At 66.5% G+C, this 112,315-nt stretch carries 103 protein-coding genes and 2 tRNA genes (1 of these 105 only partly in view); 55 read left to right on the top strand and 50 right to left on the bottom strand.

Annotated elements, in window-relative coordinates; all coding sequences use genetic code 11:
• Positions 1–152: 152 nt before the first annotated feature.
• Together xseA and queG are read right to left on the bottom strand one after the other, a co-directional pair.
• Entirely contained in the window at positions 153–1,493 is a 1,341-nt protein-coding gene (xseA, locus tag ACQ5SA_RS04855) for an exodeoxyribonuclease VII large subunit (protein ID WP_499312952.1), read from the bottom strand.
• A gap of 45 nt (positions 1,494–1,538) precedes the next feature.
• Positions 1,539–2,609: a tRNA epoxyqueuosine(34) reductase QueG gene (gene queG / locus ACQ5SA_RS04850; protein ID WP_499312951.1), complete on the bottom strand. Its 1,071-nt coding sequence runs from the start codon at positions 2,607–2,609 to the stop codon at positions 1,539–1,541.
• Positions 2,610–2,632: 23 nt separating this feature from the next.
• Here queG and ACQ5SA_RS04845 point away from each other — a divergent pair, with 23 nt between their 5' ends.
• The 6 genes from ACQ5SA_RS04845 (at position 2,633) to ACQ5SA_RS04820 (ending at position 10,202) form a co-directional block, all read left to right on the top strand.
• Positions 2,633–4,117: an NAD(P)H-hydrate dehydratase gene (locus tag ACQ5SA_RS04845; RefSeq protein WP_499312949.1), complete on the top strand. Its 1,485-nt coding sequence runs from the start codon at positions 2,633–2,635 to the stop codon at positions 4,115–4,117.
• Positions 4,114–4,596 carry a tRNA (adenosine(37)-N6)-threonylcarbamoyltransferase complex ATPase subunit type 1 TsaE gene (gene tsaE / locus ACQ5SA_RS04840; protein ID WP_499312947.1) on the top strand — a complete coding sequence of 161 codons (483 nt, stop codon included), beginning with the start codon at positions 4,114–4,116 and terminating at the stop codon, positions 4,594–4,596. Before ACQ5SA_RS04845 ends, tsaE begins: the two co-directional genes overlap by 4 nt.
• 82 nt (positions 4,597–4,678) lie before the next feature.
• Positions 4,679–6,250 (top strand): N-acetylmuramoyl-L-alanine amidase, encoded by a 1,572-nt coding sequence (locus ACQ5SA_RS04835; RefSeq protein WP_499312945.1) that lies wholly within the window; start codon positions 4,679–4,681, stop codon positions 6,248–6,250.
• Between the two features lie 159 nt (positions 6,251–6,409).
• Complete coding sequence (mutL, locus tag ACQ5SA_RS04830; RefSeq protein WP_230112347.1) at positions 6,410–8,311, top strand: DNA mismatch repair endonuclease MutL; 1,902 nt, start codon at positions 6,410–6,412, stop codon at positions 8,309–8,311.
• Between the two features lie 11 nt (positions 8,312–8,322).
• Positions 8,323–9,252, top strand: coding sequence for a DUF1684 domain-containing protein (locus ACQ5SA_RS04825; protein WP_230112348.1), 930 nt, complete (start codon positions 8,323–8,325; stop codon positions 9,250–9,252).
• 2 nt (positions 9,253–9,254) lie between these two features.
• On the top strand, positions 9,255–10,202 hold the full coding sequence (locus ACQ5SA_RS04820; protein ID WP_499312943.1) for a TraB/GumN family protein: 948 nt from the start codon (positions 9,255–9,257) through the stop codon (positions 10,200–10,202).
• 81 nt (positions 10,203–10,283) lie between these two features.
• Here ACQ5SA_RS04820 and phaR read toward each other — a convergent pair whose 3' ends face one another.
• From phaR to gluQRS, 3 genes are all read right to left on the bottom strand, one after another.
• Complete coding sequence (gene phaR, locus ACQ5SA_RS04815; RefSeq protein WP_230112378.1) at positions 10,284–10,841, bottom strand: polyhydroxyalkanoate synthesis repressor PhaR; 558 nt, start codon at positions 10,839–10,841, stop codon at positions 10,284–10,286.
• A 181-nt stretch (positions 10,842–11,022) separates the two neighbouring features.
• Entirely contained in the window at positions 11,023–11,763 is a 741-nt protein-coding gene (gene phbB / locus ACQ5SA_RS04810) for an acetoacetyl-CoA reductase (RefSeq protein ID WP_230112350.1), read from the bottom strand.
• 17 nt (positions 11,764–11,780) lie between these two features.
• Entirely contained in the window at positions 11,781–12,701 is a 921-nt protein-coding gene (gluQRS, locus tag ACQ5SA_RS04805; protein ID WP_499312942.1) for a tRNA glutamyl-Q(34) synthetase GluQRS, read from the bottom strand.
• Between the two features lie 93 nt (positions 12,702–12,794).
• Here gluQRS and htpX point away from each other — a divergent pair, with 93 nt between their 5' ends.
• Positions 12,795–13,661, top strand: a complete 867-nt coding sequence (gene htpX, locus ACQ5SA_RS04800; RefSeq protein WP_230112352.1) for a protease HtpX — start codon at positions 12,795–12,797, stop codon at positions 13,659–13,661.
• 807 nt (positions 13,662–14,468) lie between these two features.
• Here htpX and ACQ5SA_RS04795 read toward each other — a convergent pair.
• Complete coding sequence (locus ACQ5SA_RS04795; RefSeq protein WP_089236240.1) at positions 14,469–15,296, bottom strand: inositol monophosphatase family protein; 828 nt, start codon at positions 15,294–15,296, stop codon at positions 14,469–14,471.
• Between the two features lie 120 nt (positions 15,297–15,416).
• Between ACQ5SA_RS04795 and ACQ5SA_RS04790 the strand changes: the two genes are divergently transcribed.
• From ACQ5SA_RS04790 to ACQ5SA_RS04780, 3 genes are all read left to right on the top strand, one after another.
• A complete protein-coding gene (locus tag ACQ5SA_RS04790; protein ID WP_499312940.1) occupies positions 15,417–16,187 on the top strand; it encodes an RNA methyltransferase in 771 nt (256 codons plus the stop codon).
• A 183-nt stretch (positions 16,188–16,370) separates the two neighbouring features.
• Positions 16,371–16,604 (top strand): hypothetical protein, encoded by a 234-nt coding sequence (locus ACQ5SA_RS04785; RefSeq protein ID WP_499312938.1) that lies wholly within the window; start codon positions 16,371–16,373, stop codon positions 16,602–16,604.
• Positions 16,601–18,727 (top strand): putative bifunctional diguanylate cyclase/phosphodiesterase, encoded by a 2,127-nt coding sequence (locus tag ACQ5SA_RS04780; protein ID WP_499312936.1) that lies wholly within the window; start codon positions 16,601–16,603, stop codon positions 18,725–18,727. The genes ACQ5SA_RS04785 and ACQ5SA_RS04780 overlap by 4 nt, the downstream gene beginning before the upstream one ends.
• A gap of 72 nt (positions 18,728–18,799) precedes the next feature.
• On the opposite strand, the gene epmB is transcribed toward ACQ5SA_RS04780, so the two are convergent.
• On the bottom strand, positions 18,800–19,840 hold the full coding sequence (gene epmB, locus ACQ5SA_RS04775) for an EF-P beta-lysylation protein EpmB (RefSeq protein WP_353102068.1): 1,041 nt from the start codon (positions 19,838–19,840) through the stop codon (positions 18,800–18,802).
• A 97-nt stretch (positions 19,841–19,937) separates the two neighbouring features.
• Between epmB and efp the strand changes: the two genes are divergently transcribed.
• The 5 genes from efp to ACQ5SA_RS04750 all read left to right on the top strand — a co-directional run bounded on the left by efp (position 19,938) and on the right by ACQ5SA_RS04750 (position 24,218).
• Positions 19,938–20,504: an elongation factor P gene (gene efp / locus ACQ5SA_RS04770; RefSeq protein WP_006379771.1), complete on the top strand. Its 567-nt coding sequence runs from the start codon at positions 19,938–19,940 to the stop codon at positions 20,502–20,504.
• Between the two features lie 219 nt (positions 20,505–20,723).
• Positions 20,724–22,067, top strand: a complete 1,344-nt coding sequence (locus ACQ5SA_RS04765; RefSeq protein ID WP_499312934.1) for a TRZ/ATZ family hydrolase — start codon at positions 20,724–20,726, stop codon at positions 22,065–22,067.
• A gap of 26 nt (positions 22,068–22,093) precedes the next feature.
• Complete coding sequence (ubiG, locus tag ACQ5SA_RS04760) at positions 22,094–22,810, top strand: bifunctional 2-polyprenyl-6-hydroxyphenol methylase/3-demethylubiquinol 3-O-methyltransferase UbiG (protein WP_033831579.1); 717 nt, start codon at positions 22,094–22,096, stop codon at positions 22,808–22,810.
• Positions 22,807–23,502 (top strand): phosphoglycolate phosphatase, encoded by a 696-nt coding sequence (locus ACQ5SA_RS04755; protein WP_363732560.1) that lies wholly within the window; start codon positions 22,807–22,809, stop codon positions 23,500–23,502. Before ubiG ends, ACQ5SA_RS04755 begins: the two co-directional genes overlap by 4 nt.
• Before the next feature lie 11 nt (positions 23,503–23,513).
• A complete protein-coding gene (locus tag ACQ5SA_RS04750) occupies positions 23,514–24,218 on the top strand; it encodes a squalene/phytoene synthase family protein (protein ID WP_499312933.1) in 705 nt (234 codons plus the stop codon).
• Between the two features lie 89 nt (positions 24,219–24,307).
• Here ACQ5SA_RS04750 and ACQ5SA_RS04745 read toward each other — a convergent pair whose 3' ends face one another.
• From ACQ5SA_RS04745 to yidD, 3 genes are read right to left on the bottom strand one after another with little or no spacing between them, the layout of a single operon-like run.
• A complete protein-coding gene (locus ACQ5SA_RS04745) occupies positions 24,308–25,156 on the bottom strand; it encodes a M23 family metallopeptidase (RefSeq protein WP_499312931.1) in 849 nt (282 codons plus the stop codon).
• Positions 25,156–26,502 (bottom strand): dihydroorotase, encoded by a 1,347-nt coding sequence (locus ACQ5SA_RS04740; RefSeq protein WP_499312929.1) that lies wholly within the window; start codon positions 26,500–26,502, stop codon positions 25,156–25,158. The genes ACQ5SA_RS04745 and ACQ5SA_RS04740 overlap by 1 nt, the downstream gene beginning before the upstream one ends.
• A 1-nt stretch (position 26,503) precedes the next feature.
• Complete coding sequence (yidD, locus tag ACQ5SA_RS04735) at positions 26,504–26,758, bottom strand: membrane protein insertion efficiency factor YidD (protein WP_014037867.1); 255 nt, start codon at positions 26,756–26,758, stop codon at positions 26,504–26,506.
• Positions 26,759–27,031: 273 nt separating this feature from the next.
• Here yidD and dksA point away from each other — a divergent pair, with 273 nt between their 5' ends.
• Entirely contained in the window at positions 27,032–28,252 is a 1,221-nt protein-coding gene (dksA, locus tag ACQ5SA_RS04730; protein ID WP_499312927.1) for an RNA polymerase-binding protein DksA, read from the top strand.
• 466 nt (positions 28,253–28,718) lie between these two features.
• Here the strand turns inward: dksA and ACQ5SA_RS04725 are convergent, their stop codons facing one another.
• From ACQ5SA_RS04725 to cysS, 3 genes are read right to left on the bottom strand one after another with little or no spacing between them, the layout of a single operon-like run.
• Positions 28,719–29,966, bottom strand: a complete 1,248-nt coding sequence (locus tag ACQ5SA_RS04725) for an MFS transporter (protein ID WP_499312925.1) — start codon at positions 29,964–29,966, stop codon at positions 28,719–28,721.
• Positions 29,963–30,415: a SufE family protein gene (locus tag ACQ5SA_RS04720; protein ID WP_312705929.1), complete on the bottom strand. Its 453-nt coding sequence runs from the start codon at positions 30,413–30,415 to the stop codon at positions 29,963–29,965. The genes ACQ5SA_RS04725 and ACQ5SA_RS04720 overlap by 4 nt, the downstream gene beginning before the upstream one ends.
• 54 nt (positions 30,416–30,469) lie before the next feature.
• On the bottom strand, positions 30,470–31,846 hold the full coding sequence (gene cysS / locus ACQ5SA_RS04715) for a cysteine--tRNA ligase (protein WP_499312924.1): 1,377 nt from the start codon (positions 31,844–31,846) through the stop codon (positions 30,470–30,472).
• Between the two features lie 187 nt (positions 31,847–32,033).
• Between cysS and ACQ5SA_RS04710 the strand changes: the two genes are divergently transcribed.
• From ACQ5SA_RS04710 to ACQ5SA_RS04655, 12 genes are all read left to right on the top strand, one after another.
• Positions 32,034–32,597 (top strand): glycine zipper 2TM domain-containing protein, encoded by a 564-nt coding sequence (locus ACQ5SA_RS04710; protein WP_230112365.1) that lies wholly within the window; start codon positions 32,034–32,036, stop codon positions 32,595–32,597.
• A gap of 329 nt (positions 32,598–32,926) precedes the next feature.
• Positions 32,927–33,937, top strand: a complete 1,011-nt coding sequence (locus tag ACQ5SA_RS04705; RefSeq protein WP_025876421.1) for an N-acetylornithine carbamoyltransferase — start codon at positions 32,927–32,929, stop codon at positions 33,935–33,937.
• Positions 33,938–33,995: 58 nt separating this feature from the next.
• Positions 33,996–35,189 carry an argininosuccinate synthase gene (locus ACQ5SA_RS04700; protein ID WP_165377653.1) on the top strand — a complete coding sequence of 398 codons (1,194 nt, stop codon included), beginning with the start codon at positions 33,996–33,998 and terminating at the stop codon, positions 35,187–35,189.
• Between the two features lie 63 nt (positions 35,190–35,252).
• The gene (locus ACQ5SA_RS04695; RefSeq protein ID WP_230112366.1) at positions 35,253–35,702 is read left to right on the top strand and encodes a GNAT family N-acetyltransferase; all 450 of its coding nucleotides are present in this window, start codon (positions 35,253–35,255) and stop codon (positions 35,700–35,702) included.
• A 6-nt stretch (positions 35,703–35,708) separates the two neighbouring features.
• Positions 35,709–36,797, top strand: a complete 1,089-nt coding sequence (locus ACQ5SA_RS04690; RefSeq protein WP_499312921.1) for an acetylornithine deacetylase — start codon at positions 35,709–35,711, stop codon at positions 36,795–36,797.
• A 74-nt stretch (positions 36,798–36,871) separates the two neighbouring features.
• Complete coding sequence (locus tag ACQ5SA_RS04685) at positions 36,872–38,200, top strand: acetylglutamate kinase (RefSeq protein WP_251475583.1); 1,329 nt, start codon at positions 36,872–36,874, stop codon at positions 38,198–38,200.
• A 5-nt stretch (positions 38,201–38,205) separates the two neighbouring features.
• On the top strand, positions 38,206–38,805 hold the full coding sequence (locus ACQ5SA_RS04680) for a GNAT family N-acetyltransferase (RefSeq protein ID WP_499312919.1): 600 nt from the start codon (positions 38,206–38,208) through the stop codon (positions 38,803–38,805).
• Positions 38,806–38,815: 10 nt separating this feature from the next.
• The gene (gene argC, locus ACQ5SA_RS04675; protein WP_499312917.1) at positions 38,816–39,772 is read left to right on the top strand and encodes an N-acetyl-gamma-glutamyl-phosphate reductase; all 957 of its coding nucleotides are present in this window, start codon (positions 38,816–38,818) and stop codon (positions 39,770–39,772) included.
• Positions 39,773–39,790: 18 nt separating this feature from the next.
• Positions 39,791–41,086, top strand: coding sequence for an argininosuccinate lyase (gene argH, locus ACQ5SA_RS04670; RefSeq protein WP_108267640.1), 1,296 nt, complete (start codon positions 39,791–39,793; stop codon positions 41,084–41,086).
• Complete coding sequence (locus ACQ5SA_RS04665; RefSeq protein WP_230112372.1) at positions 41,086–41,349, top strand: YciI family protein; 264 nt, start codon at positions 41,086–41,088, stop codon at positions 41,347–41,349. The genes argH and ACQ5SA_RS04665 overlap by 1 nt, the downstream gene beginning before the upstream one ends.
• Positions 41,350–41,359: 10 nt before the next feature.
• Positions 41,360–42,517: a glutamate 5-kinase gene (gene proB, locus ACQ5SA_RS04660; protein ID WP_499312915.1), complete on the top strand. Its 1,158-nt coding sequence runs from the start codon at positions 41,360–41,362 to the stop codon at positions 42,515–42,517.
• A complete protein-coding gene (locus tag ACQ5SA_RS04655) occupies positions 42,514–43,785 on the top strand; it encodes a glutamate-5-semialdehyde dehydrogenase (RefSeq protein WP_499312913.1) in 1,272 nt (423 codons plus the stop codon). The genes proB and ACQ5SA_RS04655 overlap by 4 nt, the downstream gene beginning before the upstream one ends.
• Positions 43,786–44,338: 553 nt before the next feature.
• Here ACQ5SA_RS04655 and pgaD read toward each other — a convergent pair.
• From pgaD to ACQ5SA_RS04605, 10 genes are all read right to left on the bottom strand, one after another.
• On the bottom strand, positions 44,339–44,830 hold the full coding sequence (pgaD, locus tag ACQ5SA_RS04650; RefSeq protein ID WP_176020175.1) for a poly-beta-1,6-N-acetyl-D-glucosamine biosynthesis protein PgaD: 492 nt from the start codon (positions 44,828–44,830) through the stop codon (positions 44,339–44,341).
• Positions 44,827–46,074, bottom strand: a complete 1,248-nt coding sequence (pgaC, locus tag ACQ5SA_RS04645; protein WP_499312911.1) for a poly-beta-1,6-N-acetyl-D-glucosamine synthase — start codon at positions 46,072–46,074, stop codon at positions 44,827–44,829. Before pgaC ends, pgaD begins: the two co-directional genes overlap by 4 nt.
• A 7-nt stretch (positions 46,075–46,081) precedes the next feature.
• Positions 46,082–47,989, bottom strand: a complete 1,908-nt coding sequence (gene pgaB, locus ACQ5SA_RS04640) for a poly-beta-1,6-N-acetyl-D-glucosamine N-deacetylase PgaB (protein ID WP_499312909.1) — start codon at positions 47,987–47,989, stop codon at positions 46,082–46,084.
• A gap of 1 nt (position 47,990) precedes the next feature.
• Positions 47,991–50,030 carry a poly-beta-1,6 N-acetyl-D-glucosamine export porin PgaA gene (gene pgaA / locus ACQ5SA_RS04635; RefSeq protein ID WP_499312907.1) on the bottom strand — a complete coding sequence of 680 codons (2,040 nt, stop codon included), beginning with the start codon at positions 50,028–50,030 and terminating at the stop codon, positions 47,991–47,993.
• 380 nt (positions 50,031–50,410) lie between these two features.
• Complete coding sequence (locus ACQ5SA_RS04630) at positions 50,411–51,616, bottom strand: CynX/NimT family MFS transporter (RefSeq protein ID WP_108267632.1); 1,206 nt, start codon at positions 51,614–51,616, stop codon at positions 50,411–50,413.
• 239 nt (positions 51,617–51,855) lie between these two features.
• Positions 51,856–51,932, bottom strand: a tRNA-Pro gene (locus ACQ5SA_RS04625).
• Positions 51,933–52,071: 139 nt separating this feature from the next.
• Positions 52,072–52,148, bottom strand: a tRNA-Pro gene (locus ACQ5SA_RS04620).
• Between the two features lie 56 nt (positions 52,149–52,204).
• Positions 52,205–52,318, bottom strand: coding sequence for a cytochrome bd-I oxidase subunit CydX (gene cydX / locus ACQ5SA_RS04615; protein ID WP_108267630.1), 114 nt, complete (start codon positions 52,316–52,318; stop codon positions 52,205–52,207).
• Positions 52,319–52,372: 54 nt separating this feature from the next.
• A complete protein-coding gene (gene cydB, locus ACQ5SA_RS04610; protein ID WP_108267628.1) occupies positions 52,373–53,527 on the bottom strand; it encodes a cytochrome d ubiquinol oxidase subunit II in 1,155 nt (384 codons plus the stop codon).
• A 15-nt stretch (positions 53,528–53,542) separates the two neighbouring features.
• Entirely contained in the window at positions 53,543–55,126 is a 1,584-nt protein-coding gene (locus tag ACQ5SA_RS04605; protein ID WP_089236210.1) for a cytochrome ubiquinol oxidase subunit I, read from the bottom strand.
• A gap of 227 nt (positions 55,127–55,353) precedes the next feature.
• Here ACQ5SA_RS04605 and cydD point away from each other — a divergent pair, with 227 nt between their 5' ends.
• Entirely contained in the window at positions 55,354–57,099 is a 1,746-nt protein-coding gene (gene cydD / locus ACQ5SA_RS04600) for a thiol reductant ABC exporter subunit CydD (protein ID WP_499312905.1), read from the top strand.
• Positions 57,096–58,775, top strand: a complete 1,680-nt coding sequence (gene cydC, locus ACQ5SA_RS04595) for a thiol reductant ABC exporter subunit CydC (RefSeq protein ID WP_499312904.1) — start codon at positions 57,096–57,098, stop codon at positions 58,773–58,775. The genes cydD and cydC overlap by 4 nt, the downstream gene beginning before the upstream one ends.
• Positions 58,776–58,825: 50 nt before the next feature.
• On the opposite strand, the gene ACQ5SA_RS04590 is transcribed toward cydC, so the two are convergent.
• The 11 genes from ACQ5SA_RS04590 to ccmA form a co-directional block, all read right to left on the bottom strand.
• On the bottom strand, positions 58,826–59,170 hold the full coding sequence (locus tag ACQ5SA_RS04590; protein ID WP_499312902.1) for a DUF1294 domain-containing protein: 345 nt from the start codon (positions 59,168–59,170) through the stop codon (positions 58,826–58,828).
• Positions 59,170–60,282, bottom strand: coding sequence for a homoserine O-acetyltransferase MetX (gene metX / locus ACQ5SA_RS04585; RefSeq protein WP_499312900.1), 1,113 nt, complete (start codon positions 60,280–60,282; stop codon positions 59,170–59,172). The genes ACQ5SA_RS04590 and metX overlap by 1 nt, the downstream gene beginning before the upstream one ends.
• Positions 60,283–60,447: 165 nt before the next feature.
• The gene (locus tag ACQ5SA_RS04580; RefSeq protein WP_499313342.1) at positions 60,448–61,434 is read right to left on the bottom strand and encodes a tetratricopeptide repeat protein; all 987 of its coding nucleotides are present in this window, start codon (positions 61,432–61,434) and stop codon (positions 60,448–60,450) included.
• Positions 61,428–61,886, bottom strand: a complete 459-nt coding sequence (locus ACQ5SA_RS04575; RefSeq protein WP_353099223.1) for a cytochrome c-type biogenesis protein — start codon at positions 61,884–61,886, stop codon at positions 61,428–61,430. Before ACQ5SA_RS04575 ends, ACQ5SA_RS04580 begins: the two co-directional genes overlap by 7 nt.
• Positions 61,887–61,890: 4 nt before the next feature.
• Positions 61,891–62,508, bottom strand: coding sequence for a DsbE family thiol:disulfide interchange protein (locus ACQ5SA_RS04570; RefSeq protein WP_025876469.1), 618 nt, complete (start codon positions 62,506–62,508; stop codon positions 61,891–61,893).
• Positions 62,509–62,517: 9 nt separating this feature from the next.
• A complete protein-coding gene (locus ACQ5SA_RS04565) occupies positions 62,518–64,437 on the bottom strand; it encodes a heme lyase CcmF/NrfE family subunit (RefSeq protein ID WP_108265417.1) in 1,920 nt (639 codons plus the stop codon).
• Complete coding sequence (ccmE, locus tag ACQ5SA_RS04560) at positions 64,438–64,899, bottom strand: cytochrome c maturation protein CcmE (protein ID WP_100460633.1); 462 nt, start codon at positions 64,897–64,899, stop codon at positions 64,438–64,440.
• Entirely contained in the window at positions 64,896–65,087 is a 192-nt protein-coding gene (gene ccmD, locus ACQ5SA_RS04555; RefSeq protein WP_229979569.1) for a heme exporter protein CcmD, read from the bottom strand. Before ccmD ends, ccmE begins: the two co-directional genes overlap by 4 nt.
• Positions 65,084–65,857, bottom strand: coding sequence for a heme ABC transporter permease CcmC (gene ccmC / locus ACQ5SA_RS04550; protein ID WP_499312898.1), 774 nt, complete (start codon positions 65,855–65,857; stop codon positions 65,084–65,086). Before ccmC ends, ccmD begins: the two co-directional genes overlap by 4 nt.
• A 43-nt stretch (positions 65,858–65,900) precedes the next feature.
• Positions 65,901–66,596 (bottom strand): heme exporter protein CcmB, encoded by a 696-nt coding sequence (gene ccmB / locus ACQ5SA_RS04545; protein WP_499312896.1) that lies wholly within the window; start codon positions 66,594–66,596, stop codon positions 65,901–65,903.
• Positions 66,593–67,444: a heme ABC exporter ATP-binding protein CcmA gene (gene ccmA / locus ACQ5SA_RS04540; RefSeq protein ID WP_499313337.1), complete on the bottom strand. Its 852-nt coding sequence runs from the start codon at positions 67,442–67,444 to the stop codon at positions 66,593–66,595. Before ccmA ends, ccmB begins: the two co-directional genes overlap by 4 nt.
• Between ccmA and ACQ5SA_RS04535 the strand changes: the two genes are divergently transcribed.
• From ACQ5SA_RS04535 to ACQ5SA_RS04520, 4 genes are all read left to right on the top strand, one after another.
• On the top strand, positions 67,431–68,579 hold the full coding sequence (locus ACQ5SA_RS04535; RefSeq protein ID WP_229979571.1) for a pyridoxal phosphate-dependent aminotransferase: 1,149 nt from the start codon (positions 67,431–67,433) through the stop codon (positions 68,577–68,579). The two genes, ccmA and ACQ5SA_RS04535, sit on opposite strands and share 14 nt — an antisense overlap.
• Positions 68,576–68,920, top strand: a complete 345-nt coding sequence (locus tag ACQ5SA_RS04530) for a hypothetical protein (RefSeq protein ID WP_353099218.1) — start codon at positions 68,576–68,578, stop codon at positions 68,918–68,920. Before ACQ5SA_RS04535 ends, ACQ5SA_RS04530 begins: the two co-directional genes overlap by 4 nt.
• Positions 68,913–69,719 (top strand): amidohydrolase, encoded by an 807-nt coding sequence (locus ACQ5SA_RS04525; RefSeq protein ID WP_499312895.1) that lies wholly within the window; start codon positions 68,913–68,915, stop codon positions 69,717–69,719. Before ACQ5SA_RS04530 ends, ACQ5SA_RS04525 begins: the two co-directional genes overlap by 8 nt.
• 105 nt (positions 69,720–69,824) lie before the next feature.
• Positions 69,825–70,262, top strand: a complete 438-nt coding sequence (locus tag ACQ5SA_RS04520; protein WP_180166407.1) for a hypothetical protein — start codon at positions 69,825–69,827, stop codon at positions 70,260–70,262.
• Here ACQ5SA_RS04520 and ACQ5SA_RS04515 read toward each other — a convergent pair.
• Both ACQ5SA_RS04515 and ACQ5SA_RS04510 read right to left on the bottom strand, forming a co-directional pair.
• Positions 70,249–70,542: a hypothetical protein gene (locus tag ACQ5SA_RS04515; RefSeq protein ID WP_108265424.1), complete on the bottom strand. Its 294-nt coding sequence runs from the start codon at positions 70,540–70,542 to the stop codon at positions 70,249–70,251. The genes ACQ5SA_RS04520 and ACQ5SA_RS04515 overlap by 14 nt on opposite strands.
• Positions 70,543–70,637: 95 nt before the next feature.
• Positions 70,638–71,765 carry an MFS transporter gene (locus ACQ5SA_RS04510; protein ID WP_108265425.1) on the bottom strand — a complete coding sequence of 376 codons (1,128 nt, stop codon included), beginning with the start codon at positions 71,763–71,765 and terminating at the stop codon, positions 70,638–70,640.
• A 90-nt stretch (positions 71,766–71,855) separates the two neighbouring features.
• Here ACQ5SA_RS04510 and ACQ5SA_RS04505 point away from each other — a divergent pair, with 90 nt between their 5' ends.
• On the top strand, positions 71,856–72,644 hold the full coding sequence (locus ACQ5SA_RS04505; protein ID WP_100460585.1) for an AraC family transcriptional regulator: 789 nt from the start codon (positions 71,856–71,858) through the stop codon (positions 72,642–72,644).
• Between the two features lie 116 nt (positions 72,645–72,760).
• Here the strand turns inward: ACQ5SA_RS04505 and ACQ5SA_RS04500 are convergent, their stop codons facing one another.
• The 3 genes from ACQ5SA_RS04500 to ACQ5SA_RS04490 are packed head-to-tail and all read right to left on the bottom strand — an operon-like array spanning position 72,761 to position 76,281.
• A complete protein-coding gene (locus tag ACQ5SA_RS04500; protein ID WP_108265426.1) occupies positions 72,761–74,497 on the bottom strand; it encodes a pseudouridine synthase in 1,737 nt (578 codons plus the stop codon).
• Positions 74,490–75,362, bottom strand: a complete 873-nt coding sequence (scpB, locus tag ACQ5SA_RS04495) for an SMC-Scp complex subunit ScpB (RefSeq protein ID WP_499312894.1) — start codon at positions 75,360–75,362, stop codon at positions 74,490–74,492. Before scpB ends, ACQ5SA_RS04500 begins: the two co-directional genes overlap by 8 nt.
• 13 nt (positions 75,363–75,375) lie before the next feature.
• Entirely contained in the window at positions 75,376–76,281 is a 906-nt protein-coding gene (locus ACQ5SA_RS04490) for a segregation and condensation protein A (RefSeq protein WP_108265428.1), read from the bottom strand.
• 373 nt (positions 76,282–76,654) lie between these two features.
• Here ACQ5SA_RS04490 and ACQ5SA_RS04485 point away from each other — a divergent pair, with 373 nt between their 5' ends.
• The 10 genes from ACQ5SA_RS04485 (at position 76,655) to ACQ5SA_RS04440 (ending at position 90,489) form a co-directional block, all read left to right on the top strand.
• On the top strand, positions 76,655–76,954 hold the full coding sequence (locus tag ACQ5SA_RS04485; RefSeq protein ID WP_025876500.1) for a YciI family protein: 300 nt from the start codon (positions 76,655–76,657) through the stop codon (positions 76,952–76,954).
• Positions 76,951–77,226: a BolA family protein gene (locus ACQ5SA_RS04480; protein ID WP_499312892.1), complete on the top strand. Its 276-nt coding sequence runs from the start codon at positions 76,951–76,953 to the stop codon at positions 77,224–77,226. The genes ACQ5SA_RS04485 and ACQ5SA_RS04480 overlap by 4 nt, the downstream gene beginning before the upstream one ends.
• Before the next feature lie 148 nt (positions 77,227–77,374).
• Positions 77,375–78,412, top strand: coding sequence for a LacI family DNA-binding transcriptional regulator (locus ACQ5SA_RS04475; protein WP_499312891.1), 1,038 nt, complete (start codon positions 77,375–77,377; stop codon positions 78,410–78,412).
• 76 nt (positions 78,413–78,488) lie between these two features.
• Positions 78,489–81,545 (top strand): TonB-dependent receptor, encoded by a 3,057-nt coding sequence (locus ACQ5SA_RS04470; protein WP_230110916.1) that lies wholly within the window; start codon positions 78,489–78,491, stop codon positions 81,543–81,545.
• A 235-nt stretch (positions 81,546–81,780) separates the two neighbouring features.
• On the top strand, positions 81,781–83,385 hold the full coding sequence (locus tag ACQ5SA_RS04465) for a glucoamylase family protein (protein WP_230110915.1): 1,605 nt from the start codon (positions 81,781–81,783) through the stop codon (positions 83,383–83,385).
• Between the two features lie 64 nt (positions 83,386–83,449).
• On the top strand, positions 83,450–84,730 hold the full coding sequence (locus tag ACQ5SA_RS04460; protein ID WP_499313334.1) for a sugar ABC transporter substrate-binding protein: 1,281 nt from the start codon (positions 83,450–83,452) through the stop codon (positions 84,728–84,730).
• Positions 84,727–85,608, top strand: a complete 882-nt coding sequence (locus tag ACQ5SA_RS04455) for a carbohydrate ABC transporter permease (protein WP_089236186.1) — start codon at positions 84,727–84,729, stop codon at positions 85,606–85,608. The genes ACQ5SA_RS04460 and ACQ5SA_RS04455 overlap by 4 nt, the downstream gene beginning before the upstream one ends.
• Positions 85,605–86,441, top strand: coding sequence for a carbohydrate ABC transporter permease (locus ACQ5SA_RS04450; protein WP_099821167.1), 837 nt, complete (start codon positions 85,605–85,607; stop codon positions 86,439–86,441). Before ACQ5SA_RS04455 ends, ACQ5SA_RS04450 begins: the two co-directional genes overlap by 4 nt.
• Positions 86,438–89,605, top strand: coding sequence for a discoidin domain-containing protein (locus tag ACQ5SA_RS04445; RefSeq protein WP_499312889.1), 3,168 nt, complete (start codon positions 86,438–86,440; stop codon positions 89,603–89,605). The genes ACQ5SA_RS04450 and ACQ5SA_RS04445 overlap by 4 nt, the downstream gene beginning before the upstream one ends.
• A gap of 2 nt (positions 89,606–89,607) precedes the next feature.
• Complete coding sequence (locus ACQ5SA_RS04440) at positions 89,608–90,489, top strand: endonuclease/exonuclease/phosphatase family protein (RefSeq protein ID WP_499312888.1); 882 nt, start codon at positions 89,608–89,610, stop codon at positions 90,487–90,489.
• Positions 90,490–90,825: 336 nt separating this feature from the next.
• On the opposite strand, the gene ACQ5SA_RS04435 is transcribed toward ACQ5SA_RS04440, so the two are convergent.
• Entirely contained in the window at positions 90,826–94,110 is a 3,285-nt protein-coding gene (locus ACQ5SA_RS04435) for an Rne/Rng family ribonuclease (protein ID WP_499312886.1), read from the bottom strand.
• A 406-nt stretch (positions 94,111–94,516) separates the two neighbouring features.
• Between ACQ5SA_RS04435 and ACQ5SA_RS04430 the strand changes: the two genes are divergently transcribed.
• A complete protein-coding gene (locus ACQ5SA_RS04430) occupies positions 94,517–95,491 on the top strand; it encodes an RluA family pseudouridine synthase (protein WP_499312885.1) in 975 nt (324 codons plus the stop codon).
• Between the two features lie 546 nt (positions 95,492–96,037).
• On the opposite strand, the gene zupT is transcribed toward ACQ5SA_RS04430, so the two are convergent.
• The 3 genes from zupT to ACQ5SA_RS04415 form a co-directional block, all read right to left on the bottom strand.
• Positions 96,038–96,847, bottom strand: a complete 810-nt coding sequence (gene zupT / locus ACQ5SA_RS04425) for a zinc transporter ZupT (RefSeq protein WP_499312883.1) — start codon at positions 96,845–96,847, stop codon at positions 96,038–96,040.
• 102 nt (positions 96,848–96,949) lie between these two features.
• Positions 96,950–97,366 (bottom strand): energy transducer TonB, encoded by a 417-nt coding sequence (locus ACQ5SA_RS04420; protein WP_312705987.1) that lies wholly within the window; start codon positions 97,364–97,366, stop codon positions 96,950–96,952.
• Positions 97,363–97,713: a 4a-hydroxytetrahydrobiopterin dehydratase gene (locus ACQ5SA_RS04415; RefSeq protein ID WP_230110908.1), complete on the bottom strand. Its 351-nt coding sequence runs from the start codon at positions 97,711–97,713 to the stop codon at positions 97,363–97,365. The genes ACQ5SA_RS04420 and ACQ5SA_RS04415 overlap by 4 nt, the downstream gene beginning before the upstream one ends.
• 90 nt (positions 97,714–97,803) lie before the next feature.
• Between ACQ5SA_RS04415 and ACQ5SA_RS04410 the strand changes: the two genes are divergently transcribed.
• Positions 97,804–98,403 carry an NfuA family Fe-S biogenesis protein gene (locus tag ACQ5SA_RS04410; RefSeq protein ID WP_499312881.1) on the top strand — a complete coding sequence of 200 codons (600 nt, stop codon included), beginning with the start codon at positions 97,804–97,806 and terminating at the stop codon, positions 98,401–98,403.
• A gap of 10 nt (positions 98,404–98,413) precedes the next feature.
• On the top strand, positions 98,414–100,165 hold the full coding sequence (locus tag ACQ5SA_RS04405; protein WP_499312879.1) for a hypothetical protein: 1,752 nt from the start codon (positions 98,414–98,416) through the stop codon (positions 100,163–100,165).
• A 123-nt stretch (positions 100,166–100,288) separates the two neighbouring features.
• Here the strand turns inward: ACQ5SA_RS04405 and ACQ5SA_RS04400 are convergent, their stop codons facing one another.
• Both ACQ5SA_RS04400 and ACQ5SA_RS04395 read right to left on the bottom strand, forming a co-directional pair.
• Positions 100,289–100,702 (bottom strand): barstar family protein, encoded by a 414-nt coding sequence (locus tag ACQ5SA_RS04400; protein WP_499312878.1) that lies wholly within the window; start codon positions 100,700–100,702, stop codon positions 100,289–100,291.
• The gene (locus ACQ5SA_RS04395) at positions 100,699–101,151 is read right to left on the bottom strand and encodes a guanyl-specific ribonuclease (protein ID WP_499312877.1); all 453 of its coding nucleotides are present in this window, start codon (positions 101,149–101,151) and stop codon (positions 100,699–100,701) included. Before ACQ5SA_RS04395 ends, ACQ5SA_RS04400 begins: the two co-directional genes overlap by 4 nt.
• 223 nt (positions 101,152–101,374) lie before the next feature.
• On the opposite strand from ACQ5SA_RS04395, the gene ACQ5SA_RS04390 reads away from it, so the two are divergent.
• Positions 101,375–101,986 carry a superoxide dismutase gene (locus ACQ5SA_RS04390; protein WP_089236174.1) on the top strand — a complete coding sequence of 204 codons (612 nt, stop codon included), beginning with the start codon at positions 101,375–101,377 and terminating at the stop codon, positions 101,984–101,986.
• Between the two features lie 154 nt (positions 101,987–102,140).
• Here the strand turns inward: ACQ5SA_RS04390 and ACQ5SA_RS04385 are convergent, their stop codons facing one another.
• On the bottom strand, positions 102,141–102,977 hold the full coding sequence (locus tag ACQ5SA_RS04385) for an endonuclease/exonuclease/phosphatase family protein (protein ID WP_353100099.1): 837 nt from the start codon (positions 102,975–102,977) through the stop codon (positions 102,141–102,143).
• 162 nt (positions 102,978–103,139) lie between these two features.
• Here ACQ5SA_RS04385 and ACQ5SA_RS04380 point away from each other — a divergent pair, with 162 nt between their 5' ends.
• Positions 103,140–104,705 carry a POT-type proton-dependent oligopeptide transporter gene (locus ACQ5SA_RS04380; protein ID WP_230110904.1) on the top strand — a complete coding sequence of 522 codons (1,566 nt, stop codon included), beginning with the start codon at positions 103,140–103,142 and terminating at the stop codon, positions 104,703–104,705.
• Between the two features lie 7 nt (positions 104,706–104,712).
• Positions 104,713–105,339, top strand: a complete 627-nt coding sequence (locus ACQ5SA_RS04375; RefSeq protein WP_025876742.1) for a rhomboid family intramembrane serine protease — start codon at positions 104,713–104,715, stop codon at positions 105,337–105,339.
• Between the two features lie 58 nt (positions 105,340–105,397).
• Here ACQ5SA_RS04375 and ACQ5SA_RS04370 read toward each other — a convergent pair whose 3' ends face one another.
• Entirely contained in the window at positions 105,398–105,559 is a 162-nt protein-coding gene (locus ACQ5SA_RS04370; RefSeq protein ID WP_165780990.1) for a hypothetical protein, read from the bottom strand.
• Positions 105,560–105,767: 208 nt separating this feature from the next.
• Here ACQ5SA_RS04370 and ACQ5SA_RS04365 point away from each other — a divergent pair, with 208 nt between their 5' ends.
• Genes ACQ5SA_RS04365 through cfa form a run of 3 tightly spaced genes read left to right on the top strand, consistent with a single transcriptional unit; the run spans position 105,768 to position 108,126 of the window.
• The gene (locus ACQ5SA_RS04365; RefSeq protein ID WP_089236171.1) at positions 105,768–106,070 is read left to right on the top strand and encodes a GNAT family N-acetyltransferase; all 303 of its coding nucleotides are present in this window, start codon (positions 105,768–105,770) and stop codon (positions 106,068–106,070) included.
• A gap of 36 nt (positions 106,071–106,106) precedes the next feature.
• Complete coding sequence (locus ACQ5SA_RS04360) at positions 106,107–106,988, top strand: DUF3298 and DUF4163 domain-containing protein (RefSeq protein WP_353100365.1); 882 nt, start codon at positions 106,107–106,109, stop codon at positions 106,986–106,988.
• Between the two features lie 19 nt (positions 106,989–107,007).
• Positions 107,008–108,126, top strand: coding sequence for a cyclopropane fatty acyl phospholipid synthase (gene cfa / locus ACQ5SA_RS04355; protein ID WP_499312874.1), 1,119 nt, complete (start codon positions 107,008–107,010; stop codon positions 108,124–108,126).
• Positions 108,127–108,300: 174 nt separating this feature from the next.
• On the opposite strand, the gene ACQ5SA_RS04350 is transcribed toward cfa, so the two are convergent.
• Positions 108,301–110,466 carry a M3 family metallopeptidase gene (locus ACQ5SA_RS04350; RefSeq protein WP_499312873.1) on the bottom strand — a complete coding sequence of 722 codons (2,166 nt, stop codon included), beginning with the start codon at positions 110,464–110,466 and terminating at the stop codon, positions 108,301–108,303.
• A 160-nt stretch (positions 110,467–110,626) separates the two neighbouring features.
• Between ACQ5SA_RS04350 and ACQ5SA_RS04345 the strand changes: the two genes are divergently transcribed.
• The gene (locus ACQ5SA_RS04345; protein ID WP_230110901.1) at positions 110,627–111,106 is read left to right on the top strand and encodes a glutathione peroxidase; all 480 of its coding nucleotides are present in this window, start codon (positions 110,627–110,629) and stop codon (positions 111,104–111,106) included.
• Between the two features lie 75 nt (positions 111,107–111,181).
• On the opposite strand, the gene ACQ5SA_RS04340 is transcribed toward ACQ5SA_RS04345, so the two are convergent.
• Positions 111,182–111,961, bottom strand: a complete 780-nt coding sequence (locus ACQ5SA_RS04340; RefSeq protein WP_499312872.1) for a ferredoxin--NADP reductase — start codon at positions 111,959–111,961, stop codon at positions 111,182–111,184.
• Positions 111,962–112,040: 79 nt separating this feature from the next.
• On the bottom strand, positions 112,041–112,315 hold the 3' portion of the coding sequence (locus tag ACQ5SA_RS04335; RefSeq protein WP_499312871.1) for an ABC transporter ATP-binding protein. 1,597 nt of this gene lie beyond the right edge of the window; 275 of the gene's 1,872 nt are visible here — the last part of the coding sequence; its start codon lies beyond the right edge, outside the window — the gene reads right to left on this strand; the stop codon is at positions 112,041–112,043.

Raw genomic sequence — 112,315 nt, 5'->3', positions numbered from 1 at the left:
GGCCAAGCCCCCACGGACGGGTTTACGGCGTCCCCGCAAACCGACACCGCCCCGCCATCCCACCGAATGCCAGCTGTTGCTGTTGCTGCTGAGATTGCCGGCCAGCGGCCGGCACTACCGCGGGTGCAGGGCGCAGCCCTGCCGAGCAACCCTTACTTGACCGCAGTCACCTGGACGTCGATCACGCCGTCGCCGACGCGGGCCTGCAGTGCGTCACCCGGTTGCACCTGCTCGATCCGGCGCACCAGCGCGCCATCGTCTGCACGGGTCACGATGCTGTAGCCACGCGCGACGGTCGCCAACGGACTGACCGCTTCCAGCGAACGTGCAAGGCCGCGCAGGCGCAGCGCATCACGTTGCAGCAGTCGCTGCAGCGCCGCTTGCGGGCGCCCGCCCAGCGCGGCAAGGCGATGTCGCAGCGCTTCCATCTGCCGTTGCGGATGGTGACCACGCAACACTGCGGCGGCATGGCGCAGGCGGGCCGCGCGACGCTCCTGCTGCTGGTTGTGCGCTGCATGCAATCGACGCCCGAGGTCCAGCTGGCGCCGACGCAGCAGATCCAGACGCGCCTGTGGGCTCTGTGCATTCAAACGAAGCAGGGCACGATCAGCGCGCTGCATGGCCTGCTGCAGGGCGTGGCGTTGCAGCTGCACCATGCGAGCCGCATTGCGGCGCAGGCGCAGGGCCAGGTCGCGCTGATCGGGGACCAGCAGTTCTGCGGCCACCGATGGCGTCGGCGCGCGCAGGTCAGCGGCAAAATCGCTGAGACTGAAGTCGGTTTCGTGACCCACCGCCGATACAACAGGCGTGCCGCTGGCGGCGATTGCACGGGCCAGGGCTTCATCGTTGAACGCCCACAGGTCCTCCAGCGAGCCACCGCCGCGGGTCAGCAGGATCACGTCGTAGCGGCCGCTGGCATCGGCGGCCTGCAGCAGGCGGGTGATCTGCGCGGCAGCGGTTGCGCCCTGTACCAGGGTCGGCAGCAGATCCACTTCCAGCATCGGGAAGCGGCGGCCGAGCACGCTCAGCACATCGCGCACGGCGGCACCGGTGGGCGAGGTGATCACCGCCAGGCGCTGCACATGCGCCGGCATCGGCCGCTTGCGCGCCGGGTCGAACAGTCCCTCGGCCTCCAGCCGCGCCTTCAGTTCCTCGAACGCGCGACGCAGTGCGCCTTCGCCGGCTTCCTCCATGTGGTCCAGCACCATCTGGTACTCGCCACGGGCGTCGTACAGGGTCACCTTGCCGCGCACCAGTACGCGCATGCCCTCGCGCGGCACGAACTTCAGGTACTGCGCCTTCATCCTGAACATCGCAGCGCGCAGCTGTGCACGCGCGTCCTTCAGGGTGAAGTACAGATGGCCCGATGCCGGGCGCGCCACGCTGCCCAGTTCGGCTTCCACCCATATCGCCGAAAAGCTGCCTTCCAGCAGGTCGCGGGCGAGGGTGTTGAGCTGGCTGGGGGTGAGGACATCGTTGTTGCGTGGCTGCATGGTTACGGCGTACGGCAGATGGAGCAGGGGCCTCAGGATCGCACGTCAGCGCAGGCCGTGCTGGCCCAGTGCCCATTGCACGTGTTCGCGGACCACGGGGGAAGCATCTTCGGCGCGCGTCTGCAGTGCCGACAGCGTCGCTGCCGTGGTCGGCGCATTGCCCAGCGCCAAGGCGATGTTGCGCAGCCAACGCTCGTGGCCGCTGCGGCGGATCGGGCTGCCTTCGGTACGGCGCAGGAATTCAGCTTCGTCCCACGCGAACAACTGGTCCAGGCGTGCGGTGTCCAGGTTGTTGCGGGCGCGGAAGTCGGCCTCGTCGGTGCGCTTGGCGAATTTGTTCCAGGGGCAGACCAGCTGACAGTCGTCGCATCCATAGATGCGGTTGCCGATCAGTGGTCGCATCTCCAGTGGAATCGCCCCGTCATGCTCGATGGTCAGGTAGGAGATGCAGCGGCGCGCATCCAGGCGCTGCGGGCCGGTGATGGCCTGGGTTGGGCAGACGTCGATGCAACGGGTGCAGGTGCCGCAGTGGGCGCTGGCCGGCGTATCAATCGGCAGCGGGATATCGATGTAGATCTCGCCGATGAAGAACCACGAGCCGCCGTGGCGGTCGATCAGGCAGGTGTGCTTGCCGATCCAGCCCAGCCCTGCATTGCGGGCCAGCGCGCGTTCCAGCACCGGCGCCGAGTCGACGAAGACGCGGTAGCCCAGCGGCGCCACCTCATCATTGATCTGCGTGGCCAGCTTCTGCAGGCGGTTGCGCATCAGCTTGTGGTAGTCGCGACCGAGTGCGTAGCGCGCCACGTAGGCCCGGCCCGGATCGGCCAACGTGGCCCAGGCTTCGGTGTCGTCCTTGTGGCTGTAGTCCATGCCCACCGAGATCACCCGCACCGTGCCGGGCAGCAGCTCGGCAGGTCGCGCGCGCAGGGTGCCGTGGCGGGCCATCCAGTCCATCGTGCCGTACAGGCCCTGGCCCAGCCAGTCGGCCAGGTGCGCCTCATCCTCGCCCAGTTCAATGCCGGCGATACCGCAGCGCTGGAAGCCATGCGCACGCGCGAGGTCGCGGATGCGCTGTACGGCCAGGGCCGGATCGAGGGGGGCAGGGACGGGGGACATGTGCACCAGTATAAAATCCCTGCATGGCCAACCTCGCCGATCTGTTCGATTCCCGTGCCGCACGCACACTCGATGTCCAGGCCTCCGCGCTGGCGGGCGAGGGTGGCTGGGGCCTGATGGCCCAGGCGGGGCAGGCGGCCTGGCAGTGCCTGCTGCAGCACTGGCCACAGGCGCGCCGGCTCGGCGTGGTCGTTGGCAGCGGCAACAATGGCGGCGATGGTTACGTGTTGGCCCGTCATGCGCTGCAGGCGGGGCTGCAGGTTCAGGTGGTCGCGCTGCCGGGCTGGCCGTCTTCCACGGCACTGGCGCAGCGCGCCGCGACGGATTTCAAGTCCGCCGGGGGAACCATCGCTGATTTCAACGGCGAACTGGCCCAGGCCGATGTATGGGTCGATGCCCTGTTCGGCCTCGGCTTCTCCCGCGCGCCGGGCGGGGCAGCGCAGGCATTGATCGAGGCGCTCAACGCGCAGCGCGCGCCGGTGTTGGCGCTGGATGTACCCAGTGGCGTCGATGCCGACCGCGGCTGCGTGCCGGGCGTAGCCGTCCGCGCAGCCCTGACATTGCAGTTCATCGTCGCCCATCGTGGCCTGTACACCGGAGACGCGCTGGAATGCACCGGGCGTAAACAGCTGGCACCGCTGACGCTGCCCGACGAGGCCTGGCAGGGTGTCGTTGCCGCTGCAGAGTGCTGGACGCAGTCGCGCCTGCCGGATCTGCTGCCGCCGCGCCGTGCCAACAGCCACAAGGGTGAATCCGGGCACGTGCTGTGCGTGGGTGGCAACCATGGCAGCGGCGGTGCAATCGCGATGGCCGCCGAAGCCGCGCTGCGCGCTGGTGCAGGTCTGCTGAGCATCGGCACGCGTCGGGACCATGTCGGCCCGCTGCTGTCGAGGTTGCCCGAAGCGATGACGCATGCGCTGGAAGATGGTGCTGCCCTGCCTGCATTGCTGGCAAAGGCCAAGGTGGTGGCGATCGGCCCGGGCCTGGGCCAGGACGAATGGGCCCGCGCGTTGTATGCGCGTGTGCTGCAGTCAGGCCTGCCACTGGTGATTGACGCCGATGCGCTGAACCTGCTGGCGCAGGATGCGCATGCGCTGGCCGATGCGATCCTGACCCCGCACCCCGGCGAAGCGGCGCGCTTGCTGGAAACCAGCACGGCGGCAATCCAGGCTGATCGCTACGGCAGCGCGCAGGCGCTGGCCGAGCGCTATCACGCGGTGGTGGTGCTGAAGGGAGCTGGCAGCATCGTCGCCGCGCCCGGCCGCGCACCACGACTGATTGCAGCCGGCAACCCGGGAATGGCGGTGGGTGGCATGGGGGACCTGTTGACCGGCATCATCGCCAGCCTGCGCGCGCAAGGCCTGTCTGCATTCGATGCGGCGGCCGGCGGTGCGCTCCTGCATGCCCTGGCCGGTGATGTCGCCGCCGCCGACGGTGCCCGCGGCCTGCTTCCCACTGATCTGCTGGCGCCCCTGCGGCGGCTGGCCAACCCGGAATGTTCCCGATGACCGAATTCTTCCTTGCTGACAGCGACGCCACCGAACTGCTGGGGCAATGGCTGGCAGCCACCCGTCCAGCGCAGGCGCTGGTCGAACTGCGCGGCGATCTTGGCGCCGGCAAATCGACCACGGCGCGCGCGCTGCTGCGTGCGCTGGGAGTGCAGGGCGCGATCCGCAGCCCCACTTACACGCTGGTCGAGCGCTATCCGCTGTCCAGTGGCGGCGAAGCCTGGCACCTGGACCTGTACCGCATCGGCCAAGCCGGCGAGCTGGATTTCCTCGGGCTGGACGAGGGCAGCGCCGTGCTGTGGCTGGTCGAATGGCCCGAGCGCGGTGCCGGTGCGCTGCCGCCCACCGATCTGGTGGTCGCACTGGAAATTGAAGGGCAGGGGCGCCGCGTGCGTCTCACTGGCACCAGCGACGCGGGACGTGAATGGCTGCAGCGGCTTCCCGAAGGTGGCGACTTGCGGGCTCTTTCTGTCGGCTGACGAGAACAAACACCGGCAGGTTACGGATTATTAAGGAAAAAGGTGTTGCATTCCGTTCAGTGCGGTGATTGAATCCTGAGTCATGCGCCCGGGGAATCGACTCATTGCCATCTGTGCCGCCGTCGGACTTGGTCTGGCGAGCGTCAGTGCGTGGGCCGGTGAGGTCCGTCAGGTGCTGCTGAATACCGGTTCTACCGGAACCCGTGCGGAAATCGCGCTGGTCGGTAGTGGCGGCTACAAGACGCTGTCCCTGGCCGGCCCGAACCGGCTGGTGGTCGATTTCCCCGATTCCAGTGCGGTGCGCAACCTGAAGATGCCCTCGCCGCAGGGCGTAGTCACGGCGGTGCGCACCGGACAGCCGGTGCCGGGAACGTTCCGTGTCGTATTCGACCTGGCCGAGACGGTCGCACCCTTCCGCCCGCAGATGCAGCGCGAAGGCAATGAATCCAAACTGGTGATCGAGTGGCCGGGCGATGGCCCGGCCGTGGCCGCCAGCCGACCCACGGCGACGCCTGCGCCCACGCCGTCGCCAGCGGCGTCATCGCTGAGTCCGGCTCCGAACCCGACCCCGGCGCAAACCGCACAGTCCCGTGGTGACGCCGCGCGCGCCACCGCGCTGTTGACCGCACAGGTCCAGCAGCAGGCCAGTGCCAGCGCTGCCGCACCCGCAGCACCGACGCCAGCGCCAAGCACCGCGCCGGTACAGATGGCGGCAGCGGGCACCACCGCCAGCAGCACACCGACATCATCGCCGGCAGCGATCCTGGCCGGTCAGGCGACCACTGCGGTGGTGACCACCCAGCCGAAGCCGGTGCCAACACCTGTTGCGCCGGCCGAGTCGCCGCGCCCAACCATGCCCAGCGATGCCTCGCGCATCCGCATGCAGCCGGGCATGCGTCACCTGGTGGTGGCAATCGACCCAGGCCATGGCGGCCAGGACCCCGGTGCCATCGGCCCGACCGGGAAGCGCGAGAAGGACGTCACCCTGGCGGTGGCGCGTGAACTGGCCCGTCAGGTCAACGCCACGCCCGGCCTGAAAGCGTTCCTGACCCGCGACAGCGATGTGTTCATCCCGCTGCCGATGCGTGCGCAGAAGGCGCGTGCGAACAAGGCCGACATCTTCATTTCGATCCACGCCGATGCCGCCGAGAACCGCTCGGCCACCGGTTCGTCGGTGTACGTGCTGTCGACCAAGGGCGCGTCCTCGCAGCGTGCGCGCTGGTTGGCGGACAAGGAAAACGCGGCCGACCTGGTCGGTGGCGTGCGCCTGCAGCAGACCGAGGGCACCCTCGCCAACGTCCTGCTGGACCTGGCCCAGAGCGGTTACATGAAATCCTCCGAGGACGCAGCCGGGCACGTGCTGGGCGGCCTGAAGCGGATTGGCAACAACCACAAGCCGAACATCGAACGCGCCAACTTCGCGGTGCTGCGCACCTCGGACATGCCGGCGATGCTGGTGGAAACTGCGTTCATCTCCAACCCGGACGAAGAGCGCCGCCTGATCGACCCGGCCTACCAGCGCAAGGTCGCCGGTGCAGTGCTGGACGGCGTGCATACGTTCTTCAGCCGCCAACCGCCGCCGGGGACGCTGTACGCTGCGCGCGCGCAGGCCGAGATCGACGCCGCAAGCACCGTGGCTGGCGGCAGCAAGTAATCCGGGTTCGCGGCGTTCCTGTTTCCCGGGCGCTGCGCCAACGGGCCGCTCACTTCCGGTAGAGCCCTGCCTGGCGGACGCTGCACACGGTGGATCTCGACTCTACCTGTCGCCGCTCCGCTATCATCGGGGCATGAAGTCCGCAGCCCATGTCGCCCCATGAACGCGCCCGATCCGCGTCCGATCCGGCCGTTGCCGGAAATCCTGATCAACCAGATTGCCGCCGGTGAGGTGGTCGAACGGCCCGCATCGGTGGTCAAGGAGCTGGTCGAAAACGCCATCGATGCCGGCGCCAGCCGCGTCGATATCGAACTGGAAGAAGGCGGTGTGCGCCTGATCCGCATCCGCGACAACGGCAGCGGCATTGCCGCAGAACAGTTGCCGCTGGCCGTCTCGCGGCACGCCACCAGCAAGATCGCCAACCTGGACGAGCTGGAAGCGGTGGCCACGCTGGGTTTCCGTGGTGAAGCGCTGCCGTCGATCGCCTCGGTCAGCCGTTTCACCCTGTCCTCGCGCCGTGCCCATGATGAGCACGGTTCGGCACTGCAGATCGAAGGCGGCAAGATCGGCGAGGTGACCCCTCGCGCGCATGCGCCGGGCACCACGGTGGAAGTGCGCGAGTTGTTCTACAACGTGCCGGCGCGGCGCAAGTTCCTGCGTGCCGAGCGCACCGAGCTGGGGCATATCGAGGAGTGGCTGCGCTCGCTGGCGCTGGCCCGTCCCGATGTCGAGCTGCGTGTCTCGCACAACGGCAAGGCCTCGCGCCGCTACAAGCCGGGTGACCTGTATTCGGACGTGCGTCTGGCCGAGACCCTGGGCGAAGACTTCGCCAGCCAGGCCGTGCGCGTGGATCACAGCAGTGCCGGCCTGCGCCTGCATGGCTGGATCGCGCAGCCGCATTATTCGCGTGCCAGCACCGATCAGCAGTACCTGTATGTCAACGGCCGTTCGGTGCGTGACCGCAGTGTTGCCCACGCGGTGAAGATGGCCTACGGCGACGTGCTGTATCACGGTCGGCAGCCAGCCTATGTGTTGTTCCTGGAACTGGACCCGACGCGCGTCGATGTGAACGTGCACCCGGCCAAGCATGAGGTGCGCTTCCGTGACTCGCGGCTGGTGCATGACTTCGTCTACCGCACTTTGAAGGATGCGCTGGCCGACACCCGCGCCGGCATGAGCGCGCAGGAGATCGGTGCGGGGGCGGTGCATCCGGCCGAGGGCGGCAGCGCATCTGCGATGCCGGGGGCCACCGCCTCCAGCTTCGGCTACGTGCGCGGTCCGGCACCCGGTGCGGGGCAGGGCGGCGGCGGAGGATTTTCCGGTTGGCGACCCCAGCAGCCGCTGGGCCTGCAGGTTGCCGATGCACCCGCGGCCTATGCTGCGCTGTATGCATCGCCAGCCGGTGCCGAGCGCGGTGCGGCACTGCCGCCGATGCCGATGGAGAATGGACTGCCGGTCACCAGCGCAGACGCCGGGGTGCCGCCGCTGGGCTATGCCGTTGCCCAGCTGCATGGTATCTACATTCTGGCCGAGAACGCCGAAGGCCTGATCGTGGTCGACATGCATGCGGCGCACGAACGCATCGGCTACGAGCGGTTGAAGAATGCGCACGATGGCATCGGCCTGCAGTCGCAGCCGTTGCTGGTGCCGATCACCCTGGCAGTGGGCGAGCGCGAGGCTGACACCGCTGAGGTGGAGGCCGATACGCTGGCCGCCCTCGGGTTCGAGATCACCCGCGCCGGACCGGGCGCATTGCACGTGCGCAGCATCCCGGCGCTGCTGGCCCATGCCGAGCCCGAAGGTCTGCTGCGCGACGTGCTGACCGACCTGCGTGAGCATGGCCAGAGCCGGCGCATCGCCACGGCGCGCGATGAGCTGCTGTCGACCATGGCCTGCCATGGCGCCGTGCGTGCGAACCGGCGCCTGACCGTGCCGGAAATGAACGCGCTGCTGCGCGACATGGAAATCACCGAGCGGTCCGGCCAGTGCAACCACGGCCGGCCGACCTGGGCCCGTTTTTCGCTGGCGGAGATCGACCGCTGGTTCCTGCGCGGACGTTGAGGGGAGCACCGATGCGACTTTGGGGAATGGGCGGCCTGATGGCGGTCCTGTTGTTGGCGGCCTGCAGCCCGGCACCGACGCCGGCGCCAGCCGTCGTTGAGGATCCGGCATTCGCTGCGCAGCAACAGCAATGGCGGGTACTGCGCTACCAGGACTTGACCCGGGCCGATGGGTGGACCGCATTGGTCGGCCTGCACTGGTTGCAGAACCGGTCGCACTTTGTCGGCAGTGGCGCCACCAGCGGCATTCGCCTGGCGGTGGGGCCGGCCAGGCTGGGGCTGCTGCGCCGTGAAGGCGACCAATGGTGGTTCACGCCGGAATCCGGCGCCGATGTCACCCTCGATGGACAGCCTGTGCGTGGGCGTGTCCGCATGGATACCGACAAGGATCCGCAGCCGACCCTGCTGGCCTTCGATGGCGGCAAGGGCCAGCTCAGCCTGATCCGTCGCGGCCCGCGCGATGCGCTGCGGGTGAAGCACGCCGATGCACCCGCGCGCCGCGATTTCGCCGGCCTGCAGTACTGGCCCGGTGGTCCGCAGTGGCAGGTGCAGGCACGCTTCATCGCCCATCCGCCAGGCAAGACCCTGCCGATCGTGGACATCACCGGCCTGACTACCGAGATGCCCAATGCCGGCGCCGTGGAATTCGATCGCGACGGCCGCAGCTGGCGGCTGGAAGCGATCGGCGAGCCGGGGCAGCCGCTGTTCCTGATCTTCGCCGACCGTACCAGTGGCCACGGCAGCTATCCTGCTGGCCGCTATCTGGATACCGATGCGCCGACGGCCGACGGCCACGTGACGATCGACTTCAACCACGCCCACAACCCACCGTGCGCGTTCACCGCTTATGCGACCTGCCCGTTGGCGCCGCCGGAAAACCGCTTGGATCTGCGCGTGGAAGCGGGTGAGAAGGCGTATCACCTGCCTGAAGGAGAGGGCTGAACATGTTGATGAAACTGTTGTTGCGCAGTGCTGTGTTTCTCGTTGCCTGCGCCGCCGGCCCGTTGGCCATCGCGCGCGATGCGCCGGCCGAACCCGCGGCTGGCAAGCCGCCGGTGCCGCTGCTGTGGAAGGTCAGCGGACAGGGAGATGCACGCCTGTACCTGCTGGGCTCCTTCCATCTGTTGAAGCCGCAGGACTATCCGCTGTCGACCGATGTCGAGCAGGCATTCGAAGCCTCGCAGCGCGTGCTGTTCGAGGTGACGCCAGAGGAGCTGCAGTCGCCGCAGATGGCCAGCCAGATGGTGCAGGTCGCTGTCCGCAAGGATGGCAGTGAGCTGAAGCGTGACCTGGATGCGCCGACCTGGCAGAAGCTGCAGGCCTATGCGACGCAGAACAAACTGCCGTTGGCCCAGTTGCAGGGCATGAAAGCGTGGTTTGTCGGTTTGACCATCACCGTGGCGCAGATGCAGAAGCTGGGCCTGGACCCTGAGCTGGGGCTGGACCGTCATTTCATGCAGCGGGCGCAGAAGGCGGGCAAGAAGACCGCAGGCCTGGAAGACATGTCCAGCCAGATCAACCTGCTCGATGGCATGAGCGTGCAGGAGCAGCGGCAGATGCTGTCCGAGGCGCTGGACGAAGCAGGCAAGGGCGATGGCCAGGCGCAGATGCTGCATGAGGCCTGGCGTCGTGGCGATGATCGCCTGTTGTGGAACCGGATGGGCGTGGAGATGCGCCAGAAGTATCCGCAGCTTTACCAGCGCATCAATACCGACCGCAACGATGCGTGGGTGCCCAAGCTGCTGCCGTACCTGCAAGCCGGGCAGGGCGGCACGCTGGTGGTGGTGGGCGGCCTGCACCTGCTGGGCGGCGACGGCGTGGTCGAGAAGCTGCGCGCCAAGGGTTACAAGGTCGAGCGGGTGTGCTCGGCATGCAAGGCGAAACGTCCGTAGATCCACGCCACGCGTGGAGGCGTTGAAAACAAAACGGCGCGCCCATGGCGCGCCGTTTCCGTATCAGTCGGGGCGGTCGCCTCAGCGGCGGGTCTTGCCGCCGGTACCCGTGCCGCCGGTCGGTTCGTTCGGCTTGCCGGCCGTGCCGGTACCGGTGCCGCCGCCAGTGCCCGTTCCGGTGCCACCGGGACGCGGACCACCAAAACCACTGCCCATGTTGCGCTGGAATTCCTGCCACAGCTCCAGATTGCGCTCGGTCAGCTGGTTCATCATCGCCCACGGCGTCTGCCCCAGCAGGTTGCCCATCTGCTGGCGGAACTGCTGCTGCTGGTCGAGGAACACCTGCATGCTGCGCTCCAGGTAGTTGCCCATGAAGCCCTGCAGGGAATCGCCGTAGAAGCGGATCAGCTGGCTCAGCAGCTGGGTGGAGAGCATCGGTTCACCGTCCTGCTCCTGGTCGGCGATGATCTGCAGCAGGACCGATCGGGTCAGGTCGTCGCCGCTCTTGGCGTCGCGGACTTCGAAGTCTTCGCCGTCGAGGATCAGCTGGCGCACGTCCTCGATGGTGATGTAGCTGGAGATCTCGGTGTCGTACAGACGGCGGTTCGGATACTTCTTGATGATGCGGGTCGCAGCCATGAAGCGGTACTCGTCACAGTAGACGCGCAGCATGGCGCAGTGCAGCAGCCGTTGCAACCGCCCCAGCCCCCGCCAGGCTTGGCTTTCCGTCGCCGGAATGTTGCGCAGCAAGGCTTTGCGTGCTGCGCAGCATGACCAACGGCAGGGTGCAGCACGAAGGCGCCTCCGGCCTTGGCGGCGTTTACCAGCCCATGTGGTGGCCGCCGTTGATGTCCAGGTTGCTGCCGGTGATCCACGAGGCCTCTTCGGCCACCAGGAAGGACACGCCATAGGCGATTTCTTCCGGCTTGCCCAGGCGCCCGGTCGGGATGTCGGCGATGATCTTGGCGCGCACTTCCTCGGGCACCGCCATCACCATGTCGGTGGCCACATAGCCGGGCGAGATGGTGTTCACGGTGATGCCGAAGCCTGCATTCTCGCGCGCCAGCGAGATGGTGAAGCCGTGCATGCCGGCCTTGGCGGCGGCGTAGTTGGCCTGGCCGTACTGGCCCTTCAGGCCGTTGATCGAGCTGATCTGGATGACCCGGCCCCAGCCGCGTCGGCGCATGCCTTCAATGACCGGGCGGGTGACGTTGAACACCGAATTGAGGTTGGTGTTGATCACATCGTGCCACTGCTCCGCGCGCATGCGGTGGAAGGTGGTGTCGCGGGTGATACCGGCGTTGTTGACCAGGATCTCGACCGGGCCCAGTCCGGCTTCGACCGCGCGGATCAGGGCTTCGGCGCTGGCGGAGTCGGAGACATCGCCCGGGAAGATCGACACCTGGTAGCCGCGTTCGCTCATCTTCTGCTGCCAAGCGCGGGCCTTGGCCTCATCGCGGTAGTTGGTGGCGACGCGGTGGCCCTGGTCGGCCAGGCGTTGGCAGATGGCGGTACCGATGCCGCCGGTTCCGCCGGTGACCAGTGCGACGCGAGATGTCATGGAAAGCTGTCCGGATATCAGGTGGGGGAGGGATGATTCTGCAACATCGGCGCGGAAAGTGCGCCCGCCGGCAGCAGGATGTCCGCGCGCGGCAGCAGGCTGGGGTCGAAGCTGCGCTGGGCGGCGGCCAACAGGGCATCGCGATCGTCGGTACCTTCCAGTGCGGTGCTCGGCTGGCCCAGCAGTTCCCACAACCGGCGCAGCGCCGGTACCGGCTCGCGGGCCTCCACCGGCAGCGCGGCCAGTGATTTGGACAGTTTGTGGCCCGCTGCATCCAGCAGCAGCGGCAGGTGCCAGTAACGCGGTGTCGGCAGGCCCAGCGCCCGCTGCAGCAGGATCTGGCGGGCAGTGGAATCGAGCAGGTCGGCGCCACGCACGACCTCGTTCACGCCCTGCGCGGCATCGTCGACCACCACTGCCAGCTGGTAGGCCCAGCAGCCATCGGCGCGGCGCAGGACGAAGTCGCCGACCTCGGCATGGACATCCTGTTGTTGCCGGCCGCGCAGGCCATCCTCGAAATGCACCAAGCTGCCCGCAGGCACGCGGAAGCGGACGGCCGGGTCCGCTCGTGGCTGCCGTGCAACGCACTGGTGGTGCAGGCCGCCGTTGGCGGCCAGGTCGCTGCGGCTGCAGTGGCAGACAAACGCATGGCCATCGGCCAGCAGGCGGTCCAGCGCAGCCTGGTAGGCGTCGCCGCGCGCGCTCTGCCAGATCACCGGCCCGTCATGGGCCAGGCCGAACGCGGCCAGGGTCTGCAGTTGCGCCTGTGCTGCACCGGCAACCGTGCGGGGTGGGTCTACGTCTTCGATGCGCAACCGCCACAGGCCGCCATGGTGGCGCGCGAGCAGCCAGCTGCCGAAGGCGGCGAGCAGGGAGCCGGGATGCAGCAGGCCGGTGGGCGAGGGCGCGAAACGGCCGCAGGGAAGGTTGGAGGTCATGCAGGCTGAATCGTCGGTCAGGTTGGCGCTTGAATTCAAGCTGACCGCACCGCAAATTGACGGATATCGACCCCTTCCGAGCCGGAATTTCCCATGTTCACCCGTATTGCCCTCTTTCTAGCGACCAACCTCGCGGTGCTGATCCTCGCGAGCATCGTGATGTCAATCCTGGGCGTGGACTCCCGTTCGATGAGTGGCCTGCTGGTCATGGCCGCGATCTTTGGTTTCGGTGGCTCGCTCATCTCGCTGCTGCTGTCCAAGTGGATGGCCAAGCGCTCCACCGGTGCGGTGGTGATCACCGAGCCGCGCAACCCGACCGAGCGCTGGCTGCTGGCCACCGTCGAGCGACAGGCCAAGGCAGCCGGTATCGGCATGCCGGAAGTGGCCGTGTATGACGGCCCCGAGATCAATGCCTTCGCTACCGGCGCCAACCGCAACAACGCATTGGTGGCGGTGTCCACCGGCCTGCTGCACAACATGAGCGAGGACGAAGCCGAAGCCGTGCTCGGCCACGAGATCGCCCACGTCGCCAACGGTGACATGATCACCATGGCGCTGCTGCAGGGCGTGCTGAACACCTTCGTGATCGTGCTGGCCCGCGTGGTCGGCGGCGTGATCGACAGCGCGTTGTCGGGCAACCGCGAAGGCGGTGGTCGTGGCTTCGCCTACTTCATCATCGTGTTCGTGCTGGAGATGGTGTTCGGACTGTTCGCGACGATGATCTCGATGTGGTTCTCGCGCCATCGCGAGTTCCGCGCCGATGCCGGCGGTGCATCGCTGGCGGGCCGTCAGAAGATGATCTCGGCGCTGGAGCGACTGCAGCTCAACCACGGCCAGAGCACCTTGCCGACGCAGATTGCCGCGTTCGGTATTGCCGGCTCGACCGCGAAGAAGCTGTTCATGAGCCACCCGCCACTGGAAGAGCGCATTGCCGCGCTGCGGGCGTCAACCGCGGCGTAAGCTTCGGCTTCCGATGGAGATGCAGGAACGCCTGGCCTCGCGCCGGGCGTTTTTGTTTGCGGGGATGTATCGCTGGAGCCGGGCTCGCCCGGCGGCTCGTTTCCGCGACCGCGGAGGGGTGTCACTTTCTTTGCTCGTGCACCGCGCTGCAGGAGCAGCGTGGAACGGCGTAGCCGGCCCGCAGGGTGGCGCACAGGGATGTGCGCCATCAAGAAAGTAACCAAAGAAACACGCCGCCGGCCGCGAGCCGTCGTGCTTCGCACGTCGGTTCCCTGTGCTCCTCGGTCCGTCGAGGGACGGTGCGGGAACTCGCTGCGCTCAGACACCCGCACCTCTCCGCCCTCGCCGGACCTGCGGTGCTCGGCTCGCTCAAGGCGGACACAAGGTCAAATTCCACAGCTGCTCCCGGTTGATCCACGCCACGCGTGGATGCTGTTGCCGTTGATCTTGACCTTCCAGTCCGCCTTGAGCGAGCCGAGCATCGCAGGGGAATCAGGGGCGAAGAGGCGCCGGTGTCTGAGCGCAGCGAGTTCGGCGCCGTCCCCTGATTCGCCGAGAAGCGCAGGGTACCGGCGCGTAGCGACGGCTCGTGGCTGGCGGAGCGTTTCTTTGGTTACTTTCTTGATGGCGCACATCCCTGTGCGCCACCCTGCGGGCCGGCTACGCCGTTCCACGCTGCTCCTGCAGCGCGGTGCACGAGCAAAGAAAGTGACACCCCTCCGCGGTCGCGGAAACGAATCTCCGTGCGCACAAACGAAAACGGCACCCTCGCAGGTGCCGTTTCAGTGAACCGCGTCGCGTGGGCGCTTAGAACTTCGCGTCGAACTCGGCAGCGTAGCCCGTGTTGACCAGCACCTTCTGCAGCGACTCGGCCACCTTCAGGTTGCCGGCCACGATCTGCTGGGTGTCCGGGCCACGGTTGTCCATGCGTGCCGGGGTCGCGCCCTTGAAGTCGCAGACCTTGCCACCGGCTTCGCGCACAAGCAGTACACCGGCAGCGATGTCCCAGGCTTTCACGCCGGCTTCGAAGTAAGCGTCGGCGCGGCCACAGGCCACGTAGGCCAGGTCCAGCGCGGCCGAACCCGAGCGGCGGATGTCTTCGGCGTGCACCAGCAGGGCGTCCACCGACTTCAGCTGCGCGCTGGCGCGAGCACGCTCGCGCGGGGCGAAACCGGTGTGGATCATGGTGCCTTCCAGATCCTTGCGGTCGGCAACGCGGATGCGGCGGTCGTTGAGCACGGCGCCGGCGCCGCGGCTGGCAGTGAACAGCTCGTTGCGCAGCGGGTCGAAGATCACCGCGTCGGTCGGCTCGCCGTTCTCGACCAGGGCGATCGACACGCAGTAGTGCGGCACGCCGCGCAGGTAGTTGCTGGTGCCGTCCAGCGGGTCGATGACCCACATATGGCGACGCTCGCTCTGCACGCCACCTTCTTCACCGAAGATGCCGTACTCGGGGTAAGCGCGCTTGAGTTCCTTGACGATCACCTTTTCCGCGTCCGCATCGACTTCGCTGGCGTAGTCCATGCGGCCCTTCTGGACTACATTCAGTGCCTCGAGCTTGTTGATGTTGCGCAAGAGGACGTTGCCGGCGAGGCGGGCGGCCTTGACCATGACGGTTACGGCGGGTTTCTGCATGGCATGGGCTCCCGGAAGGGCAGAAGAGAAGGGCTGGCGGGGGAAAAGAGCGGGTCCGGCGCAGTGGCCGGCCGCACAGTTTACCATTGGTCTTCGTCCAGCTCGACATTTTCCCTGTTCATGTCCCAGTTTCCTGCCGCTACCCGCCTCCGATTCGTTCTGGTCGGGACCCAACACCCCGGCAACATGGGCGCCGCCGCCCGTGCCCTGAAGACCATGGGCCTGGCCCGCCTGGTGCTGGTAGCACCGGAAAAGCCGCTTGATGAAGAGGCCTTCCGGCGCTCGGCCGGCGCCGAGGACGTACTCGGCGACGCACCGGTGGTGGCCACCCTGGCCGATGCCGTGGCCGATTGCCGGTTCGTGCTGGGGTGCACCGCACGTGCGCGCCGGGTCCAGCTGGAGGAGTTCCTGCCGGCAGATGCCGCAGCCCGTGCAGTGGCCAAGGCCGGCGAAGGCGCCGAGGTGGCGCTGGTGTTCGGCCGCGAGCGTACCGGCCTGACCAACGAGGAGCTGCAGCTGTGCCATGCCGCCGTGCACATTCCGTCCGACCCGGAGTTCAGCTCGCTCAACCTGGCCGCCGCAGTGCAGGTGCTGGCCTATGAAGTGCGCATGCAGCTGCTGGGCGCTCAGCCGGTGGCCGGGACCGAGCCGGACAGTCGCGAGCAGACGGCCAGCCACGAGCAGATGGAGAGTTTCTTCGCCCAGTTGGGTGACACCCTGGACGAGATCGATTTCCACAAGGGACGCTCGCCCGATTCGGCGATGCGCAAGCTGCGCCGTCTGTTCCTGCGCAGCGAGCCGAGCGAGCAGGAAGTGCGTCTGCTGCGCGGCATCCTGGCCGATACCCAGCGCATGGCGCGTCTGGCGCAGAAGAACAGCAAGGACAGCTGACGACGGTCTCATTTTTTCGGGTAGTCTGTCCGGATACCCCGGGGGGATGATGCTTGTGTCGGGTCTGCGTAGGGCAATGCAGGGGGAACTGCTGAGCCTGGCCTTGGCCCTGCTGGCCGGGACGGCGCATGCTGCGCCGGGTTCGCCGTGGGGGCATTGGGCAGCGAAGAGAGGCGATTCGCGATGACGCAGGATCATGCGCTTGGCCGTGTGGACCGGGAGAGTGCCGGACCGGTGCTCGCGGTGTCCGGCCACGCGTCCGGCGTGCCATCGCGTGTCGTCTGTCTTCGACGGGTGCAGAGTGCGTTGCAGAAGGTGTTGGGGGCTTCCGGTTTCCGCCGCGTCGTTGCGCATGCGCAGCCGTGGTTGGATGAATTGAAACAAGGGTCGACGCGCGTGCGGATGGAAGTGGAATGAAGTTGCTCGGCTCCGGGATGCAGGCCCGATTCCTGCTTGCGATGGGCGGGGCGATGCTGGTGGTGGTGGCGATCCTGGCCGTGCTGCTGGGGCGGCAGGCGGCGATGCAGGGCGAGGTGAGGTCGCTCAGCAACGGCGTCATCCACGAACTGTTCGACCGCAGTGTGCGCAGTCGTGGCGAGGCCATGGTGCGCGAGCTGTCCGATGCGCTCGCCGGTCCGCTGCACAACAACGACGTGGACCAGGTCGGGGCCTTGGTGCGCAGCATTTCGCGGCAGCCGGTGGTGCGCTACGTACTGGTGTTCGACGACCGCGGGCGGCTGGTGCATGACGGCTCGGTCGGGGTGCCCGATGCTGGACGGCCGATGGCCGATCCGCTGGCTGCCGGGGCGGTTGCCGCGCAATCGCTGGTGGTGCAGCAGTCGCCCACGGTGCTCGACAACGCGATGCCGATCAGGACGGGCAATCGGCGCATCGGTGGTGTCCGCGTCGGCATGGCGCTGGATCAAGTGCTGCAGCGCGAGCAGGCGGCCAACGCGACCCTCGATGAGCGGCTGCAGCAGATGGGAAGCCGACATCTGGGCTGGCTGCTGCTGATGCTGGGCCTGCTGGTGGTGATCGGCGTGGTGGTGATCCTGTACGTGCAGCGCACGCTGGTGGCGCCCATCCGCGACCTGGCGGCAGCCGCCCGACGCATCGAAGCTGGCGACTATCAGGCGCCGCTGCGGGAAAACACTCGCGACGACGAGGTGGGTGAACTGGTGCGGGGCTTTGCCCGCATGCGTGATGCGATTGCCCGCCACGACCGCGAAGTGCGGCGCATGGCCTACACCGACGCGTTGACCGGCCTCACCAACCGGCTGGCGTTCCGCGAGGCGCTGGACCACCGGTTGATGGCCGCACGTGCGTCCAATCATCGGTTGGGGCTGCTGTTTGCGGATATCGATGATTTCAAGCGGGTCAATGACACGCTGGGCCATGAGGCCGGCGACGAGGCGTTGCTGCAGTTTGCCCAGCGCATCGGCCGTGCAGTGACCGAGGCCGGCGGCGATGACACCCTGCTGGCGCGGTTCGGCGGCGACGAATTCGTGATCCTGGTCGGAGATGGCGATGTCGCGGCCAATGCGCGGTTGCTGGCCGAAGTGCTGGTACGCGAGCTGGGCAAGCCGCTGGTGGTGCAGGGCAGGGAACTGTTCCTGGGTACCTCGATCGGTGTGACCCTGTTCCCCGACGACGCTGCGGACGCGACGACGCTGTTGAAGAATGGCGACATTGCGATGTACCAGGCAAAGATGGCGGGCAAGAACTGCTACCGCTACTACAGCCGGGCCATGGATCACGCTGTCGAGCGCCGCGTGCACATGGAGCAGGAGCTGCGCGGTGCCTGGGAGCGCGGCGAGCTGCGGCTGGCCTACCAGCCGATCTTCCGCATGCGCGACCGCCGCATGGTCGGTGTGGAAGTGCTGCTGCGCTGGCAGCACCCGACGCTGGGCACGATCCCGCCATCGGTGTTCATCGAGGTGGCCGAGCAGAGTGGCCTGATCGAGATCATCGGCCCGAAGGTATTGCGTGCCGCCTGCATGGAAGCGGTGCAGTGGCCGCGGGGCGTGGCCGGTGACGAGCTGTTCGTTTCGGTCAACGTGTCGCCACGGCAGTTGCGCGGCGGTGAGCTGCCAGCGTTGGTCGCGCAGTGCCTGCAGGAGTCGGGTCTACCGGCCTCGCGCCTGCACCTGGAGCTGACCGAGACGGCGGTGATCGGCGATGAGATGCTGGCCGCGCAGCTGCTGGACCGGCTGCACCGGGCGGGGGTGAAGGTGTGGCTGGACGACTTCGGTACCGGTTTCTCCGGTCTGAGCCACCTGCGGCAGGTGCCGGTGGACGGGGTCAAGATCGACAAGAGCTTCGTCGCCGACATGCAGCGCGACCCGGACGATCTGGCCCTGACCACAGCGATCATCGCCATGGCCCATGCACTGGGCATCACGGTGGTGGCCGAGGGTATCGAGCAGGAGGCGCAGTTCGAGCTGCTGGCCCAGCGTGGCTGCGACCTGGGCCAAGGCTATCGGTTGAGCCATCCGGTTACTGCCACCGAAGTGGTGCGGATGATCGAATCAGGCGCATGAGAGTAGATCCACGCCATGCGTGGATTCTGCTTGGCCGCAACTGCTCCATCCACGCATGGCGTGGATCTACTGTTACACCGGGCGCTTGCTCGGGTCGCCGGGCAGTTCGCGGACCAGCTTGGGCACCAGATAGCCGGACAGCCGCGCAGTAAGGCTGGCAATCAGGGCCTTGGCCTGGACATCATCCACTTCGAAATGGGCCACGCCCTCGACCCGATCCAGCTGGTGCAGGTAATAGGGCAGCACACCGGCGGCGAAGCTGCGCTCGCTCAGGTCCTGCAGCGCCTGCACGCTGTCGTTGACCCCACGCAGCAGCACCGCCTGGTTCAGCAGCTGGGCGCCGATGCCGCGCAGGCGGGCCATCGCGGTATCGACGCTGGCATCGAATTCATTGGCGTGGTTGGCGTGGACCACGATCGCCAGCGGCCAGGGCAGGCTGCCCAGCCAGGCCAGCAGCTCGTCATCGACCCGCTCGGGCAGCACGATCGGCAGGCGGGTATGGATGCGCAGCCGGCGGATATGCGCGATGCCGCGCAGTGCATCGGTCAGCTCGGCCAGCTTGTGGGTCGCCAGCGACAACGGGTCGCCGCCGGACAGGATCACCTCATCGATGTCCGGGTCTGCGGCGATGGCGTCCACCGCCTCCTGCCATCCCCCTTTGGCGGCGTTTTCGGCGCCATAGTCGAAATGCCGGCGGAAACAGTAGCGGCAGTTGATCGCGCAGCTGCCGGTGGCCACCAGCAGGGCGCGGCCGCGGTACTTCTGGATGACCCCGGTGGCCTTCTTTGCTGCACCGTCGCCCACCGCATCGAAGCTGAACCCGGGGGCGGGGCGCATCTCGGCGTCGATCGGCAGCACCTGCCGCAGCAGCGGATCGTGGGCATCGCCACGGCGCATGCGCGCGACGAAACCCTCCGGCACGCGCAGCGCGAACTGGGCGATGGCGGCCTCGGATACACCCAGTGCCGCGGCATCCAGATCCAGCCTGGCCAGCAGCGCCTGCGGGTCGCGCAGGGCCTGCCGCCACAGCTGCTGCCAGCGCGCGGGCGCGGCTGGCGACTGGGTCCGGGGGAAGGCGGAAAGCTGCATGGAGAGGGGGCCTGCGGTTATCATGGACACATAAACAGTTGCCCGCCGGGGTTCCGGTGGGCTTTCCATTCTATCCGGCTCGCCGCACGCGCGGCGGTTTCGCCATTTGAGGAGCTTGAGCATGGCCACTGCGGGCATGAACGATGTCAAGAACGGGATGAAGATCCTGGTCAACAATGAACCGGCCGTCATCTCCGAGACCGAGTTCATCAAGCCGGGCAAGGGCCAGGCCTTCACCCGCGTGCGCTATCGCTTCATCAAGTCGGGCCGCACGGTCGAAATGACCATGAAGGCGACCGACGACGTGGAAGTGGCCGATGTGGTCGATACCAACATGGACTACATGTACAGCGACGGCGAGTACTGGCATTTCATGGACCCGGAAACCTTCGAGCAGGTGCAGGCCGACAAGGCCGGCATGGGCGGCGCCGAGAAGTGGCTGAAGGGCGAAGAGTCCTGCATCGTCACCCTGTTCAATGGCTCCCCGATCTTCGTGCAGCCGCCGAACTTCGTCGAACTGAAGATCACCGAGACCGACCCGGGCGTCCGTGGCGATACCTCCGGCGGTGGCGGCAAGCCGGCCACCCTGGAAACCGGGGCCGTCGTGCGCGTGCCGCTGTTCGTCAACCAGGATGAAATCATCAAGGTAGACACCCGTTCGGGCGAGTACTCCTCGCGCGTCAAGTAATCCGGGTACGCGCCGGCGCATTCGCGCTGGCGCTCCCACGATCCGCCATGCGGATCGTGGGCCCCCGCTCACCAGCACCCACACCCCGCCGCTTCGCGGCCGCCCCTGACTCAGGGGCTTGCCTTCCAGAAGCTCAGCGGTAGCCGTTTGACCGGTGATCAGTCGCCAGGTCGGAGCCAAGGCTACGTACGGTCCTTCCCCCATAGCCAGTGAGCCCGCATGAGCGATAGCCCGCACCTCCCCGAAGCCTGCGATCTGCTGATCGAAGCCGGTTACGTGGTCCCGATCGAGCCGCATGCGGTGGTGCTTGAAGACCATGCCGTCGCCGTGCGTGGCAGCGAGATCGTGGCCATCCTGCCGCGTACCGAAGCGCGTGCGCGTTTCCGTGCCACCCAGGTTGTCAGCCGCCCCGACGCGGCGTTGATGCCGGGTCTGGTCAATGCGCATACGCACAACCCGATGACCCTGCTGCGCGGCGTCGCCGACGACCTGCCGCTGATGACCTGGCTGCAGCAGCACATCTGGCCGGTGGAAGCGGCGGTGATCGGCCCCGAATTCGTGGCTGATGGCACCACCCTTGCCATCGCCGAGATGCTGCGTGGCGGCACCACCTGCGCCAACGAGAATTATTTCTTCGGTGACGTGCAGGCCGCCGTCTACAAGAAGCACGGTTTCCGCGCGCTGGTCGGCGCGGTGATCATCGATTTCCCCACTGCCTGGGCCAAGACCGATGACGAGTACTTCGCCAAGGCCGGTGAGCTGCACGACCAGTGGCGCACCGATCCGCTGATCGGCACCGCGTTCGCCCCGCATGCGCCGTATACGGTCAACGATGCCAATTTCGAGCGCGTGCGGATGCTGTCCGACCAGCTGGACATGCAGGTGCATCTGCATACCCATGAAACCGCACAGGAAATCACCGATTCGATCAAGCTGCACGGCCAGCGTCCGCTGGCGCGGCTGGATCGCCTCGGCCTGGTCAACGACCGCCTGATCGCGGTGCACATGACCCAGCTGACCGAAGCCGAGATCCACCTGTGCGCCGAGCGTGGCGTCAGCGTGGTGCATTGCCCGGAATCGAACCTGAAACTGGCCTCCGGTTTCTGCCCGGCCTGCGCCCTGCAGCGCGCCGGCGTGAACCTGGCCATCGGTACCGACGGCTGCGCCAGCAACAACGATCTGGACATGTTCAGCGAGAACCGCACCGCGGCGATCCTGGCCAAGGCCGTGGCCGACGATGCCACCGCGCTGGACGCGGCGACCACGTTGCGTGCGTCTACGCTGGGTGGCGCCCGCGCACTGGGCTTCGGCGAACGCATCGGCTCGATCGAGGTCGGCAAACAGGCCGATCTGGTCTGCGTCGACCTGTCCGCGCTGGAGACCCAGCCGCTGCACAACGTGCTGTCGCAGCTGGTGTACGCCACCGGCCGCCAGCAGGTCAGCGATGTCTGGATCGCCGGCAAGCCGAAGCTGGTGCAGCGTGAGCTGGTCGGCATGGACCTGCCGGGCATCATCGCCAACGCGCGCCAGTGGCGCGAGCGTATCCGTCATATCCGCGCCTGAGCACAGGCGCCGCAAGGACAACCGTCATGACAGCCCCCCACGCTTCTTCCAATTTCGATCAGGCCGAGCTGGACAAGTTCGCCGCGCTGGCCAACCGCTGGTGGGACGCCGATGGCCCGCAGAAGCCGCTGCACGCGCTGAATCCAGTGCGCCTGCAGTACGTTGCCGACCGCGCGCCGCTGCGTGGTGCGCGCGTGCTCGACATCGGTTGCGGTGGCGGGCTGCTGAGTGAAGCGCTGGCCCAGGCCGGTGCCGAGGTGACCGCCATCGACCTGGCGCCGGAGCTGGTCAAGGTCGCGCGCCTGCATGCACTGGAAAGTGGTGTCAGCGTCGACTACCGGGTACAGGCCGCCGAAGATCTCGCCGCCGAACAGCCGGGCAGCTTCGACGTGGTGACCTGCATGGAAATGCTGGAGCACGTTCCCGATCCGGGCGCGATCATCGAGGCCTGCAAGCGCCTGCTGAAGCCGGGCGGCCATCTGTTCCTGTCCACCATCAACCGCACCGCTGCGGCCTTTGCAGTGGCCATCGTCGGGGCCGAGTACGTGGCGCGGCTGCTGCCCAAGGGCACCCACCACTACCAGGAATTCATCAAGCCGGCCGAGCTGGCGCGCTGGTTGCGCGAGGCCGATCTGCAGCTGGCCGATGTCAGCGGCATGGCCTATGAGCCGTGGCGCAACCGCGCCCGCTTGAGCAGCCGCACCGACATCAACTACCTGGCCCACGCGGTCAAGGCACCGTGACCGCCGCAGCGTTCCCGCGTGCAGTGCTGTTCGACCTGGACGGCACGTTGCTCGACAGCGCGCCGGATTTCGTCGCCACCCTCGACGCGATGCTGGCCGAGCGCGGTCGCGCACCGATCGATCCGGCGCAGTTGCGGCCGGTTGTGTCCAAGGGCTCACGGGCGATGGTGTCGGCCGCGTTTCCAGAGCTGGACGCGGCAGAGCGCGATGCACTGATTCCCGAGTTCCTGCAGCGCTACGAAGCGTCGATCGGCCAGCACGCGGTGCTGTTCGACGGGGTTGTCGGCATGCTCGAGGCGCTGGACGCGGCCGGTACCGTGTGGGGCATCGTCACCAACAAGCCGGAATACCTGGCACAGCTGATCGTGCCGCAGCAGCAGTGGCAGCAACGCTGCGCCGTGCTGGTCGGCGGTGACACCCTGGCCGAGCGCAAACCGCATCCGTTGCCGCTGCTGCATGCCGCGCAGGCCATCGGTATTGCGCCGGGAGACTGCGTGTATGTCGGCGACGATGAGCGCGACATCATCGCCGCGCGTGCCGCCGGCATGCCGTCGGTGGCGGCGCTGTGGGGCTACCGCCTGCACAGCGATGATCCGTTGGCCTGGCAGGCCGATGTGCTGGTCGAGAACGCCGAGCTTCTGCAACTGGCCAGCCTCTGGCCGACCCGGCCGGCGACCCCGGCCCAGCCGTAAGGAACAACGTAGTGAGCAGTACCGCGCTGGACAGTTTCCTCGACAAGTGGCGCAGCCGTTGGCCGGAATGGTCGGTGGCTGAGCCGTTCGTGGCCGAACCACAGCGCCCTGTCGCGCTGGCGTGGTTCGCGCTGCTGCAGGAATTCGACGACATGCTCAACACCAGTGGCGACCCGCTGCCGGCAGATGCCAAGCTGGCCTGGTGGGGGGAGGAACTGCGCAGCTGGGCCGCGCAACGTTCGCGGCATCCGCTGGGGCGCGTGCTGGAGCCGGTGCGTGCGCCGTGGGTGCAGCTGGCTGAGGCCCTGCCGGATCTGGTCGAGGCGCGCACCGTAGCGCTGGACGCTGCCGGTGCCGAGCGCGCGCTGCGCAACTATGCCGAGGCAGTGGCTGCGGTTGAGGCGGTGGTGTTTGCCGACACGCCGCGCAAGGGCGCCGGTCATGCGGTGCTGCTGCAGACCCTGGCCCAGCGCCTGCAGGACGCTGGCGTGGCCGGCGTGCCGCGCAGCCTGCTGGACGAGGATGCCGGCAACGCTGCGCAGCGTTGGGCGCAGCAGCTGCTGAAAGGGTGGGGCACCCGTGTGCCCGGTCCGCGCGCGCGCCGCGTGTGGTCGAGCCTGGCGCGTGCACGCCTGGCGGCGCAGGCTGCCGGCAAGCCGGTCGAAGCGACGCCGGTACGCACGTTGCTGCGCGTGTGGTGGGCCGCGCGCGGCTGAACCATCACCGGGTAGTGCCGGCCGCTGGCCGGCAATCCGGGTAGGTTGCTGAACACCATGAGGTTGCCGGCCAGCGGCCGGCACTCCCGTTACTTCCGTTCCAGCACCAGCAGCGGGTCGATGCGGGTGTCGAACCAGTTCATGCCCCAGTGCAGATGCGGGCCGGTGGCACGGCCGGTCGCGCCGACGGCGGCAATCACCTGGCCCTGTTCGACGCGATCACCGACCTTCACGTCGATGCGCGACAGGTGCAGGAAATTCGAACTGACCCCGAAGCCGTGATCGAGCAGCAAGGTGCCGCCGGTCAGGTACAGATCCGGGCCGGCGAATGTCACCACACCGGAGGCCGGTGCTTTCACCGGAGTGCCGGTCGGTACCGCGATGTCCATGCCGGAGTGGCCGGCACCGGGCTGGCCGTTGTACACGCGGGCATTGCCGAAGCGGCCGCTGATGCGTCCCTGCACCGGCCAGATGAAGGTCTGGGTGAAATCGGTGCGGTTGTCGTCGCGCGCGCGCGCCGCGGTGACCTGCGCCTGTTCGCGCTTGATCCGCTCGGCGATGGCCGGCGGCGGATTGACCGTCTTCGGCGGCACGCCGTTCACCCGCTCGGTGGGCCAGTCGCGCGGGGTCACGGTGATGGCGGCCGTCTCGCTGCTGCCATCCGGTCGGCGGATCTGTACCTGCAGCGGTCCCTTCTCATCGCGACCGATGCCGAACACCACGCTGCCGTAGTTGCTCACTCGCAGATCGCGTCCTGCAAAGCGCACGCTGCTGCCGGCGGGAACCTTGCCGATCACCAGCGCGCCCTGCGACGCGCTGGCCGGAAACACCACGCGGCTGTCGATCAGGTCGCCGATGCCGTCCTGCGCTTGCGCCGCCGGTGCGGAGAACAGGGGCGCTGCCAGCAGCAGCGCCCCGAACATGAGTGCCGAACGCATCAGCGGTCGTAGGTCATGCGCTGGCCGGCGGGTTCGCCCACCAGCGAACTGCCATCCCACACCAGCTGGCCGTTGACCCAAGTGGAGGCGATGCGCGATCGGAACGTAGTGCCTTCGAACGGCGACCAGCCGCACTTGGACAGCACGTCCTCGCGCTTGACCGTGAACGGCACGTCTTCCACCAGTACCAGGTCGGCGAAGTAGCCTTCGCGCAGGAAGCCACGCTCTTCCACGTCGAACAGCTGGGCGGGAGCATGGGCGAATTTCTGCACCACCTGCTCGCGGGTCAGCTTGCCTTCGTGCACGCGTTCCAGCGCGGCGACCAGCGCGTACTGCACCAGCGGCAGACCGGACGGCGCCTGCGCATAGGGCTTCTGCTTCTCTTCCCAGGTGTGCGGGGCGTGGTCGGTGGCCAGGACATCCAGCACGTCGTCAGCCAGCGCAGCGGTGATCGCCTCGCGATCGGCCACGTCCTTGATGGCCGGGTTGCACTTGATCAGGTTGCCCTTGGTCGCGTAGTCCGGGCGCGCGAAGTGCAGGAAGTGCACGCAGGTTTCGGCGGTGATCTGCTTGCGGCTGCCGTCGGCGCGGATCAGCGGGCCCTTCTCGAACAGCGCCAGTTCGTCGGCGGTGGAGATGTGCAGCACGTGCAGGCGGGTGCCGTGCTTGCGCGCCAGCGACATCGCCAGCCGCGTCGACTTGATGCAGGCTTCGCGCGAACGGATGTCCGGGTGCATCTCCGGAGTCAGCGCGTCGCCGTACTTTTCCTGGAAGGCCTTCAGGTTGGCATCGATCATCGGCGTGTCTTCGCAGTGCGTGATGATCGGGGTCGGGCACTCGCGGAAGATCGCGTCCAGGGTTTCCGGGTTGTCGACCAGCATGTTGCCGGTGGAGGCCCCCATGAACACCTTCACGCCCGGCGCCTTCTTCGGGTCGAGCGCGCGGATGGCGTCCAGGTTGTCGTTGCTGGCACCGTGGTAGAAACCGTAGTTGGCCCAGGCGCGGCCGCGCGCCAGCTCGTACTTGGCTTCAAGAATGGTCGAGTCGAGCGTCGGCGGGTTGGTGTTGGGCATGTCCATGAAGCTGGTCAGGCCACCGGCCACGGCAGCAGCCGACTCGCTGGCGATGTCGCCCTTGTGGGTCAGGCCCGGTTCGCGGAAGTGCACCTGATCGTCGATCATCCCGGGCAGCAGCCAGCGCCCGGCCGCATCCACCACCTGTTCGCCATCACGCGGGGTCAACCCTTTGCCGATCTGCGCGATGCGGTCGTTCTCAATGCGCAGGTCGCCTTCGAAGGTGCGGCCTTCGTTGACCAGGCGGGCGTTGGTGATGAGCGTGGAGGACATGTCAGTGTTTTCCTGTGCAACGGCAAGAAGGGGCGTTGGGAGATTCGGGCACTGGATCGAAGCCGCCGGGATGGAACGGATGGCAGCGGCCCAGCCGTCGCGCCGCCAGCCAGCTGCCGCGCAGCGGGCCGTGCCGGGAGATGGCGTCCATGGCGTATTCAGAGCAGCTCGGCACGAAACGGCAGCGAGGCCCCAGCAGCGGGCTGATGAAGCGCTTGTAGAAGCGCAGCAGGGCGATGAGCAGGCGCGAGATCACTCAGTCATCTTAAGCCAGTTGGCATGAAGGCCGCATTTGTGCAGGATGGGCCGTTGGTCGCATGTCGTAGATGGCCTGCGACCGCTATCGGCACCCCTCCAGGTGCCGGACAGGTTCCGTACCGCGCAAGGCGGTCCGTGTTCGTCGGACCGCGCCTTGGCCCCATTGACTCCTGGACTGAATGGAGCGGGCCCCCGAGGTTGCTGCTGCGGGTCGGGTAGGCTATAAAGGCCCGCTTTCCCGGGCCCCGGGGAATCCAAGGAAGAGCGTTTCGTGGCTGCTAAAAAAACTGCAAAGAAGGCCGTCAAGGCCGCCAAGAAAACCGCCAAGCCTGTTGTGAAGAAGTTGGCGGCCAAGCCCGTTGCCAAGAAGCCGGCCAGCAAGCCGGTGACCAAGGCGGCATCCTCACAACCGGCGGCCAGGAAGGCCACCGCAAAGAAAGCGCCGGCCACGTCCGGCAAGCCGGCAGTGGCGAAGAAGGCCGCTGCGCCGGTCAAGGCCAAACCTGTCGCTGCCAGCAAGAAGGCACCGGCGGTGAAGAAGGTTGCCAGCAAGGCTGCACCGGTGAAGAAGGCCGCTGCCAAGCCGGCACCGAAGAAGGCAGTAGCCAAGCCAGCGCCGAAGGCGGTGGTGAAGAAGGTTGCCGCCGCGCCTGCTGCGAAGCCGGCAGCAAAGAAGGTGGCGCCTGCCAAGCCGGCACCTGCTGCCAAGACTGCCAAGAATGTCGCCCCGCCGGCTGCCAAGCCGACGCCGGCCCCTGTAGTGAAGTCCGCACCGAAGCCAGCTGCGAAGCCGGCCCCGGCCAAGTCTGTCCCGGCCAAGACCGCGGCAGTGGCAGCAGCCAAACCGGCCCCCAAGCCGGCCCCGGCCGCCGCTTCTGCAGCATCGACCGCCCCGCAATCCAAGAATCCCGTGCCCGTTTCGAAATCGCCTGCTAAAACCGCCGTGAAATCCGATTCCGCTCCGAAGACCGTGACCCGCCCAGTGGGCAAGGTTGCCGTGGCCGTCGCCGCCCGTTCGGCGGCACCTGCGCCGCGCAGCAAGTACAAGGTCGTCGAATACAAGACCGACGAGGCCACTGGCCGCCCGATCCTCCCCGCAGGCTACAAGCCGGCCTCGGACGAGGAGTACATGAGCTCGCTGCAGCAGGAGTACTTCCGCCAGCGCCTGCAGAACTGGCGCGCCGATCTGGTGGAAGAGTCCAAGCAGACCATCGAGAACCTGCGTGAGGAAGTGCGTGACATCGGCGATGAAGCCGAGCGCGCGACCCGCGAGACCGAGAACTCGCTGGAACTGCGCACCCGTGACCGTTACCGCAAGCTGATCGGCAAGATCGACAGCACCCTCAAGCGCCTGGAAGCGGGCGACTACGGGTACTGCGTGGATACCGGTGAAGAAATCGGTCTGGAACGCCTCGAAGCGCGCCTGACCGCCGAGCGCACCATCGACGCCCAGGAACGTTGGGAGCACCTGCAGAAGCAGCAGGGCGACTGATTCCGGTTCGTTGTGATGTCATGCGAAAAGCCCGGCTTCGGCCGGGTTTTTTGTTGGGTTCGAGTTGGCTGTGTAGAGCGGCGCCTTGGTTGTTCCGTGAGCGAGCGGGCGGGTCACCCGGGCCAGGACACGCCGTAAACCCATCCCTGGGGGCTCGGTCGCGCCATCCATGGCGCGAACGGTCCTGGCCCGGGTGACCCGCCCGCTCCAGACAGTTCCCGAGTGCGGCCGCTGTAGAGCCGAGCCCATGCTCGGCTCAGGCCGAAGCCGGAGGCTGGAGGGTGGGGAAGAGCAAAAGTAATAGAGCAATAGCTAGAGCAGCCAAGCATGGCTTGGGTCTACCAGGGGCGACCATGCGTGCGCTCGCGGCTGATGGGTCCGCCTAGTAGCGAGCCGAGCACCGCATCGAGGGAGAGTGACGGGGCCAGTCGAACGACCGGCGCCGCCGACCGCGCTCTCGGCAGGGTCACTGCAGATCACGCAGATTCAATTTCCGCAGCGTCGGGTTCTTCCACGCGGTGATCCCGGCCACGCTCAGCACGGCGAACCCGCCCAGCACCACTGCTGGCACCAGCCCCAGCACCCTGGCCATCGTGCCGGCATAGAACGCGCCCAGTTCGTTGGACGAACTGATGAAGATGCCGTTGATCGACGATACCCGGCCGCGCATCTCTTCCGGCGTGGCCAGCTGCAGAATGGTGGAGCGGATCACCACCGACACGCCGTCGAAGGCGCCGTAGAACAGCAGGATCAACGCCGACAGCCAGAAGTGCTGGGACAGGCCGAAGCCGATCACGCACAGGCCGAAGCCGGCCACCGCGAACAGCAGTACGCGACCGGCATTGCGGTGCAGCGGGTGGCGCGCCAGCCACAGGCCGACGCACACCGACCCCAGCGCCGGGGCAGCGCGCAGGATGCCCAGGCCCTCCGGGCCGTGGTGCAGGATCTCGTGCAGGAACGCCGGCAGCATCGCCACCACGCCGCCCAGCAGTACCGAGAACATGTCCAGGGCCATGGCGCCGACCATGATCCGGTTGCCGATCACGAAGCGCGCGCCTTCGGCGATGCTCTTGAAGATCGGGGCGGCAGGGCCGGCATGCACCGGTTCTTCCACCTTCAGCGTGGCCAGGCAGCCCATCGCGACCAGCGCGAAGGCCGTGGCCACCGCATAGGACAGGCCTTTGCCGCCGAAACCGACCAGCACGCCACCCAGTGCCGGGCCGGCGATCATGCCGGTCTGGAACACCACGGCGCCAAGGCCGGCGCCACGGGCGAAATGTTCACGTGGCAACACGCGGGCGAACAGGGCGTTGTAGATCGGCGACAGGAAGGCGCGGACCATGCCGGTCAGGGCGATGGCTGCATAGATCGGCCACACGCCTTCAACCGGCAGCCAGCCCTTGGCGACGCTGGTCAGCACCAGCGCGGTGGCGACCAGTCCGGAACAGGCGACCATACCCAGCTTGCGGCGCGGCAGATGATCCACCAGATAACCGGCGAACGGGGCCACGCAGAAGAACGGCAGCACCTCGGCCAGGCCGATCAGGCCCAGCGAGAACGGATTGCGGGTGACTTCGTAGATGTGCCAACCGACGGTGACCGCGACCACCTGGTAGGACAGCATCGCGAAGATGCGGTACGCCAGCAGCCGGGCGAAACCGGGCCGGGACAGCAGGCCAAGCGCGGTGTCTTCGGCCGTGGCAGGGTCGCTCACGATGGATCGCGCTGCAGCTGGGCCTGCGCGGTTTCACGGATGAAGGCCAGCATCGCCGCCACGCCGTTGCTGCGGGTCGGCGACAGGTGGCGGGACAGGCCGATATCCTGGATATAGCTGGGTTCGGTGGCCAGGATCTCCTGCGCGGTACGCCCGGAGTACACCCGCAGCGCCAGGAAGATCAGACCGGAGACGATGGCCGAATCGCTGATGGCGTGGAAGCGCAGCGACTGCGCGTTGCCTTCCGGCACGATCCAGACCATCGACTGGCAACCGAGCAGGCGGTGCTCTTCGGTCTTCCATTCTTCCGGGAAGGCGGGCAGCTTGCGGCCGAGGTCGATCAGGTACTGGTAGCGCTCGGACCAGTCGCCGAAGAAACCGAATTCCTCGGCGATGGCCGTCTGTGCCTCGGCGGCGGTGGGTTCAAGTGGGAACGGGGAGTCGATCACAACAGTCTCTACAGTGGGGCGTGGCCGGTGGGGCCGGCCACGGGGCAGGGCAGGTCAGCCGCGCTTGCGCGACCAGCGCACGCCCTGCGGGGTGTCTTCCAGCACGATGCCTTCGGCGGCCAGCTGGTCGCGGATGGCGTCGGAACGGGCGAAGTCGCGCGCCTGCTTGGCTGCCGCACGTTCGTCGATCAAGCCCTGGATGCGCGCGTCGTCGTCGCTGTCGCCAGCGGCGTTGCCGAACCACTGCGCCGGGTCGGCCTGCAGCAGGCCGAGGGCGAGACCCGCGCCGAGCAGTTCGCTCTTCAGGCGTGCGCGTTCGCTGGGATCGGTGGCGCGGCGGGCTTCACCGGCGATACGGGCCACTTCGGCCAGCGCCTGCGGCGTATTGAGATCATCATCCAATGCCGCTTCGATGTCTGCCGGGATCACTGCCGTGGCGGTCACATCGGCCAGCTCGCGCAGGGTGCCGTACAGGCGGTCGAGGGTGCGGCCGGACTGTTCGATCAGCGCGTCGGACCAGTCCAGCGGCTGCCGATAGTGGGCCGACAGCAAGGCCAGGCGCAGTGCCTCGGGGGCGTGTTTACGCACCAGGTCGTGGACGCGCTCGATGTTGCCGATCGACTTGCTCATCTTGGCGCCGCCGAAGTTGAGCATGCCGTTGTGCAGCCAGAAGCGTGCGAACACCTTGCCGCCGTGCGCGCACTCGCTCTGCGCGATCTCGTTCTCGTGATGCGGGAACTGCAGATCGACGCCACCGGCATGGATGTCGATGGTCTCGCCCAGATGCGCGGCGGCCATCGCCGAGCATTCGATATGCCAGCCCGGGCGGCCGCGACCCCAGGGCGATTCCCAGCCGGGCAGGTCGTCGCCGGACGGCTTCCACAGTACGAAGTCGCCGGGCGCGCGCTTGTAGGGAGCAACCTCGACACGGGCGCCGGCCAGCATTTCGTCCGGATCGCGGCGCGACAGCTTGCCGTAGCCCTCGAAACTGCCGACGGCGAACAGCACATGGCCCTCGGCGGCGTAGGCATGCCCGTTGCTGACCAGCTGCTCGATCATGGTGATGATCTGCGCCATGTGCGCGGTCACTTCCGGCTCGATGTCCGGCGGCACCACGCCCAGCGCGGCCATGTCTTCACGGTAGGCGGCGGCGAAACGGTCGGTGATGGTGCTGATCGGCACCCCCTGCTCGCGCGCGGCGGTGTTGATCTTGTCGTCCACGTCGGTGATGTTGCGGGCGTAGCGCAGGGCACCGAAGCGCCGCCGCAGCAGGTCGGCCAGCACCCCGAACACCACCGGCCCACGGGCGTTGCCGATGTGCACGTAGTTGTAGACCGTCGGGCCGCACACATACAGGGTCGGACAGGCCGGGTCGAGCGGGGTGAACGGTTCGAGCTGGCGAGTCAGGTTGTTGTGCAGGCGCAGGGTCATGGGTCTGTGACTGGGGGACAAGCCAGTGATTTTAGAACGTGTCGGGGCCCTTTGGGGGGACCATTGCCACCGGTGGACGTCACCGGCGGCCGGGGTGGGGTGGGCAGGAACGACGCGGACGGGTAATGTTCAGCCCCTTGCGGTCACCACTGCCTACACTATTGCCGTGTCCCTGCTCCCATCGCCAATGAAAACCACCGCGTTGCTGACCCTGGCCTGCCTGTCGGCGCTGCCGGCCGTGGTCCAGGCCCAGGAGGCCGAGCCCCGCAACCGGGTGGTGATCGTGGAGAACGTGAAGTTCGACTACGCCCAGGTGCTCAACGTGGAGCCGGTGTTCCAGACCCTGCGCGCAACCCGTACCGAGGAACATTGCGAGCCGGTCTCGACCCGCACCCTGGCCCCGGTCAACGTCACCGGCGAAGAGCCGGTCGAGGACAAGGGTCGCATCGGCCGCCTGTGGGATTCGGTGCGCTCGATGTTCAAGCGCACCGATGAGGAGGTGCTGGAAGAGCTTCCGGCGGAAGCCCCCGCCCCGGCGCCGGCCAACACGGGCCCGATGCTGACCCGGGACTGTCGCATCGTGCCTGTCGGGCGCGAGTTCCGCCGCCCCATCGCCTATGACGTGGACTACGTCTACAAGGGCACCAAGTACCGTTCCCGGCTGCCGGAAGACCCCGGCAACCGGCTGAAGATCCGGGTTTCGATCACCCCCTGGGTGGGCCCCGAGCAGGCTGCCGCTGGCACCCCCTGATTCTGCGACGCCGGCCTCTTGCGCCGGCCCCGGCCGCATGTAAAGATTGCCGACCAATGAAGCTCACCGACTTCCAGCACGACAGCAGCGCCGCCCGCCAGGCCACTGGCATGACGTCGCGTGCCCGTCGACCGGAACCCCACATTCTCGCTGGGTAATCCGGAGCTTTCTGCTGTTCGTCCGAAAAAAACCCAGCCCGCCGGCTGGGTTTTTTCGTTTCCGCGTTCTGAAAGCTTCATCTGCAACCTTTTCGTATCACCTTGGTTCCCGGTTTTCCCTTCCACCTTCCACCGCGTCGACCACCGGCGCCGCTCATGCAAGGAATGATGATGTCCCCCAAGCACTTCCTGAACACCCAGGACTGGAGCCGCAGCGAACTTGACGCGCTGCTGACCCAGGCTGCGCTGTTCAAGCGCAACAAGCTCGGCGACCAGCTCAAGGGCAAGTCGATCGCGCTGGTGTTCTTCAATCCGTCCATGCGTACCCGCACCAGTTTCGAGCTGGGCGCATTCCAGCTCGGTGCCCACGCGGTGGTGCTGCAGCCGGGCAAGGATGCATGGCCGATCGAGTTCAACCTCGGCACCGTGATGGACGGCGATACCGAAGAGCACATCGCTGAAGTGGCCAAGGTGCTCGGCCGTTACTGCGACATCATCGCCGTGCGTGCGTTCCCGAAGTTCGTCGACTGGGCCTACGACCGCCAGGACGTCGTGCTCGAGAGTTTCGCCAGGTACTCGCCGGTGCCGGTGATCAACATGGAGACCATCACCCATCCGTGCCAGGAACTGGCGCACGTGATGGCGCTGCAGGAACATTTCGGTACCCAGGACCTGCGCGGCAAGAAGTACGTGCTGACCTGGACCTACCACCCCAAGCCGCTGAACACCGCGGTGGCCAACTCGGCGCTGACCATCGCCACCCGCATGGGCATGGACGTGACGCTGCTGTGCCCGACCGCCGACTACATCCTCGACGAGCGCTACATGGGCTGGGCCGAGCAGAACGTGGCCGAGAGCGGTGGTTCGCTGAAGATCAGCCATGACATCGACAGCGCCTATGCCGGTGCCGACGTGGTCTATGCCAAGAGCTGGGGCGCGCTGCCGTTCTTCGGTAACTGGGAACCGGAGAAGCCGATCCGCGATCAGTTCAAGCACTTCATCGTCGACGAACGGAAGATGGCGCTGACCAACAACGGTGTGTTCAGCCACTGCCTGCCGCTGCGCCGCAACGTGAAGGCGACTGACGGCGTGATGGATTCGCCGCAGTGCATCGCCATCAACGAAGCCGAGAATCGCCTGCATGTGCAGAAGGCGATCATGGCCGCCGTTGCCGGGCGCTGATTTCTCCATTCGAACATTTCCGCCGGGCATGGCCCGGCGCTACCAGGACATAACCCCCATGAGCAACAAAGACGTCGTTCTCGCCTTCTCCGGCGGCCTTGATACCAGCTTCTGCGTGCCGTACCTGCAGGAGCGCGGCTACAACGTGCATACCGTGTTCGCCGATACCGGCGGCGTGGATGACGAAGAGCGCGATTTCATCGAGAAGCGTGCTGCCGAGCTGGGTGTCACCAGCCACCAGACCGTCGATGGCGGTCCGGCCATCTGGTCCGGCTTCGTCAAGCCGTTCGTGTGGGCCGGTGAGGGCTACCAGGGCCAGTACCCGTTGCTGGTGTCGGACCGTTACCTGATCGTCGATGCCGCGCTCAAGCGCGCCGCCGAACTGGGCACCAACATCATCGCTCACGGCTGCACCGGCATGGGCAACGACCAGGTGCGTTTCGACCTGGCAGTGAAGGCCCTGGGTGACTACCAGATCATCGCGCCGATCCGCGAGATCCAGAAGGAACACACCCAGACCCGCGCCTACGAGCAGAAGTACCTGGAAGAGCGTGGCTTCGGCGTGCGCGCCAAGCAGCAGGCCTACACCATCAACGAGAACCTGCTGGGCCTGACCATGTCCGGCGGCGAGATCGATCGTTGGGAAGCACCGGGCGAGGGCGCCCGTGGCTGGTGTGCACCGCGCAGCGAATGGCCGGAAGCACCGCTGACCGTCACCCTGAAGTTTGTCGAAGGCGAAGCCGTCGAGCTCAACGGCAAGGCACTGCCGGGCGAGCAGATCCTGGCCCAGCTCAACAAGCTGTTCGCCCCCTATGGCGTCGGCCGTGGCGTGTACACCGGCGACACCGTGATCGGCCTGAAGGGCCGCATCGTGTTCGAAGCCCCGGGGCTGGTCTCGCTGCTGGCCGCGCACCGCGCGCTGGAAGATGCGGTGCTGACCAAGCAGCAGAACCGCTTCAAGCCGGACGTGGCGCGCAAGTGGGTGGAGCTGGTGTACGAAGGCTTCTACCACGACCCGCTGAAGACCGACATCGAGGCGTTCCTGAAGTCGTCCCAGGCCAAGGTCAACGGCGAAGTGGTGCTGGAAACCCGTGGTGGTCGTGTCGACGCCGTTGCGGTGAAGTCGCCGCACCTGCTCAACACCAAGGGCGCCACCTATGCGCAGTCGGCCGACTGGGGCGTGGAAGAAGCCGAAGGCTTCATCAAGCTGTTCGGCATGAGCTCCACGCTGTACGCGCAGGTGAATCGCTGATCGATTGATCGACGTGTCCGGCGGGTGCGCGCTGCCCGCCGGGCGTTGAACTGGACCGAGACCATGAACCTGCACGTCTGCACCGATAAACAGCGGCTCGATGTCGCGCTGATTCACCAGTATCTGTCGACCCAAGCCTATTGGAGCGAAGGGATTCCACGGGAAACGGTGCAGCGGGCGATCGACGGCTCGCTGTGCGTCGGCGGCTATCTGGACGATGGCAGCCAGGTGGCCTTTGCCCGGGTGATCACCGATGGTGCGACCTTCGGCTACCTGGCCGATGTGTTCGTGTTGCCCGACCACCGCGGGCGCGGCTACAGCACGGCGTTGATCGAGGCGCTGCTGGCGCAGCCGGCGCTGCAGGGCCTGCGCCGTTTCATGCTTGCCACCCGCGACGCGCATGGTCTCTACGCGCGTTTCGGGTTCGCTGCTCCGGCGCGCCCGGAGCTGCTGATGGAAATAGCGCGACCCACGATCTACCAGGATGCGGCCGTTGCCGCAGTGAAGGACTGACCCCGCATGCTCGAGAACACCCTTACCCACCTGCAGGCGCTGGTGTCCTTCGACACGCGCAATCCGCCGCGTGCGATCACCACCGGTGGCATCTTCGACTACCTGCGCGACAACCTGCCCGGGTTCAATGTGGAGGTGATCGACCATGGTGCCGGCGCGGTCAGCCTGTACGCCGTTCGCGGTACGCCGAAGTACCTGTTCAACGTGCATCTGGACACCGTGCCGGACTCGCCGCACTGGAGTGCCGATCCGCACGTGATGCGTCGCCTGGACGACCGCGTGGTCGGCCTCGGTGTGTGTGACATCAAAGGCGCGGCCGCTGCGCTGGTCGCTGCGGCCAATGCCAGTGATGGCGACGCGGCGTTCCTGTTCTCCAGCGATGAAGAAGCCAACGATCCGCGCTGTATCGCGGCGTTCCTGGCCCGAGGCATTGCGTACGAAGCGGTGCTGGTGGCCGAACCGACCATGAGTGAAGCGGTGCTCGCGCATCGTGGCATCAGCTCGGTGCTGATGCAGTTCGCCGGCCGCGCCGGCCATGCGTCGGGCAAGCAGGATGCCGCCGCAAGTGCGCTGCACCAGGCGATGCGCTGGGGCAACCGCGCGCTGGACCACGTCGAATCGCTGGCCTCGGCACGCTTCGGTGGATTGACCGGCCTGCGCTTCAACATCGGGCGCGTTGAAGGTGGCATCAAGGCCAACATGATCGCGCCGGCGGCGGAAGTACGTTTTGGCTTCCGGCCGCTGCCGTCGATGGATATCGATGCGCTGCTGGCGACCTTTGCCGGCTTCGCCGAACCGGAAGCGGCGGTGTTCACCGAAACCTTCCGTGGCCCGAGCCTGCCGGCAGGCGATATCGCCGAAGCCGAGAACCGCCGCCTGCTGGCGCGCGACGTGGCCGACGCGCTGGACCTGCCGATCGGCAACGCGGTGGACTTCTGGACCGAGGCGTCCCTTTTCTCGGCCGCTGGCTACACCACGATGGTGTTCGGCCCGGGCGACATCGCCCAGGCCCACACCGCCGACGAGTTCGTGACGCTGGAGCAGCTGCAGCGCTACACCGACGCCGTACACCGGATCATCGCCGCCGGCGCCTGATCGACCCAAAACGCCGCTGCGCTTCTGCGCTGCGGAACTGCAACGCGGCGACCGCCGCCTGTGACGAAACCGAAATGTCTCCTGCCCTCCAGCCCCACCGCCAGACCCGCCAGACCATCGTGCGCCTGCTTTCGAGCATGGCCAGCGCGAAGGAGATCAGCCAGTACCTCAAGCGCTTTTCGCAGCTGGACGCCAAGCGCTTCGCCGTGGTCAAGGTCGGCGGCGCGGTGTTGCGCGACGATCTCGATGCGCTGACCTCCTCGTTGTCGTTCCTGCAGGAAGTCGGCCTGACCCCGATCGTGCTGCACGGCGCCGGCCCGCAGCTGGACGCGGAGCTGTCGGCCGCCGGTATTGAAAAGCAGACGGTCAACGGCCTGCGGGTGACGTCGCCGGAAGCGCTGGCGATCGTGCGCCGCGTGTTCCAGCAATCCAACCTGCGCCTGGTCGAAGCCCTGCAGCAGAACGGCGCGCGCGCCACCTCCATCACCGGTGGTGTGTTCGAGGCGGAGTACCTGGGCCTGGATACCTACGGCCTGGTCGGCGAGGTGAAGAAGGTCAACCTGGCACCGATCGAAGCCAGCCTGCGCGCAGGCTCGATTCCGGTCATCACCAGCCTCGGCGAAACCGCCGGTGGGCAGATCCTCAACGTCAATGCCGACTTCGCCGCCAACGAACTGGTGCAGGAACTGCAGCCGTACAAGATCATCTTCCTGACCGGCACCGGCGGTCTGCTGGACGAAGAGGGCAGCGTGATCGATTCGATCAACCTGTCCACCGAGTACGACCACCTGATCGCACAACCGTGGATCCACGGTGGCATGAAGGTGAAGATCGAACAGATCAAGTCCCTGCTGGACCGGTTGCCGCTGGAGTCGTCGGTGTCGATCACCCGGCCCGCCGACCTGGCCAAGGAGCTGTTCACCCACAAGGGCTCGGGAACGCTGGTGCGCAAGGGCGAGAAGGTACTGCGTGCAACCGCCTGGAGCGAGCTGGACCTGCCGCGCCTGAAGGGCCTGATCGAATCCAGTTTCGGCCGCACCCTGGTGCCGGACTATTTCGAGAAGACCACGCTGCTGCGCGCCTATGTCAGCGAGAACTACCGCACGGCGGTGATCCTCACCGATGAGGCCGAGGGCGTGTACCTGGACAAGTTCGCCGTGCTCGACGATGCGCAGGGTGAAGGCCTGGGTCGTGCCGTCTGGAACGTGATGCTGGAAGAGACCCCGCAGCTGTTCTGGCGCTCGCGCAACGGCAACCCGATCAACCATTTCTACTACGCCGAATCCGATGGCTGCTATAAGCAGGGCCACTGGAAGGTGTTCTGGTACGGTGCCGATGGCATCGACCGGATCAGGACGTATGTCGATCATTGCGCCGTGCGTGCACCGAGCCTGGAGGGCTGAGCGCGATGAACCACGCAGACTGGACCAAAGTACCCACGTTGACCGGCACGCATGCGCGGCTGGAACCGCTGCAGATGAGCCATATCGATGGCCTGCGCGGTGCGTTGGGCGACGGCGCGCTGTCCCGGCTCTGGTACACCCAGGTGCCCGATGCGAAGACCATGACCGGCTATGTGCAGGCCGCGCTGCAGGTGCAGGCCGAGGGCAAGGTGCTGCCGTTCGTGGTGTTTGATGCCAACGACCAGATCGTCGGCACTACCCGCTACTACGACCTGCAGTCGGACGTGCCGCGGCTCAGCATCGGCTACACCTGGTATGGCGAGTCGGTGCAGCGCACCGGGGTCAACACTGAAACCAAGCTGATGCTGCTCAGCCATGCCTTCGAGCGGCTGGAATGCCTGAGCGTGGTGTTTGAAACCAGCTGGTTCAACTTCACTTCACGCACCGCGATCGCACGCCTGGGCGCCAAGCAGGATGGCGTGCTGCGCAATCACCGTCGCCATCCCGACGGCACGCCGCGCGACACCGTCATCTTCTCCATCATCGACGCGGAATGGCAGGGCGTGAAACGCCATCTGCAGCACCGCCTCGACTCGCACGCATGAGCACGCACGCATGAGCACTTCCTCCTCGTTCACCGTCGGCATCGTCGGCGCCCGCGGCCATACCGGCGCCGAGCTGATCCGGCTGGTGGCCGCGCATCCGAACCTGCAGCTGGGCTTTGTGTCGTCGCGCGAACTGGCCGGGCAGCGCGTGTCCGACCACTACCCGCAATGGCAGGGTGAACTGCAGTTCGAGAATCTAGACGCCGATGCCGTTGCCGCCAAGGGCGTGGATGCGGTGATCCTGGCCCTGCCCAACGGCCTGGCCGCTCCGTTCGTGGCTGCATTGGAAGCGGCGAAGCCGAACACGGTGATCGTCGACCTGTCGGCCGACTACCGTTTCGACACTGCTTGGTACTACGGCCTGCCCGAGCTTACCCGCAGCCGTTACAGCGGGCAGAAGCACATCAGCAACCCCGGCTGCTACGCCACCGCGATGCAGCTGGCGATCCATCCGCTGCGGGATCTGCTGGCAGGCCCGCCGCAGTGCTTCGGCGTGTCCGGCTACTCCGGTGCCGGCACCTCGCCGTCGGACAAGAACAACGTCGAGCTGCTGGCCGACAACCTGATGCCATACGCGCTGACCAACCACGTGCACGAGCGCGAGGTATCCGTGCAGCTCGGCGTAGCCGTCGAATTCATGCCGCACGTGGCGCCGCATTTCCGTGGCATCACTCTCACCGCCAACCTCTGGTTGAACCGTGTGCAGACCCGCGATCAGATCGTCGAGCGCTTCCAGCAGGCCTATGCCGGTGAAGCACTCATCGAGGTCGTGGACGAGGCGCCATGGGTGAGCCGCATTGCTGGCCGCCATGGCGCCCAGGTTGGCGGCTTCACGCTGGCCCCGGGTGGCAAGCGGGTGGTGGTGGTGGCGACCTTGGACAACCTGCTCAAGGGCGCGGCCACCCAGGCCATGCAGAACCTCAATCTCGCGCTGGGCATCGACGAACTTACGTCGATCCCGCACTGAAACCGCACAGGAGCCCCCATGGCAGACCTTCTTTGGCAGAAGCCAGGCGTCGCTGTCGATGCCCAGATCCAGACCTTCCTCGCCGGCGACGACGTGATCCTCGATCGCGAATTCTTCCTGCATGACATCGCCGCCAGCGCCGCGCACGCGCAGGGCCTGCAGCACATCGGCATCCTCAGCGCCGACGAATTGGCGGGGTTGCTGCGCGAGCTGGAGGTACTGGCGCAGGACTTCCGCGAAGGCCGGTTCGTGCTGGATACGCAATATGAAGATGGCCATTCGGCGATCGAGGCACGGTTGACCGAGCGCCTTGGCGACGCCGGCCGCAAGATCCATACCGGCCGCAGCCGCAACGACCAGATCCTGGTCGCCACCCGGTTGTGGTTGAAGGAGAAGCTGCAGCGCGTAGCGCAGGTCAGCGCCGAAGTGGCCAAGGTCGCGCTCGACCGTGCGCAGGCCGAACAGCACCTGCCGATTCCTGGTTACACCCACATCCAGCGTGCGGTGGTGTCCTCGGCCGGCATGTGGTGGGCCGGTTGGGCCGAGGCCTTCATCGACAACGCTGTGCGCGCGCGCGATACCCATGCGCTGATCGATGCCAATCCGCTTGGCACCGCCGCCGGTTACGGCGTGAATCTGCCGCTGGATCGCGAGCACACCACCGCTGCGCTCGGCTTCGCGCGCATGCAGATTTCGCCGATCTATGCGCAGCTGTCGCGTGGCAAGTTCGAACTGGCCGCACTGGAAGCGCTGGGTGGCGCGACCCTGGACCTGCGCCGCATTGCCTGGGACCTGTCGCTGTTCACCAGCGCCGAATTCGGTTTCGTCGCGCTGCCGGCGCAGTACACCACCGGCAGTTCGATCATGCCGAACAAGCGCAATCCGGACGTGATCGAACTGATGCGGGCGACCCATGCCAGCGTCGCCGCCGCACGTACCGAGATCGAGCAGCTGCTGTCGCTGCCGTCGGGCTACCACCGCGATCTGCAGTCGTCCAAGGGCGCGATCTTCCACGGCTTCGGTCGCGGGCTGGCCGCGCTGGAGCTGCTGCCGGCGCTGCTGGCCAACCTGGAATGGCGCGATGACAAGCTGCGTGCAGCGATCGATTCCGGCATGTACGCCACCGACGTAGCGGTGGAAGCTGCGGTCGCGGGCGTGCCGTTCCGCGAGGCCTACAAAGCCGCTGCCGCCGGTGCCGACAGTGCAGGGCAGGGGCGTACGCCGGAAGGCAGCCTGGCGGCCCGTGTATCGCCGGGCTCGGCGTCGGACCTGCGCCTGGATGAACTGCGCGCGCGCTGGCAGGCGCTGTCCTGATGGCCGCCACCGTCTACCTGGTGCTGGCGATGCGCCAGCCCGGCTTCACCGACGCCGTGGTGCAGCCGCACCGCGACTTCCTCGATGCGTTGCAGGCCGAAGGCAAGTTGCAGCTGACCGGCGGCTTTGCCGATGGCAGTGGCGGCGCCTATGTGCTGTGCAACGTCGACAGCCTTGCCCAGGCACAGGCCATCGTTGCCACCGATCCGCTGGTGACGATGCAGGCATCGACACTGAGCGTTTACGAATGGAATACCCGCTGAGGCGCCCCTGATGACCGTCCACGCCGCCACTGTTGCATCGCCGTTCCCCGAACAAGCGCTGCCGTCATGGCGGCGTGCCGTGCTCAAGGTCGGCAGCAGCCTGCTCGCGGCCGATGGTGGCGGCCTGTCGCCGCGTCATGCGCTGGGCCTGGCCCAGTTCGTCTCGGCCAATGTGCTGGCCGGGCGCGAGGTCGTCATCGTTTCCTCCGGTGCGGTCGCTGCCGGCCGCGCGATCCTGCCCAAGGCCGATGAACCCGGTGCGGCGATGGCGGCGCGGCAGGCATTGGCGGCACTGGGCCAGGCGCAGCTGATCGGTCTGTGGCAGCGCTTCTTCGAGCGCCCGGTGGCGCAGGTGCTGCTGACCCATGACGATCTGCGCAACCGCCGTCGCTACCTCAATGCGCGGGCCACCCTCAACGAGTTGTTGCGGCTGGGTGCGCTGCCGGTGGTCAACGAGAACGACACCGTGTCGGTGGACGAACTCAAGCTCGGTGACAACGACAACCTGGCCGCGACCGTGGCGGCGCTGGTCGATGCCGATGCACTGTTCATCGCCACCGACATCGATGGCCTCTACAGTGCCGACCCGCGCACGCATGCCCATGCACGGCCGCTGCACGACGTGCCCGAGTTGAATGATGCCGTGCTGGCGATGGCCGGTGGTGCCGGTTCAGTCGCCGGTACCGGCGGCATGCGCACCAAGCTGGAGGCCGCGGCCAAGGCCGGCCGTGTTGGCATCGAAACCTATCTGTTCAACGGCCGCAGCGGCGAGGTGGTGCGTGCGCTGGCGCAGGATCGACTGTTCGGTACCCGCATCCACGCTGCACGCAGTCGCGAGGCAGCCCGCAAGCACTGGCTGCGGCACGCACCGCTGGCCGAAGGCGCCATCCTGATCGACGCCGGTGCAGCGCAGGCGATGCGCGAGAAGGGCGCATCGCTGCTGCCCGGTGGCATCACCGGTGCCGATGGCGCGTTCCGCCGTGGTGACATGGTGCAGGTGTGCTGGAACACCGAAGCTGGCCGGGTCTGCGTGGCCCGTGGTGTCAGCCAGTACGCCGCCGATGACGTGCGTCGTATTGCTGGTCGCCACAGTCGCGATATCCAGACCGTGCTCGGCTACAACTACGGCGGGACCGTCGTCCATCGCGACGATCTGGTGCTGCCATGAACCCATTGCAGGATGTCCCGATGAGTGAGATCGAATCGCAGGCCCGTGCCTGCCGCGACGCGGCCCAGGTGGTTGCTGGCCTCGACAGTGATGCCCGCAGGGCGCTGCTGCAGGCGATGGCGCAGTCGTTGGAGGTCAATGCCGGGCAGATTCTTGCAGGCAATGCGCGCGACCTGGCTGCCGCCCGCGACAAGGGTGTGGGCAGCGCGATGCTCGACCGCCTGGCGCTGGACCCGGCGCGCCTGCTGGCGATGGCCGACGCCGTGCGTGAAGTGGCGGACCTGCCAGATCCGGTCGGGCAGGTGACCCGCGACGACGTGCGCCCGAACGGCATCCGCGTCCAGAAGGTGCGCGTGCCGCTGGGCGTGATCGCGATGATCTACGAAGCGCGCCCGAACGTCACCGCCGAAGCTGCCGCGCTGTGCCTGAAAGCGGGCAACGGCGTGATTCTGCGCGGAGGCTCGGAGGCGATCCATTCCAATACCGCCATCGCCCAGGCGTTGGCCGGAGCATTGAAGGCCAACGGCGTTCCCCCTGCCGCCGTGACGGTGCTGACCGACCTGCGCCGCGAAGCCATGCTGGAACTGCTGCAGCTGCATGAACTGATCGACCTGGCCATCCCGCGTGGTGGCGAAGGACTGATCCGCTTCGTTGCAGAACACGCACGAGTACCGGTGATCAAGCACTACAAGGGTGTCTGCCACCTGTTCGTGGACGCCACCGCCGACCTCGCAAAAGCAGTCGATCTGCTGGTGGATGGCAAGTGCAGTCGCCCGTCCGCGTGCAATTCACTGGAAACCCTGCTGGTGCACCAGGACAGTGCCGCAGCGTTCCTGCCGCGTGCTGCGCAGGCGCTGGCCGAACGTGGCGTGCAACTGCGTGCCGACGCGCGCGCGCAGCCGCTGCTGCCGGGAAGCCTCGCGGCCAGTGAGGACGACTATGCCGCCGAGTTCCTTGATCTGGTATTGGCGGTTCGCGTGGTTGACGATCTTGACGCAGCGATCGCGCACATCCGTACCTACACCTCCGACCACACCGAAGTGATTGCGACCGAAGACGTGGCGAGTGCCGAGCGTTTCGTCAACGCATTGCGCTCAGCGGTGGTGATGGTCAACGCGTCGTCGCGCTTTTCCGATGGCGGCCAGCTTGGCCTCGGCAGTGAGATCGGAATCTCCACCACGCGCCTGCATGCCTACGGCCCGATGGGACTGGAAGCGCTCACGGTCGAACGTTTCGTAGTGCGCGGCGAAGGCCAGGTCAGAAGGTAGGTTCACGGCCGGGCTGCGCCCGGCACCCGCAGAGGCCACGGCAACGGCCGAAGCAACTGCCGAAGCTACGGCAACAGCTGGGTTCCTGAGGGTTGGCGGGGTGGGTCCGGTTGCGGGGGACGCCACAAGTACGTCCCTGTAGGCTTGGGCGCGCCATCCATGGCGCTTACACCCCCGCAACCGGACCCACCCCGCCTTCGACAATTTCCCGCGGTCTGCCGGAATGGCATGGCCTGCTCTTGGTGGGTGTCGACCTTGGTCGACACGTAGATCCACGCCATGCGTGGATGCTCTTCGTTCAATTGTCGAAATATTCGATTCCGATGGAGATTCATCCACGCATGGCGTGGATCCATCAGACACCGGAAAACTGTCGAAGGTGGGGCGGTGTCGGATTGCGGGGTGTCAGCCGCATGGATGCGGCTGCCAAGCCTACAAGGAAGTACTTGCGGCGTCCCCGCAATCCGGCACCGCCCCGCCATCCCACTGACTGCCAGCTGTTGCTGTTGCTTCGGCCTCTGCGGGTGCCGGGCGCCGCCCGGCCGAACCCCCTTTACCGCAACAGCTGTGCCGTCATGCCCAGCGGCCGCGCATGCTCATCCATGTGCAGGGTGATGGCCTTCGCATTGAACATCTGTTCGGCAAGCTGATCACTGGCACCAAGGGAATGGGCGATCTCCGAGCGGCTGGCGTCCTCGCGCGGGTGGCGTCGCTCCTTGCCGGCGAAGCGATAGCGGTTGTACTCGGCCCAGGCGATCAGCAGCAGCGCGCAGCCGGCCAGGATCACAGGCAGTGCAATGATCACGAACGGGTCCAGGTGCTGCTTGCGCTCATACAGTTGCAGCCACGCCAGCTGCCCACCGAGCAGCCAGGACACCAGGGTGACCAGCGGCGCCCACAGGTAGAAGTAGAACCCCCAGAACGCCAGGGTCACAAACCCCCAGGCGGTGCGCTGCAGGCGGGGCTGCTGGCGCGGTTTCTGGATCAGGCGCGAGTCGAAGCGGTTGGACGGCTTGCTGGCCGCCGTCTGGCGATGTGCGTTCATCGGATACCTCTGTCTGGGCTGACCCAGGTGGCACGCTTGCCACGCCGCCTGAGCAGCGTCTTCGGCAGTGCCACCAGCGTGGTGAACAGGCTGATCAACCAGTACGCCATCGGGTACCAGATGACCCAGAAATAATTGCGGCCGATATGCGTTTCGTAACGCCTGTCGATGATCAAACTGCTGGCGAACTGCAGCAGGCAGACCAGCGCCAGGATCACGCCATGCCATTGCGGCAGCAACGTGTCGATGTACAACTGCGGCGGCACCGGGATGAACTTGCCCACTGCCCACAGCAGGATGATCGCGAGCATGGTGTAGGCCCACAGCACGCTGAGGATGTATTCCATCAGCACGCCCCACATGCGCCGCTTGCGCCAGCTGAACAACGAGGAGCCATGGCGCAGCAGCACTTCCACACCGCCCTGTGCCCAACGCAGGCGCTGCCGCCATAGTCCCTTCAGTGTTTCCGGCATCAGGATGAAGCACAGCGCGTTGGGTTCGTAACGGATGTCCCAATGATCCAGCTGCAGGCGCCAGCTGATGTCGATGTCCTCGGTGACCATGTCATCGGCCCAGTAGCCGATGCGGTGCAGGGCCGTGCGACGGAACGCGGCGATGACGCCGGACACGGTGAAAATGCGCCCGTAGACACGCTGGGCGCGCTTGATCATGCCGATGATCGAGGAGAACTCCGCCACCTGCAGGCGGCCGAGCAGGGTGGAGCGGTTGCGGATGCGCGGGTTGCCGGTCACCGCACCCACGCGTGGGCCGCTGGTCAGGTGCCAGACCATCCAGTGCATGGCGAACTCTTCCAGCATGGCATCGCCGTCGATGCACACCAGGTATTCCGAGCGCGCGGCCAGGGCGCCCATGCGCAGTGCGTTGGCCTTGCCCAGGTTGCGGTCCAGATGGACCACGCGCAGGCGTGGGTGCAGGGCCGCGAGCGCGTCCAGGCGGGCGCCGGTGTCGTCGCTGCTGCCATCGTTGATGGCGATCACTTCGAAGTCCGGATAGCGCTGGGCCAATGCTGCGCCGAGGGTGTCGTCCAGGTTCGCTGACTCGTTGTGGCACGGAATCAGCAGGCTGGCGAACGGATACTCCGCCATGGGCGGTGGGTCGTTGCGCGGCCGCGACTTCCGCTCACGGCGGAAGAAGTAGTACAGGCCACCGGACATCCAGAAAAACGCCATCACCATGGGGTAGAAGAAGGCGAACTGGAACATGGCGTTGAGCCACGGGTTCATGTCCACGTCACTTCTCCGGATACGGGAAGTTGCGCGCGGACATCGCCGCGCGTGCATCCTGGGTCGACGGCTTGTCGGCGATGAAATCGTCCGGGTACCACGCGAAATGGCGGACGCCCTGCGCCTGCAGGCGACGGATCTGCGCGCGCAGCTGTTCGCCGCTGATCGGCGTCTGCGTGCGCCAGTCGACGGTCTGCAGCTCGAACATCGTGTGCTTCAGGTCCGGGTCGTGCTCGCGCACTGCCACTACCAGGCGGTCCATCCAGCGCTGGGGACGGCGGCTGCCTTCCATCCACGGCATCGCCATCAGCGCGGTGCGGTCGTAGGCCTGGTTGAACAGGTCCAGTCGCTGGGCGAACCACGCAGCGCTCTGCGGTTCCAGCACCGGCTGTGCGTACAGGTTGCGCACGGTGCCCAGCTTGGGGCGCCAGCGTTGCGCACTGTCACGCAGTTCCAGGGTGAAATCGATCAGCGCCTGGGTGCGGCCGCCGTCGCTGCCTTCCTGTGGCAGCTGCGCCAGTTCGGTATCGCGTACGTAGCCGTCATCGTGGAACAGCAGGCCTTCGAAGTACGAATTGATCGCCAGGTCTTCGTAGATGTCCTTGATGATCTGCCGTGCCTGCGGCTTGGTGAAATCCAGGCGGTACATGCCATCGCGTTCCGGGCTCTGGATGCCCAGCGCCGTACGTTGTGCAGCGTCGGGCAGTTCATAGCCCAGCACCGGCAGCCACGCGTAGACCTTCACCCCGGCCCGGGTTTTCAGCTGCCAGGCGACGCGGTTGAACAGGTCCGCGCGCATCGGCAGGTGCCGGTTCGGGAAGTACAGGGCATCGGCGGTGTTGTTGCCGTCCGGATCGGCGAAGGCCTGCAGGTAGACATGCGTCGGGCCGATCCGCTTCACGCGCTCGATCAGGGCATCCAGGTTACGCGCCTGCTGGGCCGGGTCGCTGTCGTAGACCGAATCCATGTCGATCTGCAGTGCACGGGTGCCGTCCAGGTTGACGTTGCGACGCAGTTCGAAGGCCAGCGAGGTGACGTTCGGATTGCTGGTCACCAGCAGGCGCGCCAGACCGTGCAGGTCGGCGGTCACCGGCGTGCTGCGTCCTTCCAGGTCGAAGGACACCGGCATGCCCAGCTGCTCGGCGATGTCGTTGCTCAACTGGTTGTAGGCGGCATACGGCCAGACAATCGCTTTCGGGCGTACGCCCAGTTCCTTTTCAATGCGCTGCACGCTGCGGCCGAGATCGTCGCGCAGGCGCTTCTCGTACTCCTGCGCGCTTTCATAGCGCTGTGCCTTGGGATCGTAGATGCGGGTGATCACCGCCGGGGTCTGGTTGCCCTGCGGGTTGGACTGCACGCCGTGGTGCAGGTTGTCGGTATGGCTGGCCAGTTCGATCAGGCCACTGGCCTGCATCTCGCGCAGCTGGTCCCAGGTCAGGAAGTCGTCATGGCCGAAGGGACGGTAGCCGTAGTCGATGGTGCGGCCCGGAGCCATGTCCACGTAGTCGGTGATCACCGCCACCAGCGCCGGATAGTTGTACGCACGCAGCAGCGGATACACACGGCTGTACACGCTGCGCAGGCCGTCGTCGAAGGTCAGCAGCACCGGCCGCGGCGGCAGCTTTGCTTCTCCACGCGAAGCCTTGATCAGCTGCGACAGCGACACCGGGTGATAGCCATGGGCGGACAGCCAGTCCAGGTGTGCGGCGAAGTTCTGCGTGCTGACCGCGTAGGCGTCGGCATCGGATTTCTCCAGCACATCATCGCGCACGTCGTGGTAGCTGAGGACCAGCAGACCGTTGTCGGCCGCGTCCAGTTCCGCGGCAGAGCTGGCACGCTGGGCTGTGGCGGGCAGGGCCAGGAACAGCAGCGCCAGCAGCAGTACGGTCGTCAGGTTGCGAAGCATCCGTTCCATCTCATTCTCCCCAGCGCAGCGCGGCATCGAAGCCGATATGTCGTTCACGTTGGCCGTCGTATACCGGCCGCGACCAACTCACGCCGTACTCGAGGATCCGCCCTTGATCGAACTGCCATTCGTGGCGGTAGGCCACGGTCGGAATGATTGAACTGCCAAAGCCTTCCTGCCAGTAGTTGCCGACGGACACCGTCAGGCGATGGCGGAAGTGGCGCTCGTAATGGCGCCACAACTGCTGGTCGATGCGCAGGCCCACTTCCACCGAGCGGTCCCGCGAAGGGTTGAAGTACGGCGCATCGTCGCGGTTGCCACGGCTGGTGTAGACACTGCCCAGGCCATCGATCAACAGGCGCGGGCGGGTCAACAGCCGTTGTTCGATCGCACTGTTCAGCGTATCGCGGCGGTTGCCATCGTCGTAGCGGAACTGGCTGCCACCGATGCTCCAGTGGGTGCGCTCGTTGCGCGTGTAATCCACGGCAACGGCGACGCTGTCGGCGGTGATGCCGGCTACGCGCGCCTGCAGCGACGCTTCCGGATCATTGCGGGCAGCGGTGACACCCGCGTGCCAGCGATCATTGAACTGCCAGCCGAAGCCGCCCCGCAGACCGGTGTCGCCGATGCTGTCGTTGGGGCGCATCACCGCTGCCTCGGCGTCGACGCGGTCGAAGCGGTAGCGCACGCCGGCACCGATCCACAGCGGATCGATATCCTGGTCCTGGAAGGTGACCGAACGGCGGTCGGCGAATGCGAACAGGCGCCAGCGGTCGTTGAGCACCGGCGAGGCGACTTCCATGCCGTAGTGCAGGTCGTCGTTGCCCAGCGGCGAGGTGCCACCACCGCCGGAACTGCGGCCACCCTCGACCTTGGCCAGCAGCTGCCAGCCGCGATGTGCGCGCCAATCGCGGTCCATGCGCTGCACCGACGGCTGGCTTGGGTAGCGGGCCAGCAGGTCATCATGCAGGGGGCGCGCGAGATCGTCGCGCTGCAGCTGCACGTAGGATTCGTACATGCCCAGCCGCGGCGCGATGTCACGCGGGTCCAGGGTGTAGGCCATCTGGTGGCGTTCCAGTGCGCGCCGTGGCCAGCCGCGCATCTGGTAGACGCTGCCCAGCGAGGTCTGCAGGCTGCCATTGCCCGGGCCGACGTCCACCAGTGCTTCCAGCTCGCGCTGGGCCGTGGGCAGATCGCCGCTGTAGGCCCGCACCATTGCCAGGTTCAGGTCGGCTTCGTAGCGCGCCCAGTTCTGGAAGGGCGTCTTGCCACCGCCCCAGCGCCATGCCGGTTCATCCTTCTGCCACGCCTGCAGGTAGCCCACCGCCTTCTCCGCCTGCTCGGTTTCCAGGTAGGCGTAGGCCAGCTCCGAGCGCGACTGGAAGCGCGAGGGATCGTTCTTCGCGGCGGCCTCCAACAATGGAATGGCCTCCTCCGGATTCTGGGTGGCCATCAGCGAGTCGCCGACTGCTGGCAGCACGTAATCGGGCAGGGCATGACCTTCGCGCTGCAGCGCCCGGGCCTCGTCGCGCACCTGCGCGTGGCGGGCCAAGCGATTGAGCAGGATCAGCCGATCCATGCGGATCCGCAGCGGCGCCTGCGCCTGTGTTGTGCCATCGCGCTCGACGTACTGCTCCATTTCCGCCAGCGACGCTTCGGCCTCGTCCAGCCGGGTGTCTTCGGTTTCTCCGTAGGCCAGGCTCCAGTTGACCAGCTTGGCCACGTAATTGGCTTCCAGTCGCGCCTTCTGGTCCTGGTCGAACAGGTTGGGCCGGGCCTGGTACAGCCGCCAGGCGCGATGGGCATTGCCGATGTCGCCCAGGGTCAGTACCTGGAGCTTGTACAGCAGGTCGTCGTTGGGCTCGCGCAGCTGCGCGCGCTCGATTGCCGCCAGGGCATCGACCCAGCGCGCCTGGTCACGGTAGTGGCCGATTTCGGCGAGCCGGTCGGCGCGCGTGGTCTCGGTGGGCGGCGGGGCCGCGCGGGCCCCGTACGCCACGGAGGCGCAGGCCAGGCCGACGCAAAGCGCCAGCGGACGGTAGACAACCATGAGATCCCCCTAAGCATCCATACCTGAACGATGTGCAAAAAGTGTGACGCACATCACATGCCAACTATAGCTGACGCATTGCCAATGCGCCCGGTTCCGGTCCATACCTGGTTGACGGAGCGTCAGCGAAGGACCGGCCAGCCTCGCCGCAACCCGTTGTCTGGACGATGCTTTTCCGCGATCACCTATGCCGGCCAACGGCAGCGTGGTGCCGTTGGCCCGGGTGTGCGGCACGCTGCAGGGGCGGTTCTGGACACGAAACGGGTCAGCTTTGGACACGCTACGTCACCCGCTGCGGTGACGGTGTGTAGGCGGCGGCAGCGGGGCATGCGCAGTAAGGTGGTCGACTGCGCAACGGGGGTGTCAGGCCGTCGGGCCGGTCACCATAGGTCTTCCAGCTTGCGCGGCTTGCAGGCCACCCACGAGGCGCACAGCATCAGCACCGCGCAGCCGAACAGGAATGCGAAGGGCAGGGTCCAGCCCTCGCTGACGGTGTGCAGCCAGCCGACCAGGAACGGGCCCAGGCAGCTGAAGCTGTAGCCCACGCCCTGCATGAAGCCGGACAAGGCCGCCGAGCCCGTGGGGGTGCGCGTGCGCAGATTGATCAGGGTCAGCGCCAGCGGGAACGTGGATGGCCCCACGCCCAGCAGGCAGGCCCACAGCAGCGGCGCCTTCATCGGGGCGAACAGCAGGCCGGCGAAGGCGATGACGAAGGCGGAGAAGCCGATCAGCACCAGCGGGAAGGGATTCTGCAGGCGCACCGCCAGCGAAGGGATCACCAGCGATGGCAGCAGGCCCAGGGCCGAAAACACCGCCACCATCACTCCGCCGAAGGCGGGCGTGGCACCGGCTTCGACCACGATGCGCGGCAGCCAGGTGAACATCGAGTAGGTCATCAGCGAGGTCATGCCGAACATCAACGTCATGCTCCAGCCCAATGACGTGCGCCAGACCTTGCCGTGCGGCTGCACGGTGGGATCGTTGCTGTCCAGCACCGGTTTCGGTGCACGGCGCGCCAGCAACAGCCATGGCAGGGTGGCGGCCAGCGCCAGCAGCGCCCACATGCCCAGCGACACCCGCCAGCCTGCGGCGTTGGCCATCGGCACCGCCAGCAGCGCCGGCATCATCGTGCCCAACTGCAGCACGCTGATGTACAGCGTGCTCATGGTGCCGACCTTGTTGGCGAAGTAGCGCTTCACCAGCGGCGGCACCACCACGTTGCCGATACCCATGCCCGCCAGTGCGATCACCGAGCCCAGCAGCAGGGTGCCGACATTGCCGGCACTGGAGCGCAGCAGCAGGCCGGTGGCGGCCATCAGCATGGCCAGCAGGGTGGTGCGCTCAAGGCCCAGGCGTCGTGCCAGCGCCGGGGTGGCAACGCCGAACAGTGCGAACGAAGCGGTCGGCAGCATACCCAGCACGCCGGTCATGGTGGTGCCGAAGCCGAACTGCTGACCCAGCACGTCCAGCAGCGGGGTGATCGAAGTGACGGCGGTACGCAGGTTGACCGCTGCCAGCAGGATTGCGGCGAACGCCAGCAGGCGACCGTGCAGCAACGATGGCGAAGGGGAGGTGGGGGACGTCATGCGGTGTTCCTTGCAGGTGGCGCACGCCGTGCAGGTGGCGTGCAGCGCCCGCACCGGACGGGGCCGGTGTGGCAGGTGGGGGAGTGGCGGCCATTGTACGTGGCCGGCCGCGTCAGGTCCTCGACCCCGGTCCGGGGTGGCACGTCGCCGATGGCGGCGCAGTCGTGTGTCCCGGATTGCAGACACAAAAAAACCCGGAGGACGGTGATGTCTTCCAGGCTTCTTGATGACCACCGAAGTGGTCGGGGAGACAGGATTCGAACCTGCGACCTCTACGTCCCGAACGTAGCGCTCTACCAGACTGAGCTACACCCCGAAGGGAGCCGCCTATTCTAGCCATTTCCCCCGATGGCGGCAAGGGGGAGGACCGTTCTGCTTCGCTGCCGTGACAGCGACTCCTGCGGAGAACAAAAAAGCCTGGAAGACTTCACCAGGCTTCAATGCGACCACCGAAGTGGTCGGGGAGACAGGATTCGAACCTGCGACCTCTACGTCCCGAACGTAGCGCTCTACCAGACTGAGCTACACCCCGAAGGAGCCGCCAAGAATACGGTGTGAAGGCCGTATCGGCAACCCTTTTTTACAGTTTCAACGCACTTCCTTGTCGGTGCGGGCGCTTTCGCGCGCTTCGAACCACATCCCGTTGAGGATGGCCACGACCGAAGCCAGGCCAGCGCCGAGAATCCAGGCGAAATACCACATGGTCAATCTCCTATGTGCGAGGGGTGTGCCGACCCTGGGCCGGCACACGGGCAATCAGTACGCGTTGGGGTTGTCGTCCATGTCTTCGACCGTCGTCTTGCCCTTCAGTACGCGGTATACCCAGGTGGTGTAGGCGAGGATGATCGGCAGGAAGATGGCCGTGGCCAGCAGCATGACCCACAGCGTGAGGTGGCTGGACGAACTGTCCCAGACGGTCAGGCTGGAGGTGGGCTGGCTGGAGGACGGCAGCAGGAACGGGAAGATCGCAAAGCCGACGGTGAGGATGATGCCGGCAATGGACGCGCCCGAGGCGATGAAGGCCAGGCCTCCACGACGAGCGCGCAGCAGTACCGCACTGGCAAGTGCGCCCAGCAGGCCCAGCACCGGGAACACCAGCGTTGCCGGCATGCTGCTGTAGTTGCGCAGCCAGCCGCCTGCGGCGGTACCCAGTTCGGCGGTCTTCAACAGCGGATTGGTCGGCCCGTCGGTCACCACCTGCGAGGTGATCTGATAGCCCGGCAGGCCGAAGGCCACCCAGGCGCCGGCAGCGGCGAACAACACGAAGCTGATGATGGCGGCGACACTGCCGTAGCGCGCTGCACGTTCGGCCACCGGGCCGTCGGTCTTGAGCACCAGCATGGCCGCACCGTGCGACACCAGCATGGCCACGCTGATCAGGCCGGCGATGAGCGCGAACGGCGTGAGCAGGCCGAAGAACGAACCGGTGTAGGTCACGCGCAGCGTGTCATCGAAGTGGAACGGCACACCCAGCAGCACGTTGCCCACCGCGACACCGGCAATCAGGCCCGGCAGCAGGCCACCGACGAACAGCACGCGGTCCCAGTTGTCGCGCCAGCGCTTGGACGGCAGCTTGCTGCGGTACTTGAAGCCGACCGGGCGCAGGATCAGCCCGAACAGCATCGCAAACACCGCCAGGTAGAAGCCGGAGAAGCTGACCGCATACAGCGGCGGCCATGCGGCGAAGATCGCGCCGCCACCCAGCACCAACCAGACCTGGTTGCCTTCCCAGACCGGGCCGACGGTGTTGATCACCAGCCGGCGTTCTTCGTCGGTCTTGGCCACGAACGGCAGCAGGGTGCCGACGCCCAGGTCGAAACCATCCATGACGGCCCAGCCGACCAGCAGGATGCCGAGCAGCAGCCACCAGATCACGCGGAGCGTGGTGTAATCAAGTGCAATGAATTCCATCTGGATTCTCCTGCCTCAGGCCTGGCCGGGGGCAACGGCATTGGGGGAAACAGGGCGGATGTCGGCCTGCAGCGTCGGCAGGATGTCATCAGGACCCTTGCGGACCGCCTTCAGCATCAGCTTGATTTCGATGATCAGCAGCACCGTGTACAGGCTGGTGAACACCGCCAGCGTGGTCAGGATTTCATGCAGTGCCAGGCCCGATGCCGCATAGAAGGTGGGCAGCACGCCGTCCACCGCCCACGGCTGGCGGCCGTACTCGGCCACGAACCAACCGCATTCGATCGCGATCCACGGCGCCGGCAGGCTCCACACGGCCAGCTTCAGGAACCAGCGCTTGTCCTGGAAGTTGTTGCGGCAGGAGTAGTAGAAGGCCAGCGCGAAGAAGGCGATCAGGTAGAAGCCCAGCCCGGCCATGATGCGGAAGGTCCAGAACAGCGGCGCCACGCGCGGTACGGTATCCATCGCGGCCTTGGAGATTTCCTCCGGCGTCGCGTTGAGGATGTCTTCGCGGTAACGCTTCAGCAGCAGGCCATGGCCGAGATCCTGCCAATGGCGGTCGAACATTTCACGCGCTGCAAGATCGGTCTTGTCCTTCTTCACCCGTTCCAGTGCGCCATAGGCGATCTGGCCACCGCGGATGCGGTGCTCGGCACGGTCCACCAGTTCCAGGATGCCGGGAATCGGCTGGTCCAGCGAACGGGTGGCGATCAGGCCCATCAGGTACGGGATCTTGATCGCGTAGTCGTTGGTGTGTGTGTCCTGGTTGGGAATGCCGAAGGCGGTGAAGTCAGCCGGCGCACGCTCGGTCTCCCACATCGCTTCGATCGCGGCCAGCTTCATCTTCTGGTGTTCGCTGGCGGCATAGCCGCTCTCGTCACCCAGCACGACCACCGACAGCGAGGACAGCAGGCCGAAGGCTGCGGCCACCGCGAACGAACGGCGCGCCATGTCCCTGTGCTTGTTGCGCAGCAGGTACAGGGCGCTGATCGACATCACGAAGATCGCACCGGTCACGTAGCCGGCACTGACGGTGTGCACGAACTTGGCCTGTGCCACCGGGTTCAGCAGCACTGCGGCGAAGTCGACCACTTCCATGCGCATGGTTTCGGGGTTGAACACCGCACCGGTCGGGTTCTGCATCCAGCCGTTGGCGATCAGGATCCACACCGCAGACAGATTGGTGCCCAGCGCCATCAGCCAGGTCACGGTGAGGTGCTTGACCGGGCTCAGGCGCTTCCAGCCGAAGAAGAACAGACCGATGAAGGTGGCTTCCAGGAAGAACGCCATCAGGCCTTCGATGGCCAGCGGCGCACCGAAGATGTCACCCACGTAGTGGCTGTAGTACGACCAGTTCATGCCGAACTGGAACTCCATCACCAGGCCGGTGGCCACGCCGATGGCGAAGTTGATGCCGAACAGGGTGCCCCAGAACAGGGTCATCTGCCGCCAGACCTGCTTGCGGGTCATGACGTACACGCTTTCCATGATGGCCACCATGAAGGACAGGCCAAGCGTGAGCGGTACGAATAGGAAGTGGTACATCGCGGTCAGAGCGAATTGCAGCCGCGACAGTTCTACGACTGTCTGATCAATCATGGCCTGGCTACCTCGTTGGATAGTGCCGTTGCAGGTGGCGGGAAGGGTGGTCTACGGGGTGAATGATGTGACCGACTACTTCAAACAGCCTTGATCCAGATCAATGTATGAACAGGTGTTCAGGGGGATCGTATGCCAACCCGATGAAGACTGCGACCGCCGGCCGCAGGGGAAGGCGGTTGCCTGCGCCTACAATGCCGTCCATCCCCTGCTGCCTGTGAAGAGCCTTGAGCGCTGCCGAACCGACCGCTGACACCCGTGATCGGGATGACGAATCGACCCGCTTGCGGCGTGTCCGCACCGCGTGGCTGGCCGATCTGGCCCGTGCCGGGAAGGGACGGCAGCGGCTGGCGTCGTTGTGCATCAGCGTGTCCGGTGCGCTGTTGATCGGCCAGGCCGCCGCCATCGCCTGGCTGGTGCAGCAGGTGCTGGTGGAGCGCGCGCCGTTGGCCCAGGGCCTGCCGGTGCTGGCCGCGCTGGCGGTGATCCTGGTGGTGCGGACCCTGCTGGGCAGTGCCACCCAGGCCGCGGCCGGTGACGTTGCCGATGCCGCACGCCTGTCCCTGCGTGAGCGTGTCTTTGCGCGCCTGCTCGGGCACGGACCGTTGTGGCTGCGGCAGCGCCGCACCGGTGAACTGGGTGAGCTGATGCTGCATCACGGCGATGCCATCGAGAATTACTACAGTGGTTATCTGCCGGTACGCACCGAAGTGGTGGTGGTGCCGTTGTTGATCCTGGCTGCTGTGGCCTGGGTCGATTGGGTGGTCGCACTGATCCTGCTGTTCACCGCGCCGCTGGTGCCGTTTTTCATGATGCTGGTCGGCTGGGGCGCCGAAGCGGCTGGACGCGCGCAGCTGGGCGAGCTGGCGCGGATGAGCGGGCATTTTGCCGATCGCATCAAAGGCTTGGGCCTGCTGCGCCTATACGGGCGGGGCGAGGCCGAACTGGAGGGCATCGAGGCGGCGGCCGAGGGCGTTCGCGTACGCACCATGAAGGTGCTGCGCATCGCCTTCCTGTCATCCACCGTGCTGGAATTCTTTGCGTCGGTCAGCGTGGCGATGGTCGCGTTGTATCTGGGCCTGAGTTATCTGGGCCTGATGTCGCTGCATGCCACCGTGCCGACGCTGGGGGCGGGCTTGTTCTGCCTGCTGCTGGCACCGGAGTTCTACGCACCGTTGCGGCGCTTGGCCGCGCACTATCACGACCGTGCCAATGCGCTGGCCGCTGCGGCCGAGGTGGAGCGCCTGCTGCAGGTGCTGCCGGAAGAGGAGACGACCACTACCGATGGCAGTGTGCCGCTGGCACCGGAGCCGGCCGAGGCCGCCTTGCCGCCGCTGCAGGCGCACGGTCTGGTGCTGCGCCCGTTGGGCGCTACCCACGACGTGTTGCAGAACCTGGACCTGCAGCTGGAACCGGGGCAGCGCCTGGCCCTGGTCGGCCCCAGTGGCAGCGGCAAGAGCACGTTGCTGGAAGCGTTGGCCGGTTGGCTGCCGCCGCGCGCGGGCCGCGTACAACTGCGGCCGGGACTGCAGGTGGCCTATGCCAGCCAGCGCCCCTATCTGTTCCACGGCACCATTGCCGAGAACCTGCGCCTGGCCGATTCCGGTGCCAGTGATGCGCGTCTGCGCGCCGTTGCCGAAGCCGCACAGGTGCTGCAGTTCGCGCAGCGCCTGCCACAGGGGCTGGATACGCTGATCGGCGAGCGCGGCTTCGGCCTGTCCGGTGGCGAAGCACGTCGCATCGGCCTGGCGCGTCTGCTTCTGCGCGATCCGCAGGTGCTGCTGCTGGATGAGCCGACTGCTTTTCTCGACGCCGAAACCGAAGCGGCGCTGCTGCGCAGCCTGGCCGCGTATGCGCGCGGACGCAGCGTGGTGGTAGCCACCCACAGCCCGGCGGTGATCGCCTGGGCCGACCGCTGCCTGCTGCTGCCCGGAGGGCGTCTGGTTGAACCGGCGCAGGCGGTGCGCGCATGAGCCGGTCTTCCGATTCGCTGCGCACGGTGTTCCTGCGCCATCGCCCGCGCCTGCTGCTGGCGGTGCTGTTGTTGTGGACCACGATGCTGGCCGGCACCGCACTGCTGGGCCTGTCGGGCGGCTTCCTGACCGCTGCAGCGCTGGCCGGTGCAGCGGGCCTTGGCCAGGGCTTCAATTTCTTCACTCCGTCGGCGGGCATCCGCGGACTGACCATGGCGCGCATCGCATCGCGCTACTTCGAAAAACTGGTGGGGCATGACGCCACCCTGCGCATCGCCCGCGATCTGCGCGTGTGGTTCTTCCGCCGTGCGTTGCCGCTGGCGCCGGCGCGGCTGGGGGCGACCCGCACCGGCGATCTGCTGGCGCGGCTGCTGGGCGACATCGGCGAAATCGATGGCCTGTTGGTGCGTGCCATCGGCCCGCTGCTGGCGCTGGCTGCGTTGACGCTGGTGGGCGTGGGCTCGGCGGCGTTGATCCTGCCTTCGGCAGCGCTGCTGCTGGCGGTACTGGCGCTGCTGATCGGCATCGGCGTGCCGTGGCTGGGCGTACGTGGCCATGACAGCGAAGAGGCCGATCGCGCTGCACATCGTGCGGCACTGCGCACGGCGGCATTCGAGGGGCTGGAAGGGGCGGCGGATCTGGCCGCGCTGCACGCCGGCAATGCTTGGCAGTTGAAGGTGCGGGTGGCGGCCAAACAGGTGGCCTCGCGCGATCGTCGTCGACGCCTGCGCCTGATCGCTGCATCAACGCTGCACGGCGTGCTGGCCGGGCTCGGACTGGTGGCGATGCTGGCGCTGGCGCTGCATGCGGCCGAACAACAACGGATCGCGCCGGAAATGGCGGCCGGCCTGGTGTTCCTGACGGCGGCGATGATCGAGCTGTGGGCGGGCATGGGCCTGGCCTGGCAGTCGCTGCAATCGGGCCGCATTGCGGCCGCGCGTCTGCAGTCCATCGTCGAGCAACCGCCTTCGGTGGAAGAGCCGGCAGCGCCACAGCCGCTGGCGCAGGCCGCGACCGTGCACTGGGACGACGTGCATTTCCAGTGGCCGGGCGCCGCACGCCCGGTCCTGTGTGGCCTGCAGCTGACGCTGGCGCCGGGCGAGCGCATCGCCATCCGTGGCGACAGCGGCAGCGGCAAGACCACGTTGTCGAGCCTGCTGTTGCGTCTGTGGGATCCGCAGCAAGGGCGGCTGACCTACGGTGGCCAGGATCTGCGCGATGTCGCCCAGGCCGACTGGCACCGGCACCTGGCGTGGCTGCCGCAGAACGCGCCGGTGTTTGCCGGCAGCGTGGCCGAGAACCTGCGTTTGGGCGATCCGGAGGCCAGCGACGAAGCGTTGTGGGCGGTGCTGCAGCGGGTACGGCTGGGCGAATGGGCCGAGCGCAACGGCGGCCTGCAGGCCTGGGTGGGCGAGAACGGCGCGACGATGTCGGCTGGCCAGGCGCGACGTCTGGCGCTGGCGCGCGCGCTGCTGCGCAATGCACCGATCCTGTTGGTGGATGAACCCACCGAAGGCTTGGACGTGGATACCGCGCGCGCACTGCTGCGGGACCTGCCGGCGCTGCTGGAAGGACGCAGCCTGTTGATGATCACCCACGATGACCTGCCCGCAGGTGTGGTGGATGTGCAGTACCGGTTGCGCGATGGGGTATTGGTCCGCGAACCGCTTCGGTAGATGCCGACCTTGGTCGGCATATCCACACGTGGCGTGGATCTACAGGGCAGCTACTGCGAAAATTCGCGCAGCATCACCGCGATCGTGGCCACGTTGGCCAGCACGCACAACCCGAACACCCACTGGAACTGCGCCTTGCGATGTTTGTGACGGAACAATGCCTGGCCAAGCAGGGCGCCGGGCCAGCCGCCGGCAAAGGCCAGCAGCTGCAGCGTGCGTTCCGGCGTCCGCTGCTGTTTTCGCTGCGCGGCGCGCTTGTCGTGTCCATACAGACCGAATGACACCGCGCTGGCCAATGCACACCATGCGCCCAGCCATAGCGGAAACACGCCGGTTGCGGTCAGGCCGATCAACGCACCGAACGCGGCCAGTGCGAGGTTGCGCCGCCACACCACTACAGTTCGTCGAGGAAGCCGCGAACGGCTGGACCGAAACGTTCGAAGTCGACCAGGAACGCGTCATGGCCCTGCGGTGATTCCAGGCCGATGAAACGTGCGTCGGCGCCGCCGGCGCGCAGGCCATCGGCGACCTGTTGCTGCTGCTGTACCGGGAACAGGATGTCGGTGTTGGCGCCGATCGCCAGCGCCTTGCCGACGCGGATCCTGGCCAGTCCGGCCAGCACATCGCCATCGCCATACTCGGCCAGGTCGAACCAGTCCATCGAGCGGCTCAGGTACAGGTAGCAGTTCGGATCGAAGAAGCGTACGAACCGGCGTGCGTGGCCTTCCAGATAGCTTTCGACCTGGAATTCCAGGCCGAACGGGTCGTCGTCGGCCTGGTCCGAATCCAGCCGGACGCGACCGAAGCGGCCATCCCATTCCAGCGCCGAGCGGTAGGTGATGACGCCCAGCTTGCGTGCCATGCGCATGCCCGATTCCGGGTATGCCTCATTGTCGTAGTGGCCGCCGTTCCAGCGCGGATCCAGCCGGATCGCTTCGCGCTGCAGCGAACGGATGGCGATCGAGAAGGGCAGGGCCTGCGCGCTGCCGGAAATGTTGATATGGCTGCGGGCGATGCCCGGATGCAGCAGCAACACTGCCAGCGCCGTCATCCCGCCCATTGAATTGCCGATCACGCAGGCGAGCTGTTCGATGCCCAGCGCGCGTACCGCGTCGACCGCCGCGTGTGCGCCGTCTTCGATGGAAAGTTCCGGAAAATCCAGTCGATACAGCTCGCCGCTGGCTGGATTGATCGATGCAGGGCCGGTGGAGCCCTTGCAGCTGCCCAGCGAGTTCACGCAGACCACGAACCAGCGGTCTGTATCGATCGGCTTGCCGGGGCCGATCATGGCTTCCCACCAGCCCGGTGCAGGATTGGCTTCGTTGGCCGCCGCATGCGCGTCGGGCGACAGGCCGGTGACGATCAGGATCGCATTGCTGGCGTCTGCGTCCAGCGTGCCCCAAGTCTCGTAGGCCACGCGCGCGCCATGCAGGGCGCCGCCGCGCTTGCACGGAAAGGGTGAGGGCAGGGCATGGAAGCGGGTGCCGGGCGGAATGAATTCGGTCATGCGGGCATTCTAGCGGGGCGGCATGTGCAGCTGGCGACACGCTGGTTTCCATCGGCGCGTCAGGGCCAAGGCCAGGTAGTGCCGGCCGCTGGCCGGCAACCTCAAGATCCTCGATGCAGGTGCCTGGTTGCCGGCCAGCGGCCGGCACTACCGGGTCGCACGGTGTTACGGGAACCGCAGCTCCACCATGCCGTCATGCGGCAGGCTGACCTTGACCGGCGTGGTCTGCAGGTCGTCCTCGCTGCGGTTGGCGCTGCCGCTGCGCGAAATGCGCGCCAGTACTTCCACTTCGCGATGCGCCGACAACGGTGCGGTCGGCATCGGGCTGTCGCCGTCGCCGAGGCCCACCGTTGCAGGGAAGCCGGCCAGCGGCAGCTTGCGTGCAGCCACCGGCATCGGCGGGCCGCCCACGGCGCGCGCCAGCACGAACACCTGGGTGCTGGCCGGCCAATCACTCGCTTTCAACGATGCGGGCAGGTGCACCCGCACCTGCAGCAGCGGTGCCGCTGCCGGTGAGTCCGACGGCGGGCCGGCTGCCTCACGGGCGATGGCGATCTGCGCCTGCAGCGCCTGCGCGGCACCCGGCTCGAGGCGTGGCAGCAGCGTGCTCCAAAGGTCAGCGGCCTCTGCATTGCGGCCACGTTGGCGCAGCGCGATGCCAAGCAGCCAGCTCGCACGCTCGGCATCGGGTGACAGCGTGCGCGCGCGCTGCAGCCATGCCAGCGCTGTGTCATCGAACTGCTTGCCGGGATCGGCCTGCGCGCGGGCCTGCGCAGCCTCGACCAGCACGCCCGGTTCGTCCGGTGCCAGGGCTGCGGCGCGGTTGAAGGCGTCGGCCGCAGCGGCGGCATTGCCCAGCTCAGCCTGCGAACGGCCCAGCAGCGCCCAGCCATCGGCGCGCTGCGGGTCACGCTGCAGCGCCTGCTGCAGTGCCTCTACGCCGTCACGTAGGGTGGCGACCGAGGGGACGGGCTGCACCTGTGCCGCGCGGGGATTGCCGACCAACAGGTACAGGCAGGCGCCGGCCACGCCCAGTGCCACCACCCCCAGCACGAAGCTGCGACGGCCTTGCTGGCGCAGCGGCCACAGCACTACGGCGGCCAACAGCGCAGCGGCCATTGCGGCGACCATCGGCAACCAGTGCGTCACCAGTCCTCTCCCTCGGTTGAATTCGCCGCAGTGGATGCATCCATCTGCCGGCTGCGACGACGGACGATGCCCATCACCACCAGCGCGCCGCCACCCAGTACCAGCAGCGGACCGCCCCACAGCAGCCAGGTACCCGGTTGCAGCGGCGGTTGATAGAGCACGAATTCGCCATAGCGGGCGACCAGGAACTGCTTTATGGCCGCATCGTCGAGGCCCTGCTGCATCAACTGCAGCACTTCACGGCGCAGGTCCTGCGCGATCTGCGCGTTGGAATCGGCCAATGACTGGTTCTGGCACTGCACGCAACGCAGCTGCGCCGCCAGGTCGTGGAAGCGCGCTTCCTCGGCCGTATCGCGGAACACCAGCGGCCGCGCATCATGCACCGGCTGTTGGGCGAGGCTGGCGTTCGGCGCCGCTAGGGTCAGTGCCAGCAGCAGGGGCAGCAGCCAGCGCATGCGCTTACGGCGAGGCGTGCAGAGTGTTGCCGGCATCGCCTTGGGCCTTCTCAAGCTTTTCCAGCGCCGGAATCAACTTCTCATCCACCACCTGCTGGGTCATCGCGCCGCTGTACTTCCAACGCACGATGCCACTGCCATCGACCAGGAAGGTCTCCGGTGCTGCCGTCACGCCCCAGTCGATGGCGGTGCGGCCTTCGATGTCGCTCAACACGACCATGAACGGGTTGCCCAGCTGTTCCAGCCAGTGCAGCGCGTCGGTCGGTTCATCCTTCCAGTTGTAGCCGATCACGCGTACGCGCTTGCTCTCGGCGAAGCGGGTCAGCACCGGATGTTCTTCACGGCAGGCCGCGCACCAGCTGCCCCAGACGTTGAGCAGGTAGGGCGCACCACGCAGTTCTTCGCTGCGCACGATCATCTGCGGATCATGCAGCACCGGCAGCGCGAACGCCGGCGCCGGCTTGTCGATCAGTGCCGAAGGCAGCACATCGCGCTGCGGATCGCCCGATTTCATCACCCCGTAGATCATCAGGCCAAGCAGGCCGAAGAAGAACAGGACGCCAATCACGATGGCTACCGGCGGCAGCGGGCGGGAAGGGCGTGGGGCGGGTGACTCGGACATGGGGAACTCCTACGGACGACGAAAGCGGCGATCGGCGGCGGCGATGAATCCGCCCAGGGCCATCAACAGCGCGCCCAGCCAGATCCAGCGCACGAAGGGCTTGATATGCACCCGTACCGCCCACGCATTGTTGCCCAGCGGCTCGCCCAATGCCACGTAGACATCACCGCTGAGGCGTGCATCGATGCCGGCTTCGGTCATCACCTGGCCGCCGCTGGCGTACTGGCGCTTCTCCGGATGCAGCAGCGCCAGTTCGCGACCATCGCGCAGCACCCGCAGATGACCGCGGTCAGCAATGAAATTGGGGCCTTCACGGTGGTCCACGCCCTCGAAGCGCACTTCGTGGCCGGCAACCACTACCTGCTGGCCCGGTGACAGCGCGACTTCGCGTTGCACGTTCAAGGCTTCCACCAGCAGCGCACCGGCCAGGAACACCGCGACACCGGCGTGGGCGACGATCATGCCAAGCATCTCGGCAGTGAAGCGGCCATTTCCACGCAAACGCTGCCAGACAAAACGGGCGGTGCCCAGACCGACCCAGGCTGCGGCCGCGACGCCGATGCCTGCCTTCCAGCCATTCTGCGGCGCCTGCCACCATGCCCAGGCGCCGAGCAGCACGGCCAGGCCCGCCCATGGCAACAGCAATGCCAGAGCGCGCGAGGGTTGGTCGCGCTGCCACTTCACCAGCGGACCGAACGGCAGCAGCATCACCATCGGTGCCATCAACAGCAGGAACAGGCTGCCGAAGTACGGTGGACCCACCGAGATCTTGCCCAGCGACAGCGCATCGGCCAGCAGCGGGTAGAGGGTGCCGAGCAGGACCATCGCGCAGGCGCTGGCCAGCAGCAGGTTGTTGGCCAGCAGCAGGGTTTCGCGCGAGGTTGCGGTGAAGCCACGGCGCGGATCGCCGGCATCCACGGCCAGTCGCGGCGCACGCAGCGCATACAGCAGCAGGCTGCCACCCACCAGCACCGACAGGAAGATCAGGATGAACAGCCCACGCGAGGGATCGGCCGCGAACGAATGCACGCTGGTCAGCACGCCGGAGCGGACCAGGAAAGTGCCCAGCAGCGACAGCGCGAACGCCGCGATGGCCAGCAGCAGCGTCCAGCTGCCGAAGGTGCCGCGTTTTTCGGTCACTGCCTGCGAATGGATCAACGCCGCGCCAACCAGCCACGGCATGAAGCTGGCGTTCTCGACCGGGTCCCAGAACCACCAGCCGCCCCAGCCCAGTTCGTAGTACGCCCACCAGCTGCCCAGTGCGATGCCCAGCGTGAGGAAGCCCCAGGCGACGTTGGTCCAAGGCCGCGTCCAGCGTTGCCAGCGTGCATCGACGCGGCCTTCCAGCAGCGCCGCCACGGCGAAGGCGAACGGCACTGCGAAGCCGACGTAGCCCAGGTAGAGCATCGGCGGATGGATGATCAGCCCCGGATCCTGCAGCAGTGGGTTGAGATCACGGCCTTCCAGCGGCACCGGGTTCAGGCGCAGGAACGGATTGGAGGTGAAGATCAGGAACGCGAGGAAGCCGACGCTGACCACGCCCATCACCGCCAGCACGCGCGCCTGTACCGGTGCCGGCAGATGCCGCGAGAACAGCGCCACCGCACCGGTCCACAGCGCCAGCACCAGCGCCCACATCAGCAGCGAGCCTTCGTGCGCACCCCACACCGCCGAATAGCGGTAGATCAGCGGCAGCAGTGAATTGGAGTTCTCGGCCACGTAGCGCACCGAGAAGTCCTGCTGCACGAAGGCCGCCGTCAGTACGGCGAAGGCGCCGGCCAGCAGCACCAGCTGGGCAAAGGCTGCCGGGCGGGCAACCGACATCCATGCGTCGTTGCCGCGCTGCGCACCGACCAGCGGCAGCACTGCCTGCAGCAGCGAGGCCAGCAACGCGCAGAGCAGGAGGATCTGACCGAATTCGGGAAGCACTCAGCGCACCTCGGGCGCCGTGACCGGCACATCATGCTTGCGATGGGCCTGGCCCATCTTGTCGGCCACTTCCTTGGGTACGTACTTCTCATCGTGCTTGGCCAGTACTTCGTCGGCGACGAACGTGCCGTCCTGCAGGCGACCACTTGCGACCACGGCAGTGCCTTCGGCGAACATGTCCGGCAGTATCCGCGAGGTCGACACCGGCAACTGCGCATCGCCGTCGGTGACCTTGAAGTGCGCTTCCAACGAGCCGAGCGGGCGGTTGAAGGAACCCTTCACCACCATGCCGCCAAGGCGGAACCGGGTCTGTGCATCGACATCGCCGCGCAGTACTTCCGAGGGCGTGTACAGGTAAGCGATGTTGCGTTCCAGCGCCATGGCCACCAGCGCGGTGGCCAGCCCGGAGGCGAGCAGGGCCAGCAGCACCCAGACCAGACGACGGCGTTGGACCGGCGTCATCGCTCCAGCTCCGTCGACAGCGCAGGCGCGGTGACCTGCTGTGCGGCCTGACGGGCCTGCTGCCGCTGCTGGCGCGACTGCGCCTGGCGGCGTGCCGCGCGCAGGCGCAGCCACGACCCAAGGGCATCGGCGCCGAGCACCAGCACGAACACGGCGTAGGCGCCGATCACGAAGGGCAGGTGAGTCATGGCCGCGATTCCTCCACCTCGGTTGCACGGGCATCGACGAGGTCGCCAACCCAGGCCTTGCCGGCCTCGCGGTACAGGTTGTCGGCACGCGCCTTGGCCAGCAGCGAACCACAGAACCAGAGTTTGGTGGCGATCACCATCCACCACAGCGGAGCAATCAGCTCGGTACGGATGGCCGATTCACCGAACACGCTGATCGACTGGCGCTGGTGCAGGCCGCCCCACCAGTCCACCGAGTAACGGATCACCGGCAACAGGCTGACGCCGACGATGGCCAGCAGGCCGGCGGCACGCGCGGCACTGCGGCGGTCTTCGATGGCGTGGTACAGGCCGATCACGCCCAGGTACAGGAACAGCAGCACCAGCTCGCTGGTCATGCGCGGGTCCCAGTCCCACCACGTGCCCCAGGTGCCTTTGCCCCAGATGCTGCCGGTCACCAGGGTTATCAGGGTGAAACCGGCGCCCATCGGCGCACAGGCCATGGCCAGGATCTCGCAGATCTTGATCCGCCAGATCAGTGCGATGGCGGCGTACAGCGCCATCAGCGCGAACACGAACAGGCTCATCCAGGCGCTGGGCACGTGGATGTAGAGGATGCGGAAGCTGTCCAGCTGGCGGGCTTCCGGCGGCACCACCAGCAGCGCCTGCCACATACCGACCAACAGCACCGGTACCGCGGCGATGTAGAACAGTCGCGACCAGCGGGCAGCGAAACGATCGAACGTGGGAGGCGAGCCGAGTTGATGGAACCAGCGGACAATCGGATTCATGCGTGGCGGCTATCCAGCAGGGGTGGATTGGCTCTCAGCTCGGTCAACTCAGAGAAATACGGATCGCAGCAGCGGTCGCCAGCGGTGCCAGCACCAGGGCGATCACCAGTCCAGCGCCCAGCATCAGCAGCGCACCGACCGGATCCTGTCCGCGGCTGGCTGCCGCCAGGCTGCCAGCACCGAAGACAAGCACCGGTACGTACAGCGGCAACGACAGCAACGCCACGAGAATACCAGAGCGCCGGATGCCCACGGTCAGTGCAGCGACCACGCCACCGATCAGGCTCAACAACGGTGTTCCCAACAGCAACGATGCCAGCAACATCGGCAGCTGGTCATGCGGCAGATGCAGCATTTCCGCCAGCAGCGGGCTCACGATGATCAACGGCAGGGCGGTGGTCGCCCAATGCAGCAGCACCCGTACCAGCACCAGCCACGCCAGTGGCACCGGCGCCAGCAGCCATTGTTCGAGCGAACCGTCTTCGGCATCGGAGCGGAACAGCGAATCCAGCGCCAGCTGCCCGGCCAGCAGCACCGCCAACCACAGCACCGCACCGGCGGTGGCAGCCAGCGGCTGCGGGTCCCGGCCCTGGGCGAGGGCGAACAGCACCACCACCAGCAGGGCGAACAGCAGCGGCTGCAGCGCATCGCCGCGACGGCGCCAGAGCAGGCGCAGATCGCGAGTAACCAGGGCGCGGGCGGTCTGCCACAGGCCCGGCTCGGTGCCTGGCGCGATCATGCGGCACCGCCGAGGTCGAGCTGGCGGGTGCGCACCGGCGGGGCGGCATAGGCGCCATGGGTGGTGACCAGGGCGGCGCCGCCGCTGCGCAGGTGTGCGGATATCATCCGGTTGACCAGGTTGATGCCTTCGAGGTCGAGGTTGGCATAGGGTTCGTCGAGCAGCCACAGCGGTGCCGGCGACAGCCAGATGCGGGCCAGCGCCAGGCGCCGCTTCTGTCCGGCTGACAGGTGCCGCACCAGGGTGTCCTCATAGCCGGCCAGACCAACGATGGCCAGGGCATTGCCCGGCATCTGCCGTGCGCGGCGGCCGTGCAGGCCGCACAGGAAATGCAGGTTCTCCAGCGTGTCCAGGTCCGGCTTCAGTGCCGGCAGGTGGCTGAGGTAGGCGACATAGCGCGCACGTTCGGCGTTGCTGGCCGGCTTGCCATCGATCAGCACCTGACCTGCGCCCGGGCGAGCCAAGCCCGACAGCACGCGCAGCAGGGTGGTCTTGCCGGCTCCATTGCCACCCTGCACCAGCAGCGCCTCGCCAGCATCCACGTGGAAGTCCAGCGGGCCGAACACCGGCTCGTCATTGCGGGAGAAGCTCAGGCCGCTGGCAGCCAGCAATGCAGGGGTGTTCAAGGCGCAGGGGTCTTCATGCGGGAGTGCGGCGGCAATTGTAGCGGTGAAACCGCACCGGGTAGTGCCGGCCGCTGGCCGGCAGCTCTGCCAGGCGCTGGTGTGGCATGTGCAAAGAGCCGCCGGGTATGACCCGGCGCTACCGTCGGCGCCGCAGGCAGGGTCGGGATTTCGTACACTTCCAGCCCTTGTTTCCCCACAGCCCAGGCCGATGCAACCGAACACCAAGCTGCCCAAGGTCGGTACCACGATCTTCACCGTGATGTCCCAGCTCGCCGCCGAACATGGCGCGGTCAACCTCGGTCAGGGGTTCCCGGATTTCTCAGCGCCGCAGCGTCTGATCGACGAGACCACCAAAGCGATGGCCGCCGGCCTGAACCAGTACCCGCCGATGACCGGTGTGGCACCGCTGCGCCAGGCCATCGCGCAGAAGTCGCTGGACCTGTACGGCGCGCAGATCGATCCGGACACCGAGATCACCGTCACCAGCGGCGCCACCGAGGCGATCTTCAACGCCATCCACGCCGTGGTGCGTGCCGGTGAGGAGGTGATCGTGCTCGACCCGGCCTACGACTGCTACGAACCAGCCATCGAGCTGGCCGGGGCCACGGCAGTGCATGTGCCGCTGGACCCGCAGACCTTCGCCGTCGACTGGGACCGTGTGCGTGCGGCAATCACCCCGCGCACCCGCCTGCTGATGGTCAACACCCCGCACAACCCGTCCGGTGCGATGCTGGACGAAGCGGACATGCAGGCGCTGGCCGATGTGCTGCGCGGCACGCAGATCTACCTGATCTCCGATGAGGTGTACGAGCACATCATCTACGACGGCCGCCGCCATGAATCGGCATTGCGCTACCCGGAGCTGCGCGAGCGCACCTTCGTCATCTCCAGCTTTGGCAAGACCTATCACTGCACCGGCTGGAAGATCGGCTACGCGGTGGCGCCGCCGGCGATGACCGCCGAATTCCGCAAGGTGCACCAGTACAACACCTTCACCAGTTTCGGCCCGGCGCAGTACGGTTTTGCCGCGATGATCCGCGACGAACCGCAGCATCATCTGGAACTGGGTGCGTTCTATGAGGCCAAGCGCGACCGCTTCCGTGAACAGCTGGCCGGTACCCGCCTGAAGGCGCTGCCGGTGCCGGGCGGTTATTTCCAGCTGGTGGACTACTCGGCCATCAGCGATCTGCCGGACCACGAGTTCGTGAAGTGGCTGACCATCGAGAAGGGCGTCACCGCCATCCCGCTGTCGCCGTTCTACGAAACCGCGCCGGTCGGCCAGCGCCTGGTGCGCCTGTGCTTCGCCAAGAACGAGGCCACTCTGGACGCGGCGATCGAACGCCTGCGCCTGCTGTGAGCGGAGACGCACTGGCAGACGACTGGAAGGTCAAGCTTCGCTACGGTCGTCTGTCCACCCCGTTCCAGCACTTTGCGGTGCTGGCCGACGGGGTTGCCGGTGAACCGATCGATGGTCTTGAATGCCGCCCGGGTCCTGCAGTGATGTCGATGAAGGGCTGGGCGACGGACGCGGACGAAGCCGCCGATATGCTTCGATATGTCAGCAATGAGATTGGCTTCTCGATAACCGGGGCGATCGAGGTGTATCAGGCCGAATTGGATGAACCGCCGCGAGACCGACCATTTGCGTACAGCATCAATTTTGTCCCCTATTCGGAAGACGGTGACACCCGTGAATGACCTGCGCATTTCCCTCGTGCAAGGCGACACCCGCTGGCACGACCCGGCCGGCAACCGCGCCTACTACGGTGCGCTGCTGGCGCCGCTGGCCGGGACCACCGATCTGGTGATCCTGCCGGAAACCTTCACCAGTGGCTTTTCCAACGAGGCGATCGCCCAGGCCGAAGGCATGGACGGCCCGACCGTGGCCTGGGTGCGCGAACAGGCCACGGCCTTGAACGCGGCGGTGATCGGCAGCGTGCAGCTGCGCGATGGCGAGGGCGTCTACAACCGCCTGCTGTTCGCCACCCCCGACGGGAGCCTGCAGTACTACGACAAGCGCCATCTGTTCCGTTACGGCGGCGAGCACGAGCGCTATGCTGCCGGCCGCGACCGCCTGTGCGTGGAATGGAAGGGCTGGCGGATCAATCCGCAGGTCTGCTACGACCTGCGTTTCCCGGTGTTCTGCCGCAACCGCTACAACGTCGAGCGTGTTGAACAGCTGGACTTCGATCTGCAGATCTTCGTCGCCAACTGGCCGTCCGCGCGCGCCTATGCGTGGAAGACCCTGCTGCGTGCGCGGGCCATCGAGAACCTGTGCTTCGTCGCCGCGGTCAATCGCGTGGGCGTGGACGGCAACCAGCTGCATTACGCCGGCGATAGTGCGGTCATCGACTTCCTCGGCCAGCCACAGGTGGAGATCCGCGAGCGCGAGCAGGTGGTGACCACCACCATCTCCGCCGAAGCGCTGGCCTCGCACCGTGCACGCTTCCCGGCGATGCTTGATGCCGACGCCTTCCATCTGGATGTGCAGGCCTGATACGGCGCCTGAACGCCTGCCGCCTCACCGCGCGCGCCTGCATCCAACGTGCACGCGCGTGCTGCTAGATTCGCCCACATTCCGACCGATGTGGACGTGTTGCCAATGAATACCAAGCCCTTTGCCCTGCTGCTGGCGCTGGCTACTGCCTCCCTGGCCCCGACCGCGCAGGCCGGCGGAAACCTCGATTGCCAGCTGCGCTACAACCTGTCGGGCTGGTCGCTGATCTACAAGACCGCCTCGGGCAACGGCACCATCCACTGCACCAACGGCGCCAGCATGCCGGTGCGGATCCAGCTGAAGGGCGGCGGCCTGACCGTCGGCAAGTCGAAGATCACCGATGGCCGTGGCAGCTTCACCGGCGCCAGCAGCGTCGGTGAGCTGCTGGGCACATACGCCTCTGTAGGCGCGCACGCGGGTGCAGTGAAGTCCAGCAACGCGCAGGTGATGACGAAGGGTGATATCTCGCTGGCCCTGTCCGGCACCGGCAAGGGCTGGGACCTGGGCGTGGACGGCGCCGCGTTCACCATCAGCCGGCGTTGAGCCGGGCCGGCGCGGTTCCTTCCCAGCTGATGCGGATGTAATGCTGCTCGGCATCGCTGGGCAGTCGTTCGACCTCAAAGCCATTCTTCTGCAACTGCGCGACGACGCCCTCGACGAGCCGCTCGCTGGCCAATGCCTGGCTGAAGCCGAACACGATGTAGCGGCGGCCATTTTCCGACCCCGCCTGGATCGACGTGTCGAGATCGCGGTAGTACTGGTCGACAGGACGCGTAGCGGCATCTGCGTTTGCGCGGGCCTGTTCGGCGGTGATGGTGATCATGGGCATCTGCCTCGTTGGGGAGAGTGCGCACGATAGCCAGTGCATAGGGGGCGATTCCGGAAGCAGCGCACAGCGCATGGCCTTTGCAATAATTCCTAGGCCACAACGGCGCGCGGCCGCTGCAGCCAAAGTGCAAGCAGCCCGCATGCGATGAGCGTCGGTGCCAGCAGCTGCAGTGCACCGACCACGGCCATCGCCACGCCGATCAACAGGTAATAGAGCAGGCCGAACAGCGCGCCTGCGCTGCCGAGGCAATGCGGATAGCCGCGCAGGGCCTGGCCGAGCACATTGGGAATGGCCAGGCCGAAGCCGGTCACCACCGGCACCATCGCCACGACCAGAGCGGGTCGATCATGCAGCAGTACAGCCAACAGGCCACCGGCCAGCACCAGCCCCGCGGCGAGTTGGATGCGGGTGGTGGCGCACGCGCCTGCGCGTAGCAGGCGGCCATTGCCCCAGGCGCCCAGCGCCGAACCCAGCGCCAGCAGCGCTCCGCTGGCACCGAACCAGGCCAGCGGCCAGTGCAGTCGCTCGAACACGAAGGGCCCCAGAGCGTACCAGCTGTACATGGCCACGTTGAATGCCATCACCAGCAGCGCCTGTGACCAGATCCAGCGGTCGCAGAGCAGTTGCCGCAGCAGTGGCAGCAGAGGGGTGTGCCCGACGTTGGCAGGGCGGCTCTCGTGCAGGCCGGATGTGCATCCGAGCATCAGCAGTAGGGCAATCAGCAGCAGGCCTGCCTGCACGCCGGCATAGCCATGGGTGGCAACCAGCAACGTCCCCAGTGCCAGCCCGATCGCCGGGCTCAATGCCAGCGCCATGCCGATCCACGAGAACGCCTGCGCCAAGGCCGGCCCCTGCAGGTGATCGCGCAGTACCGTCTGGGTCACCACCGAGGCCGCCGCCGCGCCCAGCGCGGCCAGTGCCTGGGCCAGCAGGACCTGGCCGAACGTGCTGGCCAGCAGGCCTCCGCAGGCCGCCAGTGCGAACACGGCCAGGCCACCGAGCAGGGCTGGGCGGCGGCCGATACGGTCGGCCAGCCATCCCCACAGAGCGACACCGGCGGCGAAACCGAACAGGTAAAGGCTCATCGCCTGGCTGGCGGCGCCCGGTGGCAGTGCGAAGCGCCCGGCGAGATCGGCCAGGGCAGGGCTGTACAGGGTCTGTGCCAGCTGCGGGAACATCAGCAGCGCGATGGTGAGCAGCAACAGGCGACGCGACATGCGGGCGCTCCGGAATCGGGGCCGCGCATTGTGATGGCCGGCGCGTTGGCGCAATATGTCGGTTCTGACAGAAAATATAGGAAATCGGACATGGCTTGGCTGCAGCCGGATGCGCACTTCGATGCCGACGCCTGGGACGCGCCGGTGTTGGGCATTGCGTCGTCGCTGGCCGATCACGATTCGGGCTGGCATCAGCACGCACGTGCGCAGCTGCTGTACACGCGACAGGGCTGCACGCGGCTGACGTTTGGTGACCGCATCAGTCTGCTGCCGCCGTCGCGCGCGGCATGGATCCCTGGCGGCCTGCGCCATCGGGCGCAGATGCGCCAGGCGGTGGACTACCGCTCGCTGTACTTCGATACCACGCTGTCGGCACAGCTGCCGCAGCAGCCGGCAATCATCGGGGTGGGGCCCTTGCTGCAGGCGCTGCTGGAGCCGATCGCGCAGGCACCGTTCGATCACGACTGGCAGGCGCCACGTGCGCACCATCAGCTCGCGCTGTGCTTGCTGGAGATCGCCGCCGCACCGGTAGCGCCGATGGACCTGCCATTGCCGCACGATCCACGGATCGCACGTTGCCTGCCGCTGGCCGAACACCTGCCGCCCGAACTGGGGGAGCTGGCCGCACGCACGGGATTGAGCGTGCGTACCGTGGGCCGACTGATGCAGCGCGATACCGGCATGGGCTACCAGGCCTGGCGCCAGCAATGGCGCCTGATGCGGGCGATGGAACTGCTGCTGCTTGGCCATCGCGTCGCACATGTCGCGCAGGACACCGGCTTCTCGGCAGAGAGCCCGTTCATTGCCTTCTTCCGCAGCATGGCTGGCACCACACCCGCCGCCTTCCAGCGCCATGCAAAAGGGGACGGAGGGGATTAAGTCGCTTTCGCCCGTTCGACACACAGTCTGGCAAAAACGACTTGATCCCCGCCGTCCCCTGTTTAAAGAAAAACCCCGGCCGGAGCCGGGGTTCTTCATGTCGGTTGCTTCAGCGCTCAGCTGCCGCGCGGGCCGCTGCGACGCGGGCCACCCGGGCCACGGTTGCCGCCGGGGCCACCCGGGCCGCGGTTGCCACCCGGGCCGCCGGGACCACGGTTGCCACCGGGACCACCCGGGCCACGATTGCCACCGGGGCCGCCCGGACCACGGTTGCCGCCCGGACGTGCATTTGCATTGCCACCCGGACGACCGTTGCCGGCCGGACGCGAGGTGCCGTACGGACTGAAGCCCGGGTTGGCGTGGTCGGAGGGGAAGCTCGGGGCATTGCCCGGATGGCCGTACGGGTGCTTGTTGCCCTGGCCCTGCGAGCGGTTGCCCGCACCGGCCGGACGACCCTGGCCGCCGGCGCCACCGGCGCCACCGCGTCCTTCACCACCGTAGCCACCACGACCTTCACCGCCGTAGCCGCCGCGACCCTGGCCGCCACCGGCGCCTGCGCCTGGGCCCTTCGGCTTGCCGTACGGACGGCCCTGGCCGCCTGCACCTGCACCTGCGCCCGGACCACGGGCACCCGGGCCACGTGCGCCCGGACCCGCGTTGCGGTGGCCGCTCGGGCCGGTGCTGACGCCATCAGGCACGTACCATGTACGGAATGCGGCCGGGTTGCCTTCCGGCAGCGAGCGGTCGTTCTTCGGCGCGCGCTGCTTGAACGGGCGCTGCGACTGCTTGGCTGCGGCTTCACCGCTGACCGTCAGACCGCCCTTGAAGCCGCCGCCACCCTTGCCGCCGCGACCGCGGCCGCGGTCTTCGCGCACATTGTCGAAGCGACGCAGTTCACGCCCTTCATCGGCGGTGCTGTGACCGTTGACGTAGGCATTGCCGCGGCCACCCTCACGCACGCGCACGGTGGTCTTGGCGGCGCGACGCTGGCCGATCACCGGCTGCAGGGTCAGGGCCGACGGTGCGCCTTCTTCCAGCTTCAGTTCGGCGCGCAGCGCTTCGACCTGGCTGCCCGGCAGTTCGACCGACTGGCCGCGAGCCAGTTCGCGCGGCAGGCTGACCTTGCCGTAGCGGGTGCGCTTGAGGCGGCTGACCTGGCAGCCCTGCGATTCCCACAGGCGGCGCACTTCGCGATTGCGGCCTTCCTTCACCACGACGCGGAACCAGTCGTGCGAATCGGTGCCGCCGATGCGTTCGATCTCATCGAACTTGGCCGGACCATCTTCCAGCGCGACGCCACGGGTGAGGCGGTCGACGACGGCATCAGGCACCTTGTCCTCGCCTTCCGGGGCGCGCACGCGTACCACGTACTCGCGCTCGACCTCGAACGAGGGGTGCATCATGGCGTTGGCCAGCTCACCGTCGGTGGTCGCCAGCAGCAGGCCGGTGGTGTTGATGTCGAGGCGGCCGACGGCGATCCAGCGGGCGCCCTTCAGCGCCGGCAGGGATTCGAACACGGTCGGGCGACCTTCGGGGTCTTCGCGGGTGGTCACTTCGCCTTCCGGCTTGTTGTAGACCAGCACGCGCGAGGGTTCGGCCAGCGCGGTGGCGACGAAGCCGCGACCGTCGAGCTCGATCTTGTCGCCGCTCTTGACCGACATGCCGGTCTGCGCGACTTCACCATTGACCTTGACCAGGCCTTCGGCAATGCGCTGTTCCAGCGCACGACGCGAGCCGAGGCCGGCCTGGGCCAGGACCTTGTGCAGGCGTTCTTCCAGCTTGAACTGTTCGGACGTGGCTTCGCGCTTGAGCGAAAGCTTGTTCAACGAGGGCTTGCGGGGGGTGTCACTCATCAGTTTTGCTCCGGCCGACGGTTTCGAGGTCGGCCTCTGGTTCGGAATCGGCTTGGTCAACAGCCACGGTCGTCTTCGCGACGGCGTTGTCTTCGCGTTCGTTCACTGTCACCGCGCGCTCGCCCGGCGCGGAATCGGGGTGCCCATCATCGGAGGGCGAAGGTGCTTGCTCATCGTCGGCCGCCGCAGGAAGTGCGTCGGCAGAATCGGGGGTGTCGCCAGCGGTGGTGCTGGTGTCGTCATTTGCAGCGGCGTCCGGGTCGGCGCTCACGTCCGGGCCGTCGGCGCTGGCGGCGAGGGGGGCGTCGCGATCCAGCGCGAGCTGCGGTTCCAGGTCGCCCAGGTCCTTCAGCTCGGAAAGGGGCGGCAGTTCGTCCAGGCGTTTCAGCCCGAAGTAGTCCAGGAAGCCCTTGGTGGTGCCGAACAGCGCGGGCTTGCCGGGCACGTCACGGTGGCCGACCACGCGGATCCACTCGCGCTCTTCCAGTGCCTGGATGATGTTACTGCTGACCGCCACGCCGCGCACCTGCTCGATCTCGCCGCGGGTGATCGGTTGCCGGTAGGCGATCAGTGCCAGCGTTTCCAGGGTGGCGCGGGTATAGCGGGTCTTGCGTTCGGTCCACAGCCGGCTGATCCAGCCATGCACTTCGGCGGTCACCTGGTAGCGGAAGCCGGAGGCCACCTCCACCAGTTCCACGCCACGGTCCTGGCAGCTCTCGCGCAGCCGTTCCAGCGCACGTTCGATGCTGCCCGGCGGTGCCGGCTCATCTTCCGGGAACAGGTCCTTCAGCTGGGCCAGGGTGAGCGGCTGGCTGGAGGCCAGCAGCGCACCTTCGACAATGCGGTTGATCAGCGTTTGATCCATCGGCAGTCAGCGCTCACTCGTTTTCATTGGCGGCGTCGTTGTCGTCGAATTCGCTGCTGAACTGCAGCGGGGCATTGGTATTGCCGGCGGCCAGGGACTTTACGTAGATCGGCGCCAGCGGTTCTTCCTGCACGAGGTCCAGCAGCTGTTCCTTGGCCAGTTCCAGCACGGCCAGGAACGTGACCAGCACGCCCAGCTTGCCCTCTTCGGCGGTGAACAGGTTTTCAAAACGATAGAACTTGCCGTCTTCAAGTCGCCCCAGCACTTCGCCCATGCGCTGCCGGACACTCAGCGCCTCGCGCTTGATCGCGTGGCCGGTGAACAGCTCGGCGCGCTTGAGCACGTCGTGCAGGGCCATCAGCATTTCCTTCAGGTCCACCGGCGGCGGCAGCTTCACTGCGGCGCGCTCGGGCATGAAGGCATGCGCCACGCTGGTGTCACGGTCCTGCCGGGGCAGGGCGTCGATGTCCTCGGCAGCCTGCTTGAAACGTTCGTACTCCTGCAGCCGTCGCACCAGCTCCGCACGCGGATCGGCTTCCTCGCCCTCCACGCTGGGGGGGCGGGGCAGCAGCATGCGCGACTTCACTTCCGCCAGGATCGCCGCCATCACCAGGTACTCGGCGGCAAGCTCGAAGCGCAGCTCGCGCATCACGGTGATGTATTCCACGTACTGCCGGGTGATCTCGGCCACGGGGATGTCCAGCACGTCCAGGTTCTGCCGGCGGATCAGGTACAGCAACAGGTCCAGCGGGCCTTCGAAAGCATCCAGGATGACTTCCAGCGCATCCGGCGGGATGTACAGGTCCTGCGGAATCTGCAGGACCGGTTGCCCATGCACCACGGCCAGCGGCATTTCCTGCTGCTGGGGGGCGGGCGGCCGGGTTGGCGTGTTCGCGTCAAGCGCGAGTTCGGAAGTCATCTAATGGAGATCAGGATTGCAACGGACCAGTCGCGGTAGCTGGCACACCGGGCAACTGCCACGGACCGCCAGGACACCAGGCGCGCCTGTCTCGGCGCGGTTCCACACATCAAACAACAGGACGCTCCGCAGGACACGGCAGCGACAGGACTACGGGGAGGTCGTCTACGGGGCCCGGTCGGGTGGACCGGTTCGAAGCAGCGGGTCGGTCGTCGGGGGCTGCGTTGGCCGCAAAAACCGACGGGCTGCTGCATCCAGCCACGTGCAATGGTCCCTAGGGTAAGCCTTTGCTGCGCCAGTGTCCAGCCGAGGCCGGGCAGGGGGCTGGATTGGCTAGAATCGGTTCACCAGCAACGCAAGCGAGGAAATGCCGGTGTGGTATGTGATTGAAGGATATGACGGCCAGGATGTACTGGCCCAGCGGCTGCAGGCGCGGCCCGAGCACCTGGCGCGGCTGACCGCGTTGCGCGATGAAGGCCGCCTGCTGCTGGCGGGCCCGTGTCCGGCGATCGATAGCGAAGACCCCGGCCCGGCAGGGTTCAGTGGCTCAGTGGTGATAGCCGGCTTCGATTCGTTGCAGCAGGCCCAGGCCTGGGCCGATGCCGATCCCTATGTCGCCGCAGGCGTCTACGTGCGGGTGCAGGTGCGTCCGTTCCGCAAGGTGCTGCCGTGAACGGGAAACGGATCGAGCAGATTCGTGATGCGCTGCAACAAGCGCTGGCCCCCAGCATGCTTGAGGTCGAAGACGACAGCCATCGCCATGCAGGCCACGCCGGAGCACGCGATGGTCGCGGCCATTTCAACGTGCACGTGGTCAGCGAACGCTTCGCGGGAATGGCACCGCTGGCCCGTCATCGCGCCGTCTACGCGGCCTTGGGCACGCTGATGGAAACCGACATCCACGCGTTGTCCATCCGCGCACACACCCCGTCAGAACAGGGCTGAGCGCCTGTCCCGAGCTGTCCTGGCGGGTCCACCATGGGCCTGTCAAGGACAGATTTCTGTGTCTGTTTAGGGACATTCGCCTAACGGACTGTTTACAAGCGCAGATGGAAACGCTTACATTCCGCGCCATTGCTGGTAGATCCAAGCCGTGGAGGGCGGCTTCGTGAACAAAGCAGCCATAACAATCAAAGACGTCGCCCGTGAAGCCAAGGTCTCTGTGGCCACCGTTTCGCGCGCGCTCAACGGGCATGAAAATGTCGCCGAACCGGTCCGCCAGCTTGTGCTGGAGGTGGCCGCACGGCTGCGTTACACCCCGCATGCCGCCGCCCGCAGCCTGAGCAGCCGCCGCACCAATACGGTGGGCGTGGTGCTTCCAGACCTGTACGGCGAATTCTTCTCCGAACTGATGCGCGGCATCGACAACGTCGCCCGCAGCCGGCGCCAGCACCTGCTGGTGTCGAGCTATCACGGCGACCAGGAGCAGCAGGGTGCTGCCCTGCGTGCCATGCGCGGCCGGGTCGACGGTCTGCTGGTGCTCTCGCCCTATGCGGAGAGCCCGGGGTTCCTGACCGACAACCTGCCGCAGGCGTTGCCGACGGTACTCATCAACACCTACCTGCCTGGGCAGGACCATCCGGTGTTGAGCATCGATGACCATGCAGGGGCGATGGCGATGACCCGCCACCTGCTCGACGTAGGCCATCGGCGCATTGCATTCATTTCTGGCCCGGACCTCAACTTCGACGCGCGTGAGCGCCTGCGCGGCTTCCGTGATGCGCTGGCGGCTTTTGGTGGTGGCGCGGAGGGGATCGAGTTGCCCGGTGATTTCGACGAAGCTTCCGGCCATCGCGCCGGTCAGGAGTTGCTGGCAGCCGGCACGCTGCCCGATGCCGTATTCGCCGCCAACGACATGATGGCCCTCGGCTGCCTGTATGCCTTCGCGCAGGCAGGTGTCCATGTGCCATCCGATGTCGCTCTGGCCGGTTTCGATGACATTCCGCTTGCGCGTTTCGTCCACCCGTCGCTGACCACCATGCAGGTCAGCATCGCCGAACTGGGCGATCGGGCGATGTCGCGCTTGTTGCAGTTGATGGACGGCACCTCCACGGAAGGGACAGGGGACAAACAGACCCTGGTCCCGAGCCTTATTGTTCGCGATTCCACCACTCCGCCATCCGGCCATTGAAGCCAGAGGCGTTCCTTCTTTTTTGATTGATCGCAGGTGCCGCGCAAGCGGTCACCGCCACCCGGAGATTGAGTTGATGATGCATTCCACGATCCGCACGCCGGCGCGCCGGCTGCTGAGCACCGCCCTGGTCAGCTGCCTGATGCTGGCCGCTGCTCCCAACGTCATGGCGCAGTCGGCCAACGCCAGCCTGCGTGGCCAGGTGTCCGGCGCGCAGGCCGGTGCTGAAGTCACCGCCACCAACGTCGCCACCGGCACCGTGCGTCGCGGCACCGTGCGCGCCGACGGCAGCTACTCGCTGATGGGCCTGGACCCGGGCACCTACAACGTTGTTGCCAATGGCCAGACCCAGAAGGTCACCGTCACCGTCGCCTCGACCTCGACGCTCAACTTCGCTGGCGCTGCCGCCGGTGGCACCGGGACGACCGCCGCCACCAACCTGGACACCGTCAACGTTGTTGCGCCGACCCTGTTGCAGGAAGTGCGTACCTCCGAAGTCGGCAAGACCGTCAGCCTGCAGCAGATCCAGACCACCCCGCAGGTGTCGCGCAACTTCCTGGAGTTCGCCGACGCGGTGCCGGGCCTGATCTTCACCCGTGATGCCAAGGGCAACACCTCGCTGCGCGGCGGCGCCACCAATGCCGACGGTACCAACGTCTACATCGACGGCGTGGGCCAGAAGAGCTACGTCAAGGGCGGCGGCGTGGCCGGTCAGTCCGGCAGCGCCGGCAACCCGTTCCCGCAGCTGGCCATCGGCGAATACAAGGTCATCAGCGGCAACTACAAGGCCGAGTACGGCCAGGTGTCGAGCGCTGCAGTGACCGCTGCCACCAAGTCCGGTACCAATGAATTCAAGGGTGAGGCGTTCTACCGCTACACCGACGAGGACATGCGCGCCAAGACCCCGGCCGAGCGTCAGGGCGGCAAGGACAAGATGGTCTCGGCCGAGAAGGAATACGGCTTCGCGCTGGGTGGCCCGATCATCCAGGACAAGGCGCACTTCTTCGTGACCTATGAAGCCAAGCGCTTCGACCTGCCGGTCACCATCGCGCCGGACGGCGCGGTCACCGGTGCTGCCGGCCTGCTGCCGGCCGTAGGCGCCGCCGGCCTTGGCCCGGCCAGCCAGCCGTTCCAGCAGGATCTGATCTTCGGCAAGATCGACTTCGAGCCGACCGACAACGACCGCATCGAGCTGACCTTCCAGGACCGCGACGAAACCCAGTCGCAGTTCAGTGGCCAGACCGCGCCGGAAGCCGGCCGTGAAGTGGTCAACACCGACCGTCGTTACGCCCTGCGCTGGAACCACAGCGGCGAGCGTTACTACAACGAAATGATGGTCACCCATGAAGATTCGTTCAACAACCCGACGCCGCTGACCCTGGCCAACGGCATCACCTACACCGCGCCGGACGGCACCGAAGACCGCACCGTGGTGAAGATCGGTGGTGCATCGGCACTGGATTCGCAGGTGAAGGGCCAGAAGGGCTGGTCGATCGAAGACAACCTGACCCTGGACGGCATCCAGTGGGCCGGCGACCACACCATCAAGATGGGCGTGAAGTACAAGCAGATCGACCTGTACGCATCCGATGCGGCGCAGATCAACCCGACCTTCACCTACAGCCTGGGCGATCCGGACTTCCCGGATTCCATTCCGTACAAGGCGCAGTTCGTCAAGCCGGTGACCGGCGTGTCGGGCGTGTCCGGCGAAGTGCGTTCGAAGTCCAAGCAGTACGGCGTGTTCATCCAGGATGACTGGCAGGTCAACGACCACCTGCAGCTGAACATCGGTCTGCGTTGGGATTACGAGAAGACCCCGTCCTACCTGGACTTCGTGACCCCGCAGCAGGTGGTCGACGCGATCTACTCGCAGGACCCGCGCGGCCCCGCCGGCCAGACCTACGCCGATTCGCTGGCGCTGGGCGGTCTGGACATCAGCGACTACATCAGCAACGGCCACAACCGCAAGGCGTTCAAGGATGCCTGGCAGCCGCGCCTGGGCTTCTCGTATGACATCAACGCCGACGAGCAGCACGTGATTCACGGTGGTGCCGGCCGTTCCTACGACCGCGACCTGTTCGACAACCTGCAGCTGGAAACCACCAAGCTGGCCCTGCCGCAGCCGACCATCTACTTCCGCAACCCGGCCACCGGCACCTGCATCAACGGCCAGGCCGCCTGCTATGACTGGAACCCGAACCTGCTCAACGGTATCGGCAACCTGCAGTCGCTGGTCGGTTCGACCAGCAATGCGGGCCTGGAAGTCGATCTGCTGAACAACAAGCTGAAGGCTCCGTACTCGGATCAGTTCAGCCTGGGCATGAGCAACCAGATCGGCGACTGGCTGACCGACGCCACCATCGCCCGCACGCTGAGCTACGACGGCTTCGCCTTCACCCTGGGCAACCGCTACCCGACCGGCCAGTTCTTCGATGACCCGCGCCTGTGCGGCGGCACCGACCCGGGCCTGAGCCAGGCCTGGAGCTGCAACGTGCCGGGCTTCGGCAGCCTGATCATCGGCCAGCAGGGCATCAAGACCCGCGCTACCCAGATCCTGCTGTCGGCGCAGAAGCCGTTCACCCAGGAAAGCGGCTGGGGCACCTCGATCGCCTACACCTGGACGACCGCGCGCCACAACCGCGACATCAACGAGAAGTACGCCTTTGACCGCGGCCTGATCGGCGATTACCCGACCATCCGTTCCAACGGCGCGCCGCGCCACCGTCTGGTGGTCACCGGTTCGTACGCGGGCTTCTGGGGCATCACCTTCGGCGGCAAGATCACCCTGGCCACCCCGACCGCCGTCAACGACTGGTACCCGGTGCCGCAGGCCAGTGGCTACAACCTGCCGACACCGCAGGCGGCTGTGCCCAACGCCAATGGCAAGTTCCTGCTGGGTGGCAAGATCTTCGGCTACCGTTCGGTCGATCTGCAGGCGACGAAGACGTTCAAGATGCCGGGCGATACCGAGCTGTACGCGCGTATCGACATCATCAACGTGTTCAACTTCGACAACTTCTCCACCTACAACTACGTCAAGACCAACGGCAAGCTGCAGGCCAGCTACAACGAGACCGGCGAGATCATTGGTACGCCGCGTCAGGTCAAGGCCGAAGTGGGCTTCCGCTTCTGATCACAGGCAGTTGATGCAACATGGTGCCGCCGGTTCGCCGGCGGCACCGGCAATGGCCGGCCCCCGGGCCGGTCCATTGCCCACGCCATTGCCAGGCAGGGGGCAATGGCGTGGGCAATGACCGCGGTGTCATCGACCACGTTTACGTGGTTTTTTAAGGCCGCACTTTGTAAACGATTTCAGGTCATTGGACGTTATGCTCTTTCATCGATCAGCCCACCGGAGGAACCGCGCCATGCAGGCACGCCACCTGATGACCGCCGCTGCGATGACCCTGGCCATCGCCGCCTGCAAACCGGCCCAGCAGGAGCCTGCCAAGCCGCGCCCGCCGGTGATCCTGATCGAGGCGGACGTACCGCCACGGCCGATGAAGCCCGAGCTGCCGCCGCTGTTCGATGACCTCGAGCGCCGCACCTTCCAGTTCTTCTGGGATACCACCAACGAGATCAACGGCCTCACCCCGGACCGTTATCCGTCGCGGCCGTTTGCCAGCATCGCCTCGGTCGGCTTCGCCCTGACCGCGTATCCGATCGGCATCGAGAATGGCTGGGTCAGCCGCAACCAGGCGATCGACCGCACCCTGACCACCCTGAAGTTCTTCCGCGACGTGCCGATGGGCCCGCAGCGCACCGGCAAGGCCGGTTACAAGGGTTTCTACTACCACTTCCTGGACATGCAGCAGGGCCGCCGCTACGACAGCTGGGTTGAGCTGTCCTCGGTGGACACCGCGCTGCTGATGATGGGCGTGCTGTTCGCCCAGTCGTACTACGACGGCGACGATCCTCGCGAAAAGGAAATCCGGCAGATCGCCGACACCCTGTACAAGCAGGTCGACTGGCCGTGGCTGCAGCAGCGTGCGCCGCTGATCTCGATGGGCTGGTTCCCCGAGAACGGCTTCATCGACCATGACTGGATGGGCTACAACGAGGCGATGATGGTCTACATCCTCGCCCTGGGTTCGCCCAGTCATCCGGTCAGTCCGGACGCGTGGACGGTGTGGACGCGGACCTACGATAACGACTGGGGCGTCTACCAGGGCCAGGAATACCTGTCCTTCGGCCCGCTGTTCGGCCACCAGTACAGCCACGTCTGGATCGATTTCCGCGACATCCAGGATGCCTACATGCGCGAGCGTGGCAGCACCTACTTCCTCAACAGCCGTTCGGCCGCGCTGGCCCAGCGTGAGTACGCCATCGCCAATCCGATGAACTGGAAGGAGTACGGCGAGAACGTGTGGGGCCTGACCGCCAGTGATGGTCCGCAGAACACCACGCAGGAATACCGCGGCGAGCAGCGCCAGTTCCGCCATTACTCTTCGCGCGGCGCAGGCCTGCGCGAGAATTTCGATGACGGCACGATCGCGCCAACCGCCGCGATCTCCTCGGTCGTGTTCGCCCCCGAGGAAGTGATCCCGGCCACGCTGGAGATGCACAAGCGCTACGGCGACTACATCTACTCCAGCTATGGCTTCCTGGATTCGTTCAATCCCAGCTTCAACTACGACATCCCGATCAAGACCGGACGCGTGGTGCCTGATCGTGGCTGGGTCGCCAGCGACTACATCGCCATCGATCAGGGCCCGATCCTGACCATGATCGCCAATTACCGCAACGACTTCGTCTGGGATGTGATGAAGAAGAACCCGTACATCCGCAAAGGCCTGGAACGGGCGGGCTTCAGTGGTGGCTGGCTGGCGCCGGAAGGTTCCTTCCAGCCGCTGGAGCTGCAGAAGGATGAGAAGGCCGCGGCGGCACGTGCGGTCGGTATCGCCGAATCACGTGCGGCCGCCGCGCAGGAACAGAAAAACAATGCCAACCGCAACACCGGCCAAGGGAAGTAACAAGGTGCACGACTGGAAACACCGCCTGCGACGCTGGGCATTGCCTGCACTGGCCGCGCTGGTCATGGCCGGCTGTGCCCGCCAGGAGCAGGGCACCACCACCGTGCGTTTCTGGGCGATGGGCCGAGAGGCCGAAGTGGTCAGCGAGCTGATCCACGAATTCGAAGCGGAGAACCCCGGCATCAAGGTCGATGTGCAGAACATCCCGTGGACGGCCGCGCACGAGAAGCTGCTGACCGCATTCGCTGCCGATGGTCTGCCCGACGTGTGCCAGCTCGGCAACACCTGGGTGCCCGAATTCGCTGAACTCAACGCGCTGACGCCGCTGCAGCCGTTCGTGCAGCGCTCGACCGTGGTCGATCCGAAGGACTACTTCCAGGGCATCTGGGATACCAACGTGATCCATGGCGAGCTGGTCGGTGTGCCGTGGTACGTCGATACCCGCCTGATCTATTACCGCAAGGATCTGCTGGCCAAGGCCGGTTTCGACCACCCGCCGCGTACCTGGGCGGAATGGAACGAGCAGATGGCCGCGATCAAGCGCATGCAGGGCCCGAACCGCTATGCGGTGCTGATGCCGATCAACGAGTTCGAGCAGCAGCTGTCGCTGGCGCTGCAGCAGCCGGACCCGCTGCTGCGCGACGAGGATACCCGTGGCAATTTCTCCAGCCCGGGTTTCCGCCGCACGCTGGGGTTCTACGCCAACATGTTCGAGCAGGGCTGGGCGCCGAAGATGTCCGAGACGCAGATCTCCAACGTCTGGGATGAATTCTTCCGCGGCTTCAACGTGTTCTATATCTCCGGCCCCTGGAACATCCGCGAGTTCAAGAAGCTGCAGCCGAAGGAACTGGAAGGGCAGTGGGGCACCGCCGCGCTGCCGGGTCCGGATGGTCCGGGCGCGGGCATCGCCGGCGGCACCAGCCTGGTGATCTTCCGCAAGTCGCAGCAGAAGGAGGCGTCCTGGAAGCTGATCGAGTTCCTGTCGCGGCCGGAGATCCAGGCGCGCTTCCACGCGATCATCGGCGACCTGCCGCCGCGCCGCAGCACGTGGAACGCGCCGTCGCTGGCCAACGATCCGCTTGCCGCCGCGTTCCGCGACCAGCTGGAGCGGGTCAAGCCGACCCCGAAGGTGCTCGAATGGGAGCGCATCGTGCAGGAAATGCGCATCGTCACCGAACAGGTGGTGCGCGGTGGCCTGCCGCAGGACAAGGCCGTGGCCGAACTGGACCAGCGCGTGGACAAGGTGCTGGCCAAGCGTCGCTGGATGCATGAACAACAACGCCTGCAGCGCAGCGCACCCGCCCCGGGTTCGACCAGTGCAGTAGCGGCCGGGAGCCCGCAATGAAACGTTCTTCCCTTGCCGGCTGGATCTTCGCCGGCCCCTCGCTGATCGTGCTCGGTGTGTTCTTTGGCCTGCCGGTGGCCTCGGCGCTGGCGCTGAGCGTGACCGACTTCGACCTGTATGCACTGGCTGACAGCAGCAACCTGCGCTTCGTGGGTCTTGGCAACTACATCGACCTGCTGCAGACACCGATGTTCTGGAAGTCGCTGTGGAACACCACGTACTTCGTGGTGATCGGCGTGCCATTGTCGATCGGCGTGTCACTGGGCGCGGCGATGCTGCTCAACGCCCCGGCCGCACGCTTCAAGGCGCTGTTCCGCACGGCGCTGTTCGCCCCCGTGGTGACCACGCTGGTGGCAGTGGCGGTGATCTGGCGCTACCTGTTCCACACCAGCTACGGGCTGGTGAACTACGGCCTGGGCCACCTGGGCATCAGCCCGATCGACTGGCTGGGCGACCCCAACTGGGCCATGCCGACCATCATGCTGTTCGCGGTGTGGAAGAACTTCGGCTACAACATGGTGATCTTCCTGGCCGGTCTGCAGGCGATCCCGCATGATCTGTACGAGGCCGCGCGCATCGATGGCGCCTCGCGCTGGAAGCAGTTCCTGCACATCACCCTGCCGATGCTCGGCCCGGTGCTGCTGGTGGTCGGGGTGATCACTGTCTCGGGCTACTTCCAGCTGTTCGCAGAGCCTTACGTGATGACCCGCGGCGACCCACTGCAGAGCACCGTCAGCGTGCTGTATTTCATGTTCGAGGAAGGCTTCAAGTGGTGGAACCTGGGACGCGCTTCGGCTGTGGCGTTCCTGCTGTTCCTGATCATCCTGGCGGTGACCACCGTGATGCTGCGCTTTGGCCGCAAGAGGCAGTTGGTATGAGTCGTGAAATCGGCCAGTCACGCTGGCACCCGTGGATGATCAACGGCGCGCTGCTGGTGCTGGCGCTGGTCAGCCTGGCACCGTTGCTGTGGATGCTGTCGGTCTCGTTCATGCCGCAGGGTGAGGCGACTCATTTCCCGCCGCCACTGCTGCCGTCCAGCATCACCACGCACAACTACACGGAGCTGTTCGCGCGTACCGGCATGGGCGGCAACTTCGCCAACAGCCTGCTGGTGTCGCTGGCGATCACCCTTGGCTCGCTGCTGCTCAACACGATGGCCGGCTACGCCTTCGCCAAGCTCAACTTCGCCGGTCGTGAGCGCCTGTTCCAGGTGCTGATGGCGGCGCTGGTGATCCCGGCACAGGTGGCGATGCTGCCGCTGTTCCTGCTGATGAAGCAGCTGGGCCTGGTCAACAGTTTCGGCGGCGTGATCGTGCCGGCGCTGGCCAGCGTGTTCGGCATCTTCCTGGTGCGTCAGTACGCCCGCTCGATTCCCGATGAGCTGCTGGAAGCGGCGCGCATCGACGGGGCAGGGGAGCTGCGGATCTTCTTCCAGATCGTGCTGCCGATGCTGAAGCCGGTGCTGGTGACGCTGGCGATCTTCACCTTCATGGGCGCCTGGAACGATTTCATGTGGCCTCTGATCGTGTTGACCGACCAGGAGCACTACACTTTGCCAGTGGCGCTGGCCACCCTCTCGCGCGAACACATCATGGACGTGGAAATGATGATGGCCGGCGCAGTGGTCACCGTGGTTCCGGTGCTGGCGCTGTTCCTGGTGCTGCAGCGGTACTACATCCAAGGATTGTTGCTGGGGAGCGTGAAGGGATGAAGCGTGCGATCGCCGTTGGACTGGGCCTGTTGTGGTCTTCCCTGGCGATCGCCGCACCACCGGCGCTGCCCGCGCCGAAGGTGCTGGATGATTTCGACGACATCAGCGCATGGAAGCTGGCGTTGTCCGACCAGGTCAGCGGCTCGCTGCGGCCGGTCAGTGGTGCCGGCGGTGGCCGCGCGCTGTGCCTGGACTACGACTTCCATGAGGTCTCCGGCTATGTCGGCATCCGTCGCCCGCTGAACATCGAGTACCCGGCCAATTACCGCTTCGGCTTCCAGCTGCGTGGTGATTCACCGGCCAATGATCTGCAGTTCAAGCTGATCGACGCCAGCGGCGACAACGTGTGGTGGGTCAACCGCCCCGGCTATGCCTTCCCCAAGGCGTGGACGCCGGTGGAGTACCGCCGCCGGCAGATCGACAAGGCGTGGGGGCCATCGCCAGAGAAGGACATGACGCGCAGTGCGTCGATGGAATTCACGATCTACAGCAAGGTCGGTGGTCGTGGCACCGTGTGCTTCGACAAGCTGACCCTGCAGGGCCTGCCCGCGCAGGATGATTCGGCGCTGCGGCCCTCGGTGATCGCCGATACCGCAACCGCGCTGCAGGACCGGATGATCGACGGCAAGTCCGATACCTTCTGGATCAGTGGCGGGGTCAAGCAGCAGACCATCAGTCTGGACCTGCACAAGAGCCGCGAGATCGGTGGTGCGGTGATCGACTGGCTGCCCAGCCTGGAAGCGAATCGTTACACGGTGCGCACCTCCGAGGACGGTCGTGACTGGCGTACCGTGCGCGAAGTGACCGCCGGTGCCGGAGGCCGCGACTGGCTGGCACTGCCCGACACCGATGCGCGCTATGTGCGTTTCGACCTGCAGGGTGGGCCGAACTGGCGCTACGGCATCCGTGACATCACCCTGAAGCCGCTCGCGTTCGCCGCGACCCCCAATGCCTTCCTGTCATCGGTGGCGGCCGACCTGCCGCGTGGCAGCTTGCCGCGTGCCTACGTTGGCGAGCAGCCGTACTGGACCCTGCTTGGCCTGGACGGTGGCCAGGAACAGGCGTTGATCAGTGAGGACGGCGCACTGGAGCCGGCCAAGGGCAGCTTCAGCATCGAGCCGTTCATCCGCCTCGACGGCAAGCTGCTGGATTGGGCCGACGTTGCCATCACCCAGTCGCTGCAGGATCGCTACCTGCCGATCGCCACGGTCGACTGGGTGCACGAGAAGGCCGGCCTGTCGGTGACCAGCTTCGTGCAGGGCACGCCCGAACGCGCGCAGCTGATCGGGCGCTACCGGTTGAGCAACCCGGACAAGGTCGCGCACGAGTACACCCTGGCACTGGCGATCCGCCCGTGGCAGGTCAATCCGCCCACCCAGTTCCTCAACACGGTGGGCGGCTTCAGCCGCATCGACAGCCTGGACGTGGGCGAGCAGCTGGTGCGCATCAATGGCGAACCACGGCTGTATCCCCTGCAGGTACCAGATGGGCGCTTTGCCAGCAGCTTCGACGGCAAGCTGGATGCGATGCACCTGGCCAACGGCAAGCTGCCCGGCACCACCGCAGTGAAGGACCCGACCGGCATGGCGTCCGGTGCGCTGCTGTACACGATCAAGCTCGAACCCGGGCAGAGCCGCGAGGTCGCGATCGTGCTGCCACAGACGGGCAGCTGGGCCCCGCAGGCGCTGGACGTGGGCAAGGCGCAGCAGCAGGTCGCGGCAATGTGGCGCGACAAGCTGGGTGCAGTGACCCTGCAGGTGCCGGCTGCCGGCCAGCCGCTGGTGGAAACCCTGCGCACCGCAGTGGCGCACATGCTGATCTCGCGTGTCGGCCCGCGCCTGCAGCCGGGCACGCGCTCCTATGCACGCAGCTGGATCCGCGATGGCGCGATGATCTCCGAAGGCCTGCTGCGGATGGGCCGCAGCGATGCCGTGCGCGACTACGTGACCTGGTATGCGCCTTACCAGTTTGAAAACGGCAAGGTGCCGTGCTGCGTCGATGCGCGTGGCAGTGATCCGGTGCCGGAGAACGACAGCCACGGCGAGCTGATCTACAACATCGCCGAGTACGGACGTTACACCGGCGACACCGCCTTCCTCGAGCAGATGTGGCCACATGTGCTCGGCGCCTACAGTTACATGGAACAACTGCGCGGCAGCGAGCGCACCGAAGAGAACCGCGCACGCAATCCGGCCTTCTACGGGATGATGCCGGCCTCGATCAGCCACGAGGGTTACTCGGCCAAGCCGATGCACTCGTATTGGGACAACTTCTGGGCGCTGCGTGGTTACAAGGACGCCGCGCAACTGGCGGCGCAGCTGGGCAAGGTCGAAGCGATGCAGATCAGCGAATCGCGCGACCAGTTCCGTGATGACCTGCAGGCCTCGTTGTTGGCGGCCATGCAGCAGCATCGCATCGACTACCTGCCGGGCTCGGCCGAGCTGGGTGATTTCGACGCTACCTCCACCACGATCGCGTTGGCACCGGGTGGCGAGCAGGGGCGGTTGCCGCAGGAGGCGCTGGACGCGACCTTCCAGCGCTACTGGAATGAATTCGTCGCGCGCCGCGATGGCAAGCGCGAATGGAAGGACTACACGCCGTACGAATGGCGCAACGTCGCCGCGTTCGTGCGCCTGGGGTGGCGCGATCGCGCCTGGCAGGCCACCGAGTTCTTCTTCAAGGATCGTGCCCCGCAGGCCTGGAACCAGTGGGCCGAGGTGGTCTCGCGTACGCCGCGCAAGCCGTTCTTCGTAGGCGACCTGCCGCATGCGTGGGTCGCATCGGACTTCGTCCGTTCGGCGCTGGACATGTTCGGCTACAACCGTGACGCAGACGAGGCGCTGGTGCTTGCCGCGGGTATCCCGGTGTCGTGGCTCCAGGGCAACGGCATCGCCGTGCAGGGACTGCGCACCCCGCAGGGGCAGCTCAACTATCGCCTGCAGCGCAGCGACAAGCAGCTGGTGCTGGACGTGCAGCCCGGCCTGGTACCGCCGGCCGGCGGCGTGGTGCTGCCATGGCCGTATGCGGGTGAGCCGGGCCAGGCGACGGTCAACGGCGAGGCGGTGGAATGGATCAACAACGAGCTGCATGTGCACCAGTTGCCGGCACGGGTCGAGATCGATGTGCCGAGCGCGGTGCGCCGCGCCGAACGCAAAGGGCAGTAACCATGCGTCAACCGATCAGAATCCGCCGCCGTCTCGGCGCGTTGGGGCTGGCGATCGCGCTGGCCCTGCCCGGGCTGGCGCCCGCTGCTGTGCCGGTCGCCGCGGCCGACACGGCAACGATCAGCGAACCCGGCATGAGCATGGTGACGTTCAACCTGCACCATGACCGGGAGGATTGGCCCAGCCGCCGTCGCACGATCGTGGCCGAGCTCAAGCGCCTGCAGCCCGATGCCATCGCGCTGCAGGAAGTGATCCAGAAGCGCAACGTGCGCAACCAGGCGCAGTGGTTGGCCAGCCAGCTTGGTTACCGCTACGTGTTCGTGTCCACCGATCCGGTGGGAGCGCCCAAGCGGTATGGCAATGCGCTGCTGACCCGGCGCCCGATCCTGGCCCGTGGCGAGCACCTGCTGCTGCCGCTGGATGACTACCGCACCGTGGCCCATCTGCGCATCGACGTGGACGGCAAGCCGGTCAATGTCTATGCCACCCACCTCAACGAGCGCAGTGACGACACCGGCCAGCGCATCCGCCGCAGCCAGGTCGAAGATCTGCTGCGTTTCATTGCCGGCAGTTCTGCGGGTGCGCCGGTGGTGATTGCCGGCGACTTCAATGCGCTGGTCGATGCCGGCGATCTGAGCGAGCTGCGCAGTCACTACGGCGACAGCTACGGCAGCGTGCACGTCAACACTGACCTGGCCGGTGTCAGTACGCTCAACCGTCATTACTACCAGGCGCCGTCGCGGATCGACCACATCTTCTTCCAGCAGGACCAGATGGTCGCGCGCGAAGCGAAGATCCTGTTCGACCAGCCGGATGACGGCGGCCGTTGGGCGTCGGATCACTACGGGGTATGGACCCGGCTACAGTTCGCCCCGGCGAACTGACGCACGCGTTGGTAGATGCCAACCTTGGTGGGCACACGTGCCGCCGCGTGCATGAAACCAACGCCGCCAACCCCGGTTTGCACCGAAGCGGTGCCCGAGGGCGGCGGCGTGCGGCCAATCAACGACGACGATTTCAACGCACCGCTCGTGCCCTGGTAGATGCCAACCTTGGTTGGCACAGGCGCTGCCGCGTGCATGAAACCAACGCCGTCAACCCAGGTTGACCTCTACCAGAGCGTGCCCTCTTGTTAGCAGGGGACAATGGGCGCCAGACGCACAAAAAAACGGCGGGGATCATCGATCCCCGCCGTTTCGTCTTACGCGATCAAAGAACGATCAGTTCGCTGGCGGTGTGCGCTTGGCGGCTTCTTCGTCTTCTTCCGAAGCCTGCGCGTCGGCAGCCTGTGCGGCAGCGTCGGCATGGCCATCGGCAATCGGGTCGACCGATGCCGGCACGACCGGATCGGCCACCGGTGCAGCGGCTTCCACCGGTGCGGCTTCGACAGCCACCGGGGTTACCGGCTGCTCGACGACCGGTGCGGCTTCAACCGCGGCCTTCGGTTCGACTACCGGAGCAGCTTCCACCACCGGCGCAACGTCGGCCACGACCGGCTTCGGCTCGGCCACCGGAGCGGCTGCGACCACCGCAGTCGGTTCAGTGACCGCAGCGGCTTCGGCCACCACGGTCGATTCAGCGACCGGGACTGCTTCGATCACGGCAGCGGTCTCGACCACCGGCGGCTTCACCTCGATCACCGGCGCCGCTTCAGGCGCCGGCTGTACCGGCGTCGCTGCATCGATGGCATCCAGCATGCTGGTCTGCACCGGCGACGGGGTCGGTTCGACCTTGGCGACGACTTCCACCGGAGCCGGGGTCTGCACCGTGGTTGCCACCGGAGCGGCTGCTTCGACCACGGCGCTGCTCACGGCAGCGACCGGGGCAACCGCGGCGGCTACCGCAACCGGTGCACGTGCCGGCCTGCCGGCATCAGCGGCGGCCGGCTCGACTTCGTCATCGAAGTCGAATTCCGGCTGCGAACGCGACGGGTGCGCGGCGGCAACCGGGGCGTCCACCGAAGCCTGGGCGCTGTGCTCGACGGAATCGCCGTCGTTGTCGTCGCCCTCGGCATCATCGCCGTCGTCCAGGTCATCACCCAGCACGTCACCGCCTGCGGCGTTCTCGGCACCACCACGACGACGACGACGGCCACCACGACGACCACGGCGGCGGCGGGTTGCGCCTTCGCCGGCCTGATCGCCTGCGGCATCCGTCGCAGCATCTTCGGCAGCTCCGGTCGCAACCACGACCTCGACGTCGGTCGCAGCGGCGGTATCCACGGCTGCGACAGTGTCGATCACGTTTTCGTTGACGACGGCGGGCGCCGGTGCCTTCTCTTCCTGCACCGCGACCGTGGCCGCAACTGCGGTCGTGGTAGCCACGGCGGCGGCTGCGGTCACGACATCGACCGGAGCTTCGGCTGCGGCACGCTGCGGCTTCTCGGCCGGCTTGTCACCGTCCTGCGGGCGCGGCTGCCTCGGCTGCTTCAGCTTCGGCTGCTGCTGGCCCTGGCCCTGTTCGTTGCGCGGCTTGTTCTGCTGGGGCTGCTGCTGGGCATCCTTCGGCTTGCCCTGCTGCTGCGGCTGCTGCTGCGGGGCATTGCCATTGCCATTGGCCTGGCTGCCGCCGTTGCCGCCGTTGCGGCCATCCTTGCGCTGCTCACCACGGTCCTTGCGGTTGCCGCCGTCCTTCTGCTGCTGCGCATTGCCATTGCCGCCGTTGCCGCGGCTGTCTTCGCGGCGGTCCTTGCGGTCCTTGTTGCGATCCTTGTTGCGGTCACGGCGGCCGCCATCCTGCTGCTGGCGCGCGGTCGGAGCCGGGGCCGGTGCAGGAGCGGGCTCGCCACCAAAAATGCGCTTCAGCCAACCAACGACGCCACCGCTGGCGGCGGCAGCCGGAGCCACTGCGGCCACCGGCGCGGGTGCCGGCGCTGCGGTCGGTTCCACTTCCTCCCGCACCGGGGCGGGGGAGTTGTGCTTGACCTGGGTCACCATCGGCGGCGGGATGTTCAGCTGGCCCTTGGTCAGTGCGTGCACCGGCAGCTTGCGCGGGGTGCCGCGCTGGTAGCTCGGCTTACCGCTTTCCTCGCCCAGTTCGTTGTCGCGCAGGCGGGTGACGGTGTAATGCGGGGTGTGCAGCTGCTCGTCGGCGACGATCACGATCGGCGTCTCGTGGCGCTGTTCGATCTCGCGCAACGCGCTGCGCTTTTCATTGAGCAGGTAATTGGCGATCTCCACCGGGGCCTGTACCAGCACCTGCCCGGTGTTTTCCTTCATCGCATGCTCTTCAGCGACGCGGATGATCGACAACGACAGCGACTCGACGCTGCGCATGCGGCCATGGCCGTCGCAACGCGGGCAGACGATCTGGCTGGATTCGCCCAGGCTCGGGCGCAGGCGCTGGCGGCTCATTTCCAGCAGGCCGAAGCGCGAGATGCGGCCGACCTGCACGCGTGCACGGTCGTACTTCAGCGCGTGCGCCAAGCGGTTCTCGACCTCACGCTGGTGCTTGTTGGACGCCATGTCGATGAAATCGATGACCACCAGGCCGCCGAGATCGCGCAGGCGCAGCTGGCGGGCCACTTCTTCGGCCGCTTCCAGGTTGGTCTGGAACGCGGTGTCCTCGATGTCGCTGCCCTTGGTGGCGCGCGAGGAGTTGACGTCGACGGCAGTCAGCGCTTCGGTCTGGTCGACCACGATCGAGCCGCCCGACGGCAGGCGCACGTTGCGCTCGTAGGCGCCTTCGATCTGCGATTCGATCTGGAAGCGGTTGAACAGCGGGATGTCGTCCTTGTAATGCTTGAGCTTGCGCAGGGTCTGCGGCATCACCTGCTGCATGAACTCCTTGGCGTGCTCGTACATCTCCTCGGTGTCCACCAGGATCTCGCCGATGTCGGCGCGCAGGTAGTCACGCAGGGCGCGCACGATCAGGCGCGATTCCTGATAGATCAGGAACGGGGCCGGCTTGCTCAGCGCGGCTTCGGCGATGGCGCGCCAGACGTTCAGCAGGTAATCCAGATCCCACTGCAGCTCTTCCGCATCGCGGCCGACGCCAGCGGTACGGATGATGACGCCCATTTCGTCGGGGATGTTCAGCTTGTCCAGGGCGTCCTTCAGGGCCGCCCGGTCTTCACCCTCGATGCGACGGGAAACACCGCCGGCGCTGGGTGAATTCGGCATCAGCACCATGTAACGGCCGGCCAGGGAGATGAACGTGGTCAGGGCAGCGCCCTTGTTGCCACGTTCTTCCTTGTCCACCTGGACCACGATTTCCTGGCCTTCCCTCAGCAGCTCGCGGATGCCGGCCTTGTTGTGGTCGACGCCGGCCTGGAAGTAATCGCGGGAGATTTCCTTCAGCGGCAGGAAGCCGTGGCGGCCGCCACCGTATTCAACGAAGGCCGCTTCCAGCGAGGGCTCGATGCGGAAGATCCGGCCCTTGTAGATGTTGGACTTCTTCTGTTCCTTGGACGGCTGCTCGATGTCGATGTCATACAACGACTGGCCATCCACGATGGCAACACGCAGCTCTTCAGCCTGCGTGGCGTTGATCAGCATTCGCTTCATTGTTGCGTTCCTCGCAAGCGGCTACCGCGCGGAACGCCATGGAGTTTCGCCTCTGGACACGGCTCGCCGCCCATTCGCGCAAGCGCGGGGAGGGCGGCTTGGGTTTCCAGCGCTACGACACCACGGCAGGCCGCGGGAGCGCTTCAATTTTCTGGTTTTGGGTGTTGCAGGGCCGGAGGCAGCTGTCAGCCAGGCTGGAGCGCCGCACGGGACATGTTCAGCGCGACTGCGTGTCAGGCAATCGGCGATGGCCGGGAACGCCGGTGAGCCGCTAACATGGCCGCCCCGCGGGCGGTGGTCGCGCACTGTGCCGGATTCGTCGGAAGCGGGGCTTCTGGCCCTGAGTAACTTCCAACGAAATCAATCCCTTATCTCGCCCCCCGAGTGTAACAGAATAAACAGGCTGATGACTGCACAAGACCCTACCAAGCCGGCCGGCGACAAGCCTTCCGTGCGCATGATCACCGTTCCGGCCGACCGTGCCGGCCAGCGCCTGGACAATTTCCTGCTCGGCCAGCTCAAGGGTGCCCCGCGCAGCCTGGTCTACAAGCTGGTCCGCAGCGGGCAGGTACGCGTCAATGGCGGCCGCGCCAAGGCCGAGCGCAAGCTGGAGGCCGGCGACGAAGTGCGGATACCGCCCGTCCGTCTCAGTGAAGAAGGAGACAAGGCAGGACCTCCGGAGGCGTTCATGCGTCGGCTGGAGCAGGCCATCGTCTTCGAAGACGCCCGCCTGCTGGCGCTGAACAAACCGACCGGCGTCGCCAGCCATGGCGGCAGCGGCATCAGCTTCGGTGCCATCGAGACCCTGCGCGCCCTGCGCCCCGGGCAGACCCTGGAGCTGGTTCATCGGCTGGATCGCGATACCTCGGGCCTGCTGATCGTGGCCAAGAAGCGTTCGGCGCTGAGCGAGCTGCAGGCGCTGCTGCGTGAAGACCACGGCTCCGGCATCCGCAAGCGCTACCTGACCCTGCTTGCCGGGCGCATGCCGGACGGTGTGATGACGGTCGATGCGCCGTTGCACGTGGGCCTGCGCCAGGGCGGCGAGCGTCATGTGCAGGTCAATGCGATCGGCAAGGAATCCATCAGCCATTTCCGGGTGCTGGAGCGCAAGGGTGGCCATTCCTACTGCGAGGTGCGCATCGAAACCGGCCGCACCCACCAGATCCGCGTGCATGCCCAGCATCTGGGGCACCCTGTGGCCGGTGATGACAAATACGGCGATCCTGCAGTCAACAAGCGGCTTCGTGAGCAGATCGGGCTGAAGCGCCTGTTCCTGCATGCGGCGTCGCTGGAGTTCGCACTGGACGCGGGCAAGAGCCCGTATGTGCTGAACGCGCCGCTGGCGGATGAGCTGGTCGAGGCGCTGGACAGACTCCGCTAACGGCAGTTCGGCGGCGCCGGGCGCTTGGTCGGTGCCGTCGTTCCCCTGCGATGAGTGGGCTTGTCACTTTCTTTGCTCGTGCAAAGAAAGTAACCAAAGAAACACGCCGCCATCCGCGAGCCGGCGCTGCGCGCCGGTACCCTGTGCTCCTCGCTCCGCCGAGGGGCGGCGCGGAACTCGCTGCGCTCAGACACCCGCGCCTCTTCGCCCTCGCCGGACCTGCGGTGCTCGGCTCGCTACAAGGCGGACCCGACAGCCGCAGCGTAGACCCATGGCCGCACGCAGCCTTTGTAGAGTTGAGCAATGCTCGACTCACGCGCGCAGCGCGGGCTTCGCTTTTCATTCTTTCATTGCGCGGCTGGCACGCACGTAGCCTGTCAGAGGCCGGGCGAGGTGGGTTTGCGGGGGTGTAAGCGCCATGGATGGCGCGCCCAAGCCCCCATGGATGGGTTTACGGCGTCCCCCGCAAACCCACCTCGCCCGGCCCAACCGCAGAATCCGACCCTGCCAGCCGCGAGGGGGCTCAGCCCGTTGGCCGGAAACCTTTCACCACTTGAACAGCACCAGACTGATCGCCAGCGTACTCATGCCCGCGACCAGCCCGTAGACGGTCTCGTGGCCCTTGGCGTAACGCTTGGCCGCCGGCAGCAGCTCGTCCAGCGCCAGGAACACCATCACACCGGCAATCAGGCCGAACACCCAGCCGAACGTGGCGTGGGACAGGGAGCCGGACAGCAGTACATAGCCGATCGCCGCGCCGACCGGTTCGGCCAGGCCTGACAGCAGGCTGGCGGCGAAGGCGTAGAACTTGTTCTGCGTGGCGAAATACACCGGCACCGCAATGGCGATGCCCTCGGGAATGTTGTGGATGGCAATGGCGAAGGCCAACGGCATGCCCACCGACGGGCTCTCCAGCGTTGCGAAGAACGTCGCCAGTCCCTCCGGAAAGTTGTGTGCGGTGATCGCCACCGAGGTCAGCAGGGCGACCCGTTTCAGGTATTCGCGGCTGTTCTCGCGGAAAGCAGGGTCCTGCTTGTCCAGGCTGTCATGCGGGTTGGGAATGAAGTGGTCGATCAGCACGATCACCACCACACCCAGCAGGAAGGCGAGGGTGCCGTAGGTGAAGCCGGTGCGTTCACCATAGGCCAGCGCGAACGAGGCGATGGATTTGTTGAGGATCTCCGACAGCGAGACGTACACCATCGCGCCGCCGGCAAAGGCCAGGCCGAAGGCCAGCAGGCGCGGGTTGGGGCGGCGCGAGAACAGCACCAGCAGGCTGCCGATGGCGGTGGCAAGGCCCGCAGCGAGGGTGACCGCCAGGGCGATCCAGATGTTTTCGGGGGGGATCTGCAGCATGTTCCGACGCGTTCCTTGTCATCAAGCAATCGCCCCGGCACGGGCCGGGGCGGGGCGGCAAAGGCGAGGCGGGCGTCGGCTGGCCTCGTCAGCGGCAGGCGGTCAGCCGCCGCGGCGCAGGCTTTCTTCGATGGCGAAGCACTGGTCCGGCTTCGGCTGCGGCGGGTTGAAGCTGACCGGCACCTGGATCGTGGCCGGCACGGCCTCGCCATTGCGGGTGGCGGCCTTGAACTGCCAGCCCTGCACGGCGGTCTTGGCCAGATCGTCCAGCTGCGGATTGCCCGCGCCGGTCAGCAGGGTGACCTCGCTGGGCTTGCCGTCGGTGCCGATCACCACCTTGAAGGTGCTGGTGCCGCCCACGCCGGTGCAAGCCAGTTCAAGCGGATACTGCGGCGGCGGGGTCTTCACTGCCGCCACTTCGGTGGGTGCCGCAGCCGGCGCTGCCGGCGGCTCGGAGGTGCCGCAGCCGGCCAGGCTGGTCACGGCAAGCAGGGACAGGCTCAGCAATCGCACGTTCATTTCGGTTGCTCCGTCAGGGCTGAAGTCTTCGCTGCGCAGATGAAGTCGTTCTCGCTCAGGCCGCCCACGTCGTGGGTGGAATAGCGGACGACGGCACGGTCGTAATGGACACCGAGGTCCGGGTGATGGTCCTCACCGTGGGCGATCCAGGCCAGCGCGTTCACGAAGGCCATGGTGGCGTAGTAATCCTTGAAGCGGAACGTGCGCACCAGCGCCTGGCCGGCCTCGGCCAGCTCCCAGCCGGGAACCTGCGGCAGCAGTTCTGCCAGGCGGGCCTCGCCCAGCTTGTGGTCGCTGCCTTTGCGCGGCACGCAACGGGCCTGTGCCAGCGGAATCAGGTCGGCCATGGGTTCCTCCACCTCGTGTTGACTGAACAATGCGCCGGCCGGTGTATAAAACGAATGAGCGGCTGACGCTTACTTGGCTAGAATAGCCTGATGATCCAGATCTCCGACACTGCCCAGACCCATTTCCGCAAGCTGATCGAACGCGAGGGCGTGCCCGGCATGGGCGTGCGCTTGAGTGCGGTCGAACCCGGAACCCCGCGTGCCGACGCCCGGCTGGAGTTCGCCGAGCCGACCGACCTGCTCGGCGACGAGTGGGCGGTGGACTGCGATGGCTTCACGCTCTATGTCGACGCCACCAGCGTTGGCTGGCTCGACGGCGCGGAGATCGACATCGTGCCCGGTACGGCCGGCACCCAACAGCTGACGATCAAAGCGCCGCGGATCAAGGGCGAAGCGCCCGGCGATGCCGCCTCGCTGGTAGAGCGCGTGCATTGGGTTGTGGAAAACGAAGTCAATCCGCAGCTCGCTTCGCATGGCGGCAAGGTGGCCGTGCAGGAAGTCTCGGCCGACGGCGTGGTGCTGCTGCGCTTCGGTGGTGGCTGCCAAGGCTGCGGCATGGCCGACGTCACCCTCAAGCAGGGCATCGAGAAGACCCTGATGGGCCGTGTGCCCGGAGTGACCGCCGTGCGTGACGCCACCGATCACGACAGCGGCCGCGCCCCGTATATTCCGCGCGGCAACGCCGCCTGATCGCCAACGCGTGCCTCTGCCCAGAGCCGAGCAACTCATCGACCTGCTGCTGGCGCGCCAGCAGCGACCGCCCATCCTCGAGAAGAACACCGGCCTGCCATACGGCTGGGCGATCTGGCTGCGGACGCTGACGCCGCTGCCACGTCCGTTGCACGCGCGCGAAGTGATCGCGGTGCTGCTGCCGCGGCCACTGCCAGGCCCCCCGGGACAATTGCCGGCACTGGGACCATGGGCGTCCCTGCGCCGCCTGTTCTGGCAGGACTGGGATCCGGCGCCTCGCGACCAGCGCTGGATGCGCTGGACCTCGGCGCTGCTCAGCGCGCTGCTGCATCTGTTGTTCTTCCTGTTGCTGCTGTGGGTAGCGGTGATCCGCACGTCTTCGCCGGACGAGCAGGGCAGCGAGGGTGAGCGCGTGCAGATTGAATTCGTCGGCCGTGCTGCGCAGGAAGGCGGCGGCGACCAGGCCGGGGCCGAGGCGGCTGCTGCTGCAGCAGCCGGTGCCGTAGCCGCAGGCCAGGACGCGGGAGCTGCCACTGCGCCGCGCCCGCAGCCTGCAGCACCTGCGCCGTCATCCGCCGCCGCTGCCACGTCTCCGACCGCCAGCGTGCCGCCGCCCGAGGTCGAGCCGGCACCGGTTGCCGCACCACCGCCCTCACCGGTGCAGGCCACCGAAGTGGCGCAGGCCACCAGCGAATTCGTGGTGCCGCCGATGGCGCCGCCGCGAACCGAAGTCAGCGTCGTTCCGCGCGACACCACGCCGACCGTGCGCGAGCGCAGCGTGCAGCCAGTGCAGGCTGCGCCGACACCAACGCCCGTGCGCATGCCCGACGTGGCTGTGCAGGCGCCGCGCGTACGCGATGTGCAGGTGCAGGAACGCGAAATCGCCACGGTCGAAGTGCCGGTGGCGTCGCAGCCCCTGCGTGCCACCGACATCCAGGTGGGCGTGCCGCAGCGTGAGGTGCAGGTGCGCGAACGCGAAGTGCAGGCGATGACCGATCCGCAGGTGCGCATGGCTGCCGTCGCGGGGCGCGAGCCCACAGTGCGTGCGCCTGCCGGTCGCGAGGTGCAGGTGCGCGAACGGGAGGTTGCAGCCGCTCCGCTACCGGCAGCGTCGTCCTCGGCTGGCAGTGCGACGACGCCGACGCCGGCGCCGGCAGGCAGCGCAGCACAGAACAGCGCCACTGCCGCGCGTCCTGCGGCGACCAGCACCACCGCCGCGCAGGCGGGCGCGCGCCCGGCGCCGACCCCGGGCAACTGGGCGACTCCTGCACGCGGTGACGACTGGGGTGCCTCCAGCCGCAATCGCGAAGGCGCCAATCAGGGCGCCGCGCAAGCCAGCGCCGGCAAGGGGGATGGTCTGTTCAATGCTGACGGCAGCGTGCGCGTGGCCGGCCAGGATGGGGCCGGCAAGGCCGAGCGTGGCGCACCTGGCGGAGCCAACGACGGCTGGAGCAAGGAACGCATCGCCGAGTCCGGCAAATGGCTGAAGCGGCCGCCCTACGACTACACGCCCACCTCGTTCGATAAGTACTGGGTGCCGCAGGAATCGCTGCTTGCCGAATGGGTGCGAAAAGGCGTCAAGGCGATGGAGATTCCGTTGCCGGGCACCAGCACGAAGATTTCCTGCGTGATCTCGATCCTGCAGGCCGGTGGCGGCTGTGGCCTCACCGATCCGAACATGCAGGACCAGCCCGCCGTGGCGCGTCCGCCGCCGGATATCCCGTTCAAGAAAGAGCTGCAGGAAGATAACGGCAGCCGGTAGGGTGCCGCATCCACGCATGGCGTGGATCTACTGTGCATCCAGCTGCGCCGGGTAGATCCACGCCATGCGTGGATGATCCATGCGCTTACACGTGCATGCCGACCAAGGTCGGCCTCTACCCGGTCACGCGCTCTGCGAGAGGAATACCCAGAACGGGACGTCGCGGCCCACCCAGTCACGGCTGGCTTCATCAAGGATGTCCAGCAGCGTGTCGAACTCCTTGCCCGCCGCTGCGCGCAGGGCATCGACATCGGCGAGGAACAGCGCATACCCATTGGCCGGCAACCATTGCAGGTCGCGCAGGTTGTCCGTCAGTGCATCCCAGTTGCCACCGAAGCCGGCAGGGAAATCAAGCTGGGCGGCCAGCCGTGCCAGCAGGGTGCGCTTGTCGCTCACGCCATCCAGGTCGATCCGGATCACCTTCAGGTCGGCATCGCGCATCGCTGCCGACAGTGCGCTGATATCCGAGCTGTCGATTGCGTAGACGCCGGCATTGTTGATGTCATGCAGGCCGAGGCCGAAATCATCGTGGCTCATGGACGTTCTCCGGAGGCCGGTACGGTGAAGCTGCGGAAGGATTCGTAGTGGTCATCGGTGTAGTACCAGGCATCGGGCGGATTGCCGCCGGTGACGATGCGCCGCGCGCCACGGTTGCCTGCGCCAGGCGTGTCAACGGTGTACTCGCGGTAGTAACCGCGCGGACGCTGTGGCAGTTGTTGTTCGCGGTTGCCGAAGGTGCTGCCGTCCTGGCGATGCGGGAACGGGCCGCCGCGCTGGATCAGTGCGATGGTCTGGCGGGCTTCGGCCGGAAGGAAGGCGGGCAGGGCGCTGTCACTGCCGCTGTTTCGGACCGCCGGTGCACTGGCGGCCGGCGTGCTCTGCAGGCCAGGCGCGAACTGCGGCGGCGGCCGCTGCAGGAAATGATTGACGACCAGGCCGAGCAGTAGCAGGGCGATGGCGGTGATCAACAGCCGGGGGTTGCGCATGGGCAGGAGCGGGCGAGGGTGGTGCGCCCACTGTAGCGCCTGCGCGCTGCACCCTGCATGAGGGCGCGCGCTGCGTCACCGCCGGGTAACAATTGCCGGCACGCTCACCTGCAGGACGCAATTTCCTTTACATCCCCCTTGGTAATCTGGCGGTCTGTCCCCATCATTCACCGCGCACCGCCCGACGATGCCGTCGGGTGCCCTCGCTATCAGGAGATGCATCATGGCCTACACCCTGCCCAAGCTGCCCTACGCCTACGACGCGCTGGAACCGCATATCGATGCGGCGACGATGGAAATCCATCACACCAAGCATCACCAGACCTACATCAACAACGTCAACGCTGCGCTGGAAGGCACCGAGTACGCCGACCTGCCGGTCGAAGAACTGGTGAAGAAGCTGAAGTCGCTGCCGGAGAACCTGCAGGGCCCGGTGCGCAACAACGGTGGTGGCCACGCCAACCACTCGCTGTTCTGGACCGTGATGGCCCCGAACGCCGGCGGCAACCCGGTCGGTGATGTGGCCAAGGCGATCGACAAGGACCTGGGCGGTTTCGACAAGTTCAAGGATGCCTTCACCAAGGCCGCGCTGACCCGCTTCGGCAGTGGCTGGGCGTGGCTGAGCGTGACCCCGGACAAGAAGGTCGTGGTCGAAAGCAGCGGCAACCAGGACAGCCCGTTGATGGAAGGCAACACGCCGATCCTCGGTCTGGACGTGTGGGAACACGCGTACTACCTGAAGTATCAGAACCGTCGTCCGGAATACATCGGCGCGTTCTTCAACGTCATCGACTGGAACGAAGTCGAGCGTCGTTACCAGGAAGCGATCGCCTGATCGCAGTGACTGGATGAACTGAAAAGGCCGGGGGAGACCCCGGCCTTTTTGTTTGTGGGTGTTTGGTAGTGCCGGCCGCTGGCCGGCAACCTCATGATCCTGCCAGGGGTATTGCAGTTGCCGGCCAGCGGCCGGCACTACCCCGCAGACGGAGTCATTCGGTGGTGGCGGGCACGTCCTGCAGCCGCAGCGTCGCCATCACCCCCAGGCGCAGGCCGGGCAGGTCGCCATCGGCGGGCAGCAGGATCGCCTGCTGGCGGATGCCGCCGAAGTGCTTGACCTGGAACAGGACATCCAGCCCATGGCCACTGGCACCCCCGCCGCTGGCCGCCGGTGCGCCAGGATTGCGCCGGGCCGGCTGGAAGCCGGGCGTGCTGCGCACCAGCTCGACGGTGCTGGCTGAGAAATCCCCGGCGATCAGGCTTGGCATGCCCTCGGCCGTGGCGCCGATCCAGGTCATCAGGTCGCTGGTTTGATGCTGCCGGGCCGTGGCTTCGTCCGGCTCCGGCCGCAGGCGCGCGATATAGACGTTGACGTCGTTGTCGCCCAGCCGCAGGCGCATCATGCCGGCGGCACTGAAGGTGCCCGGTGGGTGCAGCAGGGTGACGCCGTCTTCGCTGACCGGCAGCCGGCTGAGCATCGCGTTGCCGTGCCGGACCGGCTGGCTCGGCGGGTCGGCCGTGACGAAATCGCAGCTGTAGCGCAGCCGGCTGGCCAACCAGCAGGCCGGGTTGCGCCCCTGCTGCTGCAATACCTGCTGCACCGAGATCACATCCGGCTGCAGATCGGTCAGCAGTTGCAGTACCTGTTCGCGGCGCTGCTTCCATTGGCCTTCGTCACGGCTGGGCAGTTCCAGCGCGGCGACGGTCAATTGCCGCACCTCGGTGGCAAGGCCTGCGGCGGGTGGCGCCTGCGGCCGTGCCAGCGCAGGCATGGCCAGCATGAGGGCAAGGCAGCTGGGCAGGATGCGGGCAAAGGGCAGGGGGCGCATAACGATAAGTTTACGCTTTTGCCGTGCAGGTTCCGTGACTTCCGGCAGGGCCGCGCATGCCTGCCATGCTTTGGCACGGCTGTCATGCAGCCCTGCAGCGTGCTTCGCACGCACAGGTTCCGGTACTCTTGCGCCTTTCGTTTTGCAGGAATGCCTTACAGGATGAGCCACGACGCAGTCGCCCCCATCGCCGGCCAGGGAAAGATGCCGCGCCAGATCCCGTACATCATCGGCAATGAGGCCTGCGAGCGGTTCAGTTTCTACGGGATGCGCAACATCCTGGTGCAGTTCCTGATCACCTCGCTGCTGCTGCAGGAACTCACTGCGGAAGGCCGTGCCGGTGAAGCCAAGGACATCATGCACAGCTTCATGATCGGCGTGTATTTTTTCCCGCTGCTCGGGGGCTGGCTGGCCGACAAGTTCTTCGGCAAGTACCACACCATCCTGTGGTTCAGCCTGGTCTACTGCATGGGCCATCTGTGCCTTGCGTTGTTCGAGGGCAGCCGAGAGGGCTTCTTCGTCGGCCTGGGCCTGATCGCGCTGGGTGCCGGTGGCATCAAGCCGCTGGTGGCCTCGTTCATGGGCGACCAGTTCGACCAAAGCAACAAGCACCTGGCCAAGATCGTCTTCGACGCCTTCTACTGGATCATCAACTTCGGCTCGTTGTTCGCCTCGCTGCTGATCCCGCTGGTGCTGAAGAACTGGGGCCCGCAGTGGGCTTTCGGCATTCCGGGCATCCTGATGTTCATTGCCACCTTCGTGTTCTGGCTGGGCCGCAAGCGCTATGTGCTGGTGCCGCTGCCGCCGAAGGACCCGCATTCGTTCGCCAACGTGGTGCGTACCGCGCTGACCGCGCGCGTCGCCGGCCAAGGTCGTCCGGGCCTGGTCATCGCCGTGGTCGGGCTGGTACTGGCGGTCGCTTCGTTCGGCCTGGTCGGCTCGCTTGGCATCGTGATCTGCCTGTGCCTGGCGCTGGTGTCGATTCTGGCAGGCATCGGTGGTGGCACTTGGCTGCAGCTGGATCGCGCCCGCGGCCAGCACCCGGCCGAGGCCGTGGAGGGCGTGCGCTCGGTGCTGCGCGTGCTGGTGATCTTCGCGCTGACCACCCCGTTCTTCTCGCTGTTCGACCAGAAGGCCTCGACCTGGGTGCTGCAGGGCCAGCAGATGCAGATGCCGAGCTGGTTCACCGCCTCGCAGATGCAGGCATTGAATCCGCTGCTGGTGATGATCCTGATTCCGTTCAACAATCTGGTGCTGTACCCGGCCCTGCGCCGCTTCGGCTTCGAGCCGACCGCGCTGCGTCGGATGACCGTAGGCATCGCCTTCAGCGGCCTGGCCTGGATCGTGGTGGGTGGCATCCAGGTGGTGATGGACGGTGGCAACGCGATGTCGATCTTCTGGCAGATGCTGCCGTACGCGCTGCTGACCTTCGGTGAAGTGCTGGTCTCGGCCACCGGCCTGGAGTTCGCCTACAGCCAGGCACCGCAGGCGATGAAGGGCGTGGTGATGAGCTTCTGGAACCTGACCACCACCATCGGCAACCTGTGGGTGCTGCTGTCCAACGCGGCGGTACGCAACGAGACGGTGACCCACCAGATCGCCGGGACCGGGTTGAGCGAGGCGGCCTTCCTGATGTTCTTCTTCGCCGGCTTCGCCTTCATCGCGGCGTTGGCCTTTGGTTGGTATGCGAAACGCTATCGTATGGTCGACAACTACCGCACCGCCTGAGCCTGACATGACCCCCGTCAATCTGCTGTTGATCGCCATCACCGCCATCCTGTCGTGGATGGCGTTCAACAACCGCAAGCTGGCCGACCGCCTGATCCTGTGGCCGCCGGCGGTGGATCGCCACCGCCAGTACGACCGCCTGATCACCTACGGCTTCATCCACGCCGACTGGTCGCACCTGATCTTCAACATGATCACCCTGTTCTTCTTCGGGGGATTCATCGAGAGCGTGATGGTGCAGCTGACCGGCAGCTACCTGGTCTATCCGGCGTTCTACGTCGGTGCGCTGCTGGTCTCGATCCTGCCCAGCTATCTGAAGAACCAGAAGAACCCGAACTACCTCAGCCTCGGTGCATCCGGGGCGGTGTCAGCGGTGCTGTTCGCCTTCATCCTGATCAAACCGTGGTCGATCATCCTGGTGTTCTTCATCCCGGCGCCGGCGATCGTGTATGCCGCGTTCTACGTCGGCTACAGCATCTGGATGGACAAGCGCGGTGGCGATCGCATCAACCACAGCGCGCACCTGGCCGGTGCGGCGTTCGGGGTGATCTTCATGCTGGCCATGCAGCCGAGCATCTTCAGTCACTTCCTGCGTGAGCTGTCCAATCCGACCTTCCGCCTCGGCGGCGGCTGAGGGTGGCTGGGGTCGGATCCACGGGATCCGACCCCCGGGGCTTCGGCCCCGCTCCGGGTCAGGCGCGGGTTTCCTGACCGTAGGTATCGAGCAGGCGGGAGAACACTTCCTCGCCGATGCTCTGGAATGCCTGGTCTTCGGTCTGTCCCTCCACGGCCAGTTGCAGCAGGCCCTCCAGCAGGGCGTGATCGGTATCGGAATGTGAGTCGCTGGGGTGCATCGCGGGCCTCCACGGCAGATCGCTGGGTCAACTGTCGCAAGGGGCATGCCAGCCTGGCGTACCCCTGCAAAGGGGTTAGCGGCCGGCCGGGCTGCAGCTTGAGGGCAACAACTGACGCAGAAGGTGCGGACTTGTCCCTGTTCAGGCTTCACGCGATCATGGCGCCCGCCTGCGCACCATCCACGCAGTCGCCGCAGGAGACAGTCCCATGGCTTCGGTCACGCCCCCCGGTCTGGCTTACGAGGTCGAACACGATCAGGTCAACCACCGGTTCACCGCCCGCGTGCGCGGACAGGTTGCACTGTTGGATTACCAGATCAAACGCAGGCGGATGGTCATCACCCATACCGAAGTGCCCGAGCCGATCGCTGGCCGCGGCATTGCCGGTGAGCTGACCCGGGTCGCACTGCGTTTCGCCCGCGAACAGAAGTACAAGGTGGTGCCGGCATGTGCCTATGCCGAGGCCTTCCTGCAGCGTCACGAGGAGTATCACGATCTGCTTGTAGGCTGACTCCAGCGGGCCACGCTTCAGCCAGGGCAGGCGATGATGTATGAACATGAACAGGGGATCCCGATGAAGATTGGAAACAACCGGCCACTGCACGCCAGCGTGCTGGCCGGCGCTATGGGCGTGCTGTTGCTGGCCGGTTGCCAGCGCGAGAACGAGGCGGCACCGGCCACCGACGCCGCGCCTGCGGCCGAAGCCACTGGCACCGCCGAGACACCCGCAGCGGAAGCGCCGTTGGATCTGCGCGATGTGATCGAGAACAACGAACGTGAAGTGGTCGGCATCAGCTACCCGGCGGGCATCGATCGCTATCCGGGGCTGGCGCGCGCGCTGCAGGCCTATGCCACCTCTGCCCGCGGCGATCTGCAGCAGGCGCTGGACGGGCTGGGCAACGACAAGCCGACCATGCCCTATGAGCTGTCGCTGAGCTTCGAGAAGCTGCTGGAGACGCCGCAGCTGGTGGTGGTCAGTGCCGACGGCAGCCGCTACACCGGTGGCGCCCACGGCGAACCGCTGGTTGCACGATTCGTGTGGCTGCCGGCGCAGCAGCAGATGTTGAGCGCCGACAAGCTGGTGGCCGACGCCAAGGGCTGGAAAGCGATCAGCGATTTCGTCGCCGACCAGCTGCGTGAGCGCGTGGCCACCCGCCTCAGCGGCGAGGACATGGACCCGTCGCAGCTGCAGGAATCCCTGCGCAATGCCTCGCGGATGATCGCCGACGGCACCGGTCCGCAGGCCGACAACTTCAGCCAGTTCCAGCCGCTGACCGACGACAAGGGTCAGATCACCGCACTGCGCTTCGTGTTCCCGCCCTATCAGGTGGGTCCATACTCGGACGGTACCCAGACCGCTGATGTGCCGGCCTCGGTGGTGTTGCCGCACGTGGCCAAGGACTACGTGGAGCTGTTCGCACGCGGGTAACCGTAGACGAGGAGGTGACGTGGATACAGGGTTGCAGGAGCGGGTCACCGGCCTGCTCCACGAGGCCGGGGTCCAGATCGATGGAACCCGGCCACAGGATATCCAGGTGCATGACCCGCACTTCTTCGCGCGGGTCATGGCGCACGGCTCACTCGGCCTGGGCGAAAGCTATATGGACGGCTGGTGGGATGCCAACGTCCTCGATGAATTCCTGTTCCACCTGATGCAGGCGCACCTGGACGAACGGGTGCACGGCTGGCGTGAGGTAGCCGACGCCCTGAGAGCGCGTCTGTTCAATCTGCAGGCCGGGCAGCGCAGCTATGAAGTCGGCCGCCGCCACTACGACCTCGGCAACGACCTGTACCAGGCGATGCTTGGCCAGCGCCTGGTCTACAGCTGTGGCTATTGGCGCAACGCCAACGATCTGGATGGCGCGCAGGAAGCCAAGCTCGATCTGGTGTGCCGCAAGCTTGGGCTGCGCCCCGGGCAACGCGTGCTGGATATCGGCTGCGGTTGGGGCGAGGCGCTGAAGTTCGCCGCTGAGCGCTATGGTGTCAGTGGCGTGGGCATCACCATTTCGCAGGAGCAGGCCGACTACGCGCGTGAGTTGTGCGCTGGCCTGCCGATCGAGATCCGGCTGCAGGACTATCGCGAACTGGACGAGCCGTTCGACGCGGTGTTCTCCATCGGCATGTTCGAGCACGTGGGCGACAAGAACTACCGCAGTTTCTTCGATGTGGCACGGCGCTGCCTGTCGCCGCGTGGCCTGCTGCTGTTGCATACAATCGGCAGCAACGTCTCGCGCCATCGCACCGATCCGTGGATCGCGCGCTACATCTTCCCCAACTCGATGCTGCCGTCGGCGGTGCAGATCAGCCGGGCGTTCGAAGGGCGCTTCGTGCTGGAGGACTGGCACAACTTCGGTACCGACTACGACCTGACCCTGCAGGCTTGGCGACGCAATGTGGAAGTGGCGTGGCCGACACTGGATGCGCAGCGCTATGACGAGAGGTTCCGTCGCCTGTGGAGGTTCTACCTGGCTGGATCGATGGCGACGTTCCGCAGCCGCCATGCGCAGTTGTGGCAGCTGGTGCTGTCGCCGCAGGGCGTGCCGGGGGGATACGTGGCGCCGCGGTGAGGCCGCATTCCAGTAGATCCACGCCATGCGTGGATGGGGTCAGAGCCCTTTCCGATGGAAAGGGATCCGACCCCAGGGTCAGATCCCATTTCGTAGAAATGGGCTCTGACCCATCCATAAAAAAAACCGCCCGGTCTCCCGGGCGGTTTTCATTTCACGCTACGGTGCCGGCGATCAGTTGCCGGTGCCGGTCAGGCCACGCTTTTCCAGCAGCGGTTCGATCTGCGGCTCGTGGCCGGCGAAATCGCGGAACAGCTGCATCGCATCCACGCTGCCACCCTTGGACAGCAGGGTCGCGCGGAAATGGTCGCCGTTCTTGCGGCTCAGGCCACCGTTGTCGCGGAACCACTTCTGGGTGTTGGCGTCCAGCACTTCCGACCAGATGTAGGCGTAGTAGCCAGCCGAGTAGCCGCCCATGATGTGGCTGAAGTACGGGGTCTTGTAGCGCGGCGGAACCGGCGCGTAGTAGATGCCGTCCTTCTCCAGCGCGGCGCGCTCGAAGGCCATCACGTCCTTGGCGGCCGGCACCTGGTCCGGGCCGATCTGGTGCCAGCGCTGGTCGAGCATGGCCGCACCGAGGTACTCGGTGGTGGCAAAGCCCTGGTTGAACTTGGCCGCGGCCAGCACCTTGTCCAGCAGCGCCTGCGGCATCGCCGAACCGTTCTGGTAGTGCTTGGCGTAGTTCTTCAGGATGGCCGGGTTGTCGGCCCACATCTCGTTGACCTGCGAGGGGAACTCGACGAAGTCGCGCGGCACAGCGGTGCCCGAGAAGTACGGGTACTTCACGTTCGAGAACATGCCGTGCAGGGCATGGCCGAACTCGTGGAAGGTGGTGCTCACTTCATCCCAGGTCAGCAGGGTCGGCTGGCCGGCCGGCGGCTTGGGGATGTTCAGGTGGTTGGCCACCACCGGCTTGAAGCCGGTCAGCTTGGACTGCGAGACGTACGAGTTCATCCACGCACCGCCACGCTTGGACGCACGTGCATACGGGTCGAAGATGAAGATCGCCAGCTGGCTGCCGTCGGCGTCGAACACGTCATAGACGGTGACGTCATCGTGGTACACCGGCAGGTCGGTGCGCTGCTTGAAGCTCAGGCCGAATTCCTGGCCGGCGGCGTAGAACACGCCATTTTCCAGCACGTTCTTCATCTCGAAGTACGGCTTCAGCTGCGATTCGTCGAAGTTGTACTTGGCCTGGCGCACCTTCTCGCTGTAGAAGGCCCAGTCCCACGGCTCGAGCTTGAAGGTCGGCTTGCCGGCGGCCTTCTGCTCCTGGTCGATCATCGCCTGCAGGTCGGCGGCTTCGCGCTTGGCGTTGGCCACCGCTGCCGGGGCCAGCTTGCCCAGCATCGCATTGACCGCTTCGGGGGTCTTGGCGGTCTGGTTGGTCAGGTTGTAGGCGGCGAAGTTGGCAAAGCCCATCAGCTTGGCCTTGTCGGCGCGCAGCTGCATGATGCGCGCGACCAGTGCGGTGTTGTCGAACTCACCGCCGCGGCTGCCGCGGGTGGTGGAGGCTTCGTAGATCTTCTGGCGCAGGGCGCGGTTGGCCAGGTTGGTCAGCGGCGGCTGGCCGGTGGTGTTGAGCAGGGTGATCACGTACTTGCCGTCCAGGCCACGGGCCTTGGCGGCTTCGGCGGCGGCAGCGATCTGCTCCTTGGACAGGCCGTCCAGTTCCTTGACGTCGTTGACGGTGATCGCCGAAGCATTCACTTCCGACTGCACGTTCTGGCTGAACTTGGTGCCCAGGTTGGCCAGCTCGGCGTTCATCTTCTTCAGCGTAGCCTTGTCGGCCTCGGACAGCTTGGCGCCGGCGCGCACGTAGTTGTCGTAGTACTTCTCGACCAGGCGCACGCCTTCAGCGTCCAGGCCCAGGGTGGTACGGCTGTCATACAGCGCCTGGATGCGCGCGAACAGCTTGCCGTTCAGCGCGATTGCATCGCTGTGCGCGGCGAACTTCGCCGAGTAGTCGGCCTGCAGCTTCTTGCGGGTGTCGTTGGTATCGGCGCCGACCAGGCTGAAGAACACGGTGGTCGCGCGGTCCAGGGTGTCACCGCTCTTTTCCAGGGCGATGATGGTGTTGTCGAAGGTCGGCTTGGCCTTGGTGTTGGCGATCGCCTCCACTTCCTTCAGCTGCTGCGCCATGCCGGCGTCGAAGGCCGGGGCGAAGTCGCTGTCCTTGATCTTGTCGAACTGCGGGAAATGCAGCGGCAGCGGGCTGTCGGCGAAGAACGGGTTGGCCTGCTGGGCATTGGCAGCAGCCGGGGCGGCGGCGCTGGCCGAATAGGCGGGCAGGGCAAGGCCGAGGGTCATGGCCACGGCAAGGGCAAGGCGGGTGGTCAAGGTCGATACTCCGGTAAGGCAAACAAGGGCCCGAGGGTAACCCGGCCCGGCGCGCCCGCACTTGTGTCAAAAGGCATGTTGGCAACGCCGCCGCGCAGTAGCGCCCCCCCATGGCTGACTGCCCGGGTACCATGGAGAACACCGCCCCAGGCCAGTTGCCATGACCACCGCCTACGATTTCAGCTTCCGCGACCTTGATGGCCAGCCGCATCCGCTGGCGCAGTACCAGGGACGTCCGCTGCTGCTGGTCAACGTGGCCAGCCGCTGTGGCTTCACCCCGCAGTACACCGGGCTGGAACAGCTGTGGCAGGGGTATCGCGATCGCGGCCTGGTGGTGATCGGCTTTCCCTGCAACCAGTTCGGTGCGCAGGAACCGGGCGATGCCGCGCAGATCCGCCAGTTCTGCTCGATCGATTACCCGGTCAGCTTCCCGCTGTCGCAGAAGATCGAGGTCAACGGTGAGGGTGCCGACCCGCTGTGGGCATGGCTGTCGCACGAAAAGCGCGGATTGCTGGGCATCGCCCGCATCAAGTGGAACTTCAGCAAGTTCCTGGTTGATCGCAAGGGGCAGGTGGTGGATCGCTATGCGCCGACCACCAAGCCGGAGCAGCTGCGCGGCGGCATCGAAGCGCTGCTCTGAAGGTAGTGCCGGCCGCTGGCCGGCAACCACGTGGCTGCAGCAGAGCCGGCCAGCGGCCGGCGCTACCGTTGAAGCTTATTTCTCGACGAACGCGCGCTCGAACACGTAGTGGCCGGGCGTCCCGATGCGCGGGGAGGTCTGGAAGCCGCGGCTGTCCAGCACGGTGCGCAGGTCGGCCAGCATCTGCGGGCTGCCGCAGATCATCGCGCGGTCGTTTTCCGGGCTCAGCTCCGGCAGGCCCAGGGTGCGCTGCATTTCGCCGCTTTCCATCAGCTGGGTCAGGCGGCCCTGGTTCGGGAACGGTTCGCGGGTCACCGCCGGGTAGTACAGCAGCTTGTCGCCGATCATCTCGCCCAGGAACTCATGCTCGCGCAGTTCCTTTTCGAAGTAGTCGCGGTAGGCCAGGTCCTTTTCGTAGCGCACGCCATGGCAGAGGATCACCTTCTCGAAGCGCTCGTAGGTTTCCGGGTCCTTGATGACCGAAAGCCACGGTGCCATGCCGGTGCCGGTACCCAGCAGGTACAGGTTCTTGCCGGGGTGCAGGTCGCTGATCAGCAGGGTGCCGGTGGGCTTCTTGCCGACCAGCACCTTGTCGCCCGGCTTGATGTGCTGCAGGCGCGAGGTCAGCGGGCCGTCCTGCACCTTGATGCTGAAGAACTCCAGGTGCTCTTCCCAGTTGGCGCTGGCGATGGAGTACGCGCGCAGCAGCGGCCGCGCGTCGGTCTCCAGGCCGATCATCACGAACTGGCCGTTCTCGAAGCGGAAACCGCTGTCACGGGTAAGGGTGAAGCTGAAGTAGGCGTCGGTCCAGTGGCGGACCTCAAGCACCGTTTCGGCGCCGAAAGCGGAGGACATGGGCGTATCTATCAGAAGTCGTCGGGACAATTCTATCTCAAATGAGACAGGTTCTCATTAGGCGAAACGAGAGGCGTTCTCAGCGGTAACCTGCCGCCTGCAGCTCGAACAGCTCGGCATAGCGGCCGCCCTGGGCCATCAGCTGCGCGTGAGTGCCGCTGGCCTCGATGCGGCCGTCAGCCAGCACCAGGATGCGGTCGGCCATGCGCACCGACGAGAACCGATGGGAAATCAGCACGGCAGTGCGATTATCCGCCAACTCCCTGAACCGCTGGAACACCTCGAACTCGGCACGGGCGTCCAGCGCCGCGGTGGGTTCATCCAGGATCATCAGCTGTGCATCGCGCATCCACG

Origin of the sequence: Stenotrophomonas indicatrix, from assembly GCF_050573115.1 — a bacterium.
GTDB lineage: Bacteria > Pseudomonadota > Gammaproteobacteria > Xanthomonadales > Xanthomonadaceae > Stenotrophomonas > Stenotrophomonas lactitubi_A.
Note: the sequence above shows the minus strand (reverse complement) of the source record. Positions and strands in the feature narration are given on the sequence as shown.

Excerpts from the sequence above, each read along its gene's own strand:
- xseA (WP_499312952.1), bottom strand. The coding sequence starts at position 1,493 with ATGCAGCCACGCAACAACGATGTCCTCACCCCCAGCCAGCTCAACACC.
- queG (WP_499312951.1), bottom strand. The coding sequence starts at position 2,609 with ATGTCCCCCGTCCCTGCCCCCCTCGATCCGGCCCTGGCCGTACAGCGC.
- ACQ5SA_RS04845 (WP_499312949.1), top strand. The coding sequence starts at position 2,633 with ATGGCCAACCTCGCCGATCTGTTCGATTCCCGTGCCGCACGCACACTC.
- tsaE (WP_499312947.1), top strand. The coding sequence starts at position 4,114 with ATGACCGAATTCTTCCTTGCTGACAGCGACGCCACCGAACTGCTGGGG.
- ACQ5SA_RS04835 (WP_499312945.1), top strand. The coding sequence starts at position 4,679 with ATGCGCCCGGGGAATCGACTCATTGCCATCTGTGCCGCCGTCGGACTT.
- mutL (WP_230112347.1), top strand. The coding sequence starts at position 6,410 with ATGAACGCGCCCGATCCGCGTCCGATCCGGCCGTTGCCGGAAATCCTG.
- ACQ5SA_RS04825 (WP_230112348.1), top strand. The coding sequence starts at position 8,323 with ATGCGACTTTGGGGAATGGGCGGCCTGATGGCGGTCCTGTTGTTGGCG.
- ACQ5SA_RS04820 (WP_499312943.1), top strand. The coding sequence starts at position 9,255 with ATGTTGATGAAACTGTTGTTGCGCAGTGCTGTGTTTCTCGTTGCCTGC.
- phaR (WP_230112378.1), bottom strand. The coding sequence starts at position 10,841 with ATGGCTGCGACCCGCATCATCAAGAAGTATCCGAACCGCCGTCTGTAC.
- phbB (WP_230112350.1), bottom strand. The coding sequence starts at position 11,763 with ATGACATCTCGCGTCGCACTGGTCACCGGCGGAACCGGCGGCATCGGT.
- gluQRS (WP_499312942.1), bottom strand. The coding sequence starts at position 12,701 with ATGACCTCCAACCTTCCCTGCGGCCGTTTCGCGCCCTCGCCCACCGGC.
- htpX (WP_230112352.1), top strand. The coding sequence starts at position 12,795 with ATGTTCACCCGTATTGCCCTCTTTCTAGCGACCAACCTCGCGGTGCTG.
- ACQ5SA_RS04795 (WP_089236240.1), bottom strand. The coding sequence starts at position 15,296 with ATGCAGAAACCCGCCGTAACCGTCATGGTCAAGGCCGCCCGCCTCGCC.
- ACQ5SA_RS04790 (WP_499312940.1), top strand. The coding sequence starts at position 15,417 with ATGTCCCAGTTTCCTGCCGCTACCCGCCTCCGATTCGTTCTGGTCGGG.
- ACQ5SA_RS04785 (WP_499312938.1), top strand. The coding sequence starts at position 16,371 with ATGACGCAGGATCATGCGCTTGGCCGTGTGGACCGGGAGAGTGCCGGA.
- ACQ5SA_RS04780 (WP_499312936.1), top strand. The coding sequence starts at position 16,601 with ATGAAGTTGCTCGGCTCCGGGATGCAGGCCCGATTCCTGCTTGCGATG.
- epmB (WP_353102068.1), bottom strand. The coding sequence starts at position 19,840 with ATGATAACCGCAGGCCCCCTCTCCATGCAGCTTTCCGCCTTCCCCCGG.
- efp (WP_006379771.1), top strand. The coding sequence starts at position 19,938 with ATGGCCACTGCGGGCATGAACGATGTCAAGAACGGGATGAAGATCCTG.
- ACQ5SA_RS04765 (WP_499312934.1), top strand. The coding sequence starts at position 20,724 with ATGAGCGATAGCCCGCACCTCCCCGAAGCCTGCGATCTGCTGATCGAA.
- ubiG (WP_033831579.1), top strand. The coding sequence starts at position 22,094 with ATGACAGCCCCCCACGCTTCTTCCAATTTCGATCAGGCCGAGCTGGAC.
- ACQ5SA_RS04745 (WP_499312931.1), bottom strand. The coding sequence starts at position 25,156 with ATGCGTTCGGCACTCATGTTCGGGGCGCTGCTGCTGGCAGCGCCCCTG.
- ACQ5SA_RS04740 (WP_499312929.1), bottom strand. The coding sequence starts at position 26,502 with ATGTCCTCCACGCTCATCACCAACGCCCGCCTGGTCAACGAAGGCCGC.
- cysS (WP_499312924.1), bottom strand. The coding sequence starts at position 31,846 with ATGACCCTGCGCCTGCACAACAACCTGACTCGCCAGCTCGAACCGTTC.
- ACQ5SA_RS04710 (WP_230112365.1), top strand. The coding sequence starts at position 32,034 with ATGAAAACCACCGCGTTGCTGACCCTGGCCTGCCTGTCGGCGCTGCCG.
- ACQ5SA_RS04705 (WP_025876421.1), top strand. The coding sequence starts at position 32,927 with ATGTCCCCCAAGCACTTCCTGAACACCCAGGACTGGAGCCGCAGCGAA.
- ACQ5SA_RS04700 (WP_165377653.1), top strand. The coding sequence starts at position 33,996 with ATGAGCAACAAAGACGTCGTTCTCGCCTTCTCCGGCGGCCTTGATACC.
- ACQ5SA_RS04695 (WP_230112366.1), top strand. The coding sequence starts at position 35,253 with ATGAACCTGCACGTCTGCACCGATAAACAGCGGCTCGATGTCGCGCTG.
- ACQ5SA_RS04690 (WP_499312921.1), top strand. The coding sequence starts at position 35,709 with ATGCTCGAGAACACCCTTACCCACCTGCAGGCGCTGGTGTCCTTCGAC.
- ACQ5SA_RS04685 (WP_251475583.1), top strand. The coding sequence starts at position 36,872 with ATGTCTCCTGCCCTCCAGCCCCACCGCCAGACCCGCCAGACCATCGTG.
- ACQ5SA_RS04680 (WP_499312919.1), top strand. The coding sequence starts at position 38,206 with ATGAACCACGCAGACTGGACCAAAGTACCCACGTTGACCGGCACGCAT.
- argC (WP_499312917.1), top strand. The coding sequence starts at position 38,816 with ATGAGCACTTCCTCCTCGTTCACCGTCGGCATCGTCGGCGCCCGCGGC.
- argH (WP_108267640.1), top strand. The coding sequence starts at position 39,791 with ATGGCAGACCTTCTTTGGCAGAAGCCAGGCGTCGCTGTCGATGCCCAG.
- ACQ5SA_RS04665 (WP_230112372.1), top strand. The coding sequence starts at position 41,086 with ATGGCCGCCACCGTCTACCTGGTGCTGGCGATGCGCCAGCCCGGCTTC.
- proB (WP_499312915.1), top strand. The coding sequence starts at position 41,360 with ATGACCGTCCACGCCGCCACTGTTGCATCGCCGTTCCCCGAACAAGCG.
- ACQ5SA_RS04655 (WP_499312913.1), top strand. The coding sequence starts at position 42,514 with ATGAACCCATTGCAGGATGTCCCGATGAGTGAGATCGAATCGCAGGCC.
- pgaD (WP_176020175.1), bottom strand. The coding sequence starts at position 44,830 with ATGAACGCACATCGCCAGACGGCGGCCAGCAAGCCGTCCAACCGCTTC.
- pgaC (WP_499312911.1), bottom strand. The coding sequence starts at position 46,074 with ATGAACCCGTGGCTCAACGCCATGTTCCAGTTCGCCTTCTTCTACCCC.
- pgaB (WP_499312909.1), bottom strand. The coding sequence starts at position 47,989 with ATGGAACGGATGCTTCGCAACCTGACGACCGTACTGCTGCTGGCGCTG.
- pgaA (WP_499312907.1), bottom strand. The coding sequence starts at position 50,030 with ATGGTTGTCTACCGTCCGCTGGCGCTTTGCGTCGGCCTGGCCTGCGCC.
- ACQ5SA_RS04630 (WP_108267632.1), bottom strand. The coding sequence starts at position 51,616 with ATGACGTCCCCCACCTCCCCTTCGCCATCGTTGCTGCACGGTCGCCTG.
- cydX (WP_108267630.1), bottom strand. The coding sequence starts at position 52,318 with ATGTGGTATTTCGCCTGGATTCTCGGCGCTGGCCTGGCTTCGGTCGTG.
- cydB (WP_108267628.1), bottom strand. The coding sequence starts at position 53,527 with ATGGAATTCATTGCACTTGATTACACCACGCTCCGCGTGATCTGGTGG.
- ACQ5SA_RS04605 (WP_089236210.1), bottom strand. The coding sequence starts at position 55,126 with ATGATTGATCAGACAGTCGTAGAACTGTCGCGGCTGCAATTCGCTCTG.
- cydC (WP_499312904.1), top strand. The coding sequence starts at position 57,096 with ATGAGCCGGTCTTCCGATTCGCTGCGCACGGTGTTCCTGCGCCATCGC.
- metX (WP_499312900.1), bottom strand. The coding sequence starts at position 60,282 with ATGACCGAATTCATTCCGCCCGGCACCCGCTTCCATGCCCTGCCCTCA.
- ACQ5SA_RS04575 (WP_353099223.1), bottom strand. The coding sequence starts at position 61,886 with ATGCGCTGGCTGCTGCCCCTGCTGCTGGCACTGACCCTAGCGGCGCCG.
- ACQ5SA_RS04570 (WP_025876469.1), bottom strand. The coding sequence starts at position 62,508 with ATGTCCGAGTCACCCGCCCCACGCCCTTCCCGCCCGCTGCCGCCGGTA.
- ccmE (WP_100460633.1), bottom strand. The coding sequence starts at position 64,899 with ATGACGCCGGTCCAACGCCGTCGTCTGGTCTGGGTGCTGCTGGCCCTG.
- ccmD (WP_229979569.1), bottom strand. The coding sequence starts at position 65,087 with ATGACTCACCTGCCCTTCGTGATCGGCGCCTACGCCGTGTTCGTGCTG.
- ccmC (WP_499312898.1), bottom strand. The coding sequence starts at position 65,857 with ATGAATCCGATTGTCCGCTGGTTCCATCAACTCGGCTCGCCTCCCACG.
- ccmB (WP_499312896.1), bottom strand. The coding sequence starts at position 66,596 with ATGATCGCGCCAGGCACCGAGCCGGGCCTGTGGCAGACCGCCCGCGCC.
- ACQ5SA_RS04535 (WP_229979571.1), top strand. The coding sequence starts at position 67,431 with ATGCAACCGAACACCAAGCTGCCCAAGGTCGGTACCACGATCTTCACC.
- ACQ5SA_RS04520 (WP_180166407.1), top strand. The coding sequence starts at position 69,825 with ATGAATACCAAGCCCTTTGCCCTGCTGCTGGCGCTGGCTACTGCCTCC.
- ACQ5SA_RS04515 (WP_108265424.1), bottom strand. The coding sequence starts at position 70,542 with ATGATCACCATCACCGCCGAACAGGCCCGCGCAAACGCAGATGCCGCT.
- ACQ5SA_RS04510 (WP_108265425.1), bottom strand. The coding sequence starts at position 71,765 with ATGTCGCGTCGCCTGTTGCTGCTCACCATCGCGCTGCTGATGTTCCCG.
- ACQ5SA_RS04505 (WP_100460585.1), top strand. The coding sequence starts at position 71,856 with ATGGCTTGGCTGCAGCCGGATGCGCACTTCGATGCCGACGCCTGGGAC.
- ACQ5SA_RS04500 (WP_108265426.1), bottom strand. The coding sequence starts at position 74,497 with ATGAGTGACACCCCCCGCAAGCCCTCGTTGAACAAGCTTTCGCTCAAG.
- scpB (WP_499312894.1), bottom strand. The coding sequence starts at position 75,362 with ATGGATCAAACGCTGATCAACCGCATTGTCGAAGGTGCGCTGCTGGCC.
- ACQ5SA_RS04490 (WP_108265428.1), bottom strand. The coding sequence starts at position 76,281 with ATGACTTCCGAACTCGCGCTTGACGCGAACACGCCAACCCGGCCGCCC.
- ACQ5SA_RS04470 (WP_230110916.1), top strand. The coding sequence starts at position 78,489 with ATGATGCATTCCACGATCCGCACGCCGGCGCGCCGGCTGCTGAGCACC.
- ACQ5SA_RS04465 (WP_230110915.1), top strand. The coding sequence starts at position 81,781 with ATGCAGGCACGCCACCTGATGACCGCCGCTGCGATGACCCTGGCCATC.
- ACQ5SA_RS04460 (WP_499313334.1), top strand. The coding sequence starts at position 83,450 with ATGGCCGGCTGTGCCCGCCAGGAGCAGGGCACCACCACCGTGCGTTTC.
- ACQ5SA_RS04455 (WP_089236186.1), top strand. The coding sequence starts at position 84,727 with ATGAAACGTTCTTCCCTTGCCGGCTGGATCTTCGCCGGCCCCTCGCTG.
- ACQ5SA_RS04450 (WP_099821167.1), top strand. The coding sequence starts at position 85,605 with ATGAGTCGTGAAATCGGCCAGTCACGCTGGCACCCGTGGATGATCAAC.
- ACQ5SA_RS04445 (WP_499312889.1), top strand. The coding sequence starts at position 86,438 with ATGAAGCGTGCGATCGCCGTTGGACTGGGCCTGTTGTGGTCTTCCCTG.
- ACQ5SA_RS04440 (WP_499312888.1), top strand. The coding sequence starts at position 89,608 with ATGCGTCAACCGATCAGAATCCGCCGCCGTCTCGGCGCGTTGGGGCTG.
- ACQ5SA_RS04435 (WP_499312886.1), bottom strand. The coding sequence starts at position 94,110 with ATGAAGCGAATGCTGATCAACGCCACGCAGGCTGAAGAGCTGCGTGTT.
- ACQ5SA_RS04430 (WP_499312885.1), top strand. The coding sequence starts at position 94,517 with ATGACTGCACAAGACCCTACCAAGCCGGCCGGCGACAAGCCTTCCGTG.
- zupT (WP_499312883.1), bottom strand. The coding sequence starts at position 96,847 with ATGCTGCAGATCCCCCCCGAAAACATCTGGATCGCCCTGGCGGTCACC.
- ACQ5SA_RS04420 (WP_312705987.1), bottom strand. The coding sequence starts at position 97,366 with ATGAACGTGCGATTGCTGAGCCTGTCCCTGCTTGCCGTGACCAGCCTG.
- ACQ5SA_RS04415 (WP_230110908.1), bottom strand. The coding sequence starts at position 97,713 with ATGGCCGACCTGATTCCGCTGGCACAGGCCCGTTGCGTGCCGCGCAAA.
- ACQ5SA_RS04410 (WP_499312881.1), top strand. The coding sequence starts at position 97,804 with ATGATCCAGATCTCCGACACTGCCCAGACCCATTTCCGCAAGCTGATC.
- ACQ5SA_RS04400 (WP_499312878.1), bottom strand. The coding sequence starts at position 100,702 with ATGAGCCACGATGATTTCGGCCTCGGCCTGCATGACATCAACAATGCC.
- ACQ5SA_RS04395 (WP_499312877.1), bottom strand. The coding sequence starts at position 101,151 with ATGCGCAACCCCCGGCTGTTGATCACCGCCATCGCCCTGCTACTGCTC.
- ACQ5SA_RS04390 (WP_089236174.1), top strand. The coding sequence starts at position 101,375 with ATGGCCTACACCCTGCCCAAGCTGCCCTACGCCTACGACGCGCTGGAA.
- ACQ5SA_RS04385 (WP_353100099.1), bottom strand. The coding sequence starts at position 102,977 with ATGCGCCCCCTGCCCTTTGCCCGCATCCTGCCCAGCTGCCTTGCCCTC.
- ACQ5SA_RS04380 (WP_230110904.1), top strand. The coding sequence starts at position 103,140 with ATGAGCCACGACGCAGTCGCCCCCATCGCCGGCCAGGGAAAGATGCCG.
- ACQ5SA_RS04375 (WP_025876742.1), top strand. The coding sequence starts at position 104,713 with ATGACCCCCGTCAATCTGCTGTTGATCGCCATCACCGCCATCCTGTCG.
- ACQ5SA_RS04370 (WP_165780990.1), bottom strand. The coding sequence starts at position 105,559 with ATGCACCCCAGCGACTCACATTCCGATACCGATCACGCCCTGCTGGAG.
- ACQ5SA_RS04365 (WP_089236171.1), top strand. The coding sequence starts at position 105,768 with ATGGCTTCGGTCACGCCCCCCGGTCTGGCTTACGAGGTCGAACACGAT.
- ACQ5SA_RS04360 (WP_353100365.1), top strand. The coding sequence starts at position 106,107 with ATGTATGAACATGAACAGGGGATCCCGATGAAGATTGGAAACAACCGG.
- ACQ5SA_RS04345 (WP_230110901.1), top strand. The coding sequence starts at position 110,627 with ATGACCACCGCCTACGATTTCAGCTTCCGCGACCTTGATGGCCAGCCG.
- ACQ5SA_RS04340 (WP_499312872.1), bottom strand. The coding sequence starts at position 111,961 with ATGTCCTCCGCTTTCGGCGCCGAAACGGTGCTTGAGGTCCGCCACTGG.